Below are 111,953 nucleotides of genomic sequence, written 5' to 3' on the forward strand. Positions count from 1 at the left end.
TTGGGACGAAGTTTTTGCCGCAGTTAAGGCCTGTCACGAAGCGGTCCATGCCCTGGGAGCCCCCCGTATCACTTCCAGCATGCGTTTCGGTACCCGCACCGATCGCCCCCAAACCATGGATGAAAAGGTGAAAAGTGTGGAAACATGGCTGGAAAATTCCTGAGCACTTAATGGCGAGGAGAGCTAGGGTTAATTCGGTCTGCCCAAGGCAGATTTTGGTTTTTCCCCTGTCAACTTCAACTCGTTAACTTGCCGGCTCCGTTGCTTCTAGCTCCACTAGGTAGCTCCCCCATTTCTCCTCGTTGGTGCGGGGATCAATGTCTTTTTTTAACAATCGCCAACTTTTACCTTCACTTTGCCGCTGTAGGTAAAGATCAAATGGATTCTGTTTTTGAGTCACCGTTTGCCGGGGCAGAATCAGTTTTAAATCATATCCCCCAGTTAGGTGATAGGCCGGTAAGTTATCCACGGCGATCGCCTCGATTTTTTTAACGTTGATCTTGCTAATTTCAAAATCCGGCGTTGGGGCGTTTAAATGTTGACTAAGGGCAGTTTGTGTACGGTTGAGTTGGAAAGTAATTGCTTGCTGTACCACTGCACCATCGGGGGCAAATTCCAAGGGGGGCGGGGAGCTTTGACAGGCGTTTAGACTGAAGCCAATCAAACCAAGGATTAACCAAGTTAGTAACCGGCGTTGATAATAATTGATTAGGTTCATTAGATCAACGGGGAAGCTCTGCCTAGCGGGAAAAATTTGCTCGCCCAAAAATGATTTTTGCATAAGCAATTACTCAACTGAAATTAATCAGCACCCCTTAATTGTTGTAGTTTCTCCAACACTTTTTCGACGTGGCCCTTGACCCTCACATTAGGCCAAATGTGGGCAATATTTCCCTGGGGGTTGATTAAAAAAGTGGAACGAAGAATGCCTTCATACTCTTTACCCATGAATTTTTTGGGGCCCCAAGCGCCATAGGCCGCGGCTAATTGATGCTCGGGATCACTGAGTAATTGAACGGTGAGATTATGCTTATCGATGAATTTACTATGGCTTTTCTCGGAGTCTGGGCTGACCCCAACTACAACAGCATCGAGGGCGATAAATTCCGCTAACTTGGCACTAAACTCAGTTGCTTCCGTGGTGCAACCGGGGGTATTGTCCTTAGGGTAAAAGTACAACACCAACCACTTACCAGCAAAATCTCCTAGTGAAAACGCTGTGCCTTCGGCATTAGGAGCGGAGAAAGCGGGGGCCGATTGGTTAATTTCTAAGGCAGTGGCCATTTTGAAAAACTTCTTAATTGAATACAGTTGTGGGAATTTCTAGTAGCCCAATGGTTGTTGGTCTTACCCAGCCCCAAAGGTTTGAATTTACTTGATATGCAAGGGAATTAAGATTAGGGGTAAAACGGAGATCGCCAGTAGAAGTAAAGACCCTCCCCAGGCAATGAACCGATGGGAACTGGGGGTAACGGTAGAGGACAACAATTGATCAATGCGAGCTAGAAGACGATCCTGTTGCCCAGCAAAAGGCACCCCCAGGGGCAGGGGATTGGCCACCATGGCATTTTGGGCCACTAGGGCGAGGGCCTCCGCTAATACCAGGGGGTCGCAGTGATTTGCACCATGGCGATCGGCTCGGCATTCCCTTTGCCACAGTAATTCCTGCCACAAGGATTCTGTTTCCGGTAACCAAAAAGTTAAACGGCGCAGGGCCCCCAACCAGAAAAATGTCCAGGTATCCCGGTAAAAAAGATGGGCGCTTTCGTGGGCTAACACAGCTTGTATCTGCTCTGGGGTCAGTAAGCGCAATAACCCCCGGCTCACCACCAATTCCGGCGACCAAAGCCCCACCTGGGCACTGTAGGGAAAATCGGTTTCCAAAAGACGAATTTTTTGCCCCTGCCAATGGCTGATGGGGTAGTTCTGCACCGCTCGCAGAGTTTGCCAGGTCTGCTCCGCCAAATAGAGCACCGATAGCCCTGTCCAAACTAAAAACATCCATGCCAGTAGATGACTGCCCATGCTAGCTGGCAAACCAAACATCCAACCACAGCCCATCCAGGCGATCGCCGCGCTAGTACTGATTAAAAGCATGGGGGGCAGGGCAAAGCAAATTAATGCCGCTGGCCAATCTAACTTGCCGGGCCAGTAACGGATGGCCCATCGCAGGGCAAACGCAATTAACACAGCCATGAGAAACAAGATACTGTGCATTATTTTTCCTCCTGTCGCTGTTGCCGGGCTTTCTGTAACCGATCGGCGATCGCTGTTAACTGGTCAATGCTAGCGGTATCTAAACTGTCAGCGAAGGCGGCCACCACATCAGGATTGCTAATGGCCAGAAACTGTTGCAATTGTTCGTAGGATTGCACCGCCTTGGCCTGGTCAGCGCTCACCCTTGCCGTCCAAATAAAGGCTTTACCCTGGCGATGGCACATAAGCCAACCCTTTTTAGTTAGACGGTTCAACACCGTGGTCACTGAAGAGTAGGCCAATTCCCGGTCAGGATCGCTCAAAATACGGTCGTGGATATCCTTCACCGTGGCCTGGTCTAATTGCCAGACAATTTCCAAAATTTCCTGCTCCAGGGGGCCCAGGGACAATTGTTGGGGGCGGTAGGGGGGGATCCAACTCATAAATATTCCACGGTGCATCAAGATCTTTTCTAACCATACAGGATTAATCCTGAGAGAATCCACCGTACCGGGCCAGGAACTCATCAATTTTTTGCCTGATTTTAGGGGCAGATTTACCGGACACCAGATACAACTTAAACTCATTCAGCCCACTCAAATATTCTGCGTAGGCTGAACTGAGATAGGGGCGATATTTATCCGCACCCTGGGGATCTTGACGGATGTAAACTTCAAAAAATGCCACAGTTGTACCCATGACGTAGTCATAAATGGTGTCTTGATTGGGTAAAACCAGGTGGGCGGTGGAATCAATGGCTTTACTGATGCCCGGATCTAATTTAGTGAAGTTAACGTGGGCTTGCCCTTCAATTAGAAGCCAATATTTATCCGGTACCGTTAACCAGGTAAAAGATGCTGCTTGTTCCAACGCCGGGGGCGCCGCCGGGTCGTAACTACCGGAGCCAAAAACAACTGGAATATTAATTTTGGCCAAGCCCTTGCTACCAAAAAGACTGCGGTTAACTGGGTTGGCTGCAAATACTGCTTTGACCCTTTCATCCCGTAAGGAAATGGTTTGTCGGGGCAATTCTAAGGCTCGGCATTGCATTAGTAGAGCAACGTCTAAATTGGCTAAATCTGAATCACAATCCTTTTGCAAATTATCAAAATCTATTTCCGCCCCGGCGATCGCCAAAGCAGTATAACCACCGAAGGAATGGCCCGCCATCCCAACATTTTTTAAATCTAAACGACCGGCAAATTCTGATTGGTTACGTCGTTCTAATTCATCCAGGGTAAAACTAATATCCTTGGGGCGATTAATGTAATCATTAACATCAAAAATATCGCCGTGATAGCCCTCCAGCATTTCCTGGAGATAAATATTGTCACTACCGGGATGTTGGGGGGCAACAACTAGATAGCCATAGGAGGCTAAATGTTGTAAACCCACTTCATAATCCTCTGGCCGGGAAGACAAACCATGGGAAAAGGCTAACACTGGAATCTTATCTTGCTGCTCTCCCTTGGGAATAAACACGTCAACATAAAAATGGCGATCGCGGCTGGCGTCAACTAAATGCCAAACAACTTTTTCCACCCCATAGGGGCCAGACTGGCGTAGGTCAGGTAAGTCAGCATAATTAACAGCTGGAGCTTCCGAAGCCTCCTCAGCGGTTAGTATGGCCAATTCCTTTACAGCGGTTTCCGTGGCCAAGATAAACATATCAACTTGCTTGGCCAATGCCAGGGCTTTTTCTCCATTAATTTGTATGCTAGTAGGTAGTTTTTGTAACACTTTAATTGAAGACAATCCCCCTGGTTCCATCGCCGCCTGAACGAGGGCTGCCCGTATGGCGTATTTGCCATTATTTTTATAGGGAATGTTAATCACTTCCCCCAGTCGAGTTAAAATTTCTTCACCCATTTTGGTGTTGAAGAAGCGAGAAATCATCACAGGACTAAGCTCTACTTCTTTATTTAAAACTGCCCGCAACTCCTTCTGTTGATCCTGGGCAATAAAATTGAAATAAAATTGTAAGTCTTTATCAACTTCCCCCGTCTCCGCAAACTTTGTCAGAGAGTCGATTTTGATGGAAGTCATCAAACCACCATAGGAAAAAGAAATTTGCTCCGCCGCCCCTAGGGGAAAAGCCAGTAGCATATTTGCCGTCAAAGTTCCTAAGAGAAGTAACCCTTTCTGATACGCTTTCTTTGTCCAACTTTTTGGTGTCGACATGTATTGTTTAAAAGTAAAGAAGTAGACTTGTTAATTGCAAAATTAAGCTAATTATATTTATTGTTAAGACAATTGAGCTTAGCTGTTCCCATAGAAACTAATCACTAGCCATTTGTTTCTTGTTGTCACCAATCTTAACAAAATTAAGTCCAGATAAATTTTTAGCTACTTTAGCAATGAAAATTAATAAATTCCTAGCAGGCACAATTTAACGTTTGGGACGAAATATATGACTGTGGTCAGGATGATAAAGGCGCGATCGCCGGGGGAGATCGGTTTTTAAAGCAGGGCTGATCAGGTATAGGGTGGTGCGGATGAGATTTTCTTGCAAACTTAGGGCGGCCATTTCCCCCAGGGGAACTAGCCAAATTTTTTCATCGGGCCAACCCACCCGAAAGCAAACGGCCACGGGAGTGTCGGCGGGGTAATGCTCCAATAATTGGTTCTGGGCTTTTTCCACATGGCGAGCGGCTAAGTATAGCCCCAAACTGGCTTGGTGGTAGGCCAAACTTGCTAACTCTTCCCGTTCTGGCACCGTCGAAGCCGCACCACTAATGCGGGTCAGCACAATAGTTTGTACTAAATCAGGCACAGTGAGCTCACAGTTTAAGATGGCCGCCGCCGCCTGGAATGCACTAATGCCCGGCACACAGACAAAGGAAATGTCCGCTTCCCCCAGAGCCTGCATTTGTTCGTGGATGGCGCTGTAGAGGGTGAGATCACCAGAATGGAGTCGCACCACAATTTTCCCTTGGCGCACCGCTGTGATCATTAACGGCACAATGGTCTCCAAGGTTTTACTCCCAGTAGCAATACATTCCGCCTGGGGTCGCACCTCTGCCAACATTTGCTTGGGCACCAGGGAATCGGCATAGAGGACTAAATCAGCCGCTTGCAAGAGCTTTTGCCCCTTAATAGTCAGTAGATCGGGATCACCGGGGCCTGCCCCAACAAAATAAACGGCCGGAGAAAAAGATTGTCTGGTTGCGGTCATAGATTTGTAGGTATGGGATTTTGGTGAAAAATCAGTAATTGAGCTGCAGGAAAGGTTTCCATGGCTTAGGGAATACCATCCTGGTCAGCAAATTCAACTTCAAACATCCGGTCGCTAAATTCCATTACCATTGTTCCCACCTGGCCCGGTTGAAGGTAAATCGGTTCACCCATTTCAAAGTGTTTGGTTATCCGGCTTTCAGTAAAAATAACAACATCTAAGTCTTTAATTTTCATAATTACCTGCTACTTTTTAACGGGATAACAACCAACTAAGCAAGGAAAAATTTCCCCTTACGGACAACCGATAAGGCAGTTGTTGTTGATTTTTTTCAGATAGTCTGCTTGGGCGGCATTGGGTAATTTCATGGGCTATGCGATCAAACCCATTTCCTGTAGATTTTTTCTGAGTCGATCCGCCTCCGGGGATTGCCGTTGTTCATAAAGGGCGATCGCCTGTTGGAAAACATCGACACTTTCTTGGATTAGACCAGCCTTAAAACTAGTAACAGCTAGGTTTTGATAGGCTTCAGCATAGTCCGGTTGTAGGGCAATAGCCTGTTGATAACCCTTGATGGCTTCGAGTAAGTTTCCTTGGGCCTTGTAAATCATTGCTAAGTTAAAAAAGGCGATCGCTTGGGACGGATCAATATGAATTACTGCTTGATAAACCTTAATTGCTTCGCCCAATTCCCCTAAGTCTTGCAAAAAAGCACCGTAATTGATCAAAGCACCTAGTTTTAGGGGCAGTAAAATTTCTTCATCTAAGGCTTTCTGATAATGTTTGCGGGCCAATTCCCATTTTTGTTGGCGGCGGTAGGCGTTGGCCAGATGGTAATGCAATTCAAACCGCACGGGAATGGAAGCTGTGTTGCGCTTGAGCCCCTGTTTGAGCATTTTTACCCCCTCTTTTTCGTCCCCCAAGCTGAAATATAAAGCTCCTAGCTTACTGCAGAGGTAAGGGTCTTGGGGATTGTCCGCCATGGCTTTTTCGAGCAAATGTTTGGCCCGCTGGGTTTTACCCCGTTCTTTCAGCAAGGTGGGACTATAGCCCTGGTGGAGGATGGCGACCCCTGGTAAATCAATCACCTGCCAATGGGTTTCCCGCTCCAGTAAGGTCAAAACGCTGTCATCAATGGTTTCGTGGTAGGGACGACTAAATTGCACCGCCGGATGGCGACGGAATAACCGGGATACCAACGAATAGGGAGATTGGTTACTGTCCAGTTCGTGGCGCATTAAGTTCACCACCAAGGCATTGTCCGTGGCGATCGCCTTTTGGATGCCATCTTTAACCAGAATATTCAGCCTTTCGTCCCCATCGAGCACTAACACCCAATCCCCCGTGGTGGCGGCTAGGGCATGATTGCGGGCTAGGGCAAAATCATCTTCCCAGGGCACAGTGATCACCTTAGCCCCCGCTTGGGTAGCAATTTCCACCGTATTATCCGTGGACCCCGTGTCTGCTATGACCATTTCATCTACTAGATCCGCCACACTAGCTAAGCATTCCCCCAGGAAAGCGGCTTCATTTTGAACAATCATGCAAAGGCTGAGGCGAGGCATAGGGATTTGGGCAAAATTGGCAAAAGGTCAGTCAATCATCCTAACCGAATTGTCCGGTAAGATGAGTGTGGTTTCCAAACAAAATAGTCCCTTACCGTTGGGCTACGGCTAAAGGGGGAACTTTTGCCCCCGTAACTAGACCGATTAGATTAAATTCAACTCAAAAAGACTAAACTTACTAGCAATTAACGAGGAGGTTGAGGGTGGTGGACTGGAAAGTTCGAGCGATTCGGGGTGCAACGACGGTTTCGGAAAATAGCTCTGAGGCAATCCGAGATGCGGTCTGTGAGCTGCTGGATGTCATCGAAGCAAATAACGCCTGCCCCCCGGAGGACATTGTCAGTGTAACTTTCTCTGTTACCCCCGACCTCGATGTAATTTTTCCGGCGGCGATCGCCAGGCAGAGGCCCCGCTGGGAAAATGTCCCCCTGTTAGATGTGCAACAAATGTATGTCAAAGGTAGTTTAGAACGGTGTATTAGGGTGTTAATTCACGTCAACAGCCAAAGCCCCCAGTCAGAAATGTACCATGCCTATTTGCGCCAAGCCCGTAGTTTACGCCCCGATTGGCATTTAGCCAGATTTTAAAGCTTCAACAGACTTAAACTTCAAACAAACATTGAAATTGTTTAGTCATGGAAAAGACTTAAAACTCTTAACTGCGGCTTATTATTCCGTTAGTGCCAATATCAACCAATGGGGTTGGGTGAATCTGCTTCAGCCATCATTTCCCGTTTAATCACCTTATAGTTCCAGAAACCAAAAATTAGCCAAAAAGCTAATAAGCCGGAGGTGGAAATTAGCATCGGAATCAGACCAAATTGACGAATTAAAGTGGGGGCCGCCGCCGTAAATAATCCACCACCAACAATCGGCTCAAAAAATAATTGTTTATAAGCAAAGCTTTCAAAGGCACCGGTACGGTTATGGGGATCAACCATTTTAATTAACAGAATTCCTGTGGCAGTAACCCCCATGGATTGACCCATATCACCAATACCTCTTTCAAACCAATAACTAGGTAAAATTCTTGGTGCTAGGTAAACAAAAGCGACAATATTCCAAATAATTCCTACCAAAGACAAACTCAGAAAAACGGGCAAGTTAGCTCCCAACACCTGCAGTTTAATCGATGCTAAGGCCGTTACCACGACCAAATCCAGGGCCACTCCGGCAATTCTTTCTTGTAAATTTCTAATAATCAAGGAATCTAAATCCAACCTTTTCATAATTAGTTGGACAATAATGCCTCCAATCAAAGCCATGGGAAATAAAGGAATAGCTCCAGCCAATTCAAAACCAGTTTTTCCCCAGGTGAAAAATTCTAACAACCTGAGTAGCTCTAAAATTATCCAGCCAATCAACACCGCTAAGGCCGTAAAGCCAAAATTCAAAGATAGGGGATCGATTAAAAGGTTTCGCATTAACTGAGCTCTTCTGCTCAAAACACGATCACTTTCCAGATGGGCCGTGGGCTGAAATTGGGCGTCTCCTGATGTTATCTCGGTCGGTATTTCTTGGATGTAATTATTGCGCCTGCCCCAATCGGCTAAAACCGTACCGGCGATTACCCCAGTGACAATACCCACGGTGGCCAATCCCAGGGCTAAATCTCCGCCTTCAGGAAAATTTAGTCTGTTGAAGGTTTCTGCCATACCGGCTGCAGTTCCATGACCTCCTTCAAAACTGATTTCCACCAGGGAAGCAATTATCGGATCGACATTGAACAGAGGAATTAAAATTAATAAGGTGATCAAGATGGGCAAAGCATACTGCCCCCAAGCCAACGTCTGGCCAAAGGCTACTTGGGGAGAGGTTTTACGCCAAATTTCCTTCGGTTTTGGAATGGTTTCCCCCAGGAATAGGGCCGCAAAAACTATATTGATGAAGACTCCAGGGGACTGGGCCCAGACGGTGCGGGTAGTTTCGGGAAATACTCCCCCGGCCAAATAACTATCCGCAGGTACCCCAGGGCCACGGCAATGGAACCAACTACCCCTGGCCCTAATAACAAGGCGATTGCCCCGGCAATAATCGATTCTGGTAAATATAGTTTTTGAAATAGCTTAATTTTCTGTTTTACAAATCTACCCACCAGAATTAAAATCGCCAGGGTGATAAACGCAAATAAAACATTAATTAAACTAAGCATTTTGATAGTTATGATAATTATTTTGTTTCTGTAGCGGTGGCAAGCTCCAGGGGCTAAATTAGCAGTAAAAGTTGGGAGTCTCGACCTTGATACAATTTAAAAGTATTTCACCCCAGGGGCCAATATGCTAAACCCGGTAGGCAGGGCAAGCGGGGCTTGATGCTATCTTGTATTGATCTCGCTTTTCTGTAACATCAGCTACAAAATTTCCCCTGTAATGCTCGCGCTTTGACTTTGCTCTTCGTGCTAATGATCTAGTTAACCGAGTCTGCTGTTGCGACGGGCATAAGCCCAAGATATTTCCCTGTGTCTGTGTCTATCTTCCAGAGAAGTAAAGTTCATACTTTCTATTTACTCAGTTTCCCCCTAAATTTGGGGAGCGAGGGGGGCTTTTCAAACAGGCTCTTAAACATGAGTTGGCTATTCAAGTTAGTGTTGGAAATAATTACGAACAATTTGGATGATTTTTGGGCTGGCAGTACCGTCCCCAAAGGGGTTGATGGCATTGGCCATTTGTTCATAGGCTTGGGGTTGACTCAGTAACTCCCCGGCGGCCTTCGTAACTTTGGCCGGATTTGTCCCCACTAATTTCGCTGTCCCGGCGGCGATCGCCTCTGGTCGTTCCGTTGTTTCCCGCAACACTAACACAGGTTTACCCAAACTAGGAGCTTCTTCCTGAAGACCACCGGAATCCGTTAAGAGTAGGTAACAATGCTGAATTGCCCCCACCAATTGGGCGTAATCCAATGGTTCTGTTAGAAAAACCCGGGGATGATCACCCAATGCCTTTTGAATCGGTTCCCGCACAGTGGGATTGCGGTGCATGGGCAGTAATAGGGCCGTGTCGGGAAACTGCTCTAGGATTTGGCTAAAACTGGTCAAAATATCCTGCAAGGGCTCCCCCCAATTTTCCCGGCGATGCACTGTAGCCAGTAAAACTCGATACTTTTGCCAATCCAAACCGTCAATGGGGCAAGCTGGTTTTTGGCCGGCCACTGTCAATAACGCATCAATGACCGTATTGCCCGTTAAATGGATTTCCCCAGTGACATCGGATCGCCGTAAATTCTCCACTGCTAGGGTAGTGGGGGCAAAATGCAACTGGGCAATTTGGGAAATCAGGCGACGATTGGCTTCCTCTGGGTAGGGATTAAATAAATTATCGGTGCGTAACCCCGCTTCCACATGGCCAATGGGAATTTGCTGATAAAAAGCCGCCAGGGCCGCCGCAAAAGCTGTGGTGGTATCCCCTTGGACAATGACCAATTGGGGTGGTTTTTCCCGCCAGAGTTTGTCCAATCCCCCCAAGCAACCCTGGGTAATATCCGTTAAAGTTTGCCCCGGTTGCATAATTTTCAGATCCGCATCCCCTGACAACTCAAATAAATCCATGACCTGTTGCACCATTTCCCGATGTTGCCCGGTCAAAATTACCTGGGTTTCCATATCGGGTTGGGCCCGGAATGCCCGGATCACGGGGGCCAATTTGATCGCTTCAGGGCGAGTACCGAGGGTAATGCAAACGGATAGGGGAGATACAGTCATAGATCATCAACGTAGGTAATTCCAGGTTAACTGAGAGGGGCCATGGCTTAATCCGGTTAGAGCAAAAATAATCAAAAATTTGCCTGGGTTGAGGGACTTGGTTCTCCCCGAAATTCTGGGTCAAAATGGAAAGGGATTTTATTGCCCCCAGCTTTTGCCGGAATTACCCTAAATTATTTGAACTCTATGAATCCCATGCGGGAATCCTCACCCCAAATTTGCCCCGTCCCTCTGGAGCAACAGCCGGTCAATGAATACGAAGCCCTCAAGTCTGCTTGGTTATATGCCTGGGGCCAACTAGATTTGCTCAGTTACGGCAAGAAACTTACGGGGCTGGCTTTGTTGATTAGTTTTATTGTCAGCCCGATCGCCTCCGCCAGCTTTTCGGTGGAAAAGCAACCCGTTCAATGTGGTTTCATGATTGTGCTGGGCATTGGCCTTCTGCTATCCCTGTTTGTGTTGCGCTTGCTGTTGGGCTGGCGTTACGTTGGCGATCGCCTGGGGGCAGAAACCGTCACCTACGAAGAATCCGGCTGGTACGATGGCCAAGTGTGGCGTAAACCCCTAGAAGTGCAAACCAGGGATCAACTTATTTTGCGCTATCAAGTCAATCCCGTAATGCAACGCTGGCAAGATACCTTGAAATTCTTGGGGGCCACCATGGCGATCGATCTGCTCCTCTGGGCAATGTTTCGACTGATTAGTGCCTAGAATTGAAACAGGTTCAAAAACTCAAGCCTGAAAAACATTACCACCGAGCATTAAATCCAACAGCATGAGCAGAGGAAAACGCCCCCACACTCCCCCCATCGAAGTGCATTTGCTGAGGGAAGGCATCATCGAATCCCAACACTGGGCCGAAGCCACAGTATACGACGACAGGGGAAGGGTTTTAATGCTTGCCGGTAACAGCACCAGCAACGCCTTCATTCGCTCTTCCCTCAAACCATTTCAGGCCCTGGCCGTCACTAGCACCGGTACCATGGAGCGCTATGGCCTCACCGACAAAGACCTGGCCATTATGTGTGGTTCGCACCAAGGCACCATTGAACAAGCCCGGCAGGTATTCAATATTCTTTGGCGGGCCGACATTGAGCCCCAGGCTTTACAATGTCCCATTCCACCAGGACAGGAAAGCCCCCTGCACCATGGCTGCTCCGGGAAACATTCCGGTATGTTGGCCGTTTGCCAGCAGCAGGACTGGCCACTCCACAGTTATTTGCAACAAAGCAGTCCCATTCAAAAACTGATTTTGTCCAAGGTGGCCGACCTTCTGGGTATGCCTGGAGCGGAATTGATCGCCGCCCACGACGACTGTGGGGCCCCCACCTACGCCATGGAGTTGGGGCAAATAGCCCACTTATATGCACTGCTATCTTCGGGACAACAATTGGGTTTAGAGCGGGTTGCCCGGGCGATGACCTATTATCCCTATTTTGTCGCTGGGGAAGGCTGTTTCGATACGGAACTGATGCAACAAATGGAAGGGGAATTGGTCAGCAAGTCTGGTGCCGAGGGGGTGCAATGTGTGGGCCGAGTGGGGGAAGGGCTAGGTTTAGCAATTAAAGTTAAGGATGGTTCCAAACGAGCTAAGTACGCCGTAGCCATTCATCTACTCCAACAAATGGGTTGGATTCCTCCCCAGGTGGCGGAAACCCTGTCAGAAAAATTTGTACGGCTGGGTAGATATAAGCGCCTGGAAGTGATCGGCGAATTGGCTATGCTTTGATCTGCAAAGATAATCAAAAGATGGGGGCAAAATGGAACTTTTACCCCATTCACCCCATGGTTGTTATTTTCCCTCCAGGGCAAAAACCCAACAAAAAAGACCGTGTCCTGGGGAGGGGCACGATCCGGAGGGAAACCGTCACAAAGCAGGGAGACCAGCGCTTAAAGATATTTTTCTAGGGTGCTGGCAAGGGTCGTTTTGGGCACGGCTCCCACCACCATGTCCACTCTCTGACCCCCTTTGAAAATCATTAGGGTGGGAATACTGCGGATGCCGTACTGACTAGCGGTATTGGGGTTTTCGTCGGTGTTTAACTTAACGACTTTGACCTTGCCTTCGTACTGTTGTGAGATTTCATCAACGACGGGGGCCACCATGCGACAAGGGCCACACCAGGGAGCCCAAAAGTCTACGAGCACGGGTAACTCGCTGTCTAATACATCCTCTTTGAAACTTGCGTCGGAAACTTGAGGGGTAGCACTCATACTGGAAATCCTTTTAAACCTCGTGATGGGCTGATTAGAATACTACCATAACTAATTGTTGACCTCTGTATGGAAAAATATCGTGAAACTTAGAATTTATTCATCTTTTGTCACAGTTGCTGTCATACTTCCCTCCATTATGAGTAGATAAGAAGAAACCGCCCGAACATCATCCAGGCGGAGTGTGGTGTGAGGAGTGAACGGAAACTTACGTCTCCGCCCTCTTCATTGTACAGGCTGGAACGGGGGCCGTAGGGGTTTTGCCGGTGGGGAGTTCCGTATCAGTGAAATTTTTTCAAGGGATTTTTGGATCTATTTGGATCTATTTTCCGGGGAAACACGGATCTAAAGTTTAATCAGAACTATGCCAAGAACTGTAATTGTGGTGGGGGGAGGAGCGGCCGGCTTTTTTGGGGCGATTAATTGTGCAAGAAATCTACCGGAGGGCAGAGTAATTTTATTGGAGGCGGGGTCAAAATTCCTGGCTAAGGTTAGCATTTCTGGAGGCGGTCGTTGTAATGTGACCCACCATTGCTTTGACCCGACGCAGTTAGTGCAAAATTATCCCCGGGGGGGGAAAGCGTTACGGGGAGCGTTCAGTCGCTTCCAACCCCAACAAACAATCGCCTGGTTTGGGGCGGAGGGGGTACAACTGAAAACGGAAGCAGACGGGCGGATGTTTCCCATTACCGATGACTCGGCCACCATTGTGGATTGTTTACTAGCGACAGCGCGGCGATCGGGAGTGGAGTTAAGGAATCGATCGCCAGTGCAAGGGGTAGGAAAACTAGGGGAGCAATTCCAGGTAACGCTTAAATCGGGGGAAATAATTAATGGCGATCGCCTGTTGTTGGCCACGGGCAGTAATCCTTTAGGTTATCGTTGGGCGGAACAATTGGGACATACAATCCAGGCTCCGGTGCCCTCTTTGTTCACCTTTAATATTCCCGATGCCCAGTTGACCGACCTTGCCGGAGTCAGTGTGGAAAATGCCCTAGTGAGTTTGTCGCCGAAGTTTAAAGGAACTGATTGCCAAGCAGGCCCGGTCTTGATTACCCATTGGGGGCTGAGCGGCCCGGCGGTGCTGAAACTATCCGCCTGGGGAGCAAGGCAATTGCAGGCATCGAGCTATGACCATTCCCTCTGGCTCAACTGGTTACCTAGAGTTAACCCCCAGCAGTCTATCGTCCAATGGCAACAGACAAAGCAAAATCATCCCCGCAAACAAATTGCTAATTTCAGCCCCACAACCCTTCCCAAACGACTCTGGCAGAGATTAACGGCCCAGGCGGAGATTAAACCCGGCCAATGCTGGGCTGATTTTTCCAAAGTCCAGGAACGACAACTAACGGATAATATCCACCGCTACCACTGTCAGATCAAAGGCAAAGGGGTGTTCAAAGAAGAATTTGTTACCTGTGGGGGTATTACCCTCAAGGAAGTGGATTTTAAAACCATGGCCAGCCGTTGTTGCCCAGGCTTATATTTTGCTGGGGAAATCCTCGACATAGATGGTATTACCGGCGGTTTTAATTTTCAAAATGCCTGGACTACGGCTTGGTTGGCAGCCCAAGGGATGGGGACTCTATAACATTCCCTTAATTCCCCTCCAGTAAGTTGGACTAGAATTCCAGTGCCAGCCTAGATTAACCCCCGGTGAAGTTTTATGAGACCCCTAAGTCATCGCACCAAGATTGTGGCCACCATTGGCCCCGCCAGTAGTTCGGTGGAGGTGATACGTCAAATGGTGGATGCGGGCATGAATGTGGCTCGGCTCAATTTTTCCCATGGTAGCTACGAGGATCACGCCACCATGGTCAAAATGCTGCGATCGGTGGAGCAAGAAATGGACACTCCCATTACCCTTTTGCAGGATTTACAGGGGCCCAAAATTCGCATTGGTCAGTTACCAGGGGGCGAAAAACATCTACGAGAAGGGGAAAAAATCTGTTTGGTGCCAGTGGAAATTGGCGATCGCCATGGTGAGGCGGTAGGCATTGACTATCCCCATTTGGCGGCGGAGGCCCGGGTGGGGGAAAGAATTTTGTTGGATGATGGTTTGCTGGAAATGAAAGTGGTGGCGATTAAAGATCCAGAGGTAATTTGTGAAGTGGTGACGGGGGGCGTCCTCAAAAGTCGCAAAGGGGTCAATCTACCGGGGTTAGTGCTAACTTTACCTTCCATGACCGCCAAGGATAAGCAGGACTTAGAATTTGGTCTGAGCCAAGGTATTGATTGGGTTTCCCTCAGCTTTGTCCGCAAAGGGGAAGATATCCACACCCTCAAACAATTTCTGGCCGAACGGGGCCATCCTGACCTGCCGGTCATTGCCAAAATCGAAAAGCCCCAGGCGATCGAAAATCTGGAAGAAATTGTGGCAGTTTCCAACGGCATTATGGTGGCCCGGGGCGACCTAGGGGTGGAAGTAAACCCAGAAAAAGTGCCTCGCCTGCAAAAGGAAATCATCCGGCGCTGTAACGTACGGGCCATTCCGGTTATTACCGCCACCCAAATGCTAGACAGCATGATTCACAATTCCCGACCCACCAGAGCAGAAGCCAGTGACGTGGCCAACGCCATCTTGGATGGCACCGATGCGGTAATGTTATCCGGGGAATCGGCAGTGGGACAATACCCTGTTAAATCAGTACAGATGTTGCGTAAAATTGCCGAAGAAACGGAATTGGGTCTCCATCTTACCAACAATCCACCAATCGAAAATACGGAAACCCATGCCCTAAGTGAAGCATTGGTGGTCATCGACGAAATCTTAGACTTAAAATATATTGTTACATTCACCACGTCTGGTTTTACTTCTCTGCTCGCTTCCAATCAACGGCCATCGGTGCCGGTTATTGCCTTTACCCCCTCAGAAAAGGTTTACCATGGCCTCAACTTAGTTTGGGGTATTATTCCCTTTTTAATTGACGAAGAATTTGACACCTTTGAGGACTTAATCCAACAGGCGGAGGTACTGCTAAGGGATCGAGAAATGGTACAAAAAGGCGACCAATTATTAGTTATGGCCGGGATTCCGACAAAAATACCCAGAGGCACCAATTTTCTTAAGATTCATCGTATTTCTTAAATTATGTCCAACATTAAAGCTAGGATGCTGATGGTGAAGGCCAATACAGATGAGCAAAGTTTTTGAACTCTGTACTAAAGCTAATCAAGATAAAGTTTCACTCCAATTTTGTTTAACATCCATGAAATTTCTCTAGCCAGTGACGTTCAGAGGGCATTATCATGCCCGTATCTTGAGCAAAAATTGCTTCCGTATAGGACATCAAAATAATATGGGCCAGATTTTGTTTTAAATCCCGATGGGCTTCATCTGCATTTTTGACATATTTGATATCCAAATTAATCTTGGTCTGACTTTGTAAAGTTGTTAGTAGAAAAGCCGATATATCCTTAAATCCAGAGATTTTAAGGTTTTCATCCATAGAATTTATATCGAAAATTTAATCAGTTAATTTGACCGGGGAAGAGAGAGATTCAAATAAATTTAAGTTGATCGTGTCAGCTACGGCATTCCTTAGGCTAAAACAGTAAAAAAATTTGCTAAAGTAACGAGAATTGCTATAGCAAAAATTGGGCTGTTTTAGGACATTTTTAATTTTAAAACTCTTAATTTGGAAAGGTTTTCAGTGACTATTAGTCCTAACCGTCTCGCCCTTTACTATACAAGATTAGTCACTGGACAAGTGTCTTGGCTATGCTCTTCTAAGATTTTAATCAAAGAATCTAGGGACTGTTTAACAAGTTTAGGGTAATGGATTTATTTCCCTGATTCCCTGATACAGCAAATTCAGGATCAATCTGATATCAACAAAACCTTTGTAACGCTTATTTGGCAAAGTTTTTGCTATGGTGCCTAGATACGGCAACCGCTGTAAAAGGAGTATTTGACTCAAATTCTCCCATTGTCAAGGAAGGTTAGAAGGAACTTAACTCCGACAACTCAACTTCTCAAACAGAATCTTACACATTTTACTTTGACCATCCCTCCGAACGAAATATCGCTTCTGCCTCTTCAGTTTGCAGAAAATCAATAAATAGCTCCGCCCCTGGATCGGCCTTGGCGTTGGTGACAACATTCAAATCTCGGTAAATAACTCGATCAGGAGAAAGTTCAACCCATTCAGCTTCTTCGGGATGGTTAATGGGCCAGTCTTTCCAGGTTATCCAAGCATCTGCGTTCATCTCTTTAAATGCTTCAAAGCTAGCGCCACTGCCCTTGGCAAAAGCAATAATATTGCGGCGAAAAGCTTTGACATCATCAAGGGAGCCTGTGCGGCCGGCAATGTCTTCCCATACGCCAGTGCCTGAAGTGTTGTAAACGCCAGCTCCCTCAGTCACAACAATTTTAATTCCGGGACTGAGCAAATCGTCAAAATTTTTGATATTTTTGGGATTACCTTTACGAACAGCAATCACCGATGTTGCCATATAAATCGGTTCCACGTCATTGCTATTGAATTCTTTATAGGTTTCCAAAAAGGCAGTCATTGATTGCTCCGAGGTACCCCAAATGATGTCTGCATCACGCTGGGCGTCTTGAGACCATTGACTTTCTGGTCCGAACTTCACATCCACAGGAATACCTGTTTGGGCAGTGAAGAGCTTGCCAGCCCGGATAAGGGCGGTGTGTGGTCCTCCGGCACCATATAGTCTAACGATGCCATCCTTAGGTTGATAGTTTGGTTCGACGCTCGGATTAGCAAATGTTGGACCATGGAGCATACAAGCGAAAAATAATAACAATCCTAGAGGTGTTGTTTTGCTGTCCATGGTAGTGGAATTACTCCGTAATTAATAATCGAGAATGAAGCGAAATGATATTTGAATTAACGTTGGTTCGATAGCGAAATTAACTAAGGATTTTTATTGATCATAATTAACAAATCACGATTATTATTACCCTTTGGCAAATCATAACCAAGCAGGGATTCCATTAAAGGATTATTAATGGCGACCATCGAATCTAGAACTTCAAAAGTCTTGAAATTTGCTGGAAATAAGAAAATGAAAGTAGCTGTTTCATTACCAACGGTTTCAGACCAATGGGTCCAGCCCGAAGGAATAAAAACAAGATTACCTGATTCTAAATTTTGCTCAAATACTTTGCCTTTTGGATCAATCAAAACTGTTTTTGCCTTACCTGAGATCAAAATTTGTTCTTCCCAAGTGTCATGCCAATGGGGGGTGCGAGCGGCTCCTGGCTTTATCTCCACCCTGGCAGTGTCATTTTCAGCAACAGGAAAGTTCTTTTTTCTACAGTAGGAAATGGTTCCGGCTGTGTACTTATAAACTTCCACTTCTCTGGGCTCACAGCTAAACTGGGTTTCACTTATTTTTGTGGCCATGGGATTGTTAGCTAATTGTGCCTCGTCTTTAATCTTGATCGGCTCCGTTTTTGGGGCTTCTAATCTAGTTGCTACTTTAGTATTTTCCTTCGTGCTCTGACTCAGGACAGGATTAATGGAAAAACCTATTTGAATTAACAAAAATAAAGCTAATGAGATAACTACTATCCAGGGAAAATTTTTTCTATTGATGAGATTAATTTTTATTTTCATAATCAACTATGGATTAAATTTTAGATCAGACAGCAACCATAGATAAGTCGTCAATTACTCCCCGGGTAAGATGATTCCATGCACAGTTGTTTTAAACCATAGTTTTTTAGAGGCCATTGTCCTAATTTGTCAACTATGGCAGAACAGACGGTGGCATGGCGGAGAAAGAAGGAAATTAACCTCGTTTTAGGGAGTTAAAAGTCTTTGATCCGAATACTTTGTTAATTATCCCAGCAATTGACCCAATATATTGATTCTGTCAGGGTAAATGAAGTTTGTGCGCCCTTAGTGGCTATTCTTCCCAGGGCAGTATACTGGGGATTAATTTTTGAAAAACAGCAAGATCATGTCATTATTCCCCATTTTCACCGCCCTATTGAGCATTTCGTCCACCACCATTGATCAGATTCCTGTCATTGTTGAACCCCAGCCTTTTTTTGTTAGTCAGGCTAACGCGGCGGATATTTTAGTAAAGTTACCCAGGCCCCAGGGTAGTCCGAACAATGTGGGTAGTATGTTTATGGCCAATGCCTATGGACAACAGGGATTAAATTTCCAAGCTAACGGTAAACCAGCCCCCACAGTGAAGTTCTACCAAGATGCCCTTACTAAACTGGGTTATGAGGAAAGAACTATTAATGCTACCCAGGGAGACTGGGGCTTTAGTATTGTGTTTGATACCCCTGCTGAGCTAACTTTGACCCCAAAGGATGCAGGCAAATCAGTGGTGTTGGTTATTCAGGGAACGATGCTTGGACCTGACACCATTAACCTTAATCTGCGGTTCGAAGAAATTTAGGTGTATTACCAAGTGGGATCATCATAAAGATTGATCTCCAATTCCCTTACCCCCACTGGCACCGCGCTGATGCAGGCGCAAATGGGAGTACCGTCCCCCAATTCCACCTCACAGGCATGGCAGGAACCCATCAAACATCCGGTGGGAATGAAAACTCCTGCCCTTTCTGCCACATCTAAAATAGGTTCTCCCGCCCGGGCCATCACAGTCACATCATCAGGTAAAAAGCGTATCATTACTGCCATTGGTGGTTCCTAATCTAAATAGTCTTTCAGCATTTGTTTGGTAGATTTTGTATCTTTCTTGATAGGAAATTGGTGCATTATCCAAGAAAGAAACAGCTTCCTCAACCGATTCATATTATGATCTTTTTTGAGGTTTGGAAGTTTGTTTTTATTTCTTTTATAGCATCTTCCTTTATGCTATTAAACTTTCTTTTGGAATTTTTTCTTCTTCTATCCGCCAAAATTTGGGCGCTGTCTGGCAAATAAACCTCTTTCTGTGTGCTCTGTTTTATTTCTCTGTAATTTTCAGTAAATCGCACTTTGTAAACATCCAATTAATAGGACTAGTTCTCTTTGAGAAAATTTCTGTTCTTATTGCAGTCGATAAAGGCGATTACGCTGGCCTATGCTAAGATGCAAATACTTCATTGGTTTGTCTATTGTTTTTGTATAAAATCAGACTTTAACTAATGAAATTTTTTGTAACAAACTTTTCAGTTGATGCACTCGAGGCTTGAATCAGCCTGTCCGTAATTCATCCTAGATACAAATATTTGAAGTACTCAAAACTTCTCACTTCTGGAAATAAGTCTCTGTAGGTTTCGCAATATTTGTCTATGAACTGTACTGTTTCTTTGGCTCTACGGTGCGCTACCATATGTCAACTCTAGCTTTCAGCTCTTCTATTTTATCTGCCCTTTTCTGATAGAAGAGCGATAGCTTCGTATAGTTCACGGTGACCCCAGACCATCGGGTTTTGGATTGCGGCTTCTATTGCCTGGTTAACAGGAGCTAAGCACCTTACAAATATGGGGTAAACTTTACCATGAACCCTTCCCAATCCCATCTTTGCCCATGCTCGGCGGTCAATATTATCTCATTGCATTTATTTTGGCGGTGATTGTGGTTTGGTTCACGACACCGTTAATCAATCATTGGGGGCAACGGGCCGGTTATGTAGACCAACCCAGTGCTCGAAAAATGCATCATCGTCCCATGGTGCGCCTAGGGGGAGTATCTATTTTCCTCGGTAGCTTGGTGGCGCTGTTGGCGGTTTGGAATCTTGGGGCCTTCGGTGCCATGAGCACTAAAGGGGAATGGGAAGTCTGGGGCGTAGTGCTGGGGGGTTTAGCTTTTTTTGGCATTGGTTTATTTGATGACCTGTTTGACCTAAGTCCTTTTTCCCGTTTATTGGCCCAGGTGGCGATCGCCTCGGTGGTATGGAATATGGGAGTAAGAATTGACTTTTTTACCCTGCCGTTCCTGGGGAACTTGGTGTACCTGGACATTTTAAGTTTGCCCATTACGGTGATTTGGTTAGTGGGTTTAGCCAACGCCATTAACTGGATTGATGGCTTGGATGGTTTGGCGGCGGGGGTCTGTGGCATTGCGGCGGTGGTGCTGTTTGTGCTCTGTTTGTTTATGGAACAATCGGAGGCGGCCTTAATTGCGGCGGCCATGGCCGGGGGAGCACTGGGGTTTTTGCGGTACAACTTCAATCCTGCCCAGATTTTCATGGGGGATGGGGGAGCCTACTTTATGGGCTTTACCCTGGGGGCCGTAGCGGTGATTGGCCTGGTTAAAGTAGCAGCCATGGCGACGGTGGCGGTGACAGCGGTTTTATTGCCCTATCTGGTGCTGGCGGTGCCCATTTTGGACATGTCAGTGGTTATTCTCTCCCGGGTCATTAAGGGGAAATCTCCTTTTAAGGCTGACAAGGGCCATCTGCACCACCGCTTGATCAATGCGGGTATTTCCCACCGTCTAACGGTGCTGTTTATCTATGCCCTCACCCTCTGGGCCGGCAGTTTAGCTTTGGGATTTTCCAATATTCCCAGCGGTTGGGGCTTTGCCATTGGTGCTACTCTGCTGTTGATTTATCTGGGTTGGCAGGTGTGGCGCAATAGTCGCAATGTGGAGGAACAGGATTGATTTATTGCCATGCCCAATATTTTGATTGTAGAAGATGACCAGGAAATAGCCCAGTTAATTAGGGAAACCCTAGAGCGTGAACAGTTTACCTGCGTTGTGTCCAATGACGGGGAAACGGGTTTAAGAATTTTCCAGGAACAGGCTCCGGATCTCATTGTGTTGGATTTGATGTTACCCAAATTGGATGGGCTGGAAGTTTGTACCCGCATTCGCCAACAACCAGGCAGTAAAGATCCCTATATTCTGATGTTGACCGCCAAAGGGGAGGAAATAGACCGCATTATTGGCCTCTCCACTGGGGCCGATGATTACTTGGTTAAACCCTTTAGTCCGAGGGAATTGGTGGCCAGGGTGCGGGCCCTATTGCGGCGGCAATTGCGTCAGGGGCAACCGGTGGGGCAAATTTATCGCACAAGCCATTTTCAGGTGGACCTAGACCAACATCAGGCTAGTCGTTACCAAGGCGATCGCCAGGAGGAGTTGGAATTGACCGGGTTGGAATTTAATTTATTAGCTACGTTTATGAGCTATCCAGGGCGAGTCTGGAATCGGGGCCAATTAATTGAAAAGTTGTGGGGCAATGATTTTTTTGGCGACGAACGGGTGGTGGACACCCACATCCGCAGATTGCGCAAGAAAATTGAACCAGACCCCGCTAATCCTAGTTTTATTAAAACGGTGATCGGTTTGGGCTATAAGTTTGAAGATCCTGGCTAATCGGGCAGTATGGTTCCCATGGTTAAGCTTGGGCAAGTAGGTTCCCTAGCCAGAAATCGGCAAAGCAGTGCAAGGTTTGCAGTCTTCACTGCTACGTCTTATCGCAAAACGATAGATGGAATTTCTGGTTCCAGAATTGAAAAAGTCTAGGTAAAATTTGGTTAACCTAATCCTCATTGAGTCGCTCCAATTGCCCCAACCGTTCTTCGATCGCCGTTAGACCCTGCCAATTAACCAAATCCTTTAACCACGGGGGCGGCAGGGTATTACCATAGTCTAGTAATTGACTGGAGCGTAGAAAACAATGGAAGGCTAATTCACTAGCTGTGGCCATGGCCCCATCCTGGGTTTGCAGACGGGTAGCTCCACTAAGGTAATGACCCAAAATGCTCGGACTATGGTAGCCGATGTAAATTTCCCTGGCTCGCTGGACTTTTTCCACCATGGCCCAGGGGTCTTCCATAGCCAATAGTAAAATATGGGGGCCGAACTCATTGACCCAATTTCCACAGGCTTCCAGGTCTTCCACGATCGCCACTAGGCCGTAATGGGCCAGGGCCTTTTCCGTGTGCACAGAATGTTCTTGCTCCCGACAATAGCGATTCACTGATTGGATGACTTCTTCTCCCAGATCCAGGCGATTGGTCAGTAGCACTGCGCTGGCATTGGGATATTGTTCGGCATGGGCCAACAAATCTAGGGCTAGCCATTGCCCGTTGGCTTCACTGTCCGCTAGCACCATCAAATTTGTTCTGGCTAGGGTTTGGTCAATGGTCACCACACCACTCACCAATTGTTTGGCGGCCATTACCTCCGGAGATCCCGCCCCCGTAATGGACTCCACCGGAGCAATGTTTTTTGCCCCCCAGGTCAACATGGCGATCGCCGGCACCCCGGCAGCTAGATAAATTTCCTCAATGCCCATTTCCTGGGCCGCCACCAAAATAGTCGGGCTAATAGTTTCCGTTACCAACACCCGTTCCCCTACCCCCATAGTCTTGGCCAACATTCCTTGGCGGAGTAAATTGCCCAGGGCATCCCCCCTTTTGGTCTCCAGATAAAAACCAGCCCTTCTCACCGCGTAAAACCTCTGCCCCCGCACTGTGCCATCTTCCGGAAAGCGCACTTTGGCCTTGGGCAACTGCGGACGGTAAATCTGCTCTAGGATGTTGCAAGCTTGGCGAATCACCGACAATTTTTCTTGGCTAATACGCTGATAAGCCGCATCCAACTCAGCTCCACTAACCCTGGGGGGAGCATCCTGGCTAACGGTAGCCCAATGTTCCATCGCCGCCACAACCTTTGCCATCACCGGCCAGGGGGAAGGGACGGGACGATGATGTAAACGTCGCAACTCCTGAACAATGTCACCGGACTGGGTGATGAGACGTAACATGGCAACTAATTTGCTCCCAAACAGCCAACCCCAGGCAGAGCGCCCAGTTCTGTTTTAGCTTAACGTTTTTACCAGTGAAGTTCCCTGTGTTGGACATTCCCCCTCATCTATTGGTTGAAAGGAATGAAGGAATGGGAGCATATCGCCCAAGGCAAATTATTTTCCCTGGCAAGCCAATTTTATCTGTGAGTTGATTTTCGCTCCCACTAGCATAACCGTCGACTGACAACATAATCTTTTTTTACTATTTTTTCTGATACTCAATAGACTTCAGTCGGAATCAGATTCCGGTGCCGTTTTGGTGCCCTTAAACAGATTCGGAATAATGGACAGCCCCAAGGTGATCGCCGTTGCTGGAATAACAATGAACAGGATGATATCGGTGAAGAGGGAAAGATTTTCGTTGCTGGTGGCACTTAATACCAAATAGGTGGCATAGGAGAAGTAATAGCCCAAAAAGAGAATTCCCTCCCAACGGGAAATTAGTCTTCCGGTCAGAAAAACCGGTAAACAGATCACCGCCACTGCAAACATCACCGGCAAATCAAATTTAATCACCGCCGGGGCAATGGCCACCCCTGTGGGGGAAAGACTGGCCGCAAAACCCAACACCGCCAGAATGTTAAAAATATTACTGCCGACCACATTACCCACGGCAATGTCCCGCTCCCCCCGATAGCTGGCCACCACGGAAGTAGCTAATTCTGGCAATGATGTGCCAAGGGAAACCAAGGTCAGCCCAATGACCAACTCACTAATGCCCAGGGCCCGGGCAATGTCCACGGAGCTTTCCACTAACCAACGGGAACCAATTATTAATAATCCCATACCTACCCCAATGTAAGCAATCTGTTTGGCGATTTGCTGGCCAGTTTTCGGCACAGGTTCTCCAAACTCCTGGGCGTATTCCTCAGCAATTTCTGGATTTTTTTCCCGCCGACTCTGAAAAATGAGAAAGGTGGTGTAGAGGATTGCCCCCAGGACAAAAATTGATCCATCCAAACGATTAACTCGACCATCCTGGGCGAAGAACATTAGGAGAGCGGAAACGGCAATTAAAATAGGTACGTCCAAGCGGATCAATTGTTGGGCCACCACCAGGGGAGTAATGGTGGCACAGACCCCCAAAATCAGCAAAATATTGAAGATATTACTACCTACCACATTGCCGATGGAAATATCGGCCTGCCCAGCAAAGACAGCTTGCAAACTCACCACCAATTCCGGAGCGCTAGTGCCATAGGCCACAATGGTGAGACCGATGATCAAAGGGGAAATGCCAAACATCAGCGCAATGCGGGAAGCCCCTTTAACCAATATTTCTGCCCCTATCACCAAAACGCCCAACCCCAGAACCAAGCTTAGGATCGTCATCCAAGTCATCATGTTTTCTCCCGAAAATCCCAGAGTTGCAAAAATTTAGCTAGCTTTTTGCAGGGCACGACGGTAAAGCCGCTGAACTTTGCCAAGAAATTTATCCAGGGATGATTTGGGGTGGCCATGGCTAGGATCGGATTCCTGCAGGGAAGCTAGTAACTGGGCTTCTTGGGTTTGAATATCGCCGTCGCTGTAGAGTAAGCCACTCAATGCTTCTAACAGTTCGGAATATTCTTGCTCACTGGGGTAATCCCCTAAATATTCATTCACCCAGGCATAGCATTGGGGAGCTTCCACGGATTTTAGCTCTGACAGAAGGGCCTGTAATTCCGGATCATTTTCCAGTTTATATTCCGCCGCTAAGCGCCGTAGATGTTGCCTTTCTTCCACTTGGATTACCCCATCTAGCCAGGCGGCCCCAATCAAAATCTTGAATAGTTGTTTAGTTCTAGCAGTTTTCGTCATGGCGCATTACCCCCCAGGGATGGAATGGTACAGTTAACTTAGCTAAAGTTTCCGGTCAAGTAATGAGTCCCATGTATTGTTTTTAGGACATTTACCCTTTGGCCAGAATTTTGATTCACTATTTCTATTGTGGGGGGAAGAGTCGATCGCCGTTAGAATTGTTAAGCTTTCTTTAAATTTGCGATGAAAAACCCATCTTGCTGATGTTGGTGGGGAAGAATAGTCAGCATACCGTCAGTAACGCCCTGGGAATCTCCTGATGGGCTAATCCAGATAAAGTTTTCCGATCGCCATTCGGTGTGGCCTTGTAAAAATTGTTCAATCTGAGCTTCATTTTCCGCCCGATTCAAAGTGCAGGTGGAATAAACCAGGGTGCCGCCGGGTTTCACCAAGGGGGCGATCGCCTTTAGTAGAACTTCTTGCAAGGGTAAAAGGGTTTCAATAGTGGCGGGGGTTTGTCGCCAGCGCAGATCGGGGTTGCGATGCAGGGTGCCTAAACCAGAGCAGGGCACGTCCAGCAAAGCCCGGTCTATCGATTCCATAGGAGGTTTGACTCCCGGTCGAGTTAAATCCCCTTCCCAGGTTTTGATGCTGGTCAGTCCTAATCTTTGTTGGGTGACAGCTAACTTTTGTAAGCGCCAACCATGGCGATCGCCGGCGTAGATTTGACCCTGATTCCCCATTAATTCGGCAATGTGGGTGGTTTTACCACCGGGGGCCGCACAAACATCAAAAATAGTTTCCCCCGGTTGGGGATTGAGAATTTGAGCCACCCATTGGGCACTGGCATCCTGCACAGTCCAGAGACCTTCTACAAAACCTGGCAGTTGGGTGATGGCCCCGGTTTTTCCGGTCAGCCTTAATCCCTGGGGTAAACCGGCCATGGCGGTGGCGGTGATATCCATGGACTCCAACATCTGCGCCACTGCTTCCCGACTGGTTTGCAAGGGATTTATGCGGATATCCAAAGAGGGGTTGTGATTGAAATAAGTACATAAAGCTTCTGTTTCTTCCTGGCCCCAGGTTTGTACAAATAAATCCACCAACCAATCGGGGAAACTATATTTTTCTCCTAAACTGATTTTTCCCTGGTCTAAAATTCCTTCTCCCCCTTCCCTGCCCCGTTGGTAGCGACGCAACATACCATTAACAACTTTGCTCAATCCCTTCAATCCATTGGCCTTGGCCAAATCCACACTGGTATTGACCGCCGCTGACGCTGGAATCTGATCCAAATAACCCAATTGATACAGTCCCAGTTGCACAATCCTTCTTAAATCAGGCGGTTGTTTGCCCACAGAGCGATCGCCAAGTTGTTCAATTAAACAGTCCAGGGTTCTTTGTCGGCGCACCACCCCGTAAACCAATTCTGTACATAAACGGCGATCGGGGGGAGACAATGAATGTTTTTGCAAAGCCCGGTCAATGGCCACATCAGTGTAACTATCGCGGCGATCGATGTCCCGCAGAACTAAAAAGGCCAATTGTCGAGCCGAAATCATGGGCAACGCAGTTTCAACCAATTACTGTTGGGGGGCATCGGGAGTGGTGTTATCCATCCCAGGTAAATTGGGGGACTGGGAGTTGGGGGCAGGGTTCATGGTGCCTCCACCGGGAAAACCAGGATTCATGCCGGGGTTGGGGGACATATTGCCATTGGCATCGGGCATACCGGGCAGGGGAGTGTTACTAAAATTAGGGGAGCCTGCACCGGAACCACCAGGATTCAAATTATTAAAATTGGGCATTCCCGGCGTGGGACTATTGGGGAAAGCATTGCCCGGAGTCATGCCCGGCAGTCCTAAATTGGGATCGTTAAAGCCATTGGGATTCATGCCTGGAGGAGTTTGGCCATCCCCGGGTAAGGTAGCTAGGGCCACCCGATCGCCGCCCACGGTGCGGAGAATGTCCAGTAACTGCACCACATCGTTATAGCTGGCATTGCGGGAAGCATGCAGTACAATCAAACCGCTGGGATTGTATTGGTGATAATTTTGCAGGGCACTGACCATCTGCTCCTGGCTGACTGGCTGTTTTTCCACATACAGTTGCCCCAGATCATCCAGGCTCACCATAAACATTTCCCGCATTTGTGGGGCACCGGTGCTGGCCCTGGGCAGGTCTAAGCTAATGGCCTGTTGCCGGGATAGCCCCACCGCCCCCAGGATGAAGAAAGTGAGAATACAGAAAATTACATCGATTAAGGGAATTATCTCAATGCGCACTTCCCCCTGATCATGTTGACTATCTTGCCAGAGGGCGAGGGGCCGGGTGGGGTGGTAGAGAGCTTGAAGCCTACGGGTCGATTTGGGAACTTTGGGGGAGGATGCCATGGGGATTTTCGACGAATGGGGAAAGCCAAGAGCAAGTGTTTGTTACAGAGTCCGAACTGTGAGGAACTCCGTAACCATACTAACGACGACAAAATAGAAGCTGAAACAAAGTTGTGCAAGGGGATGCTATTCCAGCAAGGAAAACTAGTAGGATTCCTGGGGCATGCTTCCCGCTTCTGAGGTGGCGGCTATGCCGTCGTCATAGGCCATCTCTTCCTCAAACCACCGTTGACGATAGAGCACCTCCAGTTCACTGCCGGCCTTGCGAAATACCCGCATCTGGTTGAACCATAGACCCTGAAACAGACGATAAAAAGCCAGGCTGACGATCGCCACGATTAGCCCTGTCGCCGTGGAAATTAAGGACTCCCCAATCCCGAGGGTAACCCCAGCGGTGGAAGCCGTCCCCAAATCACTAATTTGGATGGAACTAAGGGACTGGATTAGCCCTAACACCGTTCCTAACAAACCTAACAGGGGAGCAAGGGCAATGATCGCTTCCAGAATTTTGTCCCCCCGCCGCATCAGGGCCAGTTGGTCATCGGCCGCCGACTCCAAGGCCAGGTGAAAAACCTCCGGGTCTGGATGGGGCAAACGCAACGGTGCCAAAAGGTATTTAGCAATGGGGAAACGCCGATTATCCTGGGCTACCCGAATGGCCGTGTCCCAATCCCGGGCCGCCGTATCCAAAATGCGGGAAGCAGTCTGGGAACTTTTGAGGAGAATTTGCCCCCAAAACCACAACCTTTCGATGATCGTACTGACGGACAACACCGATAAGAGAATCAGGGGCCACATGGCCACGCCGCCCTTTTGAATCAACTCAATGGGATTCACTGCTATTCATTGCCTCCATTGCAAGATTTGCGACTAGGAAATTATTCAACTTATATGGGGGAATAGGGGACTAGTCTGGTTAATTAAGCCTAATCCCTTGGCGATCGATATTAACCAAAGTTAATCCTAGCGCAAGGAATCCCCCATCTAGTCCCCACCTAGATAGATTGGTTTGCCATTGGAAGCCAACGGCCCATTGACCCCAGGGCTGTCGGAGCTTTGTCAGAACAATTAAGGGCCCCGTTGCCAAGATAGACTCCTTGTTCAGGAAAAGATTGATTATGATCAGCCGAAGCCCAAGTAAAGGCTAGTTGGTTCAACCTTCGATGTATTGTAAATCGACTAACTTTTGCCAGATCTTGTTGACGCTTTCATCCAGCTCCTCTAAATCGGTGCGGCATTCCACATCGGGATTGGTAGGTGGTTCATAGGGGTCATCAATGCCGGTGAAGCCCTTAATTTCTCCACTGCGGGCTTTGGCATATAAACCCTTAACGTCCCGCTGTTCACAAACCGCCAAGGGCGCATTGACAAATACTTCTAAAAAATCAGCAATGGTCTGTTTCACCTCCTGGCGAATGGCTTCGTAGGGGGAAATGGCAGAAACCAGCACAATAACGCCGTTGCGGGTGAGCAAATGAGAAACAAAACCGATGCGACGAATATTGGTATCCCGGTCTTCCTTACTAAAGCCCAGACCCTTGGTCAAATTGGTGCGCACCACGTCTCCATCTAGCACTTCTAGACGGTAACCACTATCCCGTAATTTTTTCTCTAACGCCTGGGTGATGGTGGTTTTGCCTGCTCCACTCAGTCCCGTTAACCAGATTGTCACGCCACGTTGTTGCATAGATAGTTTAAGGATTTTTCAGAATTATCGATATTGTCGAGGAATTGGCTCCAAATTGGCAGGGTAATGCGCCGCCCTTGAGCTTAGCTTTTTCGTTCCCCGTTGACAATGGCGGGTTTTCCTCAATCTTTACCCGGAACTAATTGTTTTGCTTAACCTTTCCATAGCCTAATCATAAGTTTTTCTTAATTTGTCTGTGAAAAACTATAGCGGGGACTAGTGGGGACTCGCCGCTGATGGGGAATTTTGTTGTCCGTCGGCGATCGCCAACCCAAGTCCAAAATTTTCCTCCATTTTTCCTGATTGAGAAATTCCCGAAGCAATTATGACCATTAACAACGGCGTTAGTTTGATAAGCAAAATTGGTGGCTTTGCCAGCAGTAATGGGTCGGAAATTCCTGCCTTCGACCCCAGCACTAAGCGCCTATTTGTGGTGGCGGGCTCCGTAATCGAAATTTTAGATCTAACCGATCCCACCAATCCCACTAAGCTGGGGGATTTGGCACTGGATTTTGATGGCCTGCCCCCCGGTTTCAGCCCTGCACCCAACAGTGTGGCGGTGGGTAAAGCCGGTACTCCCAGCGCGGGCATTGTGGCTGTGTCCTTGGCCATTCGGGATGACCTTAACAATCAGGAAGCAGGTCAAGTACAGTTTTTCGATACAGCTACCGGCAATTTCCTGGGCAAAGTGCTGGTGGGTTTTTTACCCGATATGGTCGCCTTTAGCCCCGATGGGACAAAAGTTTTAACCGCCAATGAAGGGGAACCCAATGAAAGCTACACAGTGGATCCGGTGGGTTCAGTGAGCATTGTGGACATCAGCAATGGGTTTAGCAACCTAGTAGCCCAGACTGCCACTTTTGATAGTTTTAACACCCAAAAAGCTGATCTACTAGCCGCTGGTGTCAGACTTTTCGGCCAGATTTTCGATGAGAATGGTAACGTTGTCCGGAACAGCACCGTAGCGGAAGATGTGGAGCCGGAATATATTGCCTTTAACGGAGATGGGACTAAAGCCTGGGTAACCTTGCAGGAAAATAATGCCGTTGCAGTGGTTGACATTGCCAGTGCCACAGTGGAGTCGATTCTGCCCCTAGGTTTTAAGGACCACAGCTTGCCGGGTAATGGATTGGATGCCAGCGATCGGGATGGGGGGATTAATATTCAAAATTGGCCAATTTTCGGCATGTATATGCCCGACAGCATTGCCTCTTTTACCGTCGGAGACCAGACCTATTACATCACCGCCAATGAAGGGGATGCCCGCAACCGTCCCTCGGACGATGATATTTTTCCCTCTCCGTTTGATGGGGAAGGAGATATTTTTCTGGAAGAAGCTCGGATTAAGGATTTGATTCTAGACCCGGTGGCTTTTCCCAATGCCGCAGAGTTGCAAGCAGATGCCAACCTTGGTCGTCTGACCGTAACCACCAAATTTGGGGACATTGATGGGGATGGGGATTTTGACCAACTCTACACCTATGGTTCCCGTTCTTTCTCCATTTGGGACAGCAACGGTAATTTGATTTACGACAGTGGGGACGATTTTGAAAGGATTGTCGCTGAATCGATACCGGATTTTTTCAATGCCAGCAACAACAACAACAGTTTCGATAACCGCAGTGATAATAAGGGGCCTGAGCCAGAAGGGGTGACAGTGGGCACCATCGACGGTCGTACCTATGCCTTTGTGGGATTGGAACGCATTGGCGGCGTCATGGTTTACGAGGTGACCAATCCCGAGTCCCCTGAATTTGTTCAATACGTTAATCCACGGGATTTCACTGTCGATCCAGAGTCTAATTTGACCGATTCCGGCCCAGAAGGATTAATTTTTATTGACGCGGCCGATAGTCCCAACGGGAAACCATTATTGGTGGTGAGCAATGAGGTGAGCCAAACCACGGCTATTTTTGAGGTTAATGTTCCCACTCCCCAGCCTTTCACCCTGCAGTTGTTCCATGCCGCTGACCAGGAAGGGGGAGTACCCGCTCTGGATGATGCGCCTCGTTTCTCCGCTGTGCTCAATGCCCTTCTGCAACAGGACATTGACAATGATGGTATTCCCGGTTTTGCCAATAATCTCATTCTTTCCTCTGGGGATGCCTATATTCCTGGGCTTTTCTTTGGTGCTTCCCAGGATGTGTTTGGCGGCGCAGGTCGGGCGGATATTTTGATTCAAAACGAGTTGGGCTTCCAGGCGATCGCCTTTGGCAACCACGAATTTGACCTGGGCACAGCGTTGATAGCCGATTTGATTGGAGGGGATCCGGCAGATAATTTCCCCGGGGCCAACTTTCCCTACCTCAGTGGAAACCTCGATTTCACCACCGATGGGAACCTAAGCCCTTTGCTCACAGCGGATGGCCAGGAATCCAGCACCATCCCTGGCAAAATTGCCGCTAGCACCGTTATCACCGTCAATGGAGAAAAAATTGGCATTGTGGGGGCCACCACCCCAACCCTGAGAACAATTGCTAGCCCCGGCGATGTGGGGATTTTGCCCAGTCCCTTTGGTGGCACTCCCACTGCGGAAGAGTTGGATGCCCTCGCCGCCATTATCCAAGCGGATGTGGATGCCTTATTGTTGGCCAATCCGGGGCTGAATAAGGTGGTGCTGTTAGCCCATATGCAACAAATCAGCATTGAGCAGGAATTGGCTTCCCGCCTCAGCCATGTGGACATTATTGTAGCCGGTGGTTCCAATGCCCGCTTGGTGGATGAAAACGATCGCCTGCGGGCAGGGGATACGGCCCAAGGAATTTACCCCATTATCAAAACTGGTGCAGATGGTAACCCCGTGGCAGTGGTTAATACTGACGGCAATTACAAATATGTCGGCCGCCTCGTGATTGACTTTGATGCCGAGGGGGTAATTATTCCCGAAAGCTATGACCCCTTAATCAGTGGAGCCTATGCCACCGATCCTCAGGGAGTGGCAGATCTGAATGCGGCGGGCCTGGTGGATCAGGAAATCCAAGCCATTGTGGATCAATTACGGGAAGTGATTGTTGCCAAAGAAAGTAATGTCTTTGGTTTGAGTGATGTTTACCTCGAAGGGTTACGCCCGGCAGTTCGCCAACAGGAAACCAATCTGGGTAACCTAACCGCCGATGCCAACCTGGCGATCGCCAAACAAACGGATCCCACTGCTCTCATTTCCCTTAAAAATGGCGGCGGCATTCGGGATGACATTGGTCGGGTTGTGATCCCCGCCGGGGGAACTGGGATGCCCGAGCGACTGCCCAATGAAGCGGTGACTGATGCCAATGGTAATGTGATTAAACCTGAAGGTGGCATTTCCGAAACGGACATTGCCAACGCTCTGAGCTTTAACAATGGCTTGAGCTTGATCACCGTTACTGCCGCTGAATTATTAGCCCTGCTAGAGCATGGTATTGCGGCCAGTGACGGCACTAACCAACAGGGTCGTTTTCCCCAAGTTAGTGGTATTGCCTTCAGCTTTGACCTCGACCGTGCCCCCGGCAATCGGATTCTTTCCCTGGCGATCGAAGATGAAACCGGCAAAGACATAGACGTGTTAGTTAAAGACGGTGACTTAATAGGTGATCCTAGCCGTAGCTTCCGCATGGTCACCCTGGGATTCCTGGCCGGAGGGGGTGATGGCTATCCTTTCCCCACCGGAGATAGTGCCAATCGGGTTGATTTGAATCTCCCCGAAGACGCTCCCCGTACAGGGTTTGCCACCTTTGCCCCCAATGGTTCTGAACAGGATGCCCTGGCGGAATATTTGGCGGCCAACTTCAATACTCCCGCAACTGCCTTTAATCAAACGGATACCACCCCGGTATTTGATACCCGGATTCAAAACCTGGCTTTCCGGGTTGATACTGTTATCGATGCGCTGAATCCATCCAACAATGACATTAAGGCTGTGGCACAAGATGGCTTCTTCTTGGTTGAACTGCCCAATGGCATGGAAGTGAGCCTGAAGTATGAAGACCAGCCCTTGGGAGCCGACACTTTTGGTAATTGGCAAATCCTGGAAGCGGAAACCGTGGCAGGAATCAATCAAGTGCTCTGGCAAAACCCTGACAGTAATCAATTTGGGCTGTGGAATGCTGATGCCAACTGGAACTGGATTTCTTCCGAAACCTGGGCTACTGATTCTTTCAATACCCTGGAAGCGGAGGTTACTTTCCAGATTGATCTCAATAATGATCTACTCCTTGGCGATCGCCTGACCAATGTAGAAACCAAGGGCAATGTTAGTCTTCTAGAAGGCATCTTTGGTAATTACTACGCCCAAACCGGTGATGGCTTAACAACCCCCCTCAAATACCTAGGAGAAGCTTTTGACAATGACCTGGGCAACTGGCAGGCCCTAGCAGCGGAAACCGTAGAGGGGGTTAATCAAGTGCTTTGGCAAAACCTCGACACCAACCAAATTGGTGTTTGGAACTCTAGTTCCGATTGGAATTGGCTTTCTTCCAATGTTTTCGCCGCCGGATCCCCCGAGGCGATCGCCCAGGCCAACATTTTCGGTGTGGACCTGAATGGAGCAACTGTAATTTAAGCTCCTAGTTTTCCCACAAGCAATAACCCCACTTCCGTTTTGCAAAGGTGGGGATTTTTTTCATATTTATGTGTAGGAAAATTTAGCCAGCTTGACCTTGTTTTTTCCTAATTATTGTTAACTTTTAGGGGAGAAAAACAGGAGGGGGAACCAACTGCGGTTCAAAATGTTGTCCGTCAAGCTGGGGATAGTCCAATCCAATAAACTAGCGCGACGACTGGCCACGGCGATCGCCGTAATATCATTGACGAAAGCGGCATTGAGAATTTCTTGAATGGGATTACCTTGGCGCACTTCGGTGACAATATCCGGCACCAGGGAGCTAAATTCTTGTTTGATTGTGGCCAACTTTTCCTCAGCTTCCTGACGACGACTTTCCATCAGCTCGGGGCGACGGATACCATCTTCCAAAATAGAAAGAAAATAACAGGACTGTACTTTACCGGAGGGCCCCTTTTCTAAAGAAGCTTTTAACCTTTCCACCAGATAATTACCGGCAGAACTGGCATCGTAGGGCACCAATAAATTACGCCACAGGTGTTGGCAACGTAGGGCCATCTCTTCCACGGTGTAGGTGGTAATTAATTGGGGGCGCAAAATCATTACCGGCACTTCCGTTGACTTAGCCAAAGAAAGGGTATGGCTACCGAAAAGCTTCGATTCGAGATCACTCCGTACCGGCATCCCGTTGATAATTATGTCGATGGCTTCTTCCTTCACCAACTTGTTAACCAGGTCAAGGTAGCGCACTGAGGACACTTCCACCTTCACCTCCACTCCTGCGGGAACATTGGCGACCAAGGATTCCAGATAAACTTTCGCTTCTTGGAGTTTTCCCTCGTCCACGTTGGCTAAGTGTTCATCTTCCCAGACAGAAACGGTGTGGAGAAAAATGAGCTTACTGATGCCACAGAGGGAAAGTTCTTCCACAAAGCCCGCTAGTCGCTGCAGTCCATCAGAAAAATCCGTACAAATGAGGCAATGCTTAAACATAATAAAATCTGCCCTCCGCTGGCATGGTTGCTAGTGTTTGTCGAATTGTGAATCTACTCTAAGCCTACCGGTCCTTGGTCAGGGTTGACCTTGGCAATCCTGTGGCTCCTTTCTTTCCTAGTATCGACCGCTAATTCCTCCCATTGGCCGTGGGGAACCCAACCGCTTGGAACCGGGGGATGCGGGGGCAATGTCAGGGAAAGAACGGCTCCCTTGGGCTGATTATCTTGCACTGTGATGGCACCGCCATGGGCTTCGCTCATCATCTTACAGAATGCCAGACCCAAGCCAATTTGGGCAATGTTGGGCATGATGGTACCCACTTCGTAGGGCTCAAAAATTTTTAGTTTCAGTTCATCCTTAATGCCTGGCCCTTGGTCAATGAAGCAGATGGTGATTCTGTCTTTTTCCCCCGTTGCAATTACCACCTCTACTTTGCCGCCCGTGGGAGAAAACTTAATTGCATTGCTGAGCAAATTGCTGATGATGCGCTGGAAAATGGGGGAGTCTATTCTAGCAACCAGGGGTCTATCTTCCCATGCCCGCACCAGGGTTAATTGTTTTTGGCTGGCGATCGCCTCGTAATCATCCAGCACAGTCCCCATTAATGCCAACAGGTCGACTTCTTGATAGTCCAAACGAATCTTGCCATGTTCCTGCTTGGACACCACCAACATATCGTCCACTAAATGCTGGATTTGTTGCCCGGCATGGAGCAGGCGATCGAGTCTTTCCGTGGGCAAGGGAGGATCATAATGACCCCTCTGCAAAATTTGTATCCCCAAAATTAAATTGGTGAGGGGGTTACGCAAATCGTGGACAATCATGTGCACCATCGATTCCCGTTGTTGCAGTAAATTCTCTAGGGCATCGTACTGGCGCTTCAGGCGCAACATGGCCTGGATGCGGGCTTGCAATTCTAAACCGTTCAAAGGCTTGGAAATAAAATCATCGGCCCCCGCCGCCAAACAATTGGCCAAACTGAGTTTACTGTCCAGGGCCGTAACCATAATAATTGGCAGGGTGCGCCACCGAGTCGAAGCACGGATCGCTCGGCAAACCTCAATGCCACTCAGACCGGGCATCATGACATCAATCAACAAGAGGTCTGGCTGAAAGGTATCCAGGCTGTCAATGGCCTGTTGGCCACTGTCGGCGTAGTTAAGCTCATAACCCCGATCCGCTAGGAGGGCATCGATAACATCAAAATTATCGGGATCGTCATCTACCACCAGGAGGGAAGCTGGTCCCATAGAGCGTTCCTGCCAATGCAAGCTTTGCAGAAGAGGAGTAATTCCCCTCCTTCCCAGTGTAGCGTGTACTTCCCCTACTCACTAGAATGGAACCCAAATATCATCTGCGTACTACTTGTCCCAATTTTATAAATTGTGGACAAACAGTGACAAAAGTTGGTGGTGAACAATTCAGTCCCTCCCAAGATGCAATCTTAGGAAAAATCTCACTTTTTCCAGGGAGTTGATTTAGTCCAGGCAATGAAACCCAAAATTTTTCCCCTTGCCCGTTATGCCCTGGGCGCTATGCTGGCATTTTTATTTGTCGGGGTGGCCCAGGCCCAAACAGAAACCATTTCCATTGCAGAAGTTACCTATGCAATTAATAATTTATTCTTACTGGCCGCAGCGGTTTTAGTACTGTTCATGCAGGCTGGCTTTGCTATGTTGGAAGCGGGACTGTCTTCCCACAAAAATACAGTTAATGTGCTCTTTAAGAACACTTTTGATGTTTGTGTGGGGGTATTACTTTACTTCCTCTTTGGCTACAGCGTCATGTACGGCGAAACTCCAGTATTGGGAGGCTTTTTTGGCTGGAGTGGCTTTGGCATTGCCAACACCCCAAATAACGTGGAAGGCCTTAGTCCCCAGGTGGATTGGTTGTTCCAAGCGGCCTTTGCGGCCACGGCGGCCACTATTGTCTCCGGGGCGGTCATGGGGAGGATGTATTTCAAAGCCTACCTAATTTACTCCGCTGTCATTACTGGGTTGGTCTATCCCATCAGTGGTTACTGGAAGTGGGGTGGAGGCTGGCTTGACCAATTGGGATTCCATGATTTTGCCGGTTCGATTCTGGTGCATGCGGTGGGGGGATTTGCTGCCCTGGCCGCTGTGGTGGTGATGGGGCCACGCATTGGGCGTTTTGAGGGTAACAAAATTAACAGTCTAGGTTATCAGGGGATTACTTCCAGTTCCCTGGGGGTGTTTATTCTCTGGGTGGGCTGGTATGGCTTTAACCCCGGCAGCCAATTGGCCTTTGTGGGGGCTCTAAACACCAATACCACCATGTTAATTGCAGTGAACACTACCCTTTCCGCCGCCGCTGGTGGATTAGCGGCCCTAGCCTTCGACTGGATTACGGAAGCTAAACATAAAGCCAACTTGCTGGTGACCCTCAATGGTATTTTGGGCGGCTTGGTGGGTATTACTGCCGGTTGTGACGCCGTTAGTAACTGGTCGGCGATCGCCATTGGGGCGGTGGCAGGCATTTTGTCGGTGCTGGGCACGAAGCTGTTGGATCGTCTACGCATTGACGACGGGGTGGGCGCTTGGCCTGTGCACGGTTTATGTGGCATTTGGGGGGGATTGCCGTGGGCATTTTCAGCACCAACATTGAACATAAACTCAGTGCCCAAATCGTTGGCTCCTTGGTGATTCCCTTTTGGGCCTTCATCACCATGTTTTTCCTTTTCTACCTCCTGGACCTTTGGGGCATGTTGCGGGTAAAACCGTCCCAGGAAAAAGTGGGGCTCGATATTGTTGAACATGGTCAAACAGAAAAAGGGGTGGAGATTGCCTTTGAAGACTAAGCCGTGATTGACCTAACCCAAAAGTACAGTTAACCCCCAGGATCCGGAAAGGTTGCCCAACTTTGCTAGGATTTTAGGGGGATTTTTGTGCCGTCGTTCCCCCGAGGTTAAAAGGTTAAATGGAAACGCAATGTCGACCCCAGGTTCGTTGCCTAGATCCCATACAGGGCAAGGAAATACGGGTGACGGTGATGGTACAGGGCAATGCCATTGTGGCCGTGGAGGATGATTCTCACCCGATACCAACGGATGCGGTGGTGGTTCCCGGAGACAATTTGCTCTTGGCCCCCAGCTTGGCGGATCTGTACAGCTACAGCGGTGAGCCTGGCCACGAAGACCGGGAAACCCTCGGCCAATTACTGCAAACGGCGATCGCCGGCGGCTTTGGGGACATAGCCATTTTGCCTAACACCGATCCCCCGTTGGATCGGCCCCAAACTTTGCAATGGTTGGAGCAACGGTTAAATCAGATGGCAGGGGTAAATGCCCACCCGCGGGAGCAGGGGGAAGATGCGGCCACAGTTCAATGCCACTGGTGGGGGAGCGTCACCCACGGCAACCAGGGCAAGCAGTTAACGGAATGGGGAGAGCTAGACCAAGCAGGGGTAATTGGTTTTAGCGATGGGGGCGCAATTCAAGATTGGCGGTTACTACAGCGGGCTTTGGAATATGGGGCTATGGCCGGCAAACCTTTAGCTTTGGTTCCCCTCAACAGTTCCCTGCGGGGTAATGGGGTGATGCGGGAAGGGCCGTTGGCGATCCAGTTGGGCCTGCCACCGGATCCGGTAATGTCCGAAGCGGCGGCGATCGCCAGTTTGTTGGAATTATTACCCCATTATTTGACCCCCGTGCATCTGATGCGTATTTCCACCGCCCGGGGAGTCGAACTAATTGCCCAAGCTAAAAGTCAGGGGTTAAATTGCACCGCTAGCGTCAACTGGCACCATCTCCTGCTCAGCAACGGGGCGATCGCCCATGGTTTACCGCCCCATACGCCCCACTACGATCCCAATTTGCGCTTTGACCCCCCCCTGGGTAACGAAGGCGATCGTTTAGCTCTCATTGAGGGGATTAAAAACGGTGTCATTGATGCTATTGCGGTGGATCATCACGCCTTTACCTACGAAGAAAAAACCCAAACCTTTGCGGAAGCTCCCCCCGGGGCGATCGGCTACGAATTGGTTTTGCCCTGTTTGTGGCAAGGGTTAGTGGAAAAGGGTCTGGTAACTGCCACTGAACTGTGGCGTGCCCTGAGCACGAATCCTCGGCAATGCTTGGGCCTACCCAAGCTTAATCCGCCGCGAATTTTGTTTGATCCCGGTCTAGCTTGGACTTTACAGAGGGGGGCTTTGCAAACTTCTGCCTATAACAGTCCTTGGTGGGGCCATAGCCTCAAGGGTGCAGTGGTGGCTTGGGAAGTCTAATTTTGATCAGCCTTGGCACGGTTAGGATGGACATAACCATTCAGTCCCCGAACCCTAAGCTATATGGATATTCGTCGCTTACCCGTCCTGGCAGATAACTATATTTTTTTGCTCCACGATCGCCAGAGGAATCAGACCGCAGTGGTGGATCCGGCGGTGGCTAAACCTGTATTGGACTGCCTACAAAAATTAGGGGCTGATTTAGTAGCTATTTATAACACCCATCACCACTGGGACCATGTGGGGGCCAACCGAGAACTCCTAGCCCAATATCCCAATTTGAAAATTTACGGGGGAGCAGAAGACGAGGGACGCATCCCCGGCCAAACAATTTTTCTCCAAGATGGCGATCGCCTGAGTTTTGGCGGTAGGGAAGCAACCATCTATTTTGTCCCCGGCCACACCAGGGGCCACATTGCCTATTACTTTGCTCCAGGGCCTGGGGAAACTACAGGGGATTTATTTTGCGGCGATACCATTTTTGCCGGGGGCTGTGGCCGTTTATTTGAAGGCACTCCCGCCCAGATGGTGCAATCCATCAGTAAATTGCGGCAATTACCGGATCAAACCCGGCTGTGGTGCGCCCACGAATACACCCTAGGTAACCTCAAATTTGCCCTCACCGTTGACCCCGATAACAGGGACCTCCAGGAACGATTCCAGACAGTACAAGGCGATCGCCAACGAGGCCAGGCCACCATCCCATCTTGGTTAGGCACAGAAAAACGCACCAATCCTTTTCTGCGGTGGGACAATCCCGTTATTCAAGCTCAGGTGGGTCTGACGGAGCCAGCTCGGGTATTTGGCAAGCTCCGGGGGATGAAGGACAATTTTTAGCTAATTTTTAACTTTTGAGTGGTGAACAAGGGTAATAATCCGATTTAATCTTCCTATCGACCCTGCTGGCCATAGATATGGGCCAATTGCGCCAACCTATTACCGTAGTCCCAACCAGGTCAATACTCCCTGGTTAGTGAAATATTCAATCACCAAAATGAGCAGAAATCCCACCATGGCGGCCCGGCCATTCAGCTTTTCCGCGTAGTTATTGAAGCCGAATTTAGGGTCTTCCTGCACAGGGGTTTGGTTTGGTTGTAGTTCTTCACTCATGGGATTTTCTCGGATAATTAACTAGGTTTACAATTCTTTACCTTTCTTTCCCTTTTAGCTTGAGTAAGTGGCCCCGTCAATGGGTACGTCAGAGTTGAAAGGGTTATTCATTGCCGCCTGGGCCTGCAATTCCAACTCCAGCAACCTTTGGGCTTCTGCGTCCGCTGCGGCCATTTCATCGAGCCATTGCCACACCAGTTGCATCAAGTTATCCAAGCCCCAGCGGGTGGCCGCCGAAATCTGCAAACAGGGAGCGTCACTGAACCGTTGTAATTCCGCCTCAATTTCCCTGATCATTTCCTCGTCCAACGCATCAATTTTGTTCAGGGCAATGATTTGGGGTTTTTCCATTAATCCCCGGCCATAGGCTTCTAACTCCTGCTGAATCACCCGAAAATTGGCGATCGGATCCCCAGCGGTCACATCCAACACATGGAGGAGTAAACGGGTCCGTTCAATGTGGCGCAGAAATTCGTGCCCCAAACCAATGCCTGCCGCCGCACCTTCAATCAACCCCGGAATATCGGCGAATACAGTACCGTCCCCGGTGGGTTTCCTTACCACTCCTAGGTTGGGCACCAGGGTAGTAAAAGGATAGTCGGCAATTTTGGGTCTTGCCGCTGATAGAGCCGCAATTAACGTTGATTTTCCCGCATTAGGTAGGCCGATAATACCTACTTCCGCCAGCAGTTTAAGCTCCAATCGCAGTTGTCGCTGTTCCCCTTCCAATCCTGGTAGGGCATATTCCGGAGCCCGATTACGGTTGCTGAGGAAATGCTGATTGCCCAAACCACCTTTACCTCCCGCCGCCACACAAAGCCGTTGCCCAGGGCTGACTAAATCCCCCAAGAGGCATTCCCCGTCCAAGTCGTACACCATGGTGCCACAGGGAACTTGCACCACCACATCTTTGCCATTGGCCCCGGTGCAATTGCTGGAGCCGCCCCGTTTGCCGTCATCGGCTTTAAAAATTCTGGCATAGCGAAAATCCAACAGGGTTTGTAGATTGGCATCCGCTTCAAAAATCACCGAGCCGCCCCAGCCCCCATTGCCGCCGGAAGGCCCCCCCGCTGGCACATACTTTTCTCGCCGAAAGGACACCATGCCATCGCCGCCTTTACCGCCCTGTACTTCGATCTCCGCTTGATCAATAAATTGCATTATTTAGTCCAGTTTCCTCTAGTAAGCAAAATTTAGCACAATCTGCAAAAATCCTATGATTTTGATTTTCTATTGAGTTGTAGATAAATGGTAGTGGAGAGAGAGTTACACCAACAATCCTATTGACTTCAATCCAAACCTTATTTATTAACTTTGCTATTGTTGAAATCGCTTTAGTAACCAATATCCCACCTCTGCCTGATTGCTATGACGACTACGCTGTAAAACCTCCTCTAAAATTCCAATCTCTAACCCAGGCAAAACTTGAGAAGTTGTAATTCTTTGACTACCCAGGTTGGCTACCGAATAAGCAAATAATTGGGGTTTTTGAACATCTACTATCCAATATTCCCTAACCCCTAAATCCTCATACAAAGATCTCTTTATTCCCAAATCATCTAATAAGGAAGACCGGGAAATTTCCACAACCAAGTTTGGGGAAGGATATTGATCCAGATTAACAATGCCTGTTCCCGACGGAATTGTCCTAGCATTTTCCCCTAAGTAATAAGCCACATCCGGTTGACACTCCCGTACCCCACTTTTACGAAAAGTAGTTGTGTCCAAGCCCGTCGCAGGAATTTGTCTGAGGGCAATGAATAAATTCACTGCAAAAATTATCATTACATGATCCTGACCATGATCAAAACTGACAGGGGACATTTCAACCCTCATGTGTCCTTGATAATAATAACTCTTCAGATATTGATCTTTTAAATTATCTAATTGCTGAATATATTCATCCCATGTTGCGATAATCCAGCTATTTATAAGAGGTTTTGTCAACAAATTATTCATTACTCTTTGCCCTATAGATGTTTTTTTGCATTGTGCTAATTAAATGGCGACAATTGCCCCGTAGAAGTTTCTGAATAAGAACTAGCGGAGAGTACTATCTCTCCTCCCAAAATGATATAACTCTAAAGGCGATCTCATTTATCTCTCAGCGTTTAGCCTTTTTCTTTTCCCCATTCCCATGAAGCTTTCTGTCATCATCCCAATTTACAACGAAATTCAAACCATTGAAAAGATCCTCAAAAAAATTACCACGGTGCTGCCGGAAGTACCGAAGGAAATTGTCATGGTGGATGATGGTTCTAAGGATGGCACGAGGCAATGGTTGGTGGATACCTTTGGCGATCCGGAACAGCATCCCATTTTGGCCAACCTCAATTTAGCGGGCCAGTTTCAATGTTTTCCCCTAGCCCCATCAGCGGAAACCAATGGCGATCGCCAGGGCCATAGTTTTGTGATGGCAACAAAATGGGAAGTGAAAGTAATTTTCCATCGGCAGAACCAGGGAAAAGGGGGGGCTCTCCGTACTGCTTTTGCCGCCGCCACCGGGGATGTGTTGATTATCCAAGATGCCGATTTGGAATACGACCCCGAGGATTGGGAACCGATGTGGAAGTTAATTAATGGCGGTTGGGCCGATGTGGTGTACGGTTCCCGCTTCTATGGCAATCCCCATCGGGTGCTCTATTTCCATCATTATTTAGGCAATAAATTGATCACCAGTTTGATTGATTTGGTCTGTAATATCAACCTCAGTGATATTGAAGTTTGTTACAAAATGTTTCGGCGGGAAGTGCTGGAAGACCTGCGTTTAATCTGTAGTGATTTTGGTTTTGAAGTTGAATTTACAATGAAGGTAACCCGATCGCCAAGACGATGGCGAATTTATGAAGTGGGGGTGGCCTATTATGGCCGTACCTTTGCTGAAGGAAAGAAAATCAATTGGCGAGATGGGGTTAAGGCTTTGGGTTACATTGCCAAATTTTGGTTAACCAATGCTTAACGCTGCACAACTGCTATTTTTGCCCTCCGGAGGCCCACCATGCATAGTAAATTTTGGTTTGAATTTCTCCAAACGTTGCCCTCCATCCCGGCGGAGGCGAGTCCCTTGCTGGCCATGGCAGAAGCTGGAGCCCCAGGGGAAGAATTAATCATTGCCCAGGCCCCCAACCCCCCAATCAATGATAATAATTCCGCCTTGGGTGGTCTATCGCCGCTGTTATTTTTTCCGGTGGTGATCATTGCGGTCATTTTCCTCATTTTAGTAACCGTTTTTCTCTACACCCGTTTCTACGTCATTGCCCCCAACAACGAAGCTTTGGTCAGAACCGGAGGCGTTTTCAAAAAAGAGCAAATGGTGATTCTCCACGGGGGTTGTATTGTCATTCCCGGTTTCCACGAAATTACCAGGGTATCCCTGCGGGAAATTTCCATTGACGTGGTGCGGGCCGGGAATTTGGCCGTGCGAACCCAGGACTATATGCGGGCCAATATGCGGGTAACTTTTTACGTTTGCATTACCCCCAACCGCAATGAAATTTTAACGGCGGCGGCTCGACTTTCCAAAAAAGGTCAAATTTCGGAAGCGGATATCAAAGATGCCCTGGAAAAACGGGCTGATGACGCCATTCGAGCGGCGGCGAAAAAGAAAAAATTGGCGGAATTAGATTCTGATAAATTAGGCTTTGCTGATGAGGTATTGAACCTGATCCAAGGGGACTTACGCAAAGTTGGTTTAACCCTCAATAACATTGCCATTTCCGAAATTGAAGAAAGTGATACCTACGACGAAAATAACTTTTTCGATGCCCAGGGGGTGCGGCTGAGAACGGAAACGATCCAACGTTCCATCCAACAAAAACGGGAGGTGGAATTAACCACCAGGGTGGCCATTGAACAGGGGGAATTAGAAGCAGAAAAAAAGAGTTTAGCCATCAAGAGGGAGCAGGAAGATGCCAATATTACCCAACAAAAAGAAATTGAACTATTAAAGTTAGCCCAAAGGAAGGAATTGGAATCCCAGGAAGCACAACAGCAACGGGAAATTCAAGAGGCGAAGGACAAGGAAGAGGCGAAAAAAGAACGGAATAAAATTCTTCAGGAACAGGCAGTGGAAGAAGAACGGATTCAAAAAGAATTGGCCATTCAAAATAGTCAAATTGCTTCGGCGATCGCCTTGGAGGAACGGAATAAGGAACTAAAAGTGACCCAGGCGTTGCAAAAACAAGAAGCGGAAGTGGCGGAAATTCAGCGCCGTAAAACCATTGAAGCTTCCCAACTGCAAGCGAAGGCGGAAATTGCTTTGGCAGAACAAAAAACTCAAATTACCGAACAAACGGCGGCGATCGCCATTGCCAATAAACAAAAGGAACGGTTAGAGGCGGAGGCTCTGCGGGCGGAGGCGGAATCAGGCGTTATTACGGCCCAGGAAGTGGAAGCGGCGGAACGATCCCAAAAATTGGCAGTAATTGTGGCCCAACAGGATGCCCAGCAACATCGCATTGCGGAACAAAACGTGGTGGAAATTGACGTGTTCCGGCGGCGGCGTCAGGCGGAAAGTGCGAGGCAAGCGGCGGAACTGGAAGCGGAATCTATCCGGACCCTAGCCGATGCCAACCGTCACAAAGCCATGGCCGAAGCGGAAGGACACAAGGCCATCATCGCCGCCCAGAACAGCCTGAGTAATGCTAACCGCACCGCCGAACTATTGAAAACCATCTGGCCGGAGCTGGTCACCCAATTGCCGGATCTGATTAAATCGTTGGCGCCCCAGCCTGGGGTATTGGGGGAATCCCGAATTTATTCTTTCCCTGGCTTAAATGGGGGCAATGGCCATGGGGGGAACGCCGGGGACATTAATAAATTACTGCTTTCCACCAGTGGTCTCACCCTGCTCAATGGTCTATTAAACGAAGGTAAACTCAGCACCGTGGTGGAACAGGTGAAGTCCCTACTCCAGGATCCACCGCCGGTTTCCCCCACTCCCCCTCCTGCCGCTGAAGACCATGGGGGCAACGTTGAAACCTCCCCTGGGCCCAAGTTTTCCCCAGATGAAATTTGATGGGGCTCAACGGCGATCGCCAATGGCAGGGGGTAGCGGCCCACCACCAAAGCCCCTAATAATAAAGGAAGACGGAATGGCTGGAATTAAACCTTGTTTACCTTGGTTTTTTCCGGTCTGTCTCTGCAGGCCTCCACCTATCCCTGTGCCCATGTTTGACCTAGATTTTCTGTTCAACTCGTCCTTTGCTGTTGCTGTCAAAACTCCATTGATGTTGCTGGTGTTAATTGCCCTCGAGGCAGTGCTATCGGCGGATAATGCCATTGCCCTAGCCACCATTGCTCAGGGGCTCCCCAATCCGGCCCAGCAACGGCGGGCTTTGAATGCAGGGTTAATAATTGCCTATGTGCTCAGGGTTTTGCTCATTTTCACTGCCTCCTTTGTGTTGCAATATTGGCAGTTTGAGTTGGCGGGAGCATTATATTTGCTCTGGCTGGTGGGGAGTTACTTTCTGTCCCCCGATGAAGGGGAAAATCATCACAAAACCTTTGAATTTAGTTCCTTTTGGCAAGCGATCCCCCTGATTGCTTTCACCGATTTAGCCTTTTCCCTCGATAGCGTCACTACGGCGATCGCCGTGGCGGATCAGTTATGGCTGATCATTGCGGGGGGCACCATTGGGGTCATTGCCCTCCGGTTTTTAGCGGGTTTATTTATCCGTTGGTTAGACATTTTTACCCACCTCAAGGATGCTGGTTTTATCACCGTGGGTTTGGTGGGTCTGCGGCTGCTGATCAGAGTCATTAACCCCGAGCTCGTGCCCCCGGAATTGTTGATGATCACCATGATTGGGCTACTGTTTGCCTGGGGCTTTTCCGAGCGGCGTTCCCCGGAGCTAGTGGAAGAAATTAGTCCCAGTGGAGAGTAGTAGACAACACAAGAGTAAATTTTAGGGACAATTTATGGATTTGTTAGAGTACCAAGCCAAGGAACTATTCCAACAGGTGGGCATTCCCATTTTGCCCTCTCAAACTATTCAAAACACCACTGCCCTCAAACGTTTGCAAATTCCCTATCCCATGGTGCTCAAATCCCAGGTGCGAGCGGGGGGTAGGGGCAAGGCCGGTGGGGTCAGGTTTGTGGAAAATACCATCGATGCCATTGCCGCCGCTTCTGCCATTTTCCATTTGCCCATTGCGGACGAGTACCCAGAGGTGATTTTGGCCGAGGCCCGCTACGATGCCCAGTCGGAATTATTTTTGGCCATCGTGCTGGACTACCAACGGCAATGCCCGGTGTTGATGGGGTCCAGTGAAGGGGGCATTGATGTGGACAGCCTGTTGGAGCAAATGCAGAGTGTTTCCCTACGGACTAATTTTTCCCCCTACTTGGCCCGGCGGCTGGCGGTGAAAATGGGTTTAACTGGGCCCCTGGTGACTACGGTGAGCGCCATCATCGAAAAAATGTATGAGTTATTCGTCACCTATGATTTGGACGTAATTGAAATTAATCCCCTGGGCATTAGCGCGGATGGGGAGGTGATGGCCCTGGACGGTAAAATTACGGTCAACGACACGGCGATCAACCGGCATCCGGATTTACTTAATTGGGGCTCAGAGCAATGGACAGGGCATAGTTGGCTACCGGGGGACCTAGCCCAGGGACAAATTGGCCTAATTTGCAACAGTGAAGGATTGGCCCTGAGTACGTGGGACTTGCTCAACTCCTTGGGCATTACCGGTGCCTATTTGTTGGATGAAAGTCGCAGTGGCATGGCCCTTGGTAAACAACTGGAACTAGCCTTTGATCACCTCAGCCAGGCCCCCAACCTGAAAGGTATTTTTGTTAATCTGGCCACTAGGGAAGCCGCTACCCCAGCCTTGGCAGAGGATTTACGGGCTTTTTTACCCCTGCCCCCCAACCCATCCAGTGAAGACCGCAGTTTGCGGGGGACGGGGCCTAGTTTCCCCCAGCGCCAACGCCCTCCCCAACGACAAACCTACACAGGGGAAGTGCTACCGGTGGTAATTCGGTTTAGCCAGGGCAATTTAGACCAGCTTAAACAAATGTACAATAACAGCCTCGTCCATTGGCACAACGATTTGGAAACGGCGATCGCCAAGATGTTGAGTTTGATTCCCCAGGAAATGGAATTAGTCCAGGGATAGCCGGGGGAATCATTATCCCCCAGGATTGGTAATGTCTATCTGCGGTGGGGGAGGAGTAAAATTTGAGCAAATTCCTGGGGCTTTTCTCCCACCATCCATCCCGTCCGTCCCGCATCTGGACAGATATTCTCTTGCGTTGGCAAGGCTCTGTCATCCCGGCGATCGCCCCTAGAGTGCTGGTGTGTATGGCCTTTTCCTTGGTGGTGACCTTAGTGGATGGGCAGGGTTATGAATTTTCCATTCCCCTCCAGGAAAGCATTGTGCCCAGCATTGTTTTGGGTCTGCTGTTGGTTTTTCGCACTAACACTGCCTACGAACGTTTTTGGGAAGGACGGAAAGCCTGGGGCACCATGGTCAACACGATCCGCAACCTATCCCGCACCATCTGGGTCTCAGTGGCGGAACCAACACCCCAAGCCCACCAAGACAAAATTAAAATTCTGCACCTGCTGGTAGCCTTTGCCTTGGCTACGAAGTTGCACCTGCGCTCCCAACCCTTAAATGAAGAAATCTGGGCCCTCTTGCCGGAATCCGGTTACCGCAAGCTGGAGGATTTGCAGAATCCCCCCCTGGAAATTGCCTTTTGGATCAGTAATTATCTGCAACAGGAATACGACCAGAACAATATCAACCCCTATCAGCTCACCGCCATGCTCCGTTTGGTGGATACCATGGTGGATGTGTTGGGCAGTTGCGAACGCATTTTAAAAACCCCCATTCCCCTAGCCTACGCCATCCATTTGCGCCAGCTTATTTTTCTTTATTGCTTCATCACCCCTTTCCAGATGGTGAATACCCTCCATTGGGCCACAGCATTTGTGGTGGGCATTATTGCTTTCACCGTCTTCGGCATTGAAGAAATTGGGGTGGAGATTGAAAACCCCTTCGGCCACGATGCCAACGATTTGCCCCTAGACCAAATTTGCCAGACTATGCAAGCCAACCTGGAAGATTTAATCCAGTTACCTCCTTGGCACCAGGTCTCCCATGGGGACTAGCAGGAACTGCTTGGTTCCCCCCTTCTTGGCCAAAAAACTATAACCTAGTTAGGAAGAGTCGCAAGACTGTTTCACCACTTCCCGTTTACGGTTTCCCTATGATCAGCGTTGATTTGACCCTTAAATATTCCCCCATGCCCGTGTCCGTACAGCGGAAGGAAAAGGATGCGGCGGAAACCCTCTATCAGACCATTATTACTGCCATGCAGGGTGATTGCCCCCAACTGTTGGAGCTGACCTGTGAAAAGCAGACCGAGAAAAAGGTGGCCATTATGAGCGATCAGATCAGTGCGGTCATTGTGTCCGAGAAAGATGGTTCTGCTTCGGCAGGGAAAGTACCTGGTTTTGCCGCCTTGGGCCAAATTGTTAATCAAGGTTAATGGAAAATTACGATGCCATTGTAGTCGGGGCCGGTATTACCGGAGCAGCGATCGCCTATGAATTACAAAGCCAAGGGCAACGGGTACTGTTACTCGAAAAGCATCGTCAGCCTGCCAACGCCACAGCCTTGAGCTATGGTGGCATTATTTATTGGGCCGGGGCCACTCCTCTGCAACGGCAGTTGTGCCATGAAAGTCGGTACCGCTGGACCCATTTGAGCCAGGAATTGGAGGGAGAAACGGAATATCGAGAACTGGAGCTATTGCTATATCTCCGCCCCGGAGATGATGCCCAGACCTTGGCTAAGCAGTTTGACCATTGTTTAATTCGGCCCCAACGGGTAGACCGTTTAACGGCGATCGCCATTGAGCCCCAACTCAATCCCGATGGCATTGGGGGTGGGTTTGTGGTGCCCCAGGGCCATTGCCACGGCGGCAAAGCCGTTAACGCCTATCTGCAAGCTTTTATTCGCCAGGGGGGCGTAGTACACATCGCCACAGTCCAAGGATTAATTACCAAGCAAAATCGTGTGCAGGGGGTCCACACAGGGGTGGGAAATTTTTTTGCCCATAAAGTAATTTTGGCCGGGGGGGGCAAAGCCGTGCTCTGTTACCGGGGCCAGGGCTTAATTTTCCCCTCTATTTCACCCACGCCGCCGTTTTGCAAACCGCCCCCAGTAAAAAAAATCTCCGCTGTGTGATTATGCCGGCGGATTTACAGCAACGCCCCAATTTGGAAGCCCTCGCCCCAACTTTGGACTGGCATCAGCCCAACGACCATTGCGTCGCCACCGTTGTGGAACCGGGAGCAGTGCAATTTTTCGATGGCAGATTATTCATCGGTCAGATTAGCCAACTGGTGACTTCCCCCCATTACCGCCCTGACCTCGCCTGGGCCCAGCAACAATTACAAACGGCGATCGCCGAAATTCTGCCCCGTCTCGCCCCCTTGCCGGTCACCGCCCACCATTGCCTAGTGGCCTTTAGTGGCCAAACTTTACCCCTAGTGGGGGAAATGCCCAATTTACCAGGGTTAGTACTATTCACCGGCTTTACCCATCCCTTGGTTTATGTGCCCCCCCTAGCGCAAAAATTAGCCCACCACCTCACTGGGGCTAGGGAGCCGGTAATTGACCATTTGGCCCCTCTGCTAAACCCCCCGCAAACGGAAAAGTAGGATTTGGGTGGTTTGATCTGCACTAAAGTTATCGTCGCTAATGGCAATTAAACTGCCAGAGCCATCCGGTAAGCGAGGCCCCAGGGTAAGCCCTTCCAGATTGTCCAATTCAATACCCAAATCCCCCAGGTCGAGCAATAATTGTTTCCGCATGGGGTTAATGGTATCGGTACCAGGCTGGAAACTGGCAATGCGGCTAGTGTCGGTGGCATTGGCATTGACCGTTTGGAAAATTTTACCCTGGAACCCCGTCAATCCAAAAGTTCGTTCTAAGGTGAGAAAATAACCTTCCCTGGGTAGGGCCACCATGGCGCTCAGGCCGTGGAGCAGGGTACCTGTTGGAGCAGGCGCAAGGGGGTAAAGGTTTTCGCTGACTAAAACGGGGGGCCCGACGGAATTAATAACGTAATGCAACCACCGTAAAGGAATTTCTTGGGGGGGATTGTCCGGGTCAAAATCCTGGGCTAAAACGCTTTCAGGGGCAGTGAAAAGACGAAAAGGATCGTCCGCTAGGGTGCTGGTGGCGGCAATGGTTAAAGCTTCAAAACCAAAGTTATCCCGGATGCCCTGGAGGGGATCGGCTTGGGGTAAAAAGCGGCGGGGCACAGGCAATTGCTCCAACTCTCGGCCTGTTTGGGGGGCAAATTCGGCAATTAAAGGGGGGCTTTGGGTGGATAAAACCCCTTCACTGCTGATGAATAAGGTCTGGCGGGGGGACAGGGCAATACCCTCTGGGTCTAACAATTGACGGCCGTAGGTTTCCCCCTCGCTGGTTTTCAGCCTGGTCATGGCCATCACTTCCACTTTGGTAATGCCAATGCCCTTTTCTCCATCAGCAATACTAAGGCGCATGGTATAAAACCTAGGCGATCGCCGGTCATCGGTGACGACATAATAAATGTCCCGTTGGCGATCGTAGGTAAGATCGGAGATGCCTCCAACGGGTAAGTCTTGTACTGACTGCTTTGGTAGGGCGTAGCTATCTAAAAATTCTAAGGACAGGGGCAAAAATAGGCGGGACTCTGCTTGCACCGCATTGGGGGAAACCCCACAGGCCACTAAGACAAAACAAAGGATTGGCAATAGTAGCCGGAATAAAATTTTGGTCAGCACCTTGATAAACCCTAAATTCCTGCCATTACTGTAGCGAACAACTGGATTTGTTTCGTGCTCTGGTGTGAAAAGCAAGCAAACGGACTTTGGCTAAAAATCACTAAAAAGTTTTACTGATACGCTGTCATTGGGCGTTTACCCGTGATTTTTAGTAAAAAATACCAAAATTAAACCAGAAAAACGTAACAGTCGCAGACCGCTCCTAAGGTGGTTTATTTATCCGACCATTTGCTTAGCGCCAGCGTGAGTCGGCGTAGCGAGGAAAATTATTTGCTTGGAGTTTGGCGAGTTTTTTATCGCCCACTTTGGTAATGACAGATAGGTATTGCTCCGCAATGGTGCCCAGGGTGAAATTTTCTTCAAAATACTGACGGCCTTGGTGTCCCATGGCGGTGGCTCGCTGGGGATCATTCTTCAACTGAAGGATGAATTGAGCTAACTTTTCCCCATCCCCATTATCAATGGCTACGCCACATTGGGCATCGGCAATAATCCCCCGCAAATAGGAATGGGATGGACAAATGGCGGCGATCGCCGTCCCAGCGGCCAAACAGCCATAGAATTTGCTTGGCACCACCAGTCCTTCCACCTGGGCCAAAATGGAAACCAAGCTCAGGTCACAGGCGGTGAGGGAAAAGGGTAAAACCTGTTTGGGTTGGAAGGGCAAAAATAAACAATTAGTTAATTGATGGCGTTGTACGAAATTGCGGCAGATGGCCGCCTTGGCCCCGGCGCCAATGAAGACAAACTGTACGGCTTGTTGACTGAGTAGGCGGGCTGCCTCCATGATGGTTTCCAGGTCATGGCATCGTCCCATATTGCCGGAGTATAGGACGGTAAATGTCTGGTCTAGGCCATGGCGTTGGGCAAACCAATTATCGATTTTGGCCCTTGGCTGAATTAACACTCCGTCCGCCCAGTTATGAACCACTTTAATTTTCTCTGTCAGGGCCGGCTGCTGGTCCACGATTACTTTGGCCATGCTCTCGCTGAGCACAATAATGGCCTCTGCTTTTTGCCAGGTCAAACGATTTAGCCAACGCCACAATTTGACAATGGCATCCTTTTCCTTGGCTACCCCCAACTTCACCGCCACATCGGGGTAAAGATCATAAATTAAACAAATATAGGGTTTTCTATACAACAAGTGCAGGATGTAGGCCACCACCATTAGGTAGGGAGGCTCCGTAGTAACAAGAATCAAATCCCCTAGTCTGTTTCTTAATCTGAGTTTGACAATGGCGCGTAAACAATACAAAATTCCGGCGATCGCCCGTCCCCGTAGTCTTTGGGGCCAAAGGCGAGAAGTTCTAGTTCTCCTGATCAAAACCCCCTGACACATTTCCTGGGCCGGGGCCAGTTCTTGGTCAAAGGCATAACCCGATTGCCCAGCAAAAATCTGCACGTCAAGCTCTTTTTTGGACAGTTCGATGGACAACTCTTCCAACAGTTGCCCCGTGGCCGCATAGTCAGGGGGATAGAATTGGTTCAGAATTGTTAGCTTCATTATTAATTAGATTCTGTCCCGGGGCATGATAACAATTAAAGTTAGTTTTTCCCTACCGTAATTTCACGTAACTTGTCTTTTTTTCACTGGCTGACAGGGATTGCCAGAGTAGATGGTCATGCCCGCCAAATCTTTAACAGCCACAGACCCCAAAGTTAAAACCGCTCTTTCGTTTACTCGTACTCCAGGTGCAATAATAGCATTGGCGCCGATCCAACTGCCTGTGGCGATGTGGATTGGTCTGGTGATTAGGTCAAAGCTGGGTTTGTTCCAATCGTGGTTGCCAGTGCAGAAGTACACCCCCTGGGAGATGCACACATGGGACTCAATGCTAACCGCGGCCAGATTATCAATCCAACATTTTTCCCCCAACCAAACGTAATTACCGACGGTTAAACGCCAAGGAAATTTGATCTTGACGTGGGGTTTAATATTGACTCCTGTACCAATTTTGGCTCCGAATAACCGCAGGATCCCTACCTTCAGGGGGGGGATGGGGAGTAGGGGAGTTTGCACTAAAAAATCCCCGAGGAAATACCAAAGCAACTGTTTGACTAGGGAGGCACCGGGGTGATAGTTGCCTTGCTCATATTGATTAAGTTCCATGGTGATAATTACGCCAAAATTAACTGGCTCAACGGCGATCGCCAAAAACGACAAAAGTTGTTTGGGACTGAGGAAAATGCTACTTTAGTCAGTTGTTGAGGAAGAAAGTGGTCAAAGACCGGGGCAGTGGGGCTAAAAAACTTGCCATGGGGCGGAGAGCTACCAGTGCAACATTTTTTGTACTGATATTTTTATGTCAGGAAAAGCTTGGCTAAAGATGATGCCATCGGAGTAGGTTTGTTGCAGGCGATAATCTCCGTTGTCCGGTGCTCGAAAAACAAATAATTTGCGGTTAGTTAGGTCTGCCACCCAATATTCGGGGATACTTTCCTGGGCGTAGATCTGTTTTTTGTCGTTGAGGTCATAGGCCTGGGTGCTGTGGGCAATTTCCATTAACCAGAAAATATCCTCAGCCTGGGGATGTTTTTCTTTGTAGCGCTCTTGGGGGGGGAGGACAATGGCAATGTCGGGTTCCGGTTCAGATTGGCTCAGGGTGATGGGATGGGCTTCTATGACCAAAGCGAAATTTTCCAATCTCTTTCTGAGATACTCTGCCGCAGTTCTATTGGTGTAGCTATGGAGCGGTCCTTCGGGAGCCATGGTCACTAGGTTGCCATCTAAAAGTTCCACTTTCTTGCCATCTAATAGGCCCTGTTCAATGAGGTGGTGATAGTCTGGGACTGTCCATTTCAGTAGGGTAACCATGGTTGTTTCACTGGCAACGGGTAACTGGTTAAATGGGAACAAGAAGTGTGTTGGGAAATGGCTAGGCGATCGCCATTTATTCACCGTATTCCTGGATAAAACTTAAGGAATCGATTAGGGTTGCTCTGGCTTCTGGGCTAGGGGCAAGTTGATACCGTGTTTGGAGAACAAATCCTCGATTTTGGATTCGAGCACGGCGAGCCGCTCGTTGTCTTTCCTGATCTGCTCGGTTTCTTTCCTGATCTGCTCGGTTTCTTTCTTGATCTGCTCGGTTTCTTTCTTGATCTGCTCGATCTCGTTCTTGATCTGCTCGATCTGCTCGGTCTCTTTCCTCAGCCGCTCGGTTTCTCTCTTCGTCTGCAAGATTATCTCGTCGAGTTTCGCGTTCTCTTGCTTCAATCTCTCGGTTTCGGCTTCGATTTCCAGTGTTCCACTCAAGGCCGAGATTAGCCAGGAGAGCCGCTGTCCCCAGGATGAAGGCGATGAAGCTCCACTGGAGGATGGTGAGGGGGACTTGGGGGATGGGGGTGGTGTCGATGTTGCCATAAAACCTCAGTAGGGCCGCAACGGCATAAAGGAAAGTGGTCAAAGAACGGGGTAATAGGGCCAGAAAACTTGCCATTGATGGCCTCTATTTTAGCTGGGCAGATACTAGAATTCCTTTCCAGAGATAAGGTAAACGTCCAGCAAATTTAAATTTCAGATTAGTAAAGTCTTCTTCTTGCAATAGCTGGGAAAGTTTTCGCAATCCATCTCATAGCCTTGGACTGTCCATTTCAGCAGGGTGACCATGGGTTAGTCAGTGATTACGCAGTCGGGTTTTGGCCCTTGGCCGAGAATCCATTGGTAAACAGTAATCATCTGAGTGGCAATTTGATCCCACGTGTAGTGCTCAAAAATGAATTGACGGGCTTGCTGTCCCATATGCTGTGCTTCCTCTAGGTTGGCCAAACACCAGGTCAAGGCATTGGCTAGTTTTTGTTGATCCACGGGAATGATTTTGGCCACTGCTGACGCTTCTGGAAAGTTACAAGCATCGGTGAATACACAGGGTAGACCACTGGCCATGGCTTCGAGGATAGATATGCTAAAACCTTCGGAGTAGGAAGGAGCAACGTAAACACTGGCGGCGGCGATCGCCGAGTATTTCAACTTTCCGGTGAGCATACCTGTGAAACTAACTGCATTTTGGCAACCTGCCTCTTGAAACATTTTTTGGGCTGTGGGTAAATAACCAATGTTGTCTGGGCCCGCAATGACCAGATGACTTTCGGGAAATTGTTGATGAATTTGAGCGAAGGCAGGAGCTAGTAAATTTAGTCCTTTTTTGGGGTCTATCCGGCCCAGAAATAAGATTAATTTACGGTTTTGAGTTGCAGGAAATGTCTGTAAAAAAAGATCGGCTTGGGGCACAGAGTTAAAATCTGGTGCAAAAATGCCGTTAGGAGCGACGAAAGAAGGCGCATTTAGTCGCAGTTTTGAAATATTTTGCGCTTCTGAGCTATTTAGGGTTTGAATGCCACTGGCTTGGTTGAGCTTAGCCTTTTCAAGTAAATTGAGAAAGATTTTTTTTTTGTTTTTTTTATGGGCTAAAGCCCAGGGTTCTAACATGCCATGGGGAGTGGCAACATAGGGAACTTTTTTATGACCTGCGATAAAGTGAGTTATGGTAACCAAAGGTGAAAATACATAATTGGTATGAACCAAGTCATAGTTTTTTATATTTTTAATTAACCAAAGGATAAGTGGCCAACTAAAAATCAAGTCCCCTTTAAACCAGGCAGGAAAATATTGCAATCTATAGGAATGATTTTTGAGCCAAGAACCACAAGTAACATCGAGGGTTTGTTTGCCATTGGCATTAGTGGTGACTAAATCAACGCTAATTCCCTGACTAGCAGTAGCTTCAGCTAATTCGACTACGCTTTTAGATGGTCCCCCGTAAACACTACCAATGCTAGGGATAACGATCAAAATTTTCATTTTTAGCAATGCTAGTTGAGGCTGTCTAATTAATTCACTGTTTAGCAGGGGCGATCGCCGGAATGACATTTCACATTCTTTTACAGTCTGGAGTTATTCTATTTTTATGGCTTAATTTGCCCAATTTTCTAATCTTAATCCTTTAATCCGTTCAAATTCTTTAAGATTATTGGTGACTAAAATTAACCCCAGGGAACGGGCATGGCCCGCAATCATCGTGTCGTAGGGGCCGATGGGGGTTCCACGCTGAGCCAATTCTGCTTTTATCTGACCAAAATGGGTAGCCCCCTTAATATCAAAAAACTCGACCTCCATACGAGCGATTAGGTTGTCGATTGCTGATAGGTTTTTTTCCGGCATAGCAGAGCGTTCTGCACCAAAAACAAGTTCGCCCAGGGTCACGCTGGATATACACATCTGTCCATCATGTTTCTTGAACAAGGTTCGTACCTGGGAAGGCTTATTTTTCATAGTATAAATAACAATATTGGTATCAAGCATATATTTCAACATGAAAATACCCTAAAAAGATTCGCGGCTTTGATCTTTGGGCTGTTCACGGCAATTCATAAAATCTGATGATACATGGCAATTATCAAACCAATCATCCCACGATTCCCCAACTGGTGTAATGATGCGGGTGTTACCCACCGCAACAATGGTTATTTTTTTTATGTTTTCTGGCAACTCGACCATTTTGGGCAGACGAACAGCCTGAGTTTTATTATTCCTAAAAACATTGGTCTGAATACTGGACATAGCACATTGTTGAATTAATGGATATACACGTAGTGTATCCCATGGATTACTTACTGCTCTAAGTTTGCTGATCTGTTTTTTTATTGATGGCAAATTCCACAGCCTGTTGGAGGCCCTGGGCAAAATAGTCGGGGGAATATTTTTGGATATGGTTTAAGGACGCTTGGCCCATTGCCTCTAAATCTACTTCTCCGGAACTCATTTTTAGCATGAGCTGGGTGAGTTGCTGTTGGTTCTCTGGATCAAAGCCAAAACCATTCACTCCTTCCATCACCAGGTCTTCAAAGCATCCACAGCGGTTAGAGCCTAGAACAGGCAGGCCGGCGGCCATGGCTTCGTTGACCACTAGGCCCCATTGTTCCTGCAGGGCGGGATGGATTAGAGCTTTGGCCTTAGCGTACCATTGGGGCATATCCTGGTAAGAGATAAAGCCTGGCAAATGAACGACGGAATCTAGGGAATGGACTTGAATAAACTCTCTGATGGCATGTTCTTGAATGCCGCTACCACAAATCACTAAATTCCAAGCTTGGTCCTGATTTTCTTGATAGTATTTAAGGTAGGCATTGAGCAAAAGCAGTATATTTTTACGAGGTACAAAACGGCTAACGATAATAAAGTAGGGAACTGGGGGAGGAACGTTTTCGCTTGGATGGGGTTGGGCTAAGTTCTGCCGAGCTTTTTGGGTTTGTGGGCTGAAGTGGTGATTATCAACAACGTCATAGCCGAGAAAAATTGATGTTTTTTTCATGCCTAGTCTGATTAGGTACTCTTTGTGGGCATTGCCTGCCACCAGGGCTCCATGGAATTTGTTGACGTAGAGCAGGGACTTAATTTTTTCCTTCCACCATTGCCTCGGTTCATCATCCCATTTGCTATCGCTCATCAATATTGTAAGAATTTTGTGTCGATGAGCCCAACTTAGGGCTGTTCGGGCGATGGGAAAGCCCCACCCAGGAATGACGATTATATCTGGTTTGATTTTGTTTAGGTATGCGGGTAAACGTTGAGCGGCGATGGGGGACTGGGGATTAATTTCTCCTAGTTGGTTGAGTTCTGGGGATGGTATGAGGGTAATGAGGGGAAAGGTGATTTTCTCATTGATACTTCCCCAGGGGTGTTCACCGGTACTGGCTGTTTCTTGGATGGCAGTGAGGGTAAAATGTTTGTCGGCTAGGAGTTTTTGGGCCGCCCTGAGCCGAGCGATATGGTAACCGCCAAGGTTATGGAAAATAATGACAATGTGCATACGAATTGGGCTCTAGCCGTTAATATCTGGGGGAATAGCGTTTTTCCCTGATAGGTTGCAAGGTTCCCACTAACAAGCGCCAGACAATTAAAATTGCTCCGGTTAGGAGTAAATAGCGGAATAACATGGCTTCCAATGTCTGGCTAATGATGTAAACGGAGAGGGCAGAAAGAATGAGAAAATGTAGATTCCAAAAGTTGCCCTGGCTAACCATCTTTTTCCATGCCCAGCCGTAGAGCCAGCCAATGGCAAATAAGGCCAAAAGGCTGAACCAGGAAAATTCAATCCACATATCCGCCAATAGTCCTGGAGCGGCGCCCCTTGCGCCAGCCCAACCTAAGGTTTCTTGCAAGGCCTGTTCACCCACCCCCAGGTTTTCGGTTTCAATATTGGGGATATTTAACCACTCAGCCGAGTCAGCATACTTAGTCGGCCAAAGAAAGCGGGGAATGGGACGAATAAAAGCAATGACAAAATATCGTCTGCCCCAAAAAAAGAAGTTGCGGGCATTGGCATTGAGAATACCGCCACTACCATAGACATACTCATTGTTACTAAGGCTGGTAGCATTTTCAGAAAGGCCAAAGTAGTTGAACAAATTATCGGTTCTTACTTCAAAGTCAGAGCCTAGATAAAGCTCATTCCGGTTAGCAACTAAAAACATTAACAACAAACCTAGGGCAATACTGCCGGCAATGACAAGGACTAGGGAAGGACGGCGACGGCGCACCACAAACCATGTCATGGCAAGGGCAATAATGGCCATGGCGGTGGGGCCTCTCCTGCCCCCTAAGAACCCTTGGATGAATAGGGGAGAGATAAATAAAAGAGTAATGGCCCAATTTTGGAGTTTAAGTCGTTCTTGATTAAAGCTGACCAGGTACAACACCGCCGCAGGCATAGAAAAAAGAAACACTTCCCGCAGGTAACCATAATTAGACCAGCCCCCTCCTTTGACTCGACCATAGGCTTCGGCAAAGCCCCCCACCGCAAAAATGTTAAGCCAAAATACCAAGATTGCTGCTAGGCCAATGATCCAAGCTAGTCGGCGTAGTCTTTGATCAAAGCTAATCTCACCGAAGCTGGGGTAGGTACGCCAGGGATAGGGACCTGATGCTATCAGGCATCCACCTAAAAGGGAAGCGCAACCTAAGGCATAAATAGGCTGGAGATATAGGAGGCTGGGCAAGGGCAGAAAATTTAGCAATAAATTGGGATTTTGTTGGGATAACTGAAAGGGCAAAAAAACATAGATGCTGGCAAGCATTAGTCCCAAATAAATGGCGGGATGAAAGGGGTCTTGGTAACGGCGGTAGGCAAACCAAATACAACCAAAAATCACACCGGCAGTGATGTAGACGAGGAGATAAAAAAAGGAAAAGTCGGTCATGAAGTGGGAGCAGGTTTTAGGTAATAGCCGCTAATAGTCTTGCGCCATAGCGTTTCCAAGTGTAATCCTTGGCTCTTTCTTTGGCGGCTTGGCCCATGCGCTCTCGCAACTGTCGGTCAGTCGCTAATTGCTCAATGCGTTCTGCTAATAGATTGCTGTCACGGATGGGGACAATAAAGCCTTCGATGCCATCCCGCACTACGGAGCCACAATGGGGGGTTGTAATGATGGGAATACCACAGGCCATAGCTTCCAGGTGAACAAGGGCCATGCCTTCAGCCAAGGTAGGCAAAACAAACACATCGGCTTTGGCAAATTCTTCCCTGACCAGGGAACGGGGCACTTGGCCAACATAGTCAGGTCCAGCAAAAAGTGGGTTAGTAATATCCACCAAAGGAGGGCCGACTACCCGTACATGGAGTTGAGGTAATCGGGGCTGTAATTTGCGGGTGGCTTCAGCCAGGTAGTGATTGCCCTTCCTAAGACCCACTTGGCCGACAAATAAAACCCGTCCTGGTTCTGGCTGAGCTTCAATTGTTAACCATTGTTCATTGATACCATAGGGAACGATGGAAATCTTTGCTGGTTCTGCGCCGAGGACAACGGAGCTATCGAAGCAGTACTGGGAAGGAACTAAAACTTGATCTACCGTTTGCCACTTCAGAAGATCTCTCTGGATACCATCTTCAACTTCTGTGAGTGATTCTCCTTGGGGTTCTATGTCTGGAAATAATTGACGTTCTTCTAGAAGAATTCTGCCAACATCAGCTCCGATAATCAATTCATGAACACAATGTAATCCCCTTTCTTTAGCTTGTTTGATTAAGAGCAAATCACTATTAATATAGTTAGTGTAAAGAGATGTTGCTCCACCAAATTCGTCTTTTTCTATCAAAGAAAATATTTTTTCTTCTGTACTAATAGACTGGCTATTGATTCTTTTAAGTAAAGGATAAAGTAAAGTATAAAAAAATTGATCTTGAACTAAATTTTGTGGTAGGGATTCTGGTATTTTCCGACCTAGTAGTCGCTTTAATGTCTTTGGATGAAGTGAGGAAGGTAACACTTGATCTAGCAATTGTAGAGGCAGATGACTACCATGGAGATCCGTATAGAATCTTTTCAGTAATCCTTGTTCAGCTAATAATGCTGGTACTGCATAATGCATTCTAGCTCCAGCTTGCAGGACGATAAATTCTCTCATTTAAATTCATTTGAGTTACAGCATGTTCAGGGAACACATAAAAAATCTTTTTTTGACGCAAATAAGTTTTCTTCTCTTCTCCACATGGTGAGATTGGGTTTTATTTTGTCTATTCCAGCATAAAAACTTTCACCACAGCCAGGTTTCATAAAGTCGTGAAGTTCAATGATGAAAGAATTAATTTTATCAATCCATAGCGATGGATCGGCAAATACTTCTTTTTCTGCGCCCTCTATATCAACTTTTAGAATATCAATTTCTTCAAGATCATATTGATTCATGATTTCATCAATGGTAACACCCTGAACTTGGTGACAGATATCCTTATCTACAGCATCTGCATCCGTCATGTAACCCCAATTTCCTAAACCAGAATCTACCAGATTTATTTCTTCGTTTTCATTCCAGAGAGCTGCTTGAATCGGTACAATATTTTCGTAGTCAGATATATTTTTTAGTAAGAGTTTAAAGTTTTTAGACTCTGGCTCAATAGCAAAAATTTTTGCAGTTGGATATTTATTGGCAAAATAAACAGACGCTAAGCCAATATTAGCACCAGCATCAATTATGGTTTTTGGAGGACGATTTGTGGTGCAATTGTATTCGTTGTCAACAAAGATTTGTTTATAAGTTGGAACATCTGAAGATGGAATTCTCAAATAAATAGGCCATCGAGTGTTTTCATTGCTTATCTCAAGAAGGTCTGTTTTGTTCTTAACTTTAGCGATTAAGGTTTTTACTAATCCTCTAAAGCCAACAGTGACCAAGTATAATTCTATATTTTGAAAGCTTTTCTTGTTTGTCATTGAAGTAGTTGGTAAACGTAAAAAAATAAAAGTTTAGTTAGATAGGAATGCCTGTTTTTTTTCTGAGAAAAAGAGCAACTTTTCTGGCATTTGAAATACCAATAGTCTTCTGAACTAAATGACCAATTTTTTCTCGGCTACGAGCGATAAAATAAAATAAAGTTTTGCGCAAAATAATTTCTGGAGAGTTTAATTGACTTGAATCAAAAACAGTGGTTGAGAAACCAATTTGGCTCATTGAAAACTTTTCATAGGAGAGCTCTAGGTTATAATTTTTCCAGTAAAAAGGGTATTTTTTCAACCCCATAAAATGGATGTATAGCATTTCAACTGATTTAAACTCTGAGGATTGCAGATAAACTTTTCCGTTTTTATATGTTGCCAGTTCAGATCCATTATATGGAAATTCTGTAATTTCTCCTTTAAATCCTAAATTAATACAAGAAGGAATAAACTCTTTGCATTTTTTGAGTTCCTCTAACAACGGCTGGGGTGACTTTAAGCGAATATCATTATGATTCTTAAGTACATGGCTAATTCCATTTTCATCCATGTGTGTAGACTGAAAAACTTGAGCCCTATTTTGGTAATCATCAATCTGAAATGCCAAGCTATTAATGGCTTCGATGTTACGAAAAATAGTAAAATGCCCAGCTAAATAGTATGAGTAAGAGGTTAAAATATCAACATCACTCAAATAGTCAGGATTTAAGACTTTACTCAAGTCACCGAAGACAACATCAATATCGCAATATCCCCAAAAATCACTGTCATGTAAAATGTCTGAAAACACGTAGGGAAAAAAGTTTCTAAAATCACAGACTTTGTGTAAATCTTTTATTTTAATTATAAATCCTAAAACCCTCGAAACTCTTTGCTCAAAATCCGAGAGTTTTAGTGGAAAATGTTTGACATTTTCTGGTAGCTTATGAGCAGGAAAACTGTCGGATAAAATAAAAAAGTTGGCACACGGATTTGACTGGCAACTTTGTAAAAAAAGCTTCGTATAAAACGGCCATTTACCAAAATAGGGGATCAAAAAAGTTATTTTCATAGGTTATGGGTCATGATATAATTTTGATTTTTCAATCTCTATTGAACAAGTAATTTCCTTGGCTAAGAAACAAATCTAGAGCTTGGAGTATATCGTTTTCTACGATAAAACAAAGCAGTTATTCATTCAATTATCCGAAAAGATTTGCTTTATTTTTTTTACTGCCCTCGCCCAAGTAAATTCATCGGAGCGGGACAAAATTTTTTCCCGTAGGGCGGAGTAATTTTCTGGTGATTGGAGATAGGTTTCAATGGTATCGGCAATGGTGTGGGGGTGAACATCGGCTTCAAACAGATGACCCAGACCCTCTGGCACCGTATCGGGAATTCCCCCTACCCGCAATGATAGAACCGGGACTCCCAGCCGTAAACACTCCCGATTAGAAATTCCAAAGGCTTCTGCTTGGGAAAAAAGACAGCCAAAATGGAAGGAACGCACTGTTTTCACAAATTTTTCTAGGTCAGTATTTTTATTAAGAAAGCCTATGGGTTGGAGGAGGGGATGGGGCGGCAGGTCAGCGCTTGGGGGGCCAATGACGGGCACTTGGACAGGGTAACCCCGTTGGTGAAGTTCTTCTGCTACCTGGATTAATAAAGGTAAACCTTTGCGTTGCCAATCTTTACCAATAAAACCAAGTTTTAGGGGCTGGAAAGGGGGGGGGGACCAGGGGGAAGTTGGGTTAATAATGCTTCGTCTAGATTTGCTCCACCAGGAATGACAAAAACTTTACTGGGGTCAATGCCGTAGTCATTGATGACAGAATCGGCGGCCCAATGACACATACAAATGATTCTTTTTGCTTTTTGAAAATTTCTAGTTTCCCGTGCCAAAACTTCTGCTTGAAAATTTTTACCTACTTTTTGGTCAATGCCATAGCTTTCAAAGACTTGTTTCGTGGTGGCATCAATATAGTAATTTAATTGCCATTGGACGGGAATGGGCTCTGGGGGCAGGAGGGGAAAATGGCTAATAATTTCTATGGGTTCTGGAGGGAGAGATACTTGGGCTATGAGAAGTCGAGCAAAATAATTACTGTACTGAAAGCCTCCCCGCTGGCCAGTGAACAACAATTGCCAGAGATTCCAAAGGAGTCGCCAGAATTTAAGTTGAGCAGGTTTAAGGGGTAGACCAGCCATCAAAAAATCATCCTTTCGGGCCGCCTGCAAAAAATAGTACGGGATATTACTCCAAATATTAATATCATTGGGATCGCCAACTAGCATTAAATAACGCTTGGGCATAGCAACTCCAGCCATTTTTGAGCAGTATTGCAGACATCATATTGGGGGGCAGTGGCCAGAATAGCTTGGGAGGCGGCTTGCCACTCTTGAGCATCAGCCATTAGGGAATCCAGAGCATCAACCCAGGCTTTAACATTTTTAGGCTCTACTAAAACTCCGGCTTTTCCTCCCAGTAGGACTTCCCGACAGGCCCCTATGTCACTGGCCACAGTGGGTAAACCGGCGGCCATGGCTTCAATGAGGACAATGCCAAACCCTTCCGCTTCGGTGGTGCTAAAGGCAAAAATATCACACTGGCCCAGGATTTCGGGAATATCTCCCCGTTGACCAAGAAAGACGGTTTGGGGATCGAGGTTTAACTCTAGAGCTAATTGTTGCAATCGTTGCCGCTCATTCCCTTCCCCCACCAACCATAATTGCCAATCGGGATGGCGGGGTTGAAGTTGGGCATAGGCCCGGATTAGGGTGGCTTGGTCTTTAATACCATCGAGGCGGGCCACCATGACAATTCTTTTTTTATCATTGGCGGGGCGCTGGGTTCGGGCTTTGGCGGCAGTGGCGGCAATGGCGCTGACATCACAACCATTGATCATCACTTGACTATCTTTGTGCAGGGGGGCCAGGGTTTCAATGGAGGTCATCACCGCTTGGGAACAGGGATAAACAGGAACCTGCAAAAGGGAAAAACACCAGAGTAGAAAACGCCATTTACGGCGGGGCATCGGTTCGAGAGGGGCCGTATTGCCCATCTGGACTTTAATGTTATGGATGCCGGATAGCTTGGCCGCCAGCACAATGGGCAGAATTTTGATATTGAAGGTGTAGGAGATGATGGCGGTGGGTTGGGTTTGCTGAATGGCTTGGCGAGCGGTGTTGAAAATGTTGAGATAACCCAATCCCGGTTTACAGTAAATAATTTGTTCTGTTAGGACAGAAAAAGCTGGTTCCTGTTCCCGTTTGCTGGGGTCAAGGACAATGAGGGAGTTCTGGGTTTGAGCTTGGGCCGCCATAATTATCTTTAGAGCGATCGCCTCGTTGCCACCGTAACCTAGGCCGGCGACGATATGAAGAATGGAACTTGGTGTAGTGGTCAAGGAAATTTAGCCTTCCAAATCAGCGAGAAACTGTTCGAGATCCGCCGGCCCCGTAAAATCCAACAAGACTTCACCCAACTCTTCTAACCGGGCGATTGATAACCTTTTCACCCGTTGTTCTTGACTGGCGGTCAATTCCCCTAGTTGACGCTTGAGCAGACAAATAAGTACATTTGCCTCTCCTTCCTGGCGACCCTGTTGCAGACCCAGCTCATTGCCCCGCTCCAAACCTTCCTTGAGAATTTCGTTGTACCAAGGGGATTCGCGTAATACAGTCATGTCCCACCTCATTATTTGTTGCACTAGGGGAATATCCAATACAAAGCTAGCAAAAAAAGACAGCAACGGCTCTAAGTCCGTCAAAACTGGGTCAGTACGCAGACTCAGCAGAGCCTGACGCAAATTGGGCACAAATGGAAATCATGCAGACTTTGCAAGAACAATATGTGCATCGTTTAATTCCCAGTCTTTTCGGTCAGTTTCTACTACATCGTAACCAATTTTTTTGAGCATTGTTAATGCTGGCAAAAATGACTTGCCTCTTTCCTTTAATTGTTTATGATGAACTTCAATTATAAGTATGGGAGAGTAACTGGATAACAGTTTTTCTGAGTCCAAAATAACCTCAAGCTCGGAAGATTCGATGTCAAATTTAAGTAAATCTGGTTTAATATTAAATTCGTCACAAATATTTATCAGTCTCATTGCACGAACATTATTCGGTATATCTAGGCCACAGGGTTTACCTGTAGAATCCGATACATAGGCAGGAATAATTTCCCAGCGAGCGGGATTAAAAGCAGCAGAGTTAATTTGTCTTGTTATTGGGAGATGTTCAGGTGTGCATCCATATAAACTAAAGCAATCAACAGAAAAAATTTCGGCTGATGAATCGTGCATTGAAGCAAACAAAGCAGAATAATATCCCTCTTCTGCTCCTATATCAATGAAAATTTTACATTTTTTTGCGTATTTGATGAAGTTTTTAACTTCCTTCCTCATGTAAAATGCAAAACTCTGATGGTAAAAATTTCTATAAGTTCGACAAAAACCTCCTTTACTTCCTACATTGTCAGGAGCATAAATTGGAAAATATTCCTCTCCATTGCCTTGAACCATTATTCTATTACCAGTTACATCTAGTACAGACAAATAATCACTATCTTTAGGATCCATAATCGCTGGAAACTTTTCTAAGTCTTCATTGTACTGTTTGGCAATAAACTCTCGCCACAGCTGGGGAATGCTTCTTATAAATCTCAATTTTAGATAAAATGATTTATTGTTTTTAATAATTTCTTTTAACATGGTTTTTTTATGAAGTACTGGCAAGTCAAGAATGAATACTTAAAATTAACTTACTTTGGTTTTTAAATATCCATATTTTTTATATATGCTCCTCCAAAAATATAAAAATTAGGAGAAGGCGGCTTGCCCATTAACTTGCGAGATTGGGAAGCCAAAAGTTCTCTCAATCCTGTAGATTGTTTACAGTCATCTTCCCAAGAAAGGGGCTCATTAGGAATTTTGAATTTAGGCGGAGAAAAAAGGCTACATTTATCTAATAAAATATTTTGAATTTCATTAAAATTACTATTATTGACATTGCTCTCACCATTAAATGATGTTAAGTAAGGAGCCACATCCATTGTGAAAACGATTAGCCCCTTATGCTTGGTGACACGAATCATTTCCTCAACAGCCTTAACTGGATCCGGCATATGTTCAAGGGAAGAAATTGAATAAGACAAGTCAAAAGTGTTATCATCAAAAGGTAAATGGAGTGAGTCTGCTTTTATAAAAGAAACTTTGCCGGGAAGGTTCAGCATTTCTGGACTTGCAAAGTGTTGAGATGGCAAAACCCCTTCTGCTGCAGGACAGTCGTCCAAATCAGTACCAGTCACATTGATTCCCGTTTTAGCCAAAAGATAAGCAGTGGCGTTGACTCCACACGCATTATCAAAAGCGCTTAAATTTTCATGTTTTTCACGACAATATTGAGCAATATTAGCCAATATATAAGGATATTCCCACTTTCTTGACCAGTGCTTTAATCCTCCTGTTAAATATTGACTTATATACGAACTTGAACAATTTTCAAGCAAATAATTGTGGAGGTTAGATAATTTGTCTGAATAACAAGTATCTTTTGATGCAAATCCAGATTGTAACAACCCAGTTACACGGGCTAATTCAGAGAGTTTGTTAAAATTTAGCATGGTTTTTTGATGTGATTTTTTAATGAAAGCATGATAGAAAATAGCTTATTTTTATAAAATTGGGCGGGAAATAGTCAGCATTAGTGACGATGGTTTAGATTTTGGGTCAAACAAATTTTAAGGCCAGAAGCTATCATCTTGAACTTGTTCAGAGCTAAAACAAGGGCACTCTGGAAATATAGATTCATCCAGCCCTGTTTCCCGGATTGCCAAATCTCGGCCATCTAACCACGCCTCCTCCCAAGCTTCCTGCCAACGGCCTTTGAGACCCGGATTTTTCTGCAGAAGACGGTCAAGCTTACGACGTTGTTCTCGGATCGTGGCCCGCCAAGAACTACCTTGTTGTTCTGGTTGATACTTCCATTTCAACAAATGACCAATTAGAACTGCCAGACGGGAACTTAATTGGTCGTAGTGGCGATTTCCAAAATCCGATAGCTCCTCTGCCAAATGCTCCCAGTCCAAAAGTTCCACCTGATGCTGGAGTAAGGCTTGGGCCTGTTTTTCTGTCCAGGTGTAAAAATCTTGGTCATACAGGGATTGATTGTTTTTCGTCATCGCTGTTCCTCGAGTTTAGTCCGTCACGAAACATTGTCTGGGTCTATTCCCAATTCCCATAGTTTAGTTGCCAGGCGATCGCCTTGTTCAATCTCCACTGAAACTAAGCCAGCCAAACAACTCCTCAGCCGACAAATTTAATTCTGATAACTGCTCCAGAGCCGTTAGCTGATCTTCATCAGACTTAATTTCTGGAAACTGCTGGGGTTTAAAAATAAGCACCGATTCATCTTTTGGATCAATCAACCAAGCTAACTGGGTGCCTGCCTGTAAACAGAACATAATTTTTTTAATTACCTTATTAGTAGATTGCTCCGGGGACAAAATTTCAATTATCCAATCGGGATAGGTATCAACACGATTGGCAATTCTACCTTTTTCAGTCTTGGGAATACGATTCCAGGTAAAAACACTAATATCCGGCACAAAAGAGCGACCATCGATATTGCATCTTAGCTCAGTCAATGCCAAAGCAACTTTGCCGGGTTGCCCAAACCCGTTGATCTTACTAGATAAGAGAGTTTGAATAAGGCTATGTTCTCCCTGGGGCATGGGTTTTTGCTCAATTGTGCCATCAATATATTCACTGTGGGGCTTTGTTTCGGGCTCTGCCAAAAATTCTTCCAATGTTAATGGCTGTTTAACTGGGGAGATAGCTATCAATTGTTTTGCCTCCTTATTCACTCCTTTTGAGTTTAACCATAAATATGCTGGCGATCATCAAGATTCGTCCATCAGGCAACCCCATCTGGATCAAGCCCCAACTCTCTTAGTTTTACCGTCAGGTGATCGCCAATGAATGGACTACCATTTGTATTTGTTGCTCGTTAATGCTACCAAAGCCGGGGCTGAAAATCTGGAGGAATTTCTAGTTCAAACACTTCATCGTGGATGCGAGCCACATAAAGACCTTCGGATAGAACTAATTCTTTAAGATTTGGTGACCAATCTACCGCCGCTAAAATGCCATAAAGTTTTTTATTTTTATGTTCAGGGAAAAAGGTCCGAAATTTTTGGAGTAATTTTTTTAGCTGAGTAATAGATTCTTCTCTGGGATGGCTTTTCACCTCCACCACATAGGCCGCATTAATGTCGCCACTGGCGTAGGCCAGCACATCAATTTCTAGGTGTTGCCCTGCTTTACTAACCCTGACACTGGGACTAATGATTTCCATGCCAAAGCGTTCCTGGAGCAGACGCTTCATCGAAGGTAGTGCCAATCCTTCAGTAAAACTGCCAAATTTTTTGCCCAGTCCCCCAATTTGTTTACCTAATTCCCGAATCTGGCGATCGGTTTCCTGTTTGCTCTCTTGCAAAAGTTGGTCAGTTTCTCGCTGGGATTCTGCCAACTGTCTTAACAGGGCCCAAACTTCATCTGCTGTCGTTGCCATTGTCTACCCCACTAATCTTTATCTGTTTTAGCTTATCTACTATGCGATCACTCCAATTAGCTCTAGCTGGAAAGCTCCGCCAGATAACGGTCTGCCATGGTAGCAATGCCAAAATCGTTTAAGGCTCTTGTTTGGGCTAACTTGGCTCTTTCCTGGGCTGTTTGGCGATCGCCTAATACTTGGGCAATGCCATCGGCCAGGGCTTGAGGATCACCAGCTTTAACCGGTAAGCCACAGCGGCCATCCTGCAAGACTTCCCGACAGGCTCCCACATCGGTGGCGACGATGGGCACCCCAGCGGCCATGGCTTCAGCGAGGGCAATACCAAAGCCTTCATCGGGCTTGGCGGCAAAGATAAACAGATCCATTTGGCTGAGTTGTTCGGGGATGTCCCGCCGCATACCTAGAAGTGTAATTTGATCTGTTAAGTCTAAGGAGTGAATTAACTGTTCTAGTTCAGTGCGTTTAGAGCCTTCTCCAATTAGTCGAACCAAAATCTGAATACCTTCTTTTTTCAGAATAGCCGTGGCCTTAATCAGAGTGGGTTGGTCTTTGTGGCCTTCCAAGCGGGCGACCATAGCGATTACGGGTATTAGGTTATCGGGTCGAGGTAGATTTTTGAATTTTTCGAGATTACAGGCATTATAAATGGTGGCCGTTTCTGCCGTGCTCACTTTAAAATCCCTAACCGTGGCTTGGCGGATATATTCAGAACAACATAATAGGCGATCGGTCACGGGGCGGCCCAATTGCACCTGGAGTTTGAATTTCTGGAAGGCAGCACCAGTCCACACGGGGGGCAGATTACCCACATGGGCACAGACTTTTTTCACTCCAGCTACCTTGGCCCCCCAGGCAATGAAAGCGTGCCAACCGAGGGGCATGGAGAGGACAGCATCGGGCTTGAACTGTAAACAATGGCGGTAGGTTTGCGAGAGCAGACGGGGATAGCGGCCATAGCCTTGCCCCAAGGAAAAATTGGTGATGGGGATACCGAGGGCAGAAAATTCGGGGGCTAAATCTAAGGGAGTCGGTTGCAGAGTAACAATGTGAATTTCTAGTCCCTGTTTTTGCCAATGCTCACAGAGTTGTAGAACAAGAATGGGGGTTCCCTCGGCACAAAGGCTAGTGAGAACAATGAGTAGGCGCATCTTTGCTAAGCCGGAATCAAGGAATATACTTACCAGTGTAGTATTTCATGTTGTCCATAATGCCATCTCTCTATGACCAAGATATTGTCCTATGGGTAGAAGATACTGTTGCTAAACTCCAGCCCCGTGATTTTGAAAACTTGGATAATGCGTAAACATATAAATAATGATTGATACTTAAAAAGTATTTATTTTTTGGTTGATACAGAGTAAAATCAAATAACTCATGTGTCATCAATCATCTTTTAATTTAGCAATAACTATCAATTCATCCCCAAGTCCAAACAAATTCAAAAACCACAAAAAGGGAAATATCAATATACGAAGTAAAAGAAAACGATACTTTGCATCCAAGAGCTTATTAAGGGAGCGAGAAAATCCATCAGGCTTAGTGTTAGTATAAATTGAAACTATTTTATAGCCAGCCTTGTCAAGAATAAATTCGATTGATTTTGAGTTGTAATGATGAACATGAATGGGGGGATCCCATCCATGCCAAAGAGATCTAAATACAAATCTAGAGATAGAATTTAAATTAGGAAGAGCTAAAATAATTTGTCCCGTAGGAGAAACTAACAGAGAACGGATACTGTGAAGGAAATCAATTGGATTCACAATGTGTTCTATAACGTGATTAAGGGTAATATAGTCAAAACTTGAATTAGGAAATCTTTGACTGACAGAAAAAATATCATCTTGTATTAAATCAATTCCTGCTAAGCTTGCAATTTTGACTGAGTTTTCTGACTGCTCTACCCCAACAAAATCAATTTCTTTTTCTTTTAAAAGTTTACAAAAACTACCAGATCCTGACCCAAGATCAAGAACTTTCCCCCCTGTAATCATATTTAACGTAGGGTACTCAGGATTGAGATTGTGCCAGAAACTGGCTAGTTTATTAGGTGATTGGCGAGACTCTAAATATTGGACTGTGCTCAAATTGATTTCATTTGACAAGAATGATATGATATAACTTTTATCCGATTGGTTATCAATAAATTGATAGTGTTCTTGTAATTCTGATATCTCTGGAAAAGGAAAAAGCGATGAAGTATTGCAATTTTTACAGCCAATGTAAGTATAATTTTTTGTTGTTCTTAGAATATTCTCGTTGATATTTCTTTGTTTTATAAATGTTTTGTCAGAATTACAAATTGGGCATTTGATTGTGTTTTTGGAGTTGCTTTTCTTCATGTTTTGTTCATTTTGTAAATGACATCAATTTCGTTAGCGATTTTGCTAAAAGAACGAAACTCTATGGATAAAGGAGTCAATGATAGGCGTTGTTCGATGATATTCCTAAAAAAAGAAGCCCAGGCTTTCCAATCTATCGGCAGTAAATAGCCTCCAGCTTTGTCGGTTAATAGTTCTTTAATTCCTCCTAAATCGGATCCTGCCACAGGTAGGCCAGCAGCAAAGGCTTCCAGAACTGTTAATGGCCCCGTTTCTAACCAAGTGGAAGGAATCAACGCTAAGTCATAATTTTGTAATTTAGGTAACAATTCATCTTTGGGAAAATTACCACATAGTTTAAAGCGCCCATCACCTTTGATCATTTTTTGTATTCTCTGTCCATAATCATCATCTTGGTATGGGCCGTAAAAAGAAATTTCAATGGGGATTTGCTTAGGTAAAGATTGTACTGCCCTAATGATTAGATGTAGACCTTTAACTGCAGCAAAACGACCCCAAAAGACACATTTCAAAATACCATCTTCCATGGGTTGGCGTTGTTTGGGAGGTAAAGAAGTTGGCCCGGCTGTACGAATTAAATGTAATTTACTGTCTGCAACACCGTTACGAACTAGAACTTCTCTAGACCAGTCACAAAGGACATGAAAGATATCTACCTTTTCGACCATTTCTTGCCAAGTGCGATGGAAAGCGGCAGTGATTTGCCGGGCCGTTAATATATGGGCAACTTTTCCCTTTGCTTCAGTGGAAAGCCAAGGCCAATCATAGGCTGAAGCTAACAGAGCAATGGGATAGGGAAGACGACCATTAACTAAGCGACATTCAGTACAACGACCTTCTGTAATAACACCATCGCAGATTTCTTTTTTGTGGTAGATCAAACTACCTTGCATGCAGGTAAAACCAGGAGCATGGATTGTCACCACGACTGTAATACCTAGGGATTTAGAAATATTGATATGGGATAGACCACAGGAATCACAAAGGGAATGGAGGTGGAGAATGTCAGGCTGATAGGAGAGGAGAAGCTGTTTAAATTCATCGAGATTATCAACATGGGTCGTGATTTTGTTTAGTCTACCCTCCGCAGAAATTGGCTTTAATGGATAACAATTTCTGAAGCCTGTAAAATTTTTGGGAATTTCTTTATTTATGGTATGAACAACCCATAAAACATCGTGGCTTAATGACTGAGCCTGGGCGAGGGAATCAACAAAAATTTCTGTGCCACCAGTGACTTCATAAGAAAAACTTCTACTGATATGAATTATTTTCATATTTTGATGACAGGACTCTTTAAAAGTGATTTTTAAAGAAATTATATTAAGAGTGTAATTGTTTAGAGATTATTACATTTCTGAGATTTATTGTTTTAGTGAACTTTAGAGAAACAAAGTATATTTTGATTTTAGAACAAAATGAATTTTATTGATAGAGTTGTTAAGTTGCTTTATTTTCTGACTGATAAAGTAGTCATGAAACTAAAAAATATTTAGATTAATTAGATAAAGAATACTAAAAATTTATTACTAATTGAAGGCAAAAAGAAACTGATGAAGATTAAAGTGAACTTAAATAAAACTCTTTCAAGATAAAGCTATAGTGCTCTAACTTAAAAGGCGCAGTATCAGTCGAGTGGTGGCTGACCAAAAGATACGGTCACGCCAAGGGTAAGGATCATCTACTAGGAGTTTTAAAGATTTTTGTAATGCACGTATTTTTTCGGAAAATTGATGCGGATAAGTATCTAACAAGTTGTTTGATTGAACAACATTATAGCGTCGCTGACACTCTTTTTTAATTCGAGTTGCAACATCAGAAGGCGATCTCTGAATGACTAACTGTGCGAGTTTTTTACGCTCATCGTTGAGAATATTGTCTAAAAGAGTCGTTTTAGAGAGAGGATGGAGACGAAACCAAGCAGTTAACTCATCCAGAATATAAGGAGCATTATTCTTCTCAAAAATACGACTAAAAAAGTCGTGATCGAGAATATACTCCCACATCGTATCGAAATATGGACGCTCTAAAACATCAATTCGCCAAAAAACACCCTGTTGTGCAAAACATTGTTGTGCAACAAAACTTTCAAACCGGTTCTTGTTACCAGGATTCCAATTTTGTGCTGACTCCAATGATTCGCCAACATAAACTTGAGAGGCTAACCATCGGCATTTTTGCTCCCGAAAAGCTCGAGCAACTTTATGCAGGGTATCTGGCAATAACCAATCATCACTATTTAGATATGCACAAATTTCTCCTGTGGCATGTATAAATCCTTTATTCAAAGCGTCTGCTTGACCTTGATCGGGTTCGCTAATCCAAAAATGGAGAGCTCTTTCATATTTTTTGATTATCTCAACTGTTTCATCAGCACTATCGCCATCAACAACTATGTACTCTAAACCGGGATAGCCTTGTAATAATACTGATCGAATTGTCTCCTCAATAAATTGTCCTTGGTTATAGCTGGGGGTAACAATACTAATTCTGGGCCAGTCTGAGCCATCAGGCATTTTCTTTGGTAGGGGATCGCTTCCTTCTGTCCAGGGCCAGCCAACTTTACCGGGTGGAGGTGCAGGTAAATCATTGAGAGTCAATGCTTTGGTGATCTGAGACATAGGTGTCAATTTAAAAGTATCGATACTGTTTTCAGATTATGGAATAGTGCTCAGGGCAATACGTCAGTTTGGCCATGCCCAACAAAAGGCAACGGCGATCAATGACAAGGAAAATAGTTTGATTGTAATGGGTGACTTCCGGGGCGATCGCCTTTGGTCTTACCAGGCTTTGGGTTGAAATTTGGCATCATTGAGAATGACCAAATCTTCCCCAGATTGGGTAATCACAAACAAACCTTGACGATAGGCATAGCGAGCTACTTCCGATGGGGCTACCATTGCCGCTACTGCCCTTAGTAGTTGAATATTTTGATAGCGAGGCAATAGGCGCTTAAATTTACCGAGCCGCTCCAGGTGTTCATCTACATCTCTTTGGGTTAGCTTACTTTTAACTTCGATCGCCGCGGCCTGGGTAGTATCTACTACCAATAAGTCCACCTCTATTCCTTCCTCACCATTATCAACGGAAACATCCCGGGATAATTCCCGCACTGCAATGCCCCGCTCTCGAAATAATTTCACCGCCGCCGGGCAACCTGCCATTCCACAAATTCCCCTAGACGATTGCCTAATTCTCCCAATTCTTTGTTGACCGCCCTGATTTGCTCATCTGTTTTTTGGATTTGCTCCTTAAGCAATCGTTCTGTTTCCTGTATACGGCGATCAGTCTCCTTTTGAGATGCAATTAATTCCCCCAAAAGTTGCCAAACTTCATCAGCGGTGGTAGCCATTTGTTTTTCCTCTCGATTTGCTTCCTTTAGTCTAGCCCTAGCCCATAGGAGGCGATCGCCGTTTATTGCCATTGACAGACTCGCCACCCCGCCAGCAATATCAGATTGATTAATATGAAGAACTTTCAGCAACTAGATCACCTGTAAAAATTGTGATGAGCGTTTAGGTATTGGCTAGGGTGTATTTTTTAACTGATGCAATTTTTTTAGATGAATAGATTTTACGCGACGGCAGACACAGGGGAAAAACGCAATTCTAAGTTTAGATTTAAAGCATTGAGGGATTGGAAAACCTCAGCGAATTTTGACTGTTGATTAGTAATAAATACTCAAAATAAGCTCGGTTTTTTTGAGTGCCGCTAGGCTTGCTGATTGGATTTCACGGGAGCCTCTCAAGTTATGCAATTGGTAAATTAGAGATTTTAAATTTTATTACAAGTATTAAGTTGTCAGCAATTCATTGATTTAGTACGAAAATTATGGGATTTTAAGGATGTACCTAGCCTATTTCTTATAAAAATCTCTGGTAAATTGACTTACTTGTGCATTAATAAAATATGATTGAGCTTCACGTATTTTTTCTTCTTTCCAGTCCCACCATCTTATTTCTTTTAGTTGATCGATGATATTTTCAGGAAATCGAAAACGAATTATTTTCGCTGGAACTCCTCCCACAATCGCATAGTCTGGCACATCTTTTACTACTACTGCCCCAGCCGCCAAAATGGCTCCATCACCTACTTTAACACCATCTTTTATAAAGACTCGCGCTCCTACCCAAACATCGTTTCCAATCCATATATCTCTACGTTCTTCAAAATGATCTCTATCAGCAAAAGACTTACCACACTGATTCAGTGTAGAAAAAAATACTGGATTGGTACTGACAAAATTAGTTGGATGTTCACCATAACCACATATCAGCTCAGGGCCTATAGAGCAAAAAGATCCACAATTTACCAAACTTAATTTTGAGCTTCCAGCAATGTAACTAAAGCGCCCTAGCTTGACATTGGACAAGCTACAACCTGAATAAATTACAATGTTATTCTCTAAAACTGAATTGGATATCGTACAATTATCCTGTATTTTTATGTTATCTCCTAGGGTGGATTTTGAGACGCAGGATTTAGAACCAATAATTGTATTTTTGCCGATATGAGTTTTCCTATCAATCCATGAGCCAAAAACAATTTTACTATAAGGGTATCTAATTCTATAAATGTAGGATTTGATGATTTTTTTTGTGATTTTGATCATTTTACTAAATGAACTTGGCGATTTTTTTAAATTCCACCCGAGGAAAAATGTCTAACATTCCTCCGTCAGTAGCATTGAATACTTGACAGCCAATGCTCTGAGCATAGTTTTTGATTAATCTATATTGCTTCCATCTAAAATAATATTCTTCAAACCATCTTTCTGTGGTAAAAGCGCTGAGATGTTCAACATCACTAACTCCGGCTTCTTCCTTATAAAAGTGATGATTGCTGACCCGGCTTGTGTCGTTTAAATAGTCATGATCGCATCCGAGCAAGTAAATTTCCTTAAAACCCATATAAATTGCAATCTGAAGTGCAGAGTAAATCACAGTTCTGATACTAAATGGGCTTTGGTCAATTGCCCAAATATCGGAGTTTTTATAATTTGACTCATCTAATATATGACCTTTAGAATAATCAAGAAAATATTGATTATTGTTTTTATATTGGGGATGTTCTTTTAGGAAACGATAATTTGAATAACGGTAAGGAGCATAGCCCAAGAAAAACGTTACAGAATCATTATAAATACCAGATATTCCCTTAAAGATTTTAGTTAGATCTGCATACCCAAAAGGTGGATGAGAAGGAGCAAGAACATGATATTGAGGAGAAATTATGTTAATGTCCTTATGCAAAAAGAATTGGCTGACTCCTATGCAAAATTCGCTTTCAAGGGGACGTAAGTCTTGGTTTTGAATTGATGGCCCCGTAGCAAGAATAAAACATCTTTGTCCATAATGAAGATTTTTAAATTTGGCATTTTTTTGGATGAGTTTTCTAATAGCAGTTCTCTCCAAATTATATTCAGTATTAAGACGGGATCTCAAGCGAGTATACAAAGAAGCTGTTATATCTCTTATCCCTTGAGGTAAAGTCCAGTAAGTAGCTGACTTGATCAGTTGTTTAGCAGTGGATTTTAGGGTCATTGTTTTTACAAATAATCTTCTAATCTTTCCAAAGCAATCCAAAAACCTTCGCCTTCGTTTTTGTGTCCCTGCCAAATTTCAGGGATAAACGAGGCTGTGGGCGCAACTTGATTTATGTCTTCAGCGAAGGCGGGAAAATCAATTTCCCCCTCGCCAATCTGTAATCCCTCCCCATCAGACCCTTGGGAGTCGGCGATATGTAAATGGGCGACATAGGGTCCTACCTCCTGAATAAACTGCTTAAATGACCAATGATACTGGTTAGCCGCCAACTTAGAATGGGAAATGTCTAGACAAATCCGATAGTTATTTTGCCTGCAAAAATCGGCGATCGCCAGAGGATCAACAAAGAGGTTGTGATAGCGCTGTCCGCCAAAGTGCCAGGGGAATGGGGGCATGGTCTGGGGCCAAATTTCCACCCCTTCTGCATCAAGTTGGGCCAGGCTGTCAATCAGTAAATTACACAATCGCGGGCGTTCATGATCGGACAAGGATGCATCTTGTGTGAAGCCCCCCACATTGGTGACAATACCAGGACAAGTAGTGCGCCTAAAATAGGGTTTTAACTGTCGGGTAAGATCAATTACCCTCTGCATTTCGGCAATTGATCGCCGTCGGTATACAGCATCCCGAGCGCAAAGATCCAGCAAATGATCACCCGCAAATAGTTCGGGAGCGTGGACAACTAAGTTCAAACCATAAACCTGATCAAAAAATTGGCCAATATCTTGCTCAAGATCTTTGTAGCTTAAATGAAATTCCAGTAAGTCCGGGTTAGTTTTAGCCAGTAACGTTTTGAAATCATGATAGCGAACCGGTAGCCCCCAGGGACGGTTGAAATGATAATGTCGGGGTTGCACTGCCTCCTGCTCTAAATCACTGGCGTAGAAAAAATCACCGGTTTTAAAATCGCGTTTAGCCGTTTTGCCAGTCAGTTCCTGCTTACGATTCGGCTGTAGCCCCTTACCGGGACTCTTGACCTCCACCATGGACTCGGTGATGGTTTGGCCTTTTTTCAGATTGCAATTGATGACTAGACTCTTGGCCAGGGTTTCCCGATTCATTAATTCCCCTTGGGTGATTTTTCTAGTTCCTCTGTCTCCCAGGGATTGCTCTACTTGGCGGATGCCCTCCACCATCTGACGAAATTCTTCGGGTAGTAAGCTTACCTTATGGTCATTGCCCTCCATGGTTTTATCGAGAGTAAAATGCTTTTCAATGATTTTTGCTCCTTTTGCCACCGCTGCTACGGCCACATGAATACCCCGTTCATGACCCGAGTATCCCACTGGATGATCGCCAATTTCCCGCAGACGTTCCAGATAATTGAGATTAACGTCTTTGAAGGGAGCGGGATAGGTGGAGTTGCAATGGAGAAGGGCAAACATCGCCCCCAAATTTTTGAGTAACCTAACGGACTCGATAATTTCCTGTTCTGTCGCCATGCCCGTGGAACATAGCATCGGTTTGCCGGTTTTGGCGATCGCCGTTAGGAGATCATGGTTAGTGAGATCCGCTGAAGCTACCTTATAGCCAGCCACACCATAATTTTCTAGAAGCGTTAAACTTTCCAAATCCCAGGGGGTACAGAGGGGTAAGAGGCCTTGGGTTTTGCAGTAGTCAAAGGCCTCAAATAATTCTGTCGGAGATAACTGAAAGCGAGACAATAGGTCAAGGGTGTATTGAGACCCCAAATCCTCACTGGCATCGTTGGCATTACCGGCATTATGGTAAAGGGATTTCAGATCCCGCATTTGAAATTTGGCGCAGTCTGCCCCGGCCACCTTCGCTTGGTCAATTAAGCGTTTGGCCAAGTCTAAACTTCCATTATGGTTATTGCCAATTTCAGCGATGATAAAGGTCGGAGAGTGATGATCAATGACAAAATCACCAATTTTCAGCTCCTGAGCACGGCGACAGGCGATCGCCACTAGATGGCGTTGGGCATCCAGCAGGGGGATAAACTCTACTTCTTGGGAAAAGTAAGATTCAATCTTACCTGTGTCTTCTGTATAATTGGCATACTTATAATGCTTATTGCTAATGGTGGAAACGGGCTGGTTGAGGTTGATATTATCTTGGTTCACTAACCAACGACGAAAGTCTCCATCGGTCAAAACTCCTTCCAGAACCCCAGCTTCGGTGACCGAGAAAATAATCCGACTTTTATTATCACTAATTTTTTTAAGCGCAGTGATAATATCGTCTTCGGCAAAAACAATGTATTTAGCTAGATTTTTATCAATAATCATTAGCAATTCTTACGTTTTTTGGTACTAAGTTTTAGCAAGTTTATGCATTTAATTTATTCTTTAATGACGTAGCAGGGAGTAGCACAGAAAGGAAATTTATTGATTGTGATACCCTTTCCCTCGAAATACTCATCAACGGCTTTAGTTTCCCCCGGAAATACACCATAATTATCAATTATTAGTACGCCCCCGGGTACTATTCTTGGAAAAAGATGCTCCAGGATAACAGAAGCCGGCTCATAGATATCTGTATCCAGGTTAAGAAGGGAAATTTTCAATTCAGGATGATTATCTACATATTCAGGTACTGTCTCTAAGATATTCCCCTTAACCAACTCTACGTTTTTGTTTATCCCTTTGTGGGCTAACACCTGCTCAAGCTGCTCTACGTCAATACTTTCTTCCCCGGCACTCTCCACAAATTTCTGTCTAGGCGCTTTATCTGCCTCAAACTCAGTTTATGGAAATTTGCCATAAATATCGAAGCCAATCACTTTTTTCGAATGGGCATGGTCAAACAAGTCCCGAAAAGTTGCAAACCGAGTTAAGGATGTCCCTTTGAAAACGCCACATTCTACAATCGCCCCCGGCAGATCACGAATCATTTTGTACAGTTCATAGTGAGCGATTAACTTAGCAATGCGGCTACTATCACAGGATAGGTAAAAATTATTTTCGTAGTCAAAGTTTTTTGAGAAATCTGGTAAGTTGATCATTTATGCTATTCAAGTAGTTGTAGGTTTAAATACTAGACAAGGAGCAACTTAGAAAAAGATTTTAGCTCTTACCATTGAAAATTGCCTTCAATTAATTTTATTAAAACATCCCCAATTGAGTAAGGACATTCTTTCGGCATTTCTAACTGGGTTTCTTGTATAGCGTCTAACCGTGCAGTGCAATACATTTTGTCCACTGACTCTTGACATAAGTGGCGCTTCAGGCTGGGACTATCTTCCAGATATAGCTCAATATTTTTTCTTTCCCTTTCAATGATAATTTGCCAACTTCTAGATCGTTTTTCCGTTTGATAATCCCATTTCAGTAAATGCTGAAGAATTGAACGCATGCTACTCAACAATCGATCCCGTTCCCGCTTCGACAAGTCCTTAATTTCCTCCACCAAATTGGCCAGATCAAGTTCGCCTAATTCAGAAAAACGCTTTTCTTCAAGTTTTTGAGCAACAGTTTCCGCCCACTGAGCATAATCAACTTCGTAGAGTGATTCCATTTTAAGCCATTTCCTGAATCAGATAAATTTTGCTTATTATAACTTTAGCCTTTCTGCTTTAGTAAAAATTCTACATACTCAAAGTCTGCCAAGGAATCAATTTCATGGCCTTGTTCTTCCTTCATCACAAACAAAGAAATTTTACCTCCTAGGCGATTATTAAGTTCCTTCAGTACCCAAGGCTTAAAGACATAGATTGAACCATTTTCCATATATTGGGGGTTCATGTCCTGCCGTCGTTGGCGATCGCCGTGAGGAGATCATGGTTAGTCAGATCCGCTGAAGCCACTTTATAGCCAGCCAGACCATATTTTTCTAGGAGGGTTAAACTTTCTAGATCCCAGGGGGTACAGAGGGGCAAAATACCTTGGTTTTGGCAGTAATCAAACGCCTCAAATAATTCTGTGGGGGATAACTGAAAACGGGATAACAAATCAAGGGTATATTGAGACCCCAAATCCTCACTGGCATCGTTGGCGTTGCCGGCATTATGGTAAAGGGATTGCAGATCCCGCATTTGGAATTTGGCACAGTCTGCTCCGGCCGCCTTTGCTTGGTCAATTAAGCGTTTGGCCAACTCTAAACTTCCGTTATGGTTATTGCCAATTTCAGCGATGACAAAGGCTGGGGATTGATGATCAATGACAAAATCACCAATTTTCAGCTCCCTAGCACGGCGACAGGCGATCGCCACCAGATGACGGTTAGCATCCAGGAGGGGGATAAACTCTACTTCTTGGGAAAAGTAAGACTCAATCTTACAGGTGTCTTCTGTATAGTCGGCATATTTATAATGCTTATTGCTAATGGTGGAAACGGGCTGGTTGAGGTTGATATTATCTTGGTTCACTAACCAGCGGCGAAAGTCCCCATCGGTCAAAACCCCCTCTAGCACCCCAGCTTCGGTGACAGAGAAAATAATCCGACTTTTGTTATCACTAATTTTTTTGAGGGCAGTGATAATGTCATCTTCGGCAAAAACAATATATTTGGATAAGTTTTTATCAATAATCATAAATTAAGATCTCTTTAATTAAGATAGCTTTTGAGTCATTAAAATTTCTACATGTTTTAGATCCGCTAAAGAGTCTATTTCATAGCTTTGTTCTTCTGGCATTATGAATAGACTAATTTTACCACCCAGGCGATTATTGAGTTCTTTCAGTACCCAGGGTTTGAAGATATAAATAGAACCATTTTCCATATATTGCGGATTCATATCCTGCCGCCGCTGGCGATCGCAGTAGTCATAATTAATGGATTGGGCTTGGCCATCCACTTTCTGCCAGAGGAAACGATGACTGGGAGAAACCGATAGTAATGAGTCGGCACCTTCCTCCCTAAATTGGGCTATGGCCCAGTCTATGTCCTGCCCTGTACGAAGAGGCGAAGTACATTGCAAAAATACGATTAGCTCTGGCTCGACACCTTGTTTTTCGATTTCTAGCAGGGCATGGAGTAGGGCGACCTCAGATGAAGCGGTATCACTGGCCAGTTCGGCCGGTCTGTCAATTATCTGGGCACCGTAATCCCTGGCAACAGCGGCAATTTGGGGATCATCGGTGGTCACCAAGGTCTGGTTGACAAGCCGAGATTCTCGGCAGTCGAGAATGGAGTGGACGATGAGGGGTTTACCGACGAGGGGACGGATATTTTTGCCAGGGATACCCTTGGAACCGCCCCGGGCTGGAATGATAGAAATAATTTCTGTCATTAGTTTTAAATAATTTGTTAATTTGCTTTAATCGGGAAGAAATTCTGGATCAAGAAGGGCATCGGCAGAAAATGGACAAGTTTCTGGAAAAAGATTAGATGGCAATTCACTTTTTTAAATAGCTTGCCTTCTGGCTTTAACATAAATTTCTTCAATTTCTTGCAAGAAATAATTATACAAAGTCTTAGACTTTAACAATAACTCAAGTTCAAAACGAAAATTATCAATTTCATTTTGCCAGCCTTTGGCACAGTATTCTTTTTCAGAGTCCCAATACTGATACAACAATAAATGAATGAGCAACTGGCGCAGATAACTATCCACTTTCCGTCTTTGTTCGTTACCCAAACTGAGAATTTCCTCCTTTAAATGGATAATATCTAATTCATCAAGGCGATTATTTTCCAGGATTTTATAGGTTTCTTCAAGCCAAAGTAAATAATCTTGTTCATAAATGGTATTGATGGCGTTCATGTAAGACTATACATCCTCAATATTTTGAAACCTTGATAATTTCTTGCTCTTAATCAAGAGAGATAATTCTGGCAGTTTTTCGAGTTTTTATTAGGGATAATTAAGGGATTGTTGATCACAGCACTCGAGGTAATTATACTATTAATTATAACCAATTCTCAAATTAAACTGTAGTGGACTGTTTGCCATGCAAGCATAGGCAATAAATAGCCTGCTCGATGTCCTCGAGTGGCAATATCAGCAGTTTCCAACAGGTCAAAAGACAATGCTTCAATATTGTCATAATTTTCTACCCGAGGAATGCCACATCCTACTCTAATTAGGTAACGTCCACTGTTCAACCAAAGACCAGGAATTTCTACTTTAGTTCTGTAAGTTCCTGGTTGACGACACAATAATAACTCTTTATTCATGTCTGCATCTTCTAAGCTCATTAAGTGAGAGCCATCACTGGTATGTAGATTCAAAGCCACAACGGCTGATCCTATAGGTTTACGAACTTCATATACAACCTCAACAATGAACTTCTTTCGAATATCTAAATCTTCATCAGTTGAACCACTTTCTGATAAGACTCTACATTCCATAATTTGCATAGGTGTATCTTTCTTGATTTTAGTTTTCCAAAATCTACCAGCCCCATAACTAGAAGAAAGATATTTTGCTATACAATCTTCACTTAAACCAACTAGAGAAACAAAGCCTTGTTGAAGAAAAATGGATTTATTGGTAAGGCTAAGAATGGCTCCCATATTATGGCTAACAAACAAAACAGTCCGTCCCTCTTTTTCTGCCACATCCTCCATCTTCCCCAAACACTTCTTCTGAAACTGAGCATCCCCCACCGCCAACACCTCATCCACAATCAAAATCTCCGGCTCCAAATGGGCCGCCACCGCAAACGCTAACCGTACATACATCCCCGACGAATACCGCTTCACTGGCGTATCCAAAAACTTCTCCACCTCCGCAAACGCCACAATCTCATCAAACTTTTTCTTAATCTCCACCTTGGTCATCCCCAGGATTGCCCCATTCAGATAAACATTCTCCCGCCCCGTCAACTCAGGATGAAACCCCGTCCCCACCTCCAACAAACTCGCCACCCGACCCTTAATCGAAATGCGCCCCTCCGTCGGTTCTGTGATCCGGCTGAGAATCTTCAATAGTGTTGACTTCCCCGCTCCATTGCGGCCAATAATGCCCACCCGATCGCCCTGCTTAATCTCAAAAGACACATCCTTCAGCGCCCAAAACTCCTCATGGGTAGGATCCTCCCGCTGACCATTGCGACTAAAAAGCTGACCCACCGAGCGAGCCTTGTCCGCCAGCACATCCCGCAACGCCGTATAGCGTTCCTGCTTCTGGTGACCAATGACATACTTCTTACCCAAATTTTCAACCCGAATGACCGTATCAGACATAAAAACCAAACAAAACTGCAATAAATAAAACAACTTATCCGACAAAGCTCCTCGATAATCATTCATCGAGGGAAACAATACGATTCAACAAACATGTAACACTGTATGACCTGCTGAGGAAGAGCATCATCAACCATAAAACCTCCGATACCAACTGGTGAACTTGTCCAAACCCACAGCCAAAGGAGTGGCCGGAGAAAAGCCCACATCTGCCATCAAATTCTCCACATCAGCATAGGTTTCCGGCACATCCCCTGGTTGCATCGGCAACAAAACCTTCTCTGCCCTTTTTCCCAAACATTGCTCCAAAATAGCAATAAAATCTCCCAAGTTAACCGGACTATGGTTGCCAATATTGTAAAGACGATAGGGGGTCATAGCTTCAGCACCGGGAACATGGCCAAGCACCCGCACCAGCCCCTCAATTACATCATCAATATAGGTGAAATCTCGCCGCATCTGCCCGTGGTTAAACACCTTAATCGGTTCCCCCGCCAAAATTGCCCTAGTGAAAGAAAAATAAGCCATATCCGGCCGACCCCAGGGGCCATAGACCGTAAAAAATCGGAGTCCCGTCGTCGGTAGCCCATAAAGATGACTATAGGTGTGGGCCATCAACTCATTGGCCTTCTTCGTTGCCGCATACAAACTCACCGGCTGGTCCACATTATCCGTCACCGCAAAAGGAATTTTTTGATTCGCTCCATACACCGAACTGGACGACGCATAGACCAAATGGTTGACCGAATGATGGCGACAGCCCTCCAACACATTGACAAACCCCACCAGATTACTGTCCACATAGGCGTGGGGATTCTGAAGAGTAATGTCTCACCCCCGCCTGGGCCGCTAAATGCACCACCAACTCTGGCTTCTCCTGGGCAAATAACTCCGCCATCCCTTGGCGATCTGATAGATCAAGTTTCGTAAAGCTAAAATTTGGCTGTGCTTGTAATTGAACCAAACGAGCTTCCTTAAGGGAAACATCATAATAATCATTGAGATTATCCAGACCCGTAACAACTTTGCCATCGGCCAATAAACGTCGGCATAAATGAAAACCAATAAATCCCGCCGCCCCCGTCACTAAAATTTTACTCATACAGTTTTGCGTCTTTGTTCATTGCCCAAACTGACAACTCCCTCTTTTAGAGGTCATTTCTAAAGAGAATATAAAAAAGGGGGGAGAGAAGAAATTTAGTTTTTATGGTGGAGTGGTAAGGATTGAGCGTTATACATGAGCAGTTTACCCCACTGACCTTGTCCCGAAAAAGTGGAAACCCTTGTTGCGGACAAACTGAGAGGTTTTAATCGATTCATCAATGGCAGAATACTGGCAAAGTTTAGCCCTTGCTTTGAACCCTAAATCTTCCCCCTCTGGCCAAAAAATTCCCTATTTACAATTACATTCTTGAGGTCTAAGAGCATTTACTGACCATCATCAAAGATGACCTGTAATCGGTAATCCTCCAGAGGTGATACATTCACAGATTCACAGCCGTAGAATCTCAGAAGGGCAAAAATTATAATTCGTTGACAAGTTCCGTTACCGCATCATACTGATCAGGATGGTTAATATATTCTGTCAAAATCTCTAGATTTAAATCCGGCAATAAATTACTGTGGTTAACTTTGTTATATTGCTGGTCTATTAAACTATAAACCGTTAACCCCCCATCTCCATAGAACCAGACTTCAGGAATACCAATGCGACGGTATATTTCCAAAATATTTATATTGCCACTGCTGACAATTACTTCAATCACTAAATCAGGAATTTCTTTTTTACTGTCAAGGCGATAGGACTCATCTGGTTCCTTTCTGCCCGTTATATTTTTATTGCCTAATGTCGCACTTCCACCACTGTAAAATCTAATATTCGTTGCCCTTAAATACGCTTCCAGCAATAAACTGATCGTCCTCTTGTAATATTCATGCTTCGCACCTAAAATCATAATTCCTAATTCACCGTCCAAATAAACAAATCTTACTCCTTCCACATCGGCAAAAGTGATTTCAATCTGCTCGAATTTTTCCCAGGAAATACCGGCTAAGGTTAAGCAATTATCTGATGATTGGGATTTTTCTGGTGCGATTATCATAACAATTAATTTTTGATGATGGCATTTGTGTGGAGATCAACCCAATAGTTTTTTGGGATGAACTTGAGTTTTCATGACGAAATGACTGGGGGTAACCAGCCAAAGTCAAGAATCTTCTCAGATGAATAAGGACAAGTTTCCGGAAAGGTTAATGGCGGTAGGTTAGATTTTCTAATAGCCCATTTTCGAGCCTTAGCATAACTTTTCTCCAGAATAGATAAAAAATAATTGCAAAGAACTTGAGATTCCAGCAGAAAATCTAATTCTAATCGAAAATTATCAATTTCTTTTTCCCAACCTTTGCCAGACCAAGGACGTTCAGCTTGCCAATACTCGTACAGTAATAGGTGAATCAGCAGGCGCAATAAATAGCTTTCAACCTTATGGCGTTGTTCTCGACCCAACTCCTCTATTTCCTCAATTAAATTAACCCAGTCAAGGGCGCCGAAGTCCTGACTCTTAAGTTGGGCCAGAGTTAAATCCAGCCATGCAGGATAGTCCTGTTCATAAAGTGACGGAGGCATGGTGGTCTGAGCCATAGAACTTTCTTTTTTGTAGTTACTTGGTGAGCATTTTAGCAAATATGCCTGTTGGGAATCGTCATCAAAAACTGCCCGCCCCGTCAGTTCAGGAGGAAACCCGTTCCCACCTCCACCAAACTCGCCACCCGACCCTTAATCGAAATCCGTCCCTCTGTCGGCTCCGTAATCCGGCTGAGAATCTTTAACAGCAGCGTATCTCTGCGAGATCGCCCTACTTGATCTCAAAAGACACATCCTTATAAAGCCCAGAATGACCCATAGGTGGGATCTTTCCGGTGGCCATTACGACTAAAAATTTGCCCCAAAGAACGAGCCTTTTTCGTCAACACATCCCGCAGCAACCTATAGCGTTACTGCTTTTGATGGCCAATGACGTACTTCTTGCCCAAATTTTCAACCCGAATAACCGTATCAGACATAAATAAAGTTCTTAAAACGCCCCAAGTGGATAGTGTAAGCTTATTAGGCAAAGACAGATTCACAACCCATTGTCAAAAGTGATACGCCCAAATCCGCCATAGTCGTGAAATCTGGCAAAGCCAAAGCTTCTCTCAACTGAAGTATGAATAACTGCTGGATTTGCTCCTCCTGTTCTTCTATAAAATTTAAATCCTGATGATGCTTGCCGCAAAAAAAATTACAACAAATCATTTTCCTGTAGATTTCTTTGTCTCATGATTGTCTTAAGGAGGCCTATTTTTAAATCAACGTTCCCATGGATTGGAATGGCAACAGTAACGCCCTCTTTCCTATATTGATGGTGGCTTCCTTTTGTTCTCACCAGTTGCCAGCCTCTCTTCCGTAAAATTTTAGCTAACTTTTTGCCAGAAACAGATTTCATAGAGTCAATTCAACGATTCTGTCCGATTGACTCAGCTTTTCTGGCTGATCATCCACATAGAGGCTGATTACTTCTTTGAGATTTTCCATGACCTCCTCAATTGTCTCACCTTGGGTATAACAGCCCGAAAAAATAGGAACTTCAGCCCAGTAGCCGCCTTCTTCTGCCTCATGGATAATTGCTTTGACATTCATAACTCGATTACCTCACTTAAATGCTGTAGAAAATCTTTCAGCAATTTTATCAGTCTCCCCATCCATTGCGATCAATGATGCCAATGCGGTCTCCTCGCTTCACCTCAAAGGACACATCCTTCAGCGCCCAAAACTCCTCAAAGTTGGGATTTGCCACCCGAGCGCGAGGGTTAAACCGTTTCGCCAGCCCCTTCGCACTATTTGCCAACACATCTCGCAGCGCCGTGTACCGTTCCCACTGCTGCTGGTAACCAATGATGTATTTTTTCCCGAGATTTTCAACCTGAATGACCGTATCAGACATATTAGATTGGCTAGTGTCGTTAATACATTAACTGAATTGTGAACAGATGCAGGCATTTTTCGGATATTTGACCTTGCTTCAATCCGGCAGAAACTCTGGATCAAGTAGAGCCTCGGCAGAAAATGGACAACTTTTTGGGAAAAGATTAGGAGGTAACTCACTCTTTTTAATCGCCTGTCGCCTAGCTTTGATATAAATTTCTTCAATTTCTTGCAAGAAATAATTATATAAAGTTTTAGACTTTAACAATAACTCCAGCTCAAACCGAAAATTATCAATTTCGTTTTGCCAACCCTTTGCACAAAGATTTTTCTCAGTATCCCAATATTGATACAACAATAAATGAATGAGCAACTGGCGCAGGTAACTATCAACTTTTCGTCTTTGTTCATTACCCAAACCTAGAATTTCCTCCTTTAAATGTTCTAAATCCAACTGCTCAATTTTATTGCTCTCAAGTATCCTGTAAGTCTCTTGAAGCCAAAGAAAATAATCTTGATCGTAGAGTGCATTAATTGTGTTCATGGGAGATTTCTGTTTGTCTTGGGAACCTTTAACAGTATTAATTTTCCTGCCTCATTGTAGCTAATAATCCCTAGGCGCACCGCGTACAGATCTCTGCGAGATCGCTCTGCTTAATCTCAAAAGACACATCCCTTAAAGCCCAGAATGACCCATGGGTGGGATCTTCCCGGTGGCCATTGCGGCTAAAAACTTGCCCCAGAGACCGGGCCTTTTTCGTCAACACATCCCGCAGCAACCTATAGCGTTCCTGCTTTTGATGGCCAATGACGTACTTCTTGCCCAAATTTTCAACCCGAATAACCGTATCTGCCATAAAGTTTCTAATTGTTCAGCCTAATGTGCGATGGCTTACCAAGGAAAACAAATTGCCTCTAAGCATAAACTTTCGTTCCCTATAATAACCAGGTAAGGAAAGATGATTTTATTTTAATGGGCGGCTCACGGGCACGGAGTAACTATTCTAAAAAATAACTTACTAGGCGATCGCCTTTGGTCTTACCAGGCTTTGGGTTGAAATTTGGCATCATTGAGAATGACCAAATCTTCCCCAGATTGGGTAATCACAAACAAACCTTGACGATAGGCATAGCGAGCTACTTCCGATGGGGCTACCATTACCGCTACTGCCCCTAGTAGTTGAATATTTTGATAGCGAGGCAATAGGCGCTTAAATTTACCGAGCCGCTCCAGGTGTTCATCCACATTTTTTTGGGTCAGTTTACTTTTCACTTCGATCGCCACGGCCTGGGTAGTATCTACCACCAATAAGTCCACCTCTATTCCTTCCTCACCATTATCAACCGAAACATCCCGGGATAATTCCCGCACTGCAATGCCCCGCTCTCGAAATAATTTCACCGCCGCTGGGCGCACCTGCCATTCCACAAATTCCCCTAGGCGATTGCCTAATTCTCCCAATTCTTTGTTAACGGCCCTAATTTGCTCATCTGTTTTTTGGCTTTGTTCCTTAAGTAATCGTTCTGTTTGTTGAAAACGGCGATCGGTCTCTTGGAAGAGTCGCTCAGTCTCTTTCTGGGACTCGGCTAACTGCCCCAACAGTGCCCAAACTTCATCAGCGGTGGTAGCCATTTGTTTTTCCTCCCGATTTGGTTCTTCTAGTTTAGCCCTAGCCCATAGGCCATCGGAGGCGATCGCCTTTCTAAATCTGCCATTTTCAGACCCCCTAAATTCAGAACAAATTGATTACACTTACTGCAACCTAGTCAGACGAGGCGATCGCCTTTTTTTAGAGATTTTTGGCAAATTGATTAATGCTTTCGGGAGCAAGGGTAATAATAGGGAGTTTGTTATGCTCAAAAAATAAATTGTTCTCAAATAACTCAGATTACTCGTTCTAAAGACCCTCCACTGCGTCTGCATAGCTATAGATTTCAATTCCCAGGGCTTCAGCCACAGGTAAGGCGCGGTTATCCACCATCGGCGAGATCACAATTTTACGATTAATTTCTCGATTTTCACGCTTTGCATAGAAGTCTGCCTTGCGCCCAAAGCTATACATACCAGCTTTATCAATAGAGGATTTTATTTCGCAGGCAATGGTCAGGCCATTTTTAATAATCAGATCAATTTCAACTTGGTCAGGGCGGCCAAAGACATCCCCTTCCTGGTCGTATAGGGTCAGATTAATCACTTCCACGCCAAAGGATTCTCCTAAAATTCCCTTGAGGGCATTACGGAAACTGGCTTCGGAGTATAGCCCCCAACGGGAACCTAAAGCCCCAATTGTACTATCAAAGCGTTTATCCAGCCGCCGAATCTCCGCCAACTGTTCATCCCATTTACGGTTCTGTTCGTTCCATTTATGGTTCTGTTCATCCCATTTACGGTTCTGTTCGTTCCATTTATGGGCTTGTTCCTCGCGATCTCGTTGTAGCTCTGCCAGGATACGGTCAAATTTACTTTCTGTTTCTTGTTTACCAGCGTAATATTCGGAAACGGTACGCAGGACAAAGTCTCTCACCAAAGGCTCTTGGGCAATGAGTTTGGGGAGTTCTTGCTGAATGAGGCTAATGACTTCCGACTGTTGCATGGTTAAATATCACATCAACTTTGAAAGTTTCTGATGGACGAATTGTTGAACCTACATCATAGCCCTGGGCGATCGCCTTTCTAAATCCGCCATTTTCAGACCCCCTAAATTTAGAACAAATTGATTACACTTACTGCAAGCTAGTCAGACGAGGCGATCGCCATCAATCCAAGTTTTTGGTTTATCGACTTAACTTAAGCATTTTCGATGTCCGAGCATTCCAATAAAAACTCTGCGTAACTATCAAGCTCACGTTCAATTATCGGTAGCAGTTTTTCATATACTAACCGCAAATAATCTAATCGTGACCAGTCGTAATCAAAATCGTAATAATATCGTTTGAAGTGGCGAAAACGCCTCAATTCGTCCAGTAGTTGATAGGACTGTTTCGACAAAACAGCTTTACGAATACCAGGAACATCGATACGCATTTTGCGTAAAAGCTCTTTATGCCATTGATTAGGATCAAGATGATTTTCAAACCCCCGAGAAATTCTAAATAGGATAGTTTCTATGCAGGTATAGGTATTGCAGAGGATATCTGCGAGCAATACAGCGTCTCGAATATCTCGCTTGTCTATTGCCGTAAATGTTTGACTATAGGATACATACAGTTGATTTATCTGCTTGAGAACTACTAGACTTTCCCTAATTTCACCGACTAGCAACAGCAATGCTTCATTGTTCATAAATAACCCTCCCCTTCATTGCGATTATTTTCTGAAAAGATGGATGGATGCGCTCAAATTGTAGCAAGTCCAGGGGAAATTGAGTCATTTCTTCCGCTTCTGCTAGCAGTTTCATAAATGAAGCTGAATCTAGCCCAACAATAGCGAGATCAATATCAGATGCCTCAGAAAAATGCCTTGGTTCCAAAAGTGACCCCCATTGAATAATGCCTTGGGGATGATAGTTTTCAATGATCATTGCCACAATATTTTTTGTGTCTTCTTGGGCTGTCTCCCATAAAGCTAAACGTTCGCATCTTTGCTTGTCATTTTTATGCTTGAGATATTGTCTAACCTGGTTAGGGCTAACCATTAGTATTCTGTCCAGATTAATGATATTAATCAATTCTAACGGCGATCGCCAAGTCGGAAGTTAAGGCCAATAACCTTCATCTCGAACCTGTTCAGCATCAAAACAGGGCGTTTCTGGAAGAATAGATTCATCCAGCCCCGTTTCCCGGATCGCCAAATCCCGCCCATCTAACCAAGCTTCCTGCCAGCGACCCTTTAGACCTGAATTTTTGTGTAGCAAACGGTCAATCTGACGCCGTTGTTCCCGAATCGTCGCTCGCCGAGAATTGCCCTGACGTTCTGGTTGATACTGCTTGATCGCCACAGCCTGGGTAGTGTCTACCACCAATAAGTCCACCTCGATGCCTTCTTCGCCATTATCAACGGAAACATCCCGGGATAATTCCCGCACGCACTGCAATGCCCCGCTCTCGAAATAATTTCACCGCCGCCGGGCGTACCTGCCATTCCACAAATTCCCCCAGGCGATTGCCTAATTCTCCCAATTCTTTGTTAACGGCCCTAATTTGCTCATCCGTTTTTTGGCTTTGTTCCTTAAGTAATCGTTCTGTTTGTTGAAAACGGCGATCAGTCTCTGGGAAGAGTCGCTCAGTCTCCTTCTGGGACTTGGCTAATTGCCCCAACAGCGCCCAAACTTTAAAGATTTTCCACAGTATCAGCATAACTATAAATTTCAATACCTAGAGCCTCTGCCACAGGTCTAGCTCGATCATCCACCATGGGGGAGATGAACATCTTACGACTTACGGAGCTCTGGTGGCGTTGCTGATAAAACGCAACTTTGCGGTCAAAACTGTACATTTCCGGCTTACTGATAGAGGATTTAATCTCACAGACAATCACAGTGTCATTTTTGATAATTAGATCAATTTCCACCTGGTCAGGACGGCCAAACACCATATCCTCGTCATCAAATTCATTGAGGTTTAGCACTTCCCCCCCAAAAGACTCCTCTAAAATTGCCTTGAGGCCATTGCGGAAGCTAGCCTCCGAGTGCAGACCCCACCGAGACCCCAAGGCGCCAATGGTGCTTTCATAGCGACGGTTAGCTTTTTGGATTTCTGCTAAGGTCGCACTGTTCTGGGCTTCTATTCTGTCTAGGCGTTGGGTGTTTTCCTCCCATTTCTGCCGTTGCTCCTCCTGATCGCGTTGCAATTCATCCAGAACACGGTTAAAGCGTTGGTCAAATTATGTACGGGGAGCGTAGTATTCGGAGACGGTGCGCAGAACAAAATCCCGCACTAGAGGTTCTTGGGCGAGGAGTTGGGGCAGTTCTTTTTGGATCAGGTCTTTGATTTCAGCCTTAGTCATAGTGGGCAAAACCCAATTTGTTGTGTCCTTATTCTAGGCGATCGCCATTTATTGGTATTTATTGCCACTGAAAGATTCGCTGCTCTACCTGAAATATTAGATTGATTAATGGGAAGAGTTTTCGTGGGCTGGGTTACTTGTAAAAGCAGTGGAGATGGTTTGGGCATTGAAAAAAATTAATTGTCTACTGTATTACTGTGACGGTCGCCTTTCTAAATCCGTCATTTTCAGACCCTCTAAATTTAGAACAAATCGATTATATTTACTGTAAACTTCTCAGGCAAGGTGATCGCCGATGATTCCCTCTGTGATCCCAACCATGATTGGGAGTAGGATTTTTCGTCTTGGTTTATGCCATAAAATATAAAGGCGATCGTCCTAGAATGATGCATCTTGTCACCAGAAATATTACTGGTGTCTGCTTGTCGCATTCCCAGGCATTAAATATATGGAAAACTTGTCTTGGTTGGGCTTAGTAAGTAGCGTCAAAAATTCTAGTCTAGAGAAAGGCTAAATCCAGGCAGAAAATCCTCTCCGGACAATTTTACGGGGAAATTGATTATTTCCATGGGTTGATTTTGACGATATATTTCCACTTGCTTTTGTTGTCGATTGATTAGCCAGCCTAGTTGCAAACCAGATTTTAGGTACTCTAGCATTTTGTCTTGTAAAGGCTTAAGGCGATCGCTTTTTGATCTGAGTTCAATCACAAAATCAGGACAAATTGGGGGAAAACCCTCCCGTTCTGCTGGGGCTAGTTTTTCCCAATTATTTCGGGAGATCCAAGCGACATCAGGGGAGCGATCACCACCTTGGGGCAAGCTAAAGATTGTCGAAGAGCTAAAGACAATGCCGAGTTGATTTTGATGATTCCAGAGAGATACCTTGAAAATAAGGCTCGCTTCTTGGGCACCACTTTCACCGCCAACTGGGGACATAATAATAAGCTTTCCCTCGGGGTCTCTTTCTAAGATGAGGTCAGGATTATTTTGACAAAGCTGATAAAATTGACCTCGATCTAATGAAACAATTGGCTGAAGGTCTAGAACTGTAGCCATAATCATGCAGATCAGAAGAGTAAATTAGTTATAGAATCAGTTCAACTATTTTGTCGGCTTGACTAATTTTTTCTGGTTTAACCTCCAGATAAAGACTGATGACTTTCTTCAAGTTTGCCATAACCTCCTCCATTGTCTCACCTTGGGTATAGCAGCCCGAAAAAATCGGAATCCCAGCCCAATAACCGCCCTCTTCTGCCCCATGGATAATTGCTTTAATATTCATCACTAGATCACCTTAGCTTTTGACTCAAATGATCCTATCAGACATAGATAAAATTCTTAAAATGCCCCAACCAGATAGCGTCAGCTTACCAGACAAAGTCAAAAAAATAATTATTCAATTCTTAATCAGGAAAAAACTCTGGATTTAGTAACTCATTCGCAGAAAATGGACAACTTTCAGGAAAGAGACCCGCAGATAATTCACTCTTTCTCACGGCCTGGCGTCTTGCTTTTTGATAAATCTTTTCAATCTCCTCTAGGAAGTAATTGTACAAAGCTTTAGACTTTAGCAATAACTCAAGCTCAAAACGAAAATTATCAATTTCAATTTGCTAACCTTTGGCACTTTGGCACAACGTTCCTTCTCTGCATCCCAATATTGATACAATAATAGATGAATGAGTAACTGCCGCAGCCAACTATCCATCTTACGTCTTTGTTCATTGCCCAAGCTGATAATCTCCTCCTTTAAATGCTCCAAATCCAGTTGCTCAAAGTGAGCCTGGTCTAGCAGTTGGTAAGTTTCCTGGAGCCAAAGACAATAATTCTGTTCGTAGAGTGTATTGATAGTATTCATAAAAAATTTCAATTTGAGTGAAAAATCTTTGGTTTTGGCCTTGTCCCCAGTCAAAATTGACCGTTTCCTAGTTAATTTTATTTTAGGGGGTAGATCCGTAGGCGATTGCCTTTATGGATTTTCTTCAATATTTAGTTTGTTATAACTGTCTTACCAAGTAAGACGCTAAGACAATGACGAATGTAACAGTTTCCCAGAAAGGACAAGTGGTGATTCCCATTGAGATCCGCAAGCGACTAGGCATCAAACCCGGTTGTAAACTTTCCTTCTCCTTAGATGGTGAAAGTATTCGTGTAGAACTTCAGCGTCCCCAATCTCATACTGATATAGATGAGGGATTTGGGATGTTGGTTTGTCCACCGACAAAACCCAGATTTCTCAAAGATTTTGACGTTGCCCAAGCGATGCAGGAACAACATGATCGGGGTTGATACCAATATCTTGGCCGGATTTTATGTGAATGATCCTAACGACCCGGAAGCAGAAGAACAAAGAATTTTTGCTTACAAGATTTTTACTGAATCTACCAGTTTGTTTGTCCCTATAACTGTCGTTTTAGAGTTGGAATGGGTGTTACGGGCATTTTATGACTTCCAGCGGGAAGATTTTGCGCGGGTGATTCGTCATTTGTTGGGATTAGAGTATGTGACAGTTGAAGGTTGGGCGCAGGTTTCCCCGGCACTACAGTGGCATTTACAGGGACTTGATTTTGCAGATGCTCTCCATCTTGCTGCTAGTCAACAATGCCAACATTTTGTCAGCTTCGACGATAAACGGTTTGCGCGGCGGGTGGAACGCTTGGGTCTTCAGCCTTCTGTGTTAGTTCCCAAATAAATTTTCGATTTCTAGGGCCGTAAAATCTCCTACAGCAAGGAGACCGGCCATGGTTTCTGCCTATTGGCTATAGTCCCTTTCATAGAGTTGTTTCATGGGAGTATCTGCTTTTTATTTTAATCCAAGTTTAGCTCGACTTTGAGAATATAATAATGGCGATCGCCTTTGGTCTTACCAGGCTTTAGATTGAAATTTGGCATCATTGAGAATCACCAAATCTTCCCCAGATTGGGTAATCACAAACAAACCTTGACGATAGGCGTAACGGGCTACTTCCGATGGGGCCACCATTGCCCCTAGTAGTTGAATATTTTGATAACGAGGTAATAAGCGCTTAAATTTACCCAGCCGCTCCAGCTGTTCATCCACATCCCTTTGGGTCAGTTTACTTTTCACCTCGATCGCCACGGACTGGGCAGTGTCCACCACCAATAAGTCAAACTCTATCCCTTCCTCACCATTATCAATAGTTTAATTAGATCACATCGGCAAAGGTGCGTTCTACTTTGCGAAAATAGAGAATGCCCGTTACGAAAATAACGATCACCAACAGTAAAGACAACAAAAACCCCGGTAAAAAAAGAGTCGATTCTCCCCCCAAAATGGCCCAACGAAAACCATCGATCACACTCACCATTGGGTTAATAGAATAGAGCAACCGCCACCTTTCCGGCACCACATTACTGCTAAAACCCACTGGGGAGATATACAAACCAAATTGGACAATGAACGGCACAATGTAACGAAAATCCCGGTACTTGACATTGAGGGAACAAAGCCACAATCCTGCTCCCATGGAAGCCATAAAAGCAATCAAAATAAATAACGGTAGGGTAATAACGTGCCAACTGGGGAGAAAGTTATACCAAGCCATTAGCCCGAGCATAATCATCCCGGCAATTAAAAAATCGACAAAACTAGTCACTACTGCACTGGTGGGCACCACCAACCGAGGAAAATAAACCTTGGAAATTAAATTGGCATTGGCAATCAGGCTATCGCTAGCCGCACTGAGGGAAGTGGAAAAAAACTGCCAGGGCAACATCCCCGCAAACACCAGAATGGGGTAAGGCACCCCCTCCGAAGGCAAATTGGCCAACTTACCAAATACCACCGTAAATACCACCATGGTCAGAAATGGTCGAATAAGGGCCCAAGCCACACCGATCGCCGTTTGTTTGTAGCGCACCGCAATGTCTCGCCAGGCCAGGGTATAAAACAACTCCCGATAGCGCCATAGATCCTGCCAATACTGACGCTCAGTACGTCCTGCTTCAATAATTAGTTCTGGGGGGGAAGTATTCATACTTTTCGGTAAATTTCTCGTGCCCTGGGGCCCGGTCAACGTTCATTGTTAGGCTTCATCGGGGTCCAGTCCCAACTCTCTTAATTTGGCCGCTAGGCGATCTGCTCTGGATTTTTCCCGTTCTGCCCTCTGGGCTTCCTGTTCTGCCCTGGATTTTTCCCGTTCTGCCCGTTGGGCTTCCCGTTCCGCCGGAGTCAGAATCCAACTATGCTGTTCGTCATACCACCGCAACCAGAGCCGGTCTATACCCTGATATTCACCCCGCCAAAGACCTAGTCCCAATTGGGCTTTTTCCAGCCAGATACCCGGTCCCTCAGGCAATAGTGGTTGGTAAATACCCTGCACTAGGCCAAACGCCCGTAACTCATCGGTGTAGCGATTAAACACAAAATAGTAGGGAATTCGCAAAATCTGCTCATACACCGTCCACTTATTGGGGGGCTGACTGGCATCTCGCAAACTCCGCCCCAGGTCTTCTTTTTCCGTGCCTGGGGAGAGCAATTCCACCACCACCAGGGGGGCAATGCCCTCTTGCCAGATCACATAACTGAGGCGCAAGTCCCGCTGATCATATAAACGGGATACCCCCAACACCCCAAACCAGTCCGGCCGTTTATACCATTGGGGATGTCTTGGGTCGTAGTAAAGATTAAGGTCACTGGCGGCAAAAACATCTTCTCCTTCGTGCTCCGGAGGCAGGAAAGTCTGGCGCAGTAGTTCCGGTTGCAATAAATGGAATTCGTCCGGCAACCCAGGCTCCTCCGGATCTTCGCTCGGTAGGTCATACATGGTGGGTAACGTTTCCCTTGGAGAAAGAGGAGGGTAACTTTGGTACATGGTGTCACAGCCCACTAAACACTGGGTTCAATTATAGGCGATCGCCTTTTTCTCCTTTGCCCTTAGGCTTCGTCGGGGCCTAGCCCCAACTCCTTTAATTTGGCCGCCAGGCGATCGGCCCTGGATTTTTCTTGATCTGCCCTCTGAGTTTCTTGCTCTGCCCTTGCCATGGCCTGGTCAGCCCGGAACATTTCCTGTTGGGCCGCCTCCTCGGGGGTGGGTACCAACATTCCCTCCAGCGAAAAATAGCGCAATTGACCATGGTGGATGCCAAGGAAAAAGCCCAACGCCTCACTCCATAGCCAACCCTGTTCATTGGGTATAATTGGGGAGTATTGGTTGAAATTTAACCTAAAACCGGCAAATTTCAAGGTTTCAGGGGAAAAATAAAAATATTCAGGGGTGTGGAACCTGGTGGCATAAAGATCCAGTTTAGTGGTTCTATCCACCTTCGCAGTGGATTCGGAAAGTAATTCAATAATCAAGTCTGGATAGCGGCCGTCCTCTTCCCACACCACCCAGGAACTACGGGGGTGCCCAGTGGTATTTTTCACCAGAAAAAAATCGGGGCCCCGAAAGTCCCGCTGTTTGAGTTGTTGCCGACTGAAGTAAATGGTTAGGTTAGCACCAATGAAAAAATCATCCCTCCGACGCCACGCCCACTCCAGACTAGTGACCAACAAGAGCAGTTGCATATAGTGCAAAGAACTTTCTATCTCCGGTTCATCACTCAATAACTTAGTGGCATCGGGCATTTGTGCTTCCAGTTCCTGGGCCGTTATTGCTGACATATTGTCCTCCGAATGCTGGTGGAGAAGGGCTGGCTTCCATCATAATGGCTTGCCCCAGGGCAGGCGAAAATCGGGCATTTATGGCCCTATCTTTTCCCTTAACTGCCCATAGGATAAAATTATCAACTTTTCACTGGTTGAATTCCCTAATTTTTGGCCGCACGAATCCTGCATACGTTCTTAGTCTTTTCTAAGAATACGGCAGACGAAACCGAGATCCGTGGGACCGTCGAGGCTCCGGCTAGGGCAGAAAAATTAAGATTCAATTGTTTTTGCGACCGAAAAAATTGTTTAAACTTTCCGGGCGCTGACACCCAGGCTTCCTACCACCGTAAAAGTTAGAGGATCTACCAGTCAGACCAAGCTTTTGCCCCCAAAACGCCAGCCGGTGGCTAAGTGAGTCTGATTACAGTTCAATCTAATTTATTGACCCCGTTTTGTCCAGATGGGGCAGAAAAAAAATATTATCAACTTTTCTTTTCCAATACTTAAGTGTGAAGGATCAAGATTATGAGGACAGGGGCTCTGTGTTAGCACCGGGTCAGCCTAGGGCAATGATAGTCATAAAAATTCCAACTGCCCATCCCCCCCCTGACCACCGACAGCCATCATCATCGGTTTTCAAATCCTCCAATCAATGGCGATCGCCGATTCTGACTCAGTTTTTTGTCCTTCGGCCCTGCCGTAGTCCGAGGAACTAGAACAACCCAGTGAGAGTCCTTCCCAGTAGATCCAGGCTAGTATTGACAGTGCACAGTCACCGAAAATAACGGTAATATTGACCCAAGTAAATAAAACTGCTCTCCCACACTAGGTGCTAAACCATGGCTAATTCCCCAAGCATCCTTGCCCAATAACCATTCCCCCCAAGATAATGACCTACAGTTACCCAGAATTGCCCCAGGGCAGTCCCCCCCCTCCTTTAGTGGGAGTGTATGGTGCTGAAGAAGTGGACTCCTTTTCCCTCAGTAACCTGACAGGAGTATTGAGGAGGAGATGGTGGATTGTTATCTTGGTAGCCCTAGCGGTGGGAGGTCTAAACCTCAAGCGGCAACTTGATAAGCCGCCGGTTTTTCAATCCAGTTTCCAGTTACTGGTATCCCCCCCGAGAATGAAACCGTTAACCCTCTGGCCCAACTCCAGGGTTCGGGACTGCTGGGCAGCCTTCCCCGGGGTAAAGAATATTTGAATACCCAGTCGGAAATCCTACAAAGTAATATTCTGCTAGAACCGGTGTGGAGCCAAATCTACGATGCCCTCCCCCCAGAGGAGCAAATTTCCTATAGCGGTTTTCTGGCTAACCTGTCGGTGATGGTGGTGCCGGACACAGGCATTGTTGAAATCAGCTACCGGGGCAATGACCAAGAAAGAGTCAAGGCAGTTTTAGAAGCCCTAGCTGAACAATATTTGGACTACACCCGTAGGGAACAGGCCAGACAGGAGAGCGACAAACTCCGCTTTGTTAATGACCAGTTACCCAAATTCCAAGACCGGGTGGCAGAGTTGCAAGCGCAAATGTTGGCCTTACAGCGGCAATATAAGTTTTTTGACCCTAGCCAGACAGCAGGAAATATCAGCTCGCGCCTCAACGAAATTAATGTGATCCGGCAAAATTTGTCGATCAAAATCCAACAACTAACGGCCAAACGAGATGCCCTGGAACAAAAAACAGGCATAGATAACAACAGTGCCTTTGGTTTGAGCTCCCTGGGGCAATCCCCGGTCTATGCAGGCCTAGTGAGTCGTCTCAACGAAATCAACCTCAAATTGGCGGAGGCCAGCACCATCTACACTGGTAATAGCCCCCAGATTGAACAGTTGCAAGAAGAAAAGGATAACGTTTTACAGTTGATCAGGGCCGAAGCCGAAAAGGAAAAGGGGATCCTCAGCAATGGAGATTTGGCTCAGGTTCTCACCGCCACGGACGTGGGGGGCCCCAAGGCAGAAGCTTTGCAAGAACTTGCCAGTGTGGGCATTGAACTAGATATTCTCAACATTGAACTGGCAAACATCATTGAGTCGGAAACAGAACTGAGAAATCAACTGGAAAATTTCACCACCATTGCTGGCGAGTTTGCCAGTCTCCAACAGGAATTAGAGCTCCAAAGAAGTGGTTTAACCCAATTAGTGACCACAAGGCAGGCACTGGAGGTGGAGGTGGCGAGGAGCTTTGTGCCGTGGCGATTAGTGTCCGCCATTACCCTACCTGATAAACCAATCAACACCTTGCCCAGGGATATTTTACTCTCTGCCATGCTGGGTCTTCTGGCCGGGGGAGGCGCCGCTTTATTAGTGGATAAATTGGATCCTGCCTATCATAGTGTCGAAGATTTAAGAGTTAGTCAGCATCACACCATCCTGGGGTACATTCCCTTGGAAAAGGAGCTGCGGGCTAGTATCAAGTATGGTTCCCCCCTGCCCAATGAAGCCATGCAGGAGTCCTACGCTAAGCTTTATTCCAACCTATTTTTCCTCAAGCGCAAACGCCAGTGTCATTCCTTTGTGGTCACCTCCGCCGAATCCGGCGATGGGAAGTCCACTACGGCTTTTTTCCTGGCCCAGGCCGCCGCTAAGTTGGGACAAAAAGTTCTACTGGTAGACGGCGATCGCTATTTTCCCCAAAAACAGGCTTGGTTAAAATTGGCCGAAATTACTGGCTTTGGGGGGAAAAATATTCCTCCCGATGGTAATGGCGTGCTCACTACCCTGGCGGCCAACTCCAATGGCCAGAACGGTGATTTACCCGAGCTTTTGGGCAAGAACCTGTTCTATTTCAAAGTCCAAGATGACACCATGACCCCAGAGCAGTTGGTTTCTGCTTCCCAGAACTTTGTGGTCAAAATGAACGAGTGGAAAGAAACCTTTGACTTGATTTTAATTGATACACCCCCTATTTTAGGACTGACCGATTCCCGCCTGATTGCAGACCAGACCGATGGCTTGGTGGTGGTGGTACGCCTTAATAAAACCCGTAAGGACAGCCTCAAGGAAGCCTTTAGGGAATTGGCCTTGGCGGATTTGAATGTGCTGGGGATCGTTGCCAATGCCATCACTTCCACATCTGGCGGTTATGGTTATTACTATGGCAGCTACTACAGCAACCGCTATTATGAGCGTCAAAAGTCAGCCAAGGCTAGGGATGAAGCAGCAAGCAACGTGTAGCCTGGACAATCTGATCTTAACCCAATTATTTAAGTTAAAAAATTTGTATGGGCGATGACGGGCTCGAACCGCCGACATCCTGCTTGTAAGGCAGGCGCTCTACCAACTGAGCTAATCGCCCTTTACTCATGCTTAACCACTATATCATAGGTTATCGTTTTGTTCGATCGCCGTCGGAAAAAATTTTTCCCGGTGGCCCATCCCTTTTTTCTTGACTATGCCCGCAGGTAAAATCCATGACCGCATTACCCTGGGGGCCATCCCCGCCGTTATGGCCATAGCGTTCATCAGCACTGGCAGTACTCGGCTGACCCTACTCATGGCGATCACCTTTGGGTTTAGTGGGCTGATGTTTGGCCCGGATTTGGACATTCATTCCTGCCAATATAAACGGTGGGGCTGGCTGAGGTGGATATGGCTCCCCTACCGCCGCTTTATTCCTCACCGATCGCCCCTTTCCCACGGCTTTTTAATTGGTACGATTTTGCGATTGTTGTACCTAGGTGGTTGGTTGTTGTTAGCAGCCCTAGGGGGGGGGATAGTATTGGTACTGTTACAAAAGCTTAATTTACAGGGGATTGACTGGTCGATCCTAGGGCAATGGCTGGAGCGCCACCGTTGGGAACTACTAACAATTTTTGTTGGCTTGGAAGCAGGGGCCATGGCCCATAGTATGAGCGACTGGGGCGGTAGTTGGCTCAAAAAAAAGCTCAAGCCACAGCAAAAAAAACACTCTAGCCAAGGGAAGTCTAAATCTCGCCGTCGTTCCTAGTTTCCCCTCATTTTTGCGGGGTCAAACCTAGGCCAATTGCCAACAGGTTTCCCTCGTTAAGCGAATTTGGGCCAGGGTAAAAATAACCGGAATAATGCGTCCATAGTTAGTGGCGATCGCCCGCCAGCCCAGATCTGCCAAGAATAATCCCCACAGGGCCGGCCCCAACACCGAAAAAATGGTCCGCACTGCCCCGTAGCGAGCCGTTCCCATCAGCACCCCCTGCTTGGCAGTTTGGAGGGCTAACTGATTTTGTAACTGACCTGCCGCATTCAGTCCTCCCTTCACCAACATTGATTTAGCCACCTGATATTGGGCTATGTGTACCGTCAACTGCTGTAAAATGCGCCCCAACAGCAGAGGCCGCAGTACCGAACTAACGGCGATCGCCCCTCCTCCCTTGAGGATGACATTAACGGGGTTATGTTGAATTTGCAGCGGCAGGGGTTCCGGGAGGGGAGAATTAATCAGGGACCGTTGAATTTTGCGGGTTAAATTATTTTGTTCCGCCGGGGGCAACTTTTGCCAAGCCTGGTTAACTAGGTGGAGAAAGATATCCGTTTCCAAATCTAAGGTGGTCATCTGTTGGGCGTAGGGCACCTTGAGGAATTGACAAACCCGAATTAGGGTGTCTCGGTAGCTGAATTTTTTGGTCTTGCCCCGCAAAACCGTCAGGCCATCGGCGGCCAGGTACCGAAATCTTTCCTCCAGGGAACTTTCCCACAGGGGGCGGTCCAGGCTTTGCACCTCCACCGGCAGAGGGGTTTGCAGATAATCCAAAGGGTTAAACTTTCGACAAAAAAGAATTTGAGTTAGTTGGGTCAGTTCATCCTCCGTCGCCAACTCCAACGCTGAACGCAGTTCGTCCAAAACTTTTTCCTCCACCAGTGGGGCTCTGCTGATTTCCCCATTCTAGGACAGGGGCCGAAAACTTGTGCTGCCCTCCGGCAAGATTGCCTCTGTAACAGCTATGCAAAAAATCCCCTCAGATGGTCTCAGGGGATGCAAAAAATTATTTAAACTATTTAATTTAACGGTTTGGGTTCACCGTTCCCATAGGGCTAGACCTTTTTGGGGGAAAGGAACATCATCATATTGCGTCCTTCCCGTTTGGGAGCCTGTTGGATGTCCGCCTCGGTGGCCAAATCCGTTGCCATGCGGTCTAGTAGTTCCTTTGCTAGGTGGGCATGCTGAATTTCCCGACCCCGGAAGTTCACCGTGGCTTTAACTTTATCGCCAGCTTTGAGGAAGCGCTTGGCCTGATTAATGCGCACTTGATAGTCGTGTTCATCAATTTTGTACCGCATTTTTACTTCCTTAACGTCGGCGGTATGCTGTTTTTTCTTGGCTTCCCTGGCTTTTTTCTCCTGCTCAAATTTATATTTGCCGTAGTCCATGATGCGGCACACCGGCGGATCGGCGGTCTCACTCACTAACACAAGGTCGAGCCCCCGCTCGTCGGCGATTTCCATGGCTTCATTGGGGGTAATAATCCCCAATTGGGCACCGTCACTGTCAATGACTCGTATTTCTGGGAAACGTATTCTTTCGTTAATTTGAGGTAGGTCGCGTTGGGGTCTTCTTTTATCGGCCACAGGTGTTTTTTGTTGAAGTTTGTAGGTAATGTTGGGTTTACAAGCGAAAATGCTGACTTTGCCATTTTACCGATTCTTTCGGATTTTCGGCCCGCAATCTATTCGCTCTCCCCTAGGGTACTCCCCCCTCGGGAAACGGTAAATGGGGTTATCCGGCCAGTATTCTAGCTTTCCTTGGCTGACCAAGGGCGATCGTAAAGATATTTAACGAAAGGGAGTGAGGCAATAGAATGGAGACAATCAATTTAGACAAATTTGGCAAGGCAGATGGTTGCTCTCTCCTCCAATGGATACTTTTCCCCCGACGATTACCTAGAGTTGGAAAGCCGCAGTGATGTTAAGCATGAATACATCGATGGCCAGATTTGTGCCATGGCCGGGTCAACCAAGGCCCACAACATAATTTCTCTCAATTTAGCTCTGGCTTTGCGCTCCCGCCTGATGGGAAATAATTGTCAGGTGTTTATGGCGGATATCAGGGTGATGCTTTTAAATCAGAGACGTTACTATTATCCCGATGTTGTGGTTGCTTGCGAAGATAATGATGATACCAATTCTTCTATAGTTCAATATCCCAGGGTGATTGTTGAAGTGCTGTCGGAATCCACGGAAAGCTTTGACCGGGGCAAAAAGTTTCAGGATTACCGCACCTTGCCCAGTTTGTGGGCGTATATTTTGGTCAATGCTCAACAATATTTGGTGGAGTGCTTCCAGCGGACTCCCCAGAATTTTTGGTTGCTGAAGTCCTATGAGGGCCTAGAGGCGATCGCCGACATTGAAACCCTGAATTTGGCCATTCCTTTGGCGGAAATTTATGCCAGCTTGGATCCGTCCCTACTCGTAGATGAAGTTGGCGTGGAGCCTGACTTGATGTAAGTATTGTCCTGATGACAAAAATTTTTGCTGATTCTTCTATTAATCCCCTCAGTGTGGCCCCCATGATGGATCATACTGATCGCCATTTTCGTTATTTTCTGCGTCAACTGACCCGCCACACCCTGCTGTACACGGAAATGATCACCGCCCAGGCCATCCTCCACGGCGATCGCCCCAAACTGCTGGATTTTAGTCCGGAGGAAAAACCAGTGGCCCTGCAATTGGGGGGGGATAACCCGCAACTGTTGGCCGAATGTGCTCGCATTGGCCAGGATTGGGGCTATGACGAAATTAACTTAAATGTGGGCTGTCCCAGCGATCGGGTGCAAAGCGGTAATTTTGGTGCTTGCCTCATGGCCCAGCCGGATTTGGTTGCCCAATGTGTGGAAGCGATGCAAAAGGCAGTGGGAGTTCCCGTTACCGTTAAACATCGCATTGGCATCGACAACCAGGACAGTTATGAAGACTTAGTGCATTTTGTCAAAATCGTGGCCAACGCTGGCTGTCAAAGATTCACTGTCCACGCCCGCAAAGCTTGGCTCCAGGGCCTCAGTCCCAAGGAAAACCGCACCATTCCCCCCCTACGTTACGAGGATGTTTATCAATTAAAGAAGGATTTTCCCCAGTTATTGATTGAAATTAATGGCGGCATCACCCAAATGGAGCAAATTCAACGACATCTCCACCATGTGGATGCGGTGATGATTGGCCGGGCCGCCTACGAAAATCCTTACCTTTTTGCTTCGGTGGACCGGGATATTTACAAAAAAAACACTGGGGTACCCAGTCGAGCCGACATTGTGACACGTATGTTGCCCTACGTGGAAGAGCGTTTACGCCATGGCGATCGCCTTAATCAAATTACCAGGCATTTATTGAGCTTATTTAATGGTCAACCCAGGGCTAAATTTTGGCGCCGTACCCTGAGCGATTCCCGTCTATTAGCGTCATCTGGGCCGGAACTGTTACAAAAAGCCCTCCAAGCCCAACAATCCCAGGACGTTCTGCAACCCGTTTAATGTTTAATAAAGTGACATTGCTAGCCAATGATCCTCTCCAAGGAGGGTAAGTCATCGTCATTGCCCTCTGTCCGCAGGGGAGCGAGGGGACGTTAATTATAATTTTCGAGCTTTCGAGCAAACTGGCCCTTGGTAGCCTGGGGAACAAATTTTACTGATCGCCGTTTTCTTACCGGGGGAGAGAACCTGTATGATGAAATGTTAATTTAACTTAACAAGCTTTGTTGAAGGTCTTGTTTGCCCAATAGCCTTTATCGTGTACGAGGACTGAAGACTTTGTCTAAGCGTTATTTATTTACTTCCGAGTCGGTGACAGAAGGCCATCCGGATAAGGTGTGTGACCAAATTTCTGACACCATTCTGGATGCTCTTTTAACCCTAGATCCCAACAGTCGGGTGGCGGCGGAAACCGTGGTGAATACGGGGCTAACCCTAGTAACGGGGGAAATTACTTCCAAAGCCCATATTAACTTTGTGGAACTGGTTCGCAAAAAAATTGCCGAAATTGGTTATACCAACGCCGACAATGGCTATTCCCACAACAGTTGTGCCGTCATGCTGGCGATCGACGAACAGTCCCCCGACATTTCCCAGGGGGTAACCGCCGCCCAGGAACAACGCCATGCCCTCAGCGATGACGAGCTAGACAAAATCGGTGCCGGCGATCAAGGGCTAATGTTTGGCTATGCCTGCAACGAAACCCCAGAATTAATGCCCCTGCCCATCAGCTTGGCCCACCGCATTGCCCTGCGCTTATCTGAAGTGCGTAAGTCCGGCCAATTGGGCTATCTGCGCCCCGACGGTAAAACCCAAGTTTCCATCCTCTACGAAGATGGCCTGCCCGTAGGCATTGACACCATCCTCATTTCCACCCAGCACGACGAGCACATTGGCAATATTACCGACAACGATGGGGTACAAGCCAAAATTAAAGCCGACCTTTGGGACGTGGTGGTGGGCCATTGCTTCAGCGACATTGCCCTCAAACCCACCGATAAAACCCGCTTCATTGTCAATCCCACCGGCAAATTTGTTGTGGGAGGTCCCCAGGGGGATGCGGGGTTAACTGGAAGAAAAATCATCGTGGACACCTACGGTGGTTATTCCCGCCATGGCGGCGGTGCCTTTTCCGGTAAGGACCCCACCAAAGTAGACCGTTCTGCGGCCTATGCCGCCCGCTATGTGGCCAAAAACATTGTGGCCGCTGGTTTAGCGGATAAATGTGAAGTACAGGTCAGCTACGCCATCGGAGTTGCCCGCCCCGTGAGCGTTTTAATTGATACCTTTGGCACCGGCAAAGTGGACGAAGAAAAACTGCTGGAGGTGGTGCTAGCAAACTTTGAACTGCGCCCGGCTGGTATCATCCAGTCCCTTAATTTAAGGAATTTGCCTGCTGAAAGGGGGGGGCGGTTCTATCAAGATGTGGCCGCCTATGGCCATTTTGGCCGCAATGACCTAGATTTACCCTGGGAATACACCGATAAAGTGGATGTGTTGAAAGCGGCCTTTGCTTCTAGCCCCCAAGCGGTGGCCGTCTAGCCAAGAGCAACTGGTCAAAAAATATACTGCCTCGGGAGGAGGGCATTTAGCCTGGGGCGGTATGGGGCAACTCAGGCTAAACTACAGTATGATATGAAATTCTTGTTGATATCATGAGTGTAGTTAGTCAAGTTATTTTGCAAGCCGACGATCAACTCCGCTACCCCACTAGCGGTGAACTCAAAGGGATCCAGGCGTTTTTAACCACCGGTGCCCAGCGTATTCGCATTGCGGAAACCTTGGCCGAAAATGAAAAAAAGATAGTCGATCAAGCCCAAAAACAACTGTTTAAGAAGCATCCTGAATACCGAGCTCCGGGGGGTAATGCCTACGGTCAACGGCAATATAATCAGTGCTTGCGGGATTACGGTTGGTATTTGCGCCTAGTTACCTATGGCGTTTTAGCGGGCAACAAAGAACCCATTGAAACCACTGGTTTGATCGGTGTTAAGGAGATGTACAACTCCTTAGATGTGCCGGTACCGGGCATGGTGGATGCGGTGACCGTACTGAAAGATGCAGCGTTGGGACTGTTGAGTGCAGAGGATGCCAATGAGACAGCTCCCTATTTTGATTACATCATTCAGTTCATGTCCTGATTGGTTTTGGGACGAAGATTAACGAAGATGGCGGTGGGTTTCTTTGCCCGACCATGCCTTCTTCGTTTTCTTTTTTTTGGCTGTTTTGATCACGATAGCCCTTAGCTCTGGGAGGAAAACTGCCCATGCCCTGGCTCAAATCTATTCCTTTTTTGTCCATTGCCTTGGTAATTATTACCTATGTTGCCTTTGGCTGGAGATTGGCTGAGGCCAGTGTGCCCTGGAGTATTATGTTCCACGAACACCTCAAGGGTCTGCGGATCGATATTGATCAGAGGACAGTTCTGGCTTTAATCCATATTTTCACTCTGTTTATTATTACGTTGACCACTTTGGCTTTGACTACCCCCATCACTTTAATGACCTATGTGGTGGGTAATTGGGCCAAATCGGAACTGCGGTCGATGGTGTCCATGGTGTTTTGGTGTTTTGTGTTTGTGGTGGCCTTGCGGTGGTTCAACTATTTCACTTCATTTTTGTTGCTGCTGGCGGCGGCTATTCTCGGTCGGATTGAGTTGCGAAATCTGGGCATGGGCCAGGGACAAAGCTTGTTATTATTAGCCCTAATTTGCGGTTCGGCCTTTGCCTGGGGGGTGTATGGTTATTTCTTCTACTATCCCCTACCCCCTGCCTGATTTTTTCGGTTATATGGTTCAATAAACCCTCACTGTGGCTAGATTGTACGACCTTAAAGTTTGATTTTGTTGTTATTGGGCATCCCCCCTTTTCTATGGCTTCCACCAAAAAGATTTTACAAAAGACGTTTATCATTGCTTCAGGGTTGGCTTTTCTGGGCATGATGACGGTGCCAATGCTGACTGTGTTGAGGGGCAATGCTAACCAAAACCAAACGGAAGCGCCATCCGAGGGAGCACCGCAACAACCAACGGCGGCGGAAATAGAGCAGTTAAAGTCGATCGCCGAAGGCTATGAAAAAGTATTGCAACGGGAACCGGATAACCCCAATGCGTTGCAAGGTCTGGTGGAAGCACGTTTGCAGATGGGAGATTTGGCGGGGGCGATCACCCCGATGGAGAAGTTGACAAAAATTTATCCGGAGGAAGAGGGATTAAAACAGTTGCTGGCGGCCATTAAACTACAGGTGGAAAATCCCCAGTTGCCCCCACCCCAGAATCCTTTGGCACCGACGGTACCCAATAACCAGGGCGGGGGGACAGAGAGTACGCCTCCCCCTACTCAACCCTAGAAAGATCGCAGTTTGGTATTATCATTTTTTGCTCCTCTCACCCTGAGCTTCAGGAATTTTTTTGTCCCCTGGGCTAAGTTTGCCTGGCTTTGATTGAATCATGACCCAATTGCACGAAGCCTTTACTATTTTTTTGAGCTTACTGGTGGAGGCCATTCCTTTCCTCACTTTTGGGGTGGTGCTCTCCAGTGCTCTGTTAGTATTCAGCGATGAAAAAAAGTTAATTGCCTACATCCCCCGTAATCCCTTCCTAGGGGCGATCGCCGGTAGCCTGGTGGGATTTATGTTTCCGGTGTGTGAGTGCGGCAATGTGCCCGTGGCCAGAAGATTTTTGATGCAGGGTCTACCCCCCTCGGTGGCGGTGGCCTTCCTGTTGGCCGCTCCCACCATTAATCCCATTGTGATTTGGTCCACCTGGGTGGCCTTCCGGGATCAACCGGGCATGGTGGTGGCCCGCATTGTCTGTTCTTTGATCATCACTGTGATTATTAGTTGGGTGTTTAGTCGCCAGTTGGACGCAGTGCCCCTGCTCAAGCCCGCCCTGGGTCGCAGATTAGCCTACCTCAATCGTCCGGAAGAATCCCCCCCGGCGATCGCCTGTGAATCTCCCCTATTGCAATCGGGCACCTTTATTTTGGGTAGCGGCAACAGCGGTCAACTGCTGAAACTAGACGAGCAAGCGGTGGAAACCCTCTTACCCCCCATTGCCCCCAGCCGTTGGGAAATGTTCACCGACAATATTGTGCAGGAATTGCGGGAATTGGGTGGCATGCTAATTTTGGGCAGTTTGATCGCCGCCGTCATTCAAGTTTTTATTCCCAGGGAATGGATTTTGCTGTTGGGGCAGGGCACCATTAGCTCCATTTTGGCCATGATGCTCCTGTCGGTGGTGGTGTCGGTCTGCTCCACTGTGGACTCATTTTTTGCCCTTTCCTTTGTTTCCACCTTCACCGGTAGCTCCCTGCTGGCATTTTTGGTCTTTGGCCCCATGATTGACGTCAAAAGCATTGGGCTATTGTTGTCTGTCTTCCAGCGGCGCATTGTCATCTACCTCCTCCTTCTGGCCGGACAGTTAACTTTTCTGCTTAGTTTGGCCCACAGTTATCTGTTTTGAATCTAGAATGATCTACCCAATCACTGCCCTTAGTTGTCGATAACTTTCCCTTTTAGCAATAGAAAGGAGCCCTCCGGCAAACGTGATATAGTAAGAGATTGCAACGAAATTTATCGCCTAGTATTTTAACGCTCAGGTTTTTTCCACACAGACTATGTCCTTAACCCAAACCCGTAAACAAGAATTGATGACCGAGTATCAAGCCCACGAGACTGATACTGGGTCCGCTGATCTGCAAGTGGCCTTCTTGACAGAAAGAATTACTCAGCTCACAGGGCACCTCAAAGCTAACCCCAAAGACCATGCTTCCCGTCGGGGCCTGCTGAAAATGATTGGTCGTCGTAAGCGTCTATTGGGTTTCATCAACGCCCGGGAGCCGGAACGTTACCAGGCCCTGATCAAACGCCTCGGTATCCGTCGTTAAGTTTTTGCATTTTTCCCATGGCTGACCCCACCAACCGAGACCGCCTTCCTTTTGAACGGAAATCCAAAAAGAAAAAGGTCGAAAAAAAGCCCCCCTCAGTGGCGGCCCCCAGCAGTAAAACCAGCAGTGCCAAAGAAAAAAAATCCCGCCGCTCAGCGGACAGTGGCATTCCCGCCGTGGTGAGCCAGCGGATGGTGAAGCGCATGGCCCTGTTTTCCGGCATTCCCACCAGTTTGGGCATGTTGTCCTTTGTGCTTTTTTACTTCGTTGTGAGCCGGGACTGGTTTGAGATTCCCACCTATGTGGTGTTTGCGGTGAGTCTGCTGTTTTTTGGACTGGGGGTGGTGGGCCTAAGCTATGGCATTTTTTCCACCTCCTGGGAAGATGAACCAGGTAGTTTGTGGGGTTGGCCAGAATTTCGTCTCAACCTGGGCCGCACCATCGCCGTCTGGCGTAATGCTCAACAAACGGCCCCGGACAACGGCGATCGTTAAATATCTTTGGATAATGTTCAAGATTTGTGAATTTTTGTTAACAAAGTTAACAATTGGTCAATAATGGTTGCCCAATTCTGCTGGTCAAAATAATTTCGTTAAAATTACCATTAGTTCGGCTTTGCGAGTCCGCATTTTTTATCAAGCTTGTAGCTAACTTGTAGCTAAAAAATCCCCCCCTGTTCCACCCTATCGAAAGAGGAAGTTATCATGATCGTCGTCATGAAAGTCGGCACCCCAGACATAGAAATTGAGCGCATTGGTAAGGAGTTTACTGAACGGGGCCTCACCCCCGAAAAAATTGTCGGCAAACATAAAGTAGTGATGGGATTGGTGGGGGAAACCGCCGGACTTGATCCCCTACAAATCCAAGAAGTTAGCCCCTGGATTGAGGATGTGTTACGGGTGGAACAACCTTTTAAACGGGCTAGCCTGACTTTTCGCCATGGGGAATACAGCGAAGTGATTGTTTCTACCCCTGCTGGCCCTGTGGCGATCGGCAAAAACCATCCTGTGGCGGTGGTGGCCGGACCCTGTTCTGTGGAAAACGAAACTATGATTGTGGAAACGGCCCGTCGAGTTAAGGCGGCCGGAGCCCAATTTTTACGGGGGGGCGCGTTCAAACCCCGCACTTCTCCCTACGCTTTCCAAGGCCATGGCGAAAGTGCTCTGGGCCTATTGGCGGCGGCGAAGGAAGCCACCGGTTTGGGCATTATCACCGAAGTCATGGATGCGGCGGATCTGGAAATCATTGCGGAAGTGGCGGATGTGATCCAAGTAGGAGCCCGCAATATGCAGAATTTCTCCATGCTCAAGAAGGTGGGGGCCCA

The 111,953-nt window shown here is 46.3% G+C and carries 129 protein-coding genes, 1 tRNA gene and 5 pseudogenes (2 of these 135 only partly in view); 38 read left to right on the forward strand and 97 right to left on the reverse strand.

Features of this window, described 5'->3' with window-relative positions:
• Positions 1–163, forward strand: partial view of an MTH1187 family thiamine-binding protein gene (locus IQE94_RS16040; RefSeq protein ID WP_010871336.1) — the end only. 203 nt of this gene lie to the left of the window's left edge; the window shows 163 of its 366 coding nt (coding positions 204–366); its start codon lies beyond the left edge, outside the window; it ends in the stop codon at positions 161–163.
• A gap of 81 nt (positions 164–244) precedes the next feature.
• Here IQE94_RS16040 and IQE94_RS16045 read toward each other — a convergent pair whose 3' ends face one another.
• From IQE94_RS16045 to IQE94_RS16080, 8 genes are all read right to left on the reverse strand, one after another.
• A complete protein-coding gene (locus tag IQE94_RS16045) occupies positions 245–781 on the reverse strand; it encodes a hypothetical protein (RefSeq protein ID WP_212720117.1) in 537 nt (178 codons plus the stop codon).
• Positions 782–801: 20 nt separating this feature from the next.
• Entirely contained in the window at positions 802–1,284 is a 483-nt protein-coding gene (bcp, locus tag IQE94_RS16050) for a thioredoxin-dependent thiol peroxidase (RefSeq protein WP_212720115.1), read from the reverse strand.
• Between the two features lie 87 nt (positions 1,285–1,371).
• A complete protein-coding gene (locus tag IQE94_RS16055) occupies positions 1,372–2,217 on the reverse strand; it encodes a M56 family metallopeptidase (RefSeq protein ID WP_212720106.1) in 846 nt (281 codons plus the stop codon).
• Positions 2,217–2,639, reverse strand: coding sequence for a BlaI/MecI/CopY family transcriptional regulator (locus IQE94_RS16060; RefSeq protein ID WP_212720104.1), 423 nt, complete (start codon positions 2,637–2,639; stop codon positions 2,217–2,219). Before IQE94_RS16060 ends, IQE94_RS16055 begins: the two co-directional genes overlap by 1 nt.
• Before the next feature lie 43 nt (positions 2,640–2,682).
• Positions 2,683–4,314: an alpha/beta hydrolase gene (locus tag IQE94_RS16065; protein WP_212720102.1), complete on the reverse strand. Its 1,632-nt coding sequence runs from the start codon at positions 4,312–4,314 to the stop codon at positions 2,683–2,685.
• A 271-nt stretch (positions 4,315–4,585) separates the two neighbouring features.
• A complete protein-coding gene (cobM, locus tag IQE94_RS16070; protein ID WP_212720093.1) occupies positions 4,586–5,371 on the reverse strand; it encodes a precorrin-4 C(11)-methyltransferase in 786 nt (261 codons plus the stop codon).
• A gap of 65 nt (positions 5,372–5,436) precedes the next feature.
• Entirely contained in the window at positions 5,437–5,607 is a 171-nt protein-coding gene (locus IQE94_RS16075; protein ID WP_212720091.1) for a DUF4926 domain-containing protein, read from the reverse strand.
• 135 nt (positions 5,608–5,742) lie between these two features.
• Complete coding sequence (locus IQE94_RS16080; RefSeq protein WP_223342294.1) at positions 5,743–6,936, reverse strand: tetratricopeptide repeat protein; 1,194 nt, start codon at positions 6,934–6,936, stop codon at positions 5,743–5,745.
• Positions 6,937–7,139: 203 nt separating this feature from the next.
• On the opposite strand from IQE94_RS16080, the gene aroH reads away from it, so the two are divergent.
• Positions 7,140–7,523 carry a chorismate mutase gene (gene aroH, locus IQE94_RS16085; RefSeq protein WP_212720089.1) on the forward strand — a complete coding sequence of 128 codons (384 nt, stop codon included), beginning with the start codon at positions 7,140–7,142 and terminating at the stop codon, positions 7,521–7,523.
• A gap of 101 nt (positions 7,524–7,624) precedes the next feature.
• Here aroH and IQE94_RS16090 read toward each other — a convergent pair whose 3' ends face one another.
• From IQE94_RS16090 to wecB, 3 genes are all read right to left on the reverse strand, one after another.
• Entirely contained in the window at positions 7,625–8,884 is a 1,260-nt protein-coding gene (locus IQE94_RS16090; protein ID WP_255611311.1) for a sodium/glutamate symporter, read from the reverse strand.
• Positions 8,812–9,087 (reverse strand): hypothetical protein, encoded by a 276-nt coding sequence (locus IQE94_RS18705; RefSeq protein ID WP_255611312.1) that lies wholly within the window; start codon positions 9,085–9,087, stop codon positions 8,812–8,814. The genes IQE94_RS16090 and IQE94_RS18705 overlap by 73 nt, the downstream gene beginning before the upstream one ends.
• A 429-nt stretch (positions 9,088–9,516) precedes the next feature.
• On the reverse strand, positions 9,517–10,632 hold the full coding sequence (gene wecB, locus IQE94_RS16095) for a non-hydrolyzing UDP-N-acetylglucosamine 2-epimerase (protein WP_212720085.1): 1,116 nt from the start codon (positions 10,630–10,632) through the stop codon (positions 9,517–9,519).
• 186 nt (positions 10,633–10,818) lie between these two features.
• Between wecB and IQE94_RS16100 the strand changes: the two genes are divergently transcribed.
• Together IQE94_RS16100 and IQE94_RS16105 are read left to right on the forward strand one after the other, a co-directional pair.
• Complete coding sequence (locus IQE94_RS16100) at positions 10,819–11,343, forward strand: CGLD27 family protein (protein ID WP_212720083.1); 525 nt, start codon at positions 10,819–10,821, stop codon at positions 11,341–11,343.
• Positions 11,344–11,407: 64 nt separating this feature from the next.
• Positions 11,408–12,361: an asparaginase gene (locus IQE94_RS16105; RefSeq protein WP_212720081.1), complete on the forward strand. Its 954-nt coding sequence runs from the start codon at positions 11,408–11,410 to the stop codon at positions 12,359–12,361.
• A 161-nt stretch (positions 12,362–12,522) separates the two neighbouring features.
• Here the strand turns inward: IQE94_RS16105 and trxA are convergent, their stop codons facing one another.
• Positions 12,523–12,846 carry a thioredoxin gene (gene trxA, locus IQE94_RS16110; RefSeq protein ID WP_010873851.1) on the reverse strand — a complete coding sequence of 108 codons (324 nt, stop codon included), beginning with the start codon at positions 12,844–12,846 and terminating at the stop codon, positions 12,523–12,525.
• Between the two features lie 364 nt (positions 12,847–13,210).
• Here trxA and IQE94_RS16115 point away from each other — a divergent pair, with 364 nt between their 5' ends.
• Both IQE94_RS16115 and pyk read left to right on the forward strand, forming a co-directional pair.
• Complete coding sequence (locus tag IQE94_RS16115; RefSeq protein ID WP_212720079.1) at positions 13,211–14,437, forward strand: NAD(P)/FAD-dependent oxidoreductase; 1,227 nt, start codon at positions 13,211–13,213, stop codon at positions 14,435–14,437.
• 75 nt (positions 14,438–14,512) lie between these two features.
• Complete coding sequence (gene pyk, locus IQE94_RS16120) at positions 14,513–15,934, forward strand: pyruvate kinase (protein WP_212720071.1); 1,422 nt, start codon at positions 14,513–14,515, stop codon at positions 15,932–15,934.
• A gap of 112 nt (positions 15,935–16,046) precedes the next feature.
• On the opposite strand, the gene IQE94_RS16125 is transcribed toward pyk, so the two are convergent.
• The 3 genes from IQE94_RS16125 to IQE94_RS16135 all read right to left on the reverse strand — a co-directional run bounded on the left by IQE94_RS16125 (position 16,047) and on the right by IQE94_RS16135 (position 18,431).
• On the reverse strand, positions 16,047–16,295 hold the full coding sequence (locus tag IQE94_RS16125; protein ID WP_223342295.1) for a hypothetical protein: 249 nt from the start codon (positions 16,293–16,295) through the stop codon (positions 16,047–16,049).
• 547 nt (positions 16,296–16,842) lie between these two features.
• Positions 16,843–17,643, reverse strand: coding sequence for an extracellular solute-binding protein (locus IQE94_RS16130; RefSeq protein ID WP_212720061.1), 801 nt, complete (start codon positions 17,641–17,643; stop codon positions 16,843–16,845).
• Between the two features lie 83 nt (positions 17,644–17,726).
• Entirely contained in the window at positions 17,727–18,431 is a 705-nt protein-coding gene (locus IQE94_RS16135; RefSeq protein ID WP_212720056.1) for a cupin domain-containing protein, read from the reverse strand.
• A 346-nt stretch (positions 18,432–18,777) separates the two neighbouring features.
• Here IQE94_RS16135 and IQE94_RS16140 point away from each other — a divergent pair, with 346 nt between their 5' ends.
• Positions 18,778–19,230 (forward strand): hypothetical protein, encoded by a 453-nt coding sequence (locus IQE94_RS16140; protein ID WP_212720054.1) that lies wholly within the window; start codon positions 18,778–18,780, stop codon positions 19,228–19,230.
• Positions 19,231–19,235: 5 nt separating this feature from the next.
• Here IQE94_RS16140 and IQE94_RS16145 read toward each other — a convergent pair whose 3' ends face one another.
• Together IQE94_RS16145 and IQE94_RS16150 are read right to left on the reverse strand one after the other, a co-directional pair.
• Positions 19,236–19,475 carry a 2Fe-2S iron-sulfur cluster-binding protein gene (locus IQE94_RS16145; RefSeq protein WP_212720052.1) on the reverse strand — a complete coding sequence of 80 codons (240 nt, stop codon included), beginning with the start codon at positions 19,473–19,475 and terminating at the stop codon, positions 19,236–19,238.
• A gap of 517 nt (positions 19,476–19,992) precedes the next feature.
• Positions 19,993–20,112, reverse strand: a pseudogene (locus IQE94_RS16150) (IS701 family transposase); the annotation flags it as partial.
• A 197-nt stretch (positions 20,113–20,309) separates the two neighbouring features.
• Between IQE94_RS16150 and IQE94_RS16155 the strand changes: the two are divergent.
• Both IQE94_RS16155 and IQE94_RS16160 read left to right on the forward strand, forming a co-directional pair.
• On the forward strand, positions 20,310–21,386 hold the full coding sequence (locus IQE94_RS16155; RefSeq protein ID WP_212720050.1) for a glycosyltransferase family 4 protein: 1,077 nt from the start codon (positions 20,310–20,312) through the stop codon (positions 21,384–21,386).
• Between the two features lie 9 nt (positions 21,387–21,395).
• Positions 21,396–22,103, forward strand: coding sequence for a response regulator transcription factor (locus IQE94_RS16160; protein ID WP_223342296.1), 708 nt, complete (start codon positions 21,396–21,398; stop codon positions 22,101–22,103).
• Positions 22,104–22,269: 166 nt separating this feature from the next.
• On the opposite strand, the gene IQE94_RS16165 is transcribed toward IQE94_RS16160, so the two are convergent.
• The 7 genes from IQE94_RS16165 to cysC form a co-directional block, all read right to left on the reverse strand.
• On the reverse strand, positions 22,270–23,499 hold the full coding sequence (locus tag IQE94_RS16165; protein ID WP_223342297.1) for a histidinol dehydrogenase: 1,230 nt from the start codon (positions 23,497–23,499) through the stop codon (positions 22,270–22,272).
• Between the two features lie 270 nt (positions 23,500–23,769).
• Complete coding sequence (locus IQE94_RS16170) at positions 23,770–24,873, reverse strand: calcium/sodium antiporter (protein ID WP_249213993.1); 1,104 nt, start codon at positions 24,871–24,873, stop codon at positions 23,770–23,772.
• 45 nt (positions 24,874–24,918) lie between these two features.
• The gene (locus tag IQE94_RS16175; RefSeq protein ID WP_212720038.1) at positions 24,919–25,341 is read right to left on the reverse strand and encodes a TerB family tellurite resistance protein; all 423 of its coding nucleotides are present in this window, start codon (positions 25,339–25,341) and stop codon (positions 24,919–24,921) included.
• Between the two features lie 161 nt (positions 25,342–25,502).
• A complete protein-coding gene (locus IQE94_RS16180; protein WP_223343235.1) occupies positions 25,503–26,843 on the reverse strand; it encodes a 16S rRNA (cytosine(967)-C(5))-methyltransferase in 1,341 nt (446 codons plus the stop codon).
• Positions 26,844–26,864: 21 nt separating this feature from the next.
• Positions 26,865–27,674 (reverse strand): biopolymer transporter ExbD, encoded by an 810-nt coding sequence (locus IQE94_RS16185; protein WP_212720036.1) that lies wholly within the window; start codon positions 27,672–27,674, stop codon positions 26,865–26,867.
• 144 nt (positions 27,675–27,818) lie between these two features.
• Positions 27,819–28,511: a MotA/TolQ/ExbB proton channel family protein gene (locus IQE94_RS16190; protein WP_212720034.1), complete on the reverse strand. Its 693-nt coding sequence runs from the start codon at positions 28,509–28,511 to the stop codon at positions 27,819–27,821.
• Positions 28,512–28,827: 316 nt separating this feature from the next.
• A complete protein-coding gene (gene cysC / locus IQE94_RS16195; protein WP_212720027.1) occupies positions 28,828–29,361 on the reverse strand; it encodes an adenylyl-sulfate kinase in 534 nt (177 codons plus the stop codon).
• Between the two features lie 325 nt (positions 29,362–29,686).
• On the opposite strand from cysC, the gene IQE94_RS16200 reads away from it, so the two are divergent.
• Entirely contained in the window at positions 29,687–33,898 is a 4,212-nt protein-coding gene (locus IQE94_RS16200; RefSeq protein ID WP_212720019.1) for a choice-of-anchor I family protein, read from the forward strand.
• A 117-nt stretch (positions 33,899–34,015) separates the two neighbouring features.
• On the opposite strand, the gene IQE94_RS16205 is transcribed toward IQE94_RS16200, so the two are convergent.
• Both IQE94_RS16205 and IQE94_RS16210 read right to left on the reverse strand, forming a co-directional pair.
• Entirely contained in the window at positions 34,016–34,891 is an 876-nt protein-coding gene (locus IQE94_RS16205; RefSeq protein WP_212720017.1) for a universal stress protein, read from the reverse strand.
• A gap of 53 nt (positions 34,892–34,944) precedes the next feature.
• Complete coding sequence (locus IQE94_RS16210) at positions 34,945–36,144, reverse strand: hybrid sensor histidine kinase/response regulator (protein ID WP_212720015.1); 1,200 nt, start codon at positions 36,142–36,144, stop codon at positions 34,945–34,947.
• Between the two features lie 240 nt (positions 36,145–36,384).
• On the opposite strand from IQE94_RS16210, the pseudogene IQE94_RS16215 reads away from it, so the two are divergent.
• The 3 genes and pseudogenes from IQE94_RS16215 (at position 36,385) to gloB (ending at position 39,973) form a co-directional block, all read left to right on the forward strand.
• Positions 36,385–37,712 (forward strand): annotated as a pseudogene (locus tag IQE94_RS16215) (ammonium transporter).
• Positions 37,713–37,831: 119 nt separating this feature from the next.
• Entirely contained in the window at positions 37,832–39,136 is a 1,305-nt protein-coding gene (locus tag IQE94_RS16220) for a dihydroorotase (RefSeq protein ID WP_212720011.1), read from the forward strand.
• A 63-nt stretch (positions 39,137–39,199) separates the two neighbouring features.
• A complete protein-coding gene (gloB, locus tag IQE94_RS16225) occupies positions 39,200–39,973 on the forward strand; it encodes a hydroxyacylglutathione hydrolase (protein WP_223342299.1) in 774 nt (257 codons plus the stop codon).
• Between the two features lie 99 nt (positions 39,974–40,072).
• Here gloB and IQE94_RS16230 read toward each other — a convergent pair whose 3' ends face one another.
• The 3 genes from IQE94_RS16230 to IQE94_RS16240 form a co-directional block, all read right to left on the reverse strand.
• Complete coding sequence (locus IQE94_RS16230) at positions 40,073–40,246, reverse strand: chlorophyll a/b-binding protein (protein WP_212720007.1); 174 nt, start codon at positions 40,244–40,246, stop codon at positions 40,073–40,075.
• 54 nt (positions 40,247–40,300) lie between these two features.
• On the reverse strand, positions 40,301–41,407 hold the full coding sequence (gene obgE, locus IQE94_RS16235; protein ID WP_212720005.1) for a GTPase ObgE: 1,107 nt from the start codon (positions 41,405–41,407) through the stop codon (positions 40,301–40,303).
• 156 nt (positions 41,408–41,563) lie between these two features.
• Positions 41,564–42,205 carry a Uma2 family endonuclease gene (locus IQE94_RS16240; RefSeq protein ID WP_212720003.1) on the reverse strand — a complete coding sequence of 214 codons (642 nt, stop codon included), beginning with the start codon at positions 42,203–42,205 and terminating at the stop codon, positions 41,564–41,566.
• A gap of 178 nt (positions 42,206–42,383) precedes the next feature.
• Here IQE94_RS16240 and IQE94_RS16245 point away from each other — a divergent pair, with 178 nt between their 5' ends.
• Positions 42,384–43,205: a glycosyltransferase family 2 protein gene (locus tag IQE94_RS16245; RefSeq protein ID WP_223342300.1), complete on the forward strand. Its 822-nt coding sequence runs from the start codon at positions 42,384–42,386 to the stop codon at positions 43,203–43,205.
• A 39-nt stretch (positions 43,206–43,244) separates the two neighbouring features.
• A complete protein-coding gene (locus IQE94_RS16250; protein ID WP_223342301.1) occupies positions 43,245–45,263 on the forward strand; it encodes a flotillin family protein in 2,019 nt (672 codons plus the stop codon).
• Between the two features lie 6 nt (positions 45,264–45,269).
• Here IQE94_RS16250 and IQE94_RS16255 read toward each other — a convergent pair whose 3' ends face one another.
• Positions 45,270–45,416 carry a hypothetical protein gene (locus IQE94_RS16255; protein ID WP_212720001.1) on the reverse strand — a complete coding sequence of 49 codons (147 nt, stop codon included), beginning with the start codon at positions 45,414–45,416 and terminating at the stop codon, positions 45,270–45,272.
• On the opposite strand from IQE94_RS16255, the gene IQE94_RS16260 reads away from it, so the two are divergent.
• From IQE94_RS16260 to IQE94_RS16285, 6 genes are all read left to right on the forward strand, one after another.
• Positions 45,409–46,131, forward strand: coding sequence for a TerC family protein (locus IQE94_RS16260; protein ID WP_212719999.1), 723 nt, complete (start codon positions 45,409–45,411; stop codon positions 46,129–46,131). The genes IQE94_RS16255 and IQE94_RS16260 overlap by 8 nt on opposite strands.
• Positions 46,132–46,165: 34 nt before the next feature.
• Positions 46,166–47,371 carry a succinate--CoA ligase subunit beta gene (locus tag IQE94_RS16265; RefSeq protein ID WP_223342302.1) on the forward strand — a complete coding sequence of 402 codons (1,206 nt, stop codon included), beginning with the start codon at positions 46,166–46,168 and terminating at the stop codon, positions 47,369–47,371.
• Between the two features lie 62 nt (positions 47,372–47,433).
• Positions 47,434–48,369 (forward strand): bestrophin family protein, encoded by a 936-nt coding sequence (locus tag IQE94_RS16270; protein WP_249213991.1) that lies wholly within the window; start codon positions 47,434–47,436, stop codon positions 48,367–48,369.
• A gap of 98 nt (positions 48,370–48,467) precedes the next feature.
• Positions 48,468–48,749: a hypothetical protein gene (locus IQE94_RS16275; RefSeq protein ID WP_223342303.1), complete on the forward strand. Its 282-nt coding sequence runs from the start codon at positions 48,468–48,470 to the stop codon at positions 48,747–48,749.
• Positions 48,749–49,450, forward strand: a complete 702-nt coding sequence (locus IQE94_RS16280; RefSeq protein WP_223342304.1) for an FAD-binding oxidoreductase — start codon at positions 48,749–48,751, stop codon at positions 49,448–49,450. Before IQE94_RS16275 ends, IQE94_RS16280 begins: the two co-directional genes overlap by 1 nt.
• Positions 49,411–49,926 carry a hypothetical protein gene (locus IQE94_RS16285; RefSeq protein WP_223342305.1) on the forward strand — a complete coding sequence of 172 codons (516 nt, stop codon included), beginning with the start codon at positions 49,411–49,413 and terminating at the stop codon, positions 49,924–49,926. Before IQE94_RS16280 ends, IQE94_RS16285 begins: the two co-directional genes overlap by 40 nt.
• Here IQE94_RS16285 and IQE94_RS16290 read toward each other — a convergent pair.
• From IQE94_RS16290 to IQE94_RS16400, 23 genes are all read right to left on the reverse strand, one after another.
• The gene (locus IQE94_RS16290) at positions 49,900–51,039 is read right to left on the reverse strand and encodes an esterase-like activity of phytase family protein (RefSeq protein WP_223342306.1); all 1,140 of its coding nucleotides are present in this window, start codon (positions 51,037–51,039) and stop codon (positions 49,900–49,902) included. The genes IQE94_RS16285 and IQE94_RS16290 overlap by 27 nt on opposite strands.
• 232 nt (positions 51,040–51,271) lie before the next feature.
• Complete coding sequence (locus IQE94_RS16295; protein ID WP_223342307.1) at positions 51,272–52,546, reverse strand: glycosyltransferase family 4 protein; 1,275 nt, start codon at positions 52,544–52,546, stop codon at positions 51,272–51,274.
• Positions 52,547–52,609: 63 nt separating this feature from the next.
• Entirely contained in the window at positions 52,610–53,197 is a 588-nt protein-coding gene (locus tag IQE94_RS16300; RefSeq protein WP_370630485.1) for a WcaF family extracellular polysaccharide biosynthesis acetyltransferase, read from the reverse strand.
• Between the two features lie 114 nt (positions 53,198–53,311).
• Positions 53,312–53,857: a Uma2 family endonuclease gene (locus tag IQE94_RS16305; RefSeq protein ID WP_223342308.1), complete on the reverse strand. Its 546-nt coding sequence runs from the start codon at positions 53,855–53,857 to the stop codon at positions 53,312–53,314.
• A 76-nt stretch (positions 53,858–53,933) separates the two neighbouring features.
• Complete coding sequence (locus IQE94_RS16310; protein WP_223342309.1) at positions 53,934–54,479, reverse strand: DUF874 family protein; 546 nt, start codon at positions 54,477–54,479, stop codon at positions 53,934–53,936.
• A gap of 173 nt (positions 54,480–54,652) precedes the next feature.
• The gene (locus tag IQE94_RS16315) at positions 54,653–55,840 is read right to left on the reverse strand and encodes a glycosyltransferase (protein WP_223342310.1); all 1,188 of its coding nucleotides are present in this window, start codon (positions 55,838–55,840) and stop codon (positions 54,653–54,655) included.
• A gap of 111 nt (positions 55,841–55,951) precedes the next feature.
• Positions 55,952–56,353 carry a tRNA(fMet)-specific endonuclease VapC gene (gene vapC, locus IQE94_RS16320; protein ID WP_212719972.1) on the reverse strand — a complete coding sequence of 134 codons (402 nt, stop codon included), beginning with the start codon at positions 56,351–56,353 and terminating at the stop codon, positions 55,952–55,954.
• A gap of 9 nt (positions 56,354–56,362) precedes the next feature.
• Positions 56,363–56,599 carry a type II toxin-antitoxin system VapB family antitoxin gene (gene vapB / locus IQE94_RS16325; RefSeq protein ID WP_304650921.1) on the reverse strand — a complete coding sequence of 79 codons (237 nt, stop codon included), beginning with the start codon at positions 56,597–56,599 and terminating at the stop codon, positions 56,363–56,365.
• Positions 56,600–56,657: 58 nt separating this feature from the next.
• Positions 56,658–57,848 (reverse strand): glycosyltransferase family 4 protein, encoded by a 1,191-nt coding sequence (locus IQE94_RS16330; RefSeq protein WP_212719971.1) that lies wholly within the window; start codon positions 57,846–57,848, stop codon positions 56,658–56,660.
• A 19-nt stretch (positions 57,849–57,867) separates the two neighbouring features.
• Complete coding sequence (locus tag IQE94_RS16335) at positions 57,868–59,238, reverse strand: hypothetical protein (protein ID WP_223342311.1); 1,371 nt, start codon at positions 59,236–59,238, stop codon at positions 57,868–57,870.
• A 16-nt stretch (positions 59,239–59,254) separates the two neighbouring features.
• Positions 59,255–60,442 (reverse strand): glycosyltransferase family 4 protein, encoded by a 1,188-nt coding sequence (locus tag IQE94_RS16340; RefSeq protein WP_223342312.1) that lies wholly within the window; start codon positions 60,440–60,442, stop codon positions 59,255–59,257.
• A gap of 26 nt (positions 60,443–60,468) precedes the next feature.
• Positions 60,469–61,248, reverse strand: a complete 780-nt coding sequence (locus IQE94_RS16345; protein ID WP_223342313.1) for an FkbM family methyltransferase — start codon at positions 61,246–61,248, stop codon at positions 60,469–60,471.
• Between the two features lie 37 nt (positions 61,249–61,285).
• Entirely contained in the window at positions 61,286–62,302 is a 1,017-nt protein-coding gene (locus tag IQE94_RS16350) for a DUF6625 family protein (protein ID WP_223342314.1), read from the reverse strand.
• 126 nt (positions 62,303–62,428) lie between these two features.
• Entirely contained in the window at positions 62,429–62,989 is a 561-nt protein-coding gene (locus IQE94_RS16355) for a glycosyltransferase (protein WP_370630545.1), read from the reverse strand.
• Positions 62,941–63,543: a glycosyltransferase family 4 protein gene (locus tag IQE94_RS16360; protein WP_223342315.1), complete on the reverse strand. Its 603-nt coding sequence runs from the start codon at positions 63,541–63,543 to the stop codon at positions 62,941–62,943. Before IQE94_RS16360 ends, IQE94_RS16355 begins: the two co-directional genes overlap by 49 nt.
• The gene (locus tag IQE94_RS16365) at positions 63,525–64,637 is read right to left on the reverse strand and encodes a glycosyltransferase (protein WP_223342316.1); all 1,113 of its coding nucleotides are present in this window, start codon (positions 64,635–64,637) and stop codon (positions 63,525–63,527) included. The genes IQE94_RS16360 and IQE94_RS16365 overlap by 19 nt, the downstream gene beginning before the upstream one ends.
• Positions 64,638–64,643: 6 nt before the next feature.
• Positions 64,644–65,048: a DUF4351 domain-containing protein gene (locus IQE94_RS16370; protein ID WP_223342317.1), complete on the reverse strand. Its 405-nt coding sequence runs from the start codon at positions 65,046–65,048 to the stop codon at positions 64,644–64,646.
• Positions 65,049–65,057: 9 nt separating this feature from the next.
• Positions 65,058–65,945 (reverse strand): FkbM family methyltransferase, encoded by an 888-nt coding sequence (locus IQE94_RS16375; protein ID WP_223342318.1) that lies wholly within the window; start codon positions 65,943–65,945, stop codon positions 65,058–65,060.
• A 62-nt stretch (positions 65,946–66,007) separates the two neighbouring features.
• Positions 66,008–66,856 (reverse strand): class I SAM-dependent methyltransferase, encoded by an 849-nt coding sequence (locus tag IQE94_RS16380; protein WP_223342319.1) that lies wholly within the window; start codon positions 66,854–66,856, stop codon positions 66,008–66,010.
• Between the two features lie 117 nt (positions 66,857–66,973).
• Positions 66,974–67,414, reverse strand: a complete 441-nt coding sequence (locus tag IQE94_RS16385) for a DUF29 domain-containing protein (protein WP_223342320.1) — start codon at positions 67,412–67,414, stop codon at positions 66,974–66,976.
• Positions 67,415–67,501: 87 nt separating this feature from the next.
• The gene (locus IQE94_RS16390) at positions 67,502–68,077 is read right to left on the reverse strand and encodes a Uma2 family endonuclease (RefSeq protein ID WP_212719951.1); all 576 of its coding nucleotides are present in this window, start codon (positions 68,075–68,077) and stop codon (positions 67,502–67,504) included.
• A 170-nt stretch (positions 68,078–68,247) separates the two neighbouring features.
• The gene (locus tag IQE94_RS16395; RefSeq protein WP_223342321.1) at positions 68,248–68,805 is read right to left on the reverse strand and encodes a DUF3782 domain-containing protein; all 558 of its coding nucleotides are present in this window, start codon (positions 68,803–68,805) and stop codon (positions 68,248–68,250) included.
• Positions 68,806–68,867: 62 nt separating this feature from the next.
• Complete coding sequence (locus IQE94_RS16400; RefSeq protein ID WP_223342322.1) at positions 68,868–69,956, reverse strand: glycosyltransferase; 1,089 nt, start codon at positions 69,954–69,956, stop codon at positions 68,868–68,870.
• Positions 69,957–70,015: 59 nt separating this feature from the next.
• Between IQE94_RS16400 and IQE94_RS18920 the strand changes: the two genes are divergently transcribed.
• Entirely contained in the window at positions 70,016–70,111 is a 96-nt protein-coding gene (locus tag IQE94_RS18920) for a DUF29 family protein (RefSeq protein ID WP_223343238.1), read from the forward strand.
• A 79-nt stretch (positions 70,112–70,190) separates the two neighbouring features.
• On the opposite strand, the gene IQE94_RS16410 is transcribed toward IQE94_RS18920, so the two are convergent.
• The 3 genes from IQE94_RS16410 to IQE94_RS16420 all read right to left on the reverse strand — a co-directional run bounded on the left by IQE94_RS16410 (position 70,191) and on the right by IQE94_RS16420 (position 73,771).
• On the reverse strand, positions 70,191–71,150 hold the full coding sequence (locus IQE94_RS16410; protein WP_212719942.1) for a class I SAM-dependent methyltransferase: 960 nt from the start codon (positions 71,148–71,150) through the stop codon (positions 70,191–70,193).
• Positions 71,147–72,427, reverse strand: coding sequence for a glycosyltransferase (locus IQE94_RS16415; protein WP_212719934.1), 1,281 nt, complete (start codon positions 72,425–72,427; stop codon positions 71,147–71,149). Before IQE94_RS16415 ends, IQE94_RS16410 begins: the two co-directional genes overlap by 4 nt.
• Before the next feature lie 330 nt (positions 72,428–72,757).
• Entirely contained in the window at positions 72,758–73,771 is a 1,014-nt protein-coding gene (locus IQE94_RS16420) for a glycosyltransferase family 2 protein (RefSeq protein ID WP_212719931.1), read from the reverse strand.
• A gap of 46 nt (positions 73,772–73,817) precedes the next feature.
• Between IQE94_RS16420 and IQE94_RS18710 the strand changes: the two genes are divergently transcribed.
• Positions 73,818–73,949: a hypothetical protein gene (locus tag IQE94_RS18710; RefSeq protein ID WP_255611313.1), complete on the forward strand. Its 132-nt coding sequence runs from the start codon at positions 73,818–73,820 to the stop codon at positions 73,947–73,949.
• Here IQE94_RS18710 and IQE94_RS16425 read toward each other — a convergent pair.
• The 34 genes and pseudogenes from IQE94_RS16425 to IQE94_RS18730 form a co-directional block, all read right to left on the reverse strand.
• Complete coding sequence (locus tag IQE94_RS16425) at positions 73,931–74,314, reverse strand: hypothetical protein (RefSeq protein ID WP_255611314.1); 384 nt, start codon at positions 74,312–74,314, stop codon at positions 73,931–73,933. The two genes, IQE94_RS18710 and IQE94_RS16425, sit on opposite strands and share 19 nt — an antisense overlap.
• Complete coding sequence (locus IQE94_RS18715; RefSeq protein ID WP_255611315.1) at positions 74,290–74,634, reverse strand: hypothetical protein; 345 nt, start codon at positions 74,632–74,634, stop codon at positions 74,290–74,292. Before IQE94_RS18715 ends, IQE94_RS16425 begins: the two co-directional genes overlap by 25 nt.
• A gap of 503 nt (positions 74,635–75,137) precedes the next feature.
• Positions 75,138–75,306 (reverse strand): annotated as a pseudogene (locus IQE94_RS18925) (DapH/DapD/GlmU-related protein); the annotation flags it as partial.
• 270 nt (positions 75,307–75,576) lie between these two features.
• A pseudogene (locus IQE94_RS18930) lies at positions 75,577–75,762 on the reverse strand (hypothetical protein); the annotation flags it as partial.
• A 4-nt stretch (positions 75,763–75,766) separates the two neighbouring features.
• Entirely contained in the window at positions 75,767–76,693 is a 927-nt protein-coding gene (locus tag IQE94_RS16435) for a hypothetical protein (RefSeq protein ID WP_223342324.1), read from the reverse strand.
• Positions 76,694–76,698: 5 nt separating this feature from the next.
• Entirely contained in the window at positions 76,699–78,945 is a 2,247-nt protein-coding gene (locus IQE94_RS16440; protein WP_223342325.1) for an N-acetylneuraminate synthase family protein, read from the reverse strand.
• 53 nt (positions 78,946–78,998) lie between these two features.
• A complete protein-coding gene (locus IQE94_RS16445; protein ID WP_223342326.1) occupies positions 78,999–79,364 on the reverse strand; it encodes a TylF/MycF family methyltransferase in 366 nt (121 codons plus the stop codon).
• A gap of 39 nt (positions 79,365–79,403) precedes the next feature.
• Complete coding sequence (locus tag IQE94_RS16450) at positions 79,404–79,661, reverse strand: hypothetical protein (protein ID WP_223342327.1); 258 nt, start codon at positions 79,659–79,661, stop codon at positions 79,404–79,406.
• A 68-nt stretch (positions 79,662–79,729) separates the two neighbouring features.
• Complete coding sequence (locus IQE94_RS16455; RefSeq protein ID WP_223342328.1) at positions 79,730–80,173, reverse strand: DUF29 domain-containing protein; 444 nt, start codon at positions 80,171–80,173, stop codon at positions 79,730–79,732.
• A gap of 44 nt (positions 80,174–80,217) precedes the next feature.
• Positions 80,218–80,385, reverse strand: coding sequence for a hypothetical protein (locus tag IQE94_RS16460; protein WP_223342329.1), 168 nt, complete (start codon positions 80,383–80,385; stop codon positions 80,218–80,220).
• Between the two features lie 11 nt (positions 80,386–80,396).
• Positions 80,397–81,188, reverse strand: coding sequence for an N-acetylneuraminate synthase family protein (locus IQE94_RS16465; RefSeq protein WP_223342330.1), 792 nt, complete (start codon positions 81,186–81,188; stop codon positions 80,397–80,399).
• Between the two features lie 18 nt (positions 81,189–81,206).
• The gene (locus tag IQE94_RS16470) at positions 81,207–81,887 is read right to left on the reverse strand and encodes a cytidylyltransferase domain-containing protein (RefSeq protein ID WP_223342331.1); all 681 of its coding nucleotides are present in this window, start codon (positions 81,885–81,887) and stop codon (positions 81,207–81,209) included.
• Positions 81,888–82,001: 114 nt separating this feature from the next.
• A complete protein-coding gene (locus tag IQE94_RS16475; protein ID WP_223342332.1) occupies positions 82,002–82,361 on the reverse strand; it encodes a DUF29 domain-containing protein in 360 nt (119 codons plus the stop codon).
• Between the two features lie 158 nt (positions 82,362–82,519).
• Entirely contained in the window at positions 82,520–83,785 is a 1,266-nt protein-coding gene (locus IQE94_RS16480; protein WP_223343239.1) for an ABC transporter ATP-binding protein, read from the reverse strand.
• A gap of 231 nt (positions 83,786–84,016) precedes the next feature.
• Positions 84,017–84,887, reverse strand: a pseudogene (locus IQE94_RS16485) (NAD-dependent epimerase/dehydratase family protein); the annotation flags it as partial.
• A gap of 421 nt (positions 84,888–85,308) precedes the next feature.
• The gene (locus IQE94_RS16490; RefSeq protein ID WP_223342333.1) at positions 85,309–85,887 is read right to left on the reverse strand and encodes a Uma2 family endonuclease; all 579 of its coding nucleotides are present in this window, start codon (positions 85,885–85,887) and stop codon (positions 85,309–85,311) included.
• Positions 85,888–85,958: 71 nt separating this feature from the next.
• A complete protein-coding gene (locus IQE94_RS16495) occupies positions 85,959–86,426 on the reverse strand; it encodes a DUF29 domain-containing protein (RefSeq protein ID WP_212721942.1) in 468 nt (155 codons plus the stop codon).
• Positions 86,427–87,066: 640 nt separating this feature from the next.
• On the reverse strand, positions 87,067–87,270 hold the full coding sequence (locus tag IQE94_RS16500) for a type II toxin-antitoxin system HicA family toxin (RefSeq protein WP_223342334.1): 204 nt from the start codon (positions 87,268–87,270) through the stop codon (positions 87,067–87,069).
• On the reverse strand, positions 87,267–87,464 hold the full coding sequence (locus IQE94_RS16505; RefSeq protein ID WP_212719874.1) for a type II toxin-antitoxin system HicB family antitoxin: 198 nt from the start codon (positions 87,462–87,464) through the stop codon (positions 87,267–87,269). The genes IQE94_RS16500 and IQE94_RS16505 overlap by 4 nt, the downstream gene beginning before the upstream one ends.
• A gap of 49 nt (positions 87,465–87,513) precedes the next feature.
• A complete protein-coding gene (locus IQE94_RS16510; protein ID WP_212719872.1) occupies positions 87,514–87,768 on the reverse strand; it encodes a hypothetical protein in 255 nt (84 codons plus the stop codon).
• Between the two features lie 78 nt (positions 87,769–87,846).
• The gene (locus tag IQE94_RS16515) at positions 87,847–88,293 is read right to left on the reverse strand and encodes a DUF29 domain-containing protein (protein WP_212719870.1); all 447 of its coding nucleotides are present in this window, start codon (positions 88,291–88,293) and stop codon (positions 87,847–87,849) included.
• Between the two features lie 70 nt (positions 88,294–88,363).
• Positions 88,364–88,606 (reverse strand): hypothetical protein, encoded by a 243-nt coding sequence (locus IQE94_RS16520; RefSeq protein ID WP_223342335.1) that lies wholly within the window; start codon positions 88,604–88,606, stop codon positions 88,364–88,366.
• Between the two features lie 182 nt (positions 88,607–88,788).
• Positions 88,789–89,382: a hypothetical protein gene (locus IQE94_RS16525; RefSeq protein WP_223342336.1), complete on the reverse strand. Its 594-nt coding sequence runs from the start codon at positions 89,380–89,382 to the stop codon at positions 88,789–88,791.
• 265 nt (positions 89,383–89,647) lie between these two features.
• Positions 89,648–90,343, reverse strand: a complete 696-nt coding sequence (locus IQE94_RS16530) for a PD-(D/E)XK nuclease family protein (RefSeq protein WP_212719851.1) — start codon at positions 90,341–90,343, stop codon at positions 89,648–89,650.
• A gap of 194 nt (positions 90,344–90,537) precedes the next feature.
• Positions 90,538–91,032 (reverse strand): hypothetical protein, encoded by a 495-nt coding sequence (locus tag IQE94_RS16535; protein ID WP_212719849.1) that lies wholly within the window; start codon positions 91,030–91,032, stop codon positions 90,538–90,540.
• On the reverse strand, positions 91,022–91,384 hold the full coding sequence (locus IQE94_RS16540) for a nucleotidyltransferase family protein (RefSeq protein WP_223342337.1): 363 nt from the start codon (positions 91,382–91,384) through the stop codon (positions 91,022–91,024). Before IQE94_RS16540 ends, IQE94_RS16535 begins: the two co-directional genes overlap by 11 nt.
• 60 nt (positions 91,385–91,444) lie before the next feature.
• Positions 91,445–91,774 carry a DUF29 domain-containing protein gene (locus IQE94_RS16545; protein WP_223342338.1) on the reverse strand — a complete coding sequence of 110 codons (330 nt, stop codon included), beginning with the start codon at positions 91,772–91,774 and terminating at the stop codon, positions 91,445–91,447.
• Positions 91,743–92,045 (reverse strand): hypothetical protein, encoded by a 303-nt coding sequence (locus IQE94_RS16550; protein ID WP_223342339.1) that lies wholly within the window; start codon positions 92,043–92,045, stop codon positions 91,743–91,745. Before IQE94_RS16550 ends, IQE94_RS16545 begins: the two co-directional genes overlap by 32 nt.
• Positions 92,020–92,538 (reverse strand): PD-(D/E)XK nuclease family protein, encoded by a 519-nt coding sequence (locus IQE94_RS16555; RefSeq protein WP_223342340.1) that lies wholly within the window; start codon positions 92,536–92,538, stop codon positions 92,020–92,022. The genes IQE94_RS16550 and IQE94_RS16555 overlap by 26 nt, the downstream gene beginning before the upstream one ends.
• 33 nt (positions 92,539–92,571) lie before the next feature.
• A complete protein-coding gene (locus IQE94_RS18720; protein WP_255611322.1) occupies positions 92,572–92,694 on the reverse strand; it encodes a hypothetical protein in 123 nt (40 codons plus the stop codon).
• A 494-nt stretch (positions 92,695–93,188) separates the two neighbouring features.
• Entirely contained in the window at positions 93,189–93,752 is a 564-nt protein-coding gene (locus IQE94_RS16560; RefSeq protein WP_223342341.1) for a Uma2 family endonuclease, read from the reverse strand.
• A 28-nt stretch (positions 93,753–93,780) separates the two neighbouring features.
• Entirely contained in the window at positions 93,781–93,978 is a 198-nt protein-coding gene (locus tag IQE94_RS16565; RefSeq protein WP_212719839.1) for a type II toxin-antitoxin system HicB family antitoxin, read from the reverse strand.
• A gap of 121 nt (positions 93,979–94,099) precedes the next feature.
• Positions 94,100–94,270: a DUF29 family protein gene (locus IQE94_RS18725; RefSeq protein ID WP_370630486.1), complete on the reverse strand. Its 171-nt coding sequence runs from the start codon at positions 94,268–94,270 to the stop codon at positions 94,100–94,102.
• A complete protein-coding gene (locus IQE94_RS18730) occupies positions 94,264–94,554 on the reverse strand; it encodes a DUF29 family protein (RefSeq protein WP_255611324.1) in 291 nt (96 codons plus the stop codon). Before IQE94_RS18730 ends, IQE94_RS18725 begins: the two co-directional genes overlap by 7 nt.
• Positions 94,555–94,727: 173 nt before the next feature.
• Between IQE94_RS18730 and IQE94_RS16575 the strand changes: the two genes are divergently transcribed.
• Entirely contained in the window at positions 94,728–94,985 is a 258-nt protein-coding gene (locus tag IQE94_RS16575; protein ID WP_212719837.1) for an AbrB/MazE/SpoVT family DNA-binding domain-containing protein, read from the forward strand.
• Positions 94,972–95,388 carry a type II toxin-antitoxin system VapC family toxin gene (locus tag IQE94_RS16580; RefSeq protein WP_212719835.1) on the forward strand — a complete coding sequence of 139 codons (417 nt, stop codon included), beginning with the start codon at positions 94,972–94,974 and terminating at the stop codon, positions 95,386–95,388. Before IQE94_RS16575 ends, IQE94_RS16580 begins: the two co-directional genes overlap by 14 nt.
• A 171-nt stretch (positions 95,389–95,559) precedes the next feature.
• Here the strand turns inward: IQE94_RS16580 and IQE94_RS16585 are convergent, their stop codons facing one another.
• From IQE94_RS16585 to IQE94_RS16600, 4 genes are all read right to left on the reverse strand, one after another.
• Positions 95,560–95,817: a hypothetical protein gene (locus IQE94_RS16585; protein WP_255611325.1), complete on the reverse strand. Its 258-nt coding sequence runs from the start codon at positions 95,815–95,817 to the stop codon at positions 95,560–95,562.
• 46 nt (positions 95,818–95,863) lie between these two features.
• On the reverse strand, positions 95,864–96,694 hold the full coding sequence (locus IQE94_RS16590; protein WP_212719802.1) for an ABC transporter permease: 831 nt from the start codon (positions 96,692–96,694) through the stop codon (positions 95,864–95,866).
• 48 nt (positions 96,695–96,742) lie between these two features.
• Positions 96,743–97,531, reverse strand: coding sequence for a Uma2 family endonuclease (locus IQE94_RS16595; protein ID WP_223342342.1), 789 nt, complete (start codon positions 97,529–97,531; stop codon positions 96,743–96,745).
• A 62-nt stretch (positions 97,532–97,593) separates the two neighbouring features.
• Positions 97,594–98,322, reverse strand: a complete 729-nt coding sequence (locus tag IQE94_RS16600) for a Uma2 family endonuclease (protein WP_223342343.1) — start codon at positions 98,320–98,322, stop codon at positions 97,594–97,596.
• 874 nt (positions 98,323–99,196) lie between these two features.
• Between IQE94_RS16600 and IQE94_RS16605 the strand changes: the two genes are divergently transcribed.
• Both IQE94_RS16605 and IQE94_RS16610 read left to right on the forward strand, forming a co-directional pair.
• The gene (locus IQE94_RS16605; protein ID WP_223342344.1) at positions 99,197–99,511 is read left to right on the forward strand and encodes a Wzz/FepE/Etk N-terminal domain-containing protein; all 315 of its coding nucleotides are present in this window, start codon (positions 99,197–99,199) and stop codon (positions 99,509–99,511) included.
• Positions 99,508–101,484, forward strand: coding sequence for an exopolysaccharide transport family protein (locus IQE94_RS16610; RefSeq protein ID WP_223342345.1), 1,977 nt, complete (start codon positions 99,508–99,510; stop codon positions 101,482–101,484). The genes IQE94_RS16605 and IQE94_RS16610 overlap by 4 nt, the downstream gene beginning before the upstream one ends.
• 48 nt (positions 101,485–101,532) lie before the next feature.
• Here the strand turns inward: IQE94_RS16610 and IQE94_RS16615 are convergent.
• Positions 101,533–101,605 (reverse strand) — tRNA-Val (locus IQE94_RS16615).
• 96 nt (positions 101,606–101,701) lie between these two features.
• Between IQE94_RS16615 and IQE94_RS16620 the strand changes: the two genes are divergently transcribed.
• Positions 101,702–102,256, forward strand: coding sequence for a metal-binding protein (locus IQE94_RS16620; RefSeq protein ID WP_212719794.1), 555 nt, complete (start codon positions 101,702–101,704; stop codon positions 102,254–102,256).
• A gap of 27 nt (positions 102,257–102,283) precedes the next feature.
• Here the strand turns inward: IQE94_RS16620 and IQE94_RS16625 are convergent, their stop codons facing one another.
• Together IQE94_RS16625 and infC are read right to left on the reverse strand one after the other, a co-directional pair.
• The gene (locus IQE94_RS16625; protein ID WP_212719786.1) at positions 102,284–103,141 is read right to left on the reverse strand and encodes a YaaW family protein; all 858 of its coding nucleotides are present in this window, start codon (positions 103,139–103,141) and stop codon (positions 102,284–102,286) included.
• 176 nt (positions 103,142–103,317) lie between these two features.
• Positions 103,318–103,851 (reverse strand): translation initiation factor IF-3, encoded by a 534-nt coding sequence (gene infC, locus IQE94_RS16630; RefSeq protein ID WP_010871520.1) that lies wholly within the window; start codon positions 103,849–103,851, stop codon positions 103,318–103,320.
• Positions 103,852–104,118: 267 nt separating this feature from the next.
• On the opposite strand from infC, the gene IQE94_RS16635 reads away from it, so the two are divergent.
• From IQE94_RS16635 to aroF, 10 genes are all read left to right on the forward strand, one after another.
• Complete coding sequence (locus tag IQE94_RS16635) at positions 104,119–104,727, forward strand: Uma2 family endonuclease (RefSeq protein ID WP_212719784.1); 609 nt, start codon at positions 104,119–104,121, stop codon at positions 104,725–104,727.
• 11 nt (positions 104,728–104,738) lie between these two features.
• A complete protein-coding gene (gene dusA / locus IQE94_RS16640) occupies positions 104,739–105,746 on the forward strand; it encodes a tRNA dihydrouridine(20/20a) synthase DusA (RefSeq protein WP_223342346.1) in 1,008 nt (335 codons plus the stop codon).
• Between the two features lie 276 nt (positions 105,747–106,022).
• On the forward strand, positions 106,023–107,285 hold the full coding sequence (gene metK / locus IQE94_RS16645; RefSeq protein WP_223342347.1) for a methionine adenosyltransferase: 1,263 nt from the start codon (positions 106,023–106,025) through the stop codon (positions 107,283–107,285).
• Between the two features lie 113 nt (positions 107,286–107,398).
• Entirely contained in the window at positions 107,399–107,884 is a 486-nt protein-coding gene (gene apcD / locus IQE94_RS16650) for an allophycocyanin subunit alpha-B (RefSeq protein ID WP_194017518.1), read from the forward strand.
• A gap of 125 nt (positions 107,885–108,009) precedes the next feature.
• The gene (locus tag IQE94_RS16655; RefSeq protein WP_223342348.1) at positions 108,010–108,519 is read left to right on the forward strand and encodes a hypothetical protein; all 510 of its coding nucleotides are present in this window, start codon (positions 108,010–108,012) and stop codon (positions 108,517–108,519) included.
• Between the two features lie 95 nt (positions 108,520–108,614).
• Entirely contained in the window at positions 108,615–109,091 is a 477-nt protein-coding gene (locus IQE94_RS16660; RefSeq protein WP_223342349.1) for a M48 family metallopeptidase, read from the forward strand.
• Positions 109,092–109,191: 100 nt separating this feature from the next.
• Positions 109,192–110,205, forward strand: coding sequence for a permease (locus IQE94_RS16665; protein WP_190599123.1), 1,014 nt, complete (start codon positions 109,192–109,194; stop codon positions 110,203–110,205).
• 154 nt (positions 110,206–110,359) lie between these two features.
• Positions 110,360–110,629 (forward strand): 30S ribosomal protein S15, encoded by a 270-nt coding sequence (gene rpsO / locus IQE94_RS16670; protein ID WP_194017514.1) that lies wholly within the window; start codon positions 110,360–110,362, stop codon positions 110,627–110,629.
• A gap of 17 nt (positions 110,630–110,646) precedes the next feature.
• Complete coding sequence (locus IQE94_RS16675) at positions 110,647–111,123, forward strand: PAM68 family protein (protein WP_212719775.1); 477 nt, start codon at positions 110,647–110,649, stop codon at positions 111,121–111,123.
• 210 nt (positions 111,124–111,333) lie between these two features.
• Positions 111,334–111,953, forward strand: partial view of a 3-deoxy-7-phosphoheptulonate synthase gene (gene aroF, locus IQE94_RS16680; RefSeq protein WP_194017512.1) — the 5' portion only. The gene runs 436 nt beyond the window's last position; the window shows 620 of its 1,056 coding nt (coding positions 1–620); its start codon is at positions 111,334–111,336; its stop codon lies beyond the right edge, outside the window.

The sequence above is a fragment of the Synechocystis sp. PCC 7339 genome (assembly GCF_019924095.1).
In the GTDB taxonomy this organism is placed as follows: domain Bacteria; phylum Cyanobacteriota; class Cyanobacteriia; order Cyanobacteriales; family Microcystaceae; genus Synechocystis.

What these genes read in the sequence shown, in the direction of transcription:
- IQE94_RS16395 (WP_223342321.1), bottom strand. Translation starts at nt 68,805, where the DNA reads ATGGCAACGACAGCAGATGAAGTTTGGGCCCTGTTAAGACAGTTGGCA.
- IQE94_RS16230 (WP_212720007.1), bottom strand. Translation starts at nt 40,246, where the DNA reads ATGAGTGAAGAACTACAACCAAACCAAACCCCTGTGCAGGAAGACCCT.
- IQE94_RS16535 (WP_212719849.1), bottom strand. Translation starts at nt 91,032, where the DNA reads ATGAACAATGAAGCATTGCTGTTGCTAGTCGGTGAAATTAGGGAAAGT.
- IQE94_RS16340 (WP_223342312.1), bottom strand. Translation starts at nt 60,442, where the DNA reads ATGAGAGAATTTATCGTCCTGCAAGCTGGAGCTAGAATGCATTATGCA.
- IQE94_RS16580 (WP_212719835.1), top strand. Translation starts at nt 94,972, where the DNA reads ATGATCGGGGTTGATACCAATATCTTGGCCGGATTTTATGTGAATGAT.
- IQE94_RS16440 (WP_223342325.1), bottom strand. Translation starts at nt 78,945, where the DNA reads ATGATTATTGATAAAAATCTAGCTAAATACATTGTTTTTGCCGAAGAC.
- IQE94_RS16330 (WP_212719971.1), bottom strand. Translation starts at nt 57,848, where the DNA reads ATGCACATTGTCATTATTTTCCATAACCTTGGCGGTTACCATATCGCT.
- IQE94_RS16500 (WP_223342334.1), bottom strand. Translation starts at nt 87,270, where the DNA reads ATGAAATCTGTTTCTGGCAAAAAGTTAGCTAAAATTTTACGGAAGAGA.
- obgE (WP_212720005.1), bottom strand. Translation starts at nt 41,407, where the DNA reads ATGCAATTTATTGATCAAGCGGAGATCGAAGTACAGGGCGGTAAAGGC.
- IQE94_RS16045 (WP_212720117.1), bottom strand. Translation starts at nt 781, where the DNA reads ATGCAAAAATCATTTTTGGGCGAGCAAATTTTTCCCGCTAGGCAGAGC.
- IQE94_RS16105 (WP_212720081.1), top strand. Translation starts at nt 11,408, where the DNA reads ATGAGCAGAGGAAAACGCCCCCACACTCCCCCCATCGAAGTGCATTTG.
- IQE94_RS16100 (WP_212720083.1), top strand. Translation starts at nt 10,819, where the DNA reads ATGAATCCCATGCGGGAATCCTCACCCCAAATTTGCCCCGTCCCTCTG.
- IQE94_RS16165 (WP_223342297.1), bottom strand. Translation starts at nt 23,499, where the DNA reads ATGTTACGTCTCATCACCCAGTCCGGTGACATTGTTCAGGAGTTGCGA.
- gloB (WP_223342299.1), top strand. Translation starts at nt 39,200, where the DNA reads ATGGATATTCGTCGCTTACCCGTCCTGGCAGATAACTATATTTTTTTG.
- IQE94_RS16420 (WP_212719931.1), bottom strand. Translation starts at nt 73,771, where the DNA reads ATGTCTCAGATCACCAAAGCATTGACTCTCAATGATTTACCTGCACCT.
- IQE94_RS16245 (WP_223342300.1), top strand. Translation starts at nt 42,384, where the DNA reads ATGAAGCTTTCTGTCATCATCCCAATTTACAACGAAATTCAAACCATT.
- IQE94_RS16350 (WP_223342314.1), bottom strand. Translation starts at nt 62,302, where the DNA reads ATGAAAATAACTTTTTTGATCCCCTATTTTGGTAAATGGCCGTTTTAT.
- IQE94_RS16155 (WP_212720050.1), top strand. Translation starts at nt 20,310, where the DNA reads ATGCTCGGCGGTCAATATTATCTCATTGCATTTATTTTGGCGGTGATT.
- IQE94_RS16305 (WP_223342308.1), bottom strand. Translation starts at nt 53,857, where the DNA reads ATGGTTACCCTACTGAAATGGACAGTCCCAGACTATCACCACCTCATT.
- pyk (WP_212720071.1), top strand. Translation starts at nt 14,513, where the DNA reads ATGAGACCCCTAAGTCATCGCACCAAGATTGTGGCCACCATTGGCCCC.
- IQE94_RS16590 (WP_212719802.1), bottom strand. Translation starts at nt 96,694, where the DNA reads ATGAATACTTCCCCCCCAGAACTAATTATTGAAGCAGGACGTACTGAG.
- IQE94_RS18920 (WP_223343238.1), top strand. Translation starts at nt 70,016, where the DNA reads ATGCCATCTCTCTATGACCAAGATATTGTCCTATGGGTAGAAGATACT.
- IQE94_RS16665 (WP_190599123.1), top strand. Translation starts at nt 109,192, where the DNA reads ATGACCCAATTGCACGAAGCCTTTACTATTTTTTTGAGCTTACTGGTG.
- IQE94_RS16185 (WP_212720036.1), bottom strand. Translation starts at nt 27,674, where the DNA reads ATGGCATCCTCCCCCAAAGTTCCCAAATCGACCCGTAGGCTTCAAGCT.
- IQE94_RS16335 (WP_223342311.1), bottom strand. Translation starts at nt 59,238, where the DNA reads ATGACCGACTTTTCCTTTTTTTATCTCCTCGTCTACATCACTGCCGGT.
- IQE94_RS16240 (WP_212720003.1), bottom strand. Translation starts at nt 42,205, where the DNA reads ATGAATAATTTGTTGACAAAACCTCTTATAAATAGCTGGATTATCGCA.
- IQE94_RS16205 (WP_212720017.1), bottom strand. Translation starts at nt 34,891, where the DNA reads ATGTTTAAGCATTGCCTCATTTGTACGGATTTTTCTGATGGACTGCAG.
- IQE94_RS16520 (WP_223342335.1), bottom strand. Translation starts at nt 88,606, where the DNA reads ATGGCAGATACGGTTATTCGGGTTGAAAATTTGGGCAAGAAGTACGTC.
- IQE94_RS16455 (WP_223342328.1), bottom strand. Translation starts at nt 80,173, where the DNA reads ATGGAATCACTCTACGAAGTTGATTATGCTCAGTGGGCGGAAACTGTT.
- vapB (WP_304650921.1), bottom strand. Translation starts at nt 56,599, where the DNA reads ATGTCCAGTATTCAGACCAATGTTTTTAGGAATAATAAAACTCAGGCT.
- IQE94_RS16295 (WP_223342307.1), bottom strand. Translation starts at nt 52,546, where the DNA reads ATGAAGCTAACAATTCTGAACCAATTCTATCCCCCTGACTATGCGGCC.
- IQE94_RS16125 (WP_223342295.1), bottom strand. Translation starts at nt 16,295, where the DNA reads ATGGATGAAAACCTTAAAATCTCTGGATTTAAGGATATATCGGCTTTT.
- IQE94_RS16210 (WP_212720015.1), bottom strand. Translation starts at nt 36,144, where the DNA reads ATGGGACCAGCTTCCCTCCTGGTGGTAGATGACGATCCCGATAATTTT.
- dusA (WP_223342346.1), top strand. Translation starts at nt 104,739, where the DNA reads ATGACAAAAATTTTTGCTGATTCTTCTATTAATCCCCTCAGTGTGGCC.
- wecB (WP_212720085.1), bottom strand. Translation starts at nt 10,632, where the DNA reads ATGACTGTATCTCCCCTATCCGTTTGCATTACCCTCGGTACTCGCCCT.
- IQE94_RS16660 (WP_223342349.1), top strand. Translation starts at nt 108,615, where the DNA reads ATGGCTTCCACCAAAAAGATTTTACAAAAGACGTTTATCATTGCTTCA.
- IQE94_RS16490 (WP_223342333.1), bottom strand. Translation starts at nt 85,887, where the DNA reads ATGATAATCGCACCAGAAAAATCCCAATCATCAGATAATTGCTTAACC.
- IQE94_RS16200 (WP_212720019.1), top strand. Translation starts at nt 29,687, where the DNA reads ATGACCATTAACAACGGCGTTAGTTTGATAAGCAAAATTGGTGGCTTT.
- IQE94_RS16400 (WP_223342322.1), bottom strand. Translation starts at nt 69,956, where the DNA reads ATGCGCCTACTCATTGTTCTCACTAGCCTTTGTGCCGAGGGAACCCCC.
- rpsO (WP_194017514.1), top strand. Translation starts at nt 110,360, where the DNA reads ATGTCCTTAACCCAAACCCGTAAACAAGAATTGATGACCGAGTATCAA.
- IQE94_RS16460 (WP_223342329.1), bottom strand. Translation starts at nt 80,385, where the DNA reads ATGGAAAATGGTTCAATCTATGTCTTTAAGCCTTGGGTACTGAAGGAA.
- IQE94_RS16450 (WP_223342327.1), bottom strand. Translation starts at nt 79,661, where the DNA reads ATGATCAACTTACCAGATTTCTCAAAAAACTTTGACTACGAAAATAAT.
- IQE94_RS16480 (WP_223343239.1), bottom strand. Translation starts at nt 83,785, where the DNA reads ATGTCTGATACGGTCATTCGGGTTGAAAATTTGGGTAAGAAGTATGTC.
- IQE94_RS16410 (WP_212719942.1), bottom strand. Translation starts at nt 71,150, where the DNA reads ATGAAGAAAAGCAACTCCAAAAACACAATCAAATGCCCAATTTGTAAT.
- IQE94_RS16075 (WP_212720091.1), bottom strand. Translation starts at nt 5,607, where the DNA reads ATGAAAATTAAAGACTTAGATGTTGTTATTTTTACTGAAAGCCGGATA.
- IQE94_RS16255 (WP_212720001.1), bottom strand. Translation starts at nt 45,416, where the DNA reads ATGGGCACAGGGATAGGTGGAGGCCTGCAGAGACAGACCGGAAAAAAC.
- IQE94_RS16380 (WP_223342319.1), bottom strand. Translation starts at nt 66,856, where the DNA reads ATGCTAAATTTTAACAAACTCTCTGAATTAGCCCGTGTAACTGGGTTG.
- IQE94_RS16175 (WP_212720038.1), bottom strand. Translation starts at nt 25,341, where the DNA reads ATGACGAAAACTGCTAGAACTAAACAACTATTCAAGATTTTGATTGGG.
- IQE94_RS16525 (WP_223342336.1), bottom strand. Translation starts at nt 89,382, where the DNA reads ATGGCTACCACCGCTGATGAAGTTTGGGCACTGTTGGGGCAGTTAGCC.
- apcD (WP_194017518.1), top strand. Translation starts at nt 107,399, where the DNA reads ATGAGTGTAGTTAGTCAAGTTATTTTGCAAGCCGACGATCAACTCCGC.
- IQE94_RS16310 (WP_223342309.1), bottom strand. Translation starts at nt 54,479, where the DNA reads ATGGCAAGTTTTCTGGCCCTATTACCCCGTTCTTTGACCACTTTCCTT.
- IQE94_RS16435 (WP_223342324.1), bottom strand. Translation starts at nt 76,693, where the DNA reads ATGACCCTAAAATCCACTGCTAAACAACTGATCAAGTCAGCTACTTAC.
- IQE94_RS16560 (WP_223342341.1), bottom strand. Translation starts at nt 93,752, where the DNA reads ATGGCTACAGTTCTAGACCTTCAGCCAATTGTTTCATTAGATCGAGGT.
- IQE94_RS16575 (WP_212719837.1), top strand. Translation starts at nt 94,728, where the DNA reads ATGACGAATGTAACAGTTTCCCAGAAAGGACAAGTGGTGATTCCCATT.
- IQE94_RS16530 (WP_212719851.1), bottom strand. Translation starts at nt 90,343, where the DNA reads ATGCAACAGTCGGAAGTCATTAGCCTCATTCAGCAAGAACTCCCCAAA.
- IQE94_RS16280 (WP_223342304.1), top strand. Translation starts at nt 48,749, where the DNA reads ATGGAAAATTACGATGCCATTGTAGTCGGGGCCGGTATTACCGGAGCA.
- IQE94_RS16060 (WP_212720104.1), bottom strand. Translation starts at nt 2,639, where the DNA reads ATGAGTTGGATCCCCCCCTACCGCCCCCAACAATTGTCCCTGGGCCCC.
- IQE94_RS18730 (WP_255611324.1), bottom strand. Translation starts at nt 94,554, where the DNA reads ATGAATACTATCAATACACTCTACGAACAGAATTATTGTCTTTGGCTC.
- IQE94_RS16135 (WP_212720056.1), bottom strand. Translation starts at nt 18,431, where the DNA reads ATGAAAATAAAAATTAATCTCATCAATAGAAAAAATTTTCCCTGGATA.
- IQE94_RS16055 (WP_212720106.1), bottom strand. Translation starts at nt 2,217, where the DNA reads ATGCACAGTATCTTGTTTCTCATGGCTGTGTTAATTGCGTTTGCCCTG.
- IQE94_RS16375 (WP_223342318.1), bottom strand. Translation starts at nt 65,945, where the DNA reads ATGTTAAAAGAAATTATTAAAAACAATAAATCATTTTATCTAAAATTG.
- IQE94_RS16080 (WP_223342294.1), bottom strand. Translation starts at nt 6,936, where the DNA reads ATGCCTCGCCTCAGCCTTTGCATGATTGTTCAAAATGAAGCCGCTTTC.
- IQE94_RS16145 (WP_212720052.1), bottom strand. Translation starts at nt 19,475, where the DNA reads ATGGCAGTAATGATACGCTTTTTACCTGATGATGTGACTGTGATGGCC.
- IQE94_RS16470 (WP_223342331.1), bottom strand. Translation starts at nt 81,887, where the DNA reads ATGACAGAAATTATTTCTATCATTCCAGCCCGGGGCGGTTCCAAGGGT.
- IQE94_RS16675 (WP_212719775.1), top strand. Translation starts at nt 110,647, where the DNA reads ATGGCTGACCCCACCAACCGAGACCGCCTTCCTTTTGAACGGAAATCC.
- IQE94_RS16475 (WP_223342332.1), bottom strand. Translation starts at nt 82,361, where the DNA reads ATGAACGCCATCAATACCATTTATGAACAAGATTATTTACTTTGGCTT.
- IQE94_RS16540 (WP_223342337.1), bottom strand. Translation starts at nt 91,384, where the DNA reads ATGGTTAGCCCTAACCAGGTTAGACAATATCTCAAGCATAAAAATGAC.
- IQE94_RS18720 (WP_255611322.1), bottom strand. Translation starts at nt 92,694, where the DNA reads ATGACTAAGGCTGAAATCAAAGACCTGATCCAAAAAGAACTGCCCCAA.
- IQE94_RS16345 (WP_223342313.1), bottom strand. Translation starts at nt 61,248, where the DNA reads ATGACAAACAAGAAAAGCTTTCAAAATATAGAATTATACTTGGTCACT.
- IQE94_RS16595 (WP_223342342.1), bottom strand. Translation starts at nt 97,531, where the DNA reads ATGTACCAAAGTTACCCTCCTCTTTCTCCAAGGGAAACGTTACCCACC.
- IQE94_RS18705 (WP_255611312.1), bottom strand. Translation starts at nt 9,087, where the DNA reads ATGCTTAGTTTAATTAATGTTTTATTTGCGTTTATCACCCTGGCGATT.
- IQE94_RS16360 (WP_223342315.1), bottom strand. Translation starts at nt 63,543, where the DNA reads ATGCCCAAGCGTTATTTAATGCTAGTTGGCGATCCCAATGATATTAAT.
- IQE94_RS16415 (WP_212719934.1), bottom strand. Translation starts at nt 72,427, where the DNA reads ATGAAAATAATTCATATCAGTAGAAGTTTTTCTTATGAAGTCACTGGT.
- IQE94_RS16315 (WP_223342310.1), bottom strand. Translation starts at nt 55,840, where the DNA reads ATGAAAATTTTGATCGTTATCCCTAGCATTGGTAGTGTTTACGGGGGA.
- IQE94_RS16635 (WP_212719784.1), top strand. Translation starts at nt 104,119, where the DNA reads ATGGTTGCTCTCTCCTCCAATGGATACTTTTCCCCCGACGATTACCTA.
- cysC (WP_212720027.1), bottom strand. Translation starts at nt 29,361, where the DNA reads ATGCAACAACGTGGCGTGACAATCTGGTTAACGGGACTGAGTGGAGCA.
- bcp (WP_212720115.1), bottom strand. Translation starts at nt 1,284, where the DNA reads ATGGCCACTGCCTTAGAAATTAACCAATCGGCCCCCGCTTTCTCCGCT.
- IQE94_RS16600 (WP_223342343.1), bottom strand. Translation starts at nt 98,322, where the DNA reads ATGTCAGCAATAACGGCCCAGGAACTGGAAGCACAAATGCCCGATGCC.
- IQE94_RS16160 (WP_223342296.1), top strand. Translation starts at nt 21,396, where the DNA reads ATGCCCAATATTTTGATTGTAGAAGATGACCAGGAAATAGCCCAGTTA.
- IQE94_RS16620 (WP_212719794.1), top strand. Translation starts at nt 101,702, where the DNA reads ATGCCCGCAGGTAAAATCCATGACCGCATTACCCTGGGGGCCATCCCC.
- IQE94_RS16655 (WP_223342348.1), top strand. Translation starts at nt 108,010, where the DNA reads ATGCCCTGGCTCAAATCTATTCCTTTTTTGTCCATTGCCTTGGTAATT.
- IQE94_RS16510 (WP_212719872.1), bottom strand. Translation starts at nt 87,768, where the DNA reads ATGTCTGATACGGTCATTCAGGTTGAAAATCTCGGGAAAAAATACATC.
- IQE94_RS16130 (WP_212720061.1), bottom strand. Translation starts at nt 17,643, where the DNA reads ATGGACAGCAAAACAACACCTCTAGGATTGTTATTATTTTTCGCTTGT.
- IQE94_RS16115 (WP_212720079.1), top strand. Translation starts at nt 13,211, where the DNA reads ATGCCAAGAACTGTAATTGTGGTGGGGGGAGGAGCGGCCGGCTTTTTT.
- IQE94_RS16385 (WP_223342320.1), bottom strand. Translation starts at nt 67,414, where the DNA reads ATGACGAAAAACAATCAATCCCTGTATGACCAAGATTTTTACACCTGG.
- IQE94_RS16170 (WP_249213993.1), bottom strand. Translation starts at nt 24,873, where the DNA reads ATGACGATCCTAAGCTTGGTTCTGGGGTTGGGCGTTTTGGTGATAGGG.
- IQE94_RS16180 (WP_223343235.1), bottom strand. Translation starts at nt 26,843, where the DNA reads ATGATTTCGGCTCGACAATTGGCCTTTTTAGTTCTGCGGGACATCGAT.
- IQE94_RS16425 (WP_255611314.1), bottom strand. Translation starts at nt 74,314, where the DNA reads ATGGCAGGTTGCCCGGCGGCGGTGAAATTATTTCGAGAGCGGGGCATT.
- IQE94_RS16275 (WP_223342303.1), top strand. Translation starts at nt 48,468, where the DNA reads ATGATCAGCGTTGATTTGACCCTTAAATATTCCCCCATGCCCGTGTCC.
- IQE94_RS16465 (WP_223342330.1), bottom strand. Translation starts at nt 81,188, where the DNA reads ATGATTATTGATAAAAACTTATCCAAATATATTGTTTTTGCCGAAGAT.
- IQE94_RS16265 (WP_223342302.1), top strand. Translation starts at nt 46,166, where the DNA reads ATGGATTTGTTAGAGTACCAAGCCAAGGAACTATTCCAACAGGTGGGC.
- IQE94_RS16565 (WP_212719839.1), bottom strand. Translation starts at nt 93,978, where the DNA reads ATGAATATTAAAGCAATTATCCATGGGGCAGAAGAGGGCGGTTATTGG.
- IQE94_RS16505 (WP_212719874.1), bottom strand. Translation starts at nt 87,464, where the DNA reads ATGAATGTCAAAGCAATTATCCATGAGGCAGAAGAAGGCGGCTACTGG.
- IQE94_RS16515 (WP_212719870.1), bottom strand. Translation starts at nt 88,293, where the DNA reads ATGAACACAATTAATGCACTCTACGATCAAGATTATTTTCTTTGGCTT.
- IQE94_RS16220 (WP_212720011.1), top strand. Translation starts at nt 37,832, where the DNA reads ATGGAAACGCAATGTCGACCCCAGGTTCGTTGCCTAGATCCCATACAG.
- IQE94_RS16550 (WP_223342339.1), bottom strand. Translation starts at nt 92,045, where the DNA reads ATGCTGATACTGTGGAAAATCTTTAAAGTTTGGGCGCTGTTGGGGCAA.
- IQE94_RS16495 (WP_212721942.1), bottom strand. Translation starts at nt 86,426, where the DNA reads ATGGCTCAGACCACCATGCCTCCGTCACTTTATGAACAGGACTATCCT.
- cobM (WP_212720093.1), bottom strand. Translation starts at nt 5,371, where the DNA reads ATGACCGCAACCAGACAATCTTTTTCTCCGGCCGTTTATTTTGTTGGG.
- IQE94_RS16250 (WP_223342301.1), top strand. Translation starts at nt 43,245, where the DNA reads ATGCATAGTAAATTTTGGTTTGAATTTCTCCAAACGTTGCCCTCCATC.
- trxA (WP_010873851.1), bottom strand. Translation starts at nt 12,846, where the DNA reads ATGAGTGCTACCCCTCAAGTTTCCGACGCAAGTTTCAAAGAGGATGTA.
- IQE94_RS16605 (WP_223342344.1), top strand. Translation starts at nt 99,197, where the DNA reads ATGACCTACAGTTACCCAGAATTGCCCCAGGGCAGTCCCCCCCCTCCT.
- IQE94_RS16140 (WP_212720054.1), top strand. Translation starts at nt 18,778, where the DNA reads ATGTCATTATTCCCCATTTTCACCGCCCTATTGAGCATTTCGTCCACC.
- vapC (WP_212719972.1), bottom strand. Translation starts at nt 56,353, where the DNA reads ATGTTGAAATATATGCTTGATACCAATATTGTTATTTATACTATGAAA.